The following is a 114,701-nucleotide window of genomic DNA, read 5'->3' on the forward strand; positions in this document are numbered from 1 at the left end:
GGCAACCCGGGCTCCCGGCGGTAAATCGCCGCTTCGCGGTGCCCTCAGCTTATTCCTTCAGGCTATCGGGTCGGGCATGAGCCTGCATCCCTGCAGGCCACGCCCTCTCGGCGCATCCCTGCGCCTCGCCCCGGCCTTACGGAAACGCTTCGGCGATTTACAGCCGGACCAGGGCGTCGCTGAAAGCCTACAGCCATCATGAAAGCAACTTTATTGCTTCTGCTTAAAATTACTGGGCATGCCTCAGCCCATAGAGGAAGGTTATCTCAATCCAGCGCCTTCACCATTTTTCCGCTCGCCACAAACGTCCCAGCCCCTAGATGATGCAGGGTATTCAACTTATCCCCGTCAAACTGCCAGCGCCCGGCGACAAACGCGCGCTCATCGGCTGCCGCTGAAACCACTTCTCCAAACAGCGTGTCGTATTTCTCTGCCGCGGAGGTGACGGGAAGTAATCGGCACTCCATCCACGCCAGACATTTTTCTTCAATCACCGGCAGCCCGAGCTCAGGGCCGTTCACGACCGGGATCCCGTAGCAGTTGAATTTGTCCTCGTCGCGCCCGCTGACGCTTCCGACAGCGAATGTCCAGTTAGCTGCCGCCACGCCGGGGATGACGATGCCAAACTTTCCGCTGCGCTCGATAAGCTCGCGTGACCAGGCGCTTTTATCCACCACAATCGCGATGCGCGGCGGTTCAAACTCAACGGGCATTGACCATGCGGCGGCCATAACGTTACGTCTGTCCAGGGTTTCATCCCGACTGGTAATAAGCACGGTAGGGCCGTGGTTCAACAGGCGGCTGGCATGACGTAATTCAACAGGGCGAAAGTGGCTCATAGGATCTCCTCATCTGTAACGATGAGTATGACGAAAAAGCACGTAAATCAAAGTGAGCGCGTAAAATTAGTTTATAAACAGAACATCACAATCAAAGGAAAATGATGTATGTCCCCTTTTCTGACTGAATATTTTGCCCGCATTGGGTGGGCGCAACCGACGCGGGTTAATATCGAAACCCTGCGCGCGCTGCATTTACACCACAACTGTGCGATCCCGTTCGAAAATATTGATGTCGTCCTGCCGCGCGAAATCCATCTTGACGATCAATGTCTGGTCGACAAGCTGGTGACGGCGCGACGCGGAGGATATTGCTTCGAGCAAAACGGTCTGTTCGAGCGCGTGTTGCGTGAAGTCGGGTTTAACGTGCGCAGCGTGCTGGGGCGGGTCGTACTGGCAAATCCGTCGCAGATGCCGCCGCGCACGCACCGCCTGCTGTTGGTTGAGCTGAACGGCGAGCGCTGGATTGCCGACGTGGGGTTTGGTGGACAGACGCTGACGGCGCCGATTCGCCTGCTCGCCAACGAGGAACAGGAAACCCCGCACGGCATTTACCGTCTTCTGAGCGAGGGTAACGACTGGGTATTACAGTTACGTCACCACGAGCACTGGCAGTCGATGTACCACTTTGACCTGACGACGCAGTATTTCAGCGATTACGTGATGGGGAACTTCTGGTCGGCGCACTGGCCGCAGTCCCATTTTCGTCATCATCTGCTGATGTGTCGCCACCTGCCGGACGGCGGCAAGCTGACGCTGACTAACTTCAACTTTACCCACTGGCAGAACGGTCACGTGGAGGAGCAGATCCATTTGCCGGATGCGGAGGCGCTGTATAAGCTGATGCAGGAGCGGTTTGGCCTGGGTGTTGACGACCCGAAGCACGGCTTTACACTGGCCGAGCTGACGGCAGTGATGGCGGGGTTTGAGACGCATCCGCAGGCAGGGAAATAGCCCGGTGGCGGCTACGCCTTACCGGGCCCGTAGGTCGGGCAAGGCGTAGCCGCCACCCGACAAAATCAACGGCGCGATCTCACCACCTGATACCGACGGGTAAAATACTCAAACGGCGCGCTCCACACGTGTACCAGACGGGTGAACGGGAAGATGAGGAAGATCGTCATCCCCAGCACCAGATGCACGCGGAAGATCGGCGCGACGCCGCTCAACATCTCCGACGAGCCCCCCTTAAACGTTACGATCCCCTGCGCCCAGCCGACCAGTTTCATCATCTCGCTTCCGTCAGGATATTGCGCGGAGAAAGGAATGGTCGACAGCCCCAGGATGCACTGAAGCAGCAGGATACTCATGATGATAATATCCGGCGTGGTGGACGTGGCGCGTACCCGCTGGTTGAACAGGCGGCGGATCAGCAGCATTGACCCGCCAATCAGCGTCAGAACGCCGCAAATCCCGCCCGCAATCATGGCCAGCTGCTGTTTAACCGCGACGGGTAAAAACCAGGCGTACATCCAGTGCGGGGTCAACATCCCGAACAGGTGCCCGAAGAAGATCCCCAGAATCCCGATATGAAACAGGTTAGAGGCCCAGTTCATCCCGCGCTTGCTGAGCATCTGGCTCGATGAGGCCCGCCAGGTGTATTGCCCGTAGTCGTAGCGCAGCCAGCTGCCGAGGAAAAAAACGGTAGCACAGATATACGGGTAAATATCATAGAAAAATACGTTCAGGTAATGCGTCATTTTGGGCCTCCGGCGCTGACGTCCACGTACTGCGGCGCGACGTCCTGGCTAAAGCGTCGTTGATATTGCTGCATCGGCGAGCTGTCGCACGATGTGGCGTTGTCTTCGATAAACTTCACCTGTTCCTCTTCCCACACGGCGTCCAGCGCCTGACGGGTATCATCCCGTTTTTCACCGGACACCTGCTTCGCCACGCTGTCGCTGGAAAGCCGCGTACCGGCCATCGTCAGCAGGGCGTCAAACAGCTGGTAATGCGCCACGCCGCGCTGCTTGAGGCGACCACCAATCAGCGCCAGGATCGGCGCGACATTTTGCAATCCTGCACGCGCCTCGTCGTCGGTGACGAGGCTAAGGTATTCCAGGTAGAGCGGCAGATAGTCGGGCAGCTCGCGGCAGTCCAGCTCCAGCCCGGCTTTCTCATACTGGCTCATCAGATCGACCATCGCCTGACCACGATCGCGGGACTCGGCGTGAACGTGCTCGAACAGCAGCAGGGACGTTGCGCGCCCGCGTTCAAACACTTCGCACCATTCGGCCTGCTTATCCAGCAGCGGGGCGCTCAGGTGCTGCTGCGCAAACGGCAGCAGCATGGGTGCGTCCTGCTCAACCAGGGAAAGCGCCTCATCGCGGTTTTCCCACAGCAGCTCATCGGGATACTCAATCAGCAGCGCGATGATTTTAAGGATCTGCATTATTCTCCCTCCCCGTGTTCGCGCACTTCGGTGATGTTAATCGCGTCGATGCGGCTGCTGTTGAAGAGGTTGAATTTGGTGTCGGAGCCGTGGCAGCCGTCGCCAAAGGTGAAGCCGCAGCCGTTTTTCTCCGGGAAGGCGTCGCGCGCCATTTCGCGGTGGCTGGTCGGGATCACGAAGCGGTCTTCGTAGTTAGCGATGGCGAGATAGCGGTACATCTCCTCAACCTGCGCTTCGGTCAGGCCCACTTCCTCAATGGCGCGGGTATCGGTCACGCCTTCCACGGTCTGGGAGCGTTTATAGTGACGCATCGCCATCATGCGCTTCAGGGCGCGCAGCACCGGGCCGGTATCGCCCGCGCTGAGCATGTTTGCCAGGTACTGCACCGGAATGCGCAGGCTTTCCACGGCAGGCAGGACGCCGTCACTCTGCGGCAGGCCGCCCGCATCCGCGTAGGACTGAATCGGCGACAGCGGCGGCACGTACCAGACCATCGGCAGGGTGCGGTATTCCGGATGCAGCGGCAGGGCCAGCTTCCAGTCCATCGCCATCTTGTAGACCGGCGAACGCTGGGCGGCATCAATCACGTTCTGTGGAATGCCCTGTTTCAGCGCTTCCTCAATCACCGCCGGATCGTTCGGGTTGAGGAACACGTCGCACTGGCGCTCGTACAGATCGGTTTCATGCTCGGTGCTGGCGGCCTCTTCAATACGATCCGCGTCGTACAGCAGCACGCCGAGATAACGGATGCGTCCTACGCAGGTTTCCGAGCAGACAGTCGGCTGGCCGGACTCAATGCGCGGGTAGCAGAAGATGCATTTTTCTGACTTGCCGCTTTTCCAGTTGAAGTAAATTTTCTTGTACGGGCATCCGCTGATGCACAGGCGCCAGCCGCGACATTTATCCTGGTCGATCAGCACAATGCCGTCCTCTTCGCGCTTGTAAATCGCGCCGCTCGGGCAGGTGGCCACGCAGCTCGGGTTCAGGCAGTGCTCGCACAGGCGCGGCAGATACATCATGAAGGTGTTTTCAAACTGGCCGTACATCTCCTTCTGGATCTTCTGGAAGTTGCGGTCGCGGGCGCGCTTTTCGAACTCGCCCCCCAGCAGTTCCTCCCAGTTTGGCCCCCAGACGATTTTGTCCATCCGCTTGCCGTCGATCAGCGAGCGGGGGCGGGCGGTAGGGAGGTGATCCCCCTCCGGTGCGCGGTGCAGATCCTGATAGTCAAAGGTGAAGGGTTCGTAATAATCGTCAATCTGCGGCAGGACGGGGTTGGCGAAAATCTTCGACAGCACGCCCATTTTGCCGCCGAGGCGCGGGGTCAGCTTGCCGTGTATGCCGCGGATCCAGCCGCCTTGCCACTCTTCCTGATCTTCCCAGTTTTTCGGGTAGCCAATCCCCGGTTTGGTCTCCACGTTGTTAAACCACGCATACTCCATCCCTTCGCGCCCGGTCCAGACGTTCTTGCAGGTGACCGAGCAGGTGTGGCAGCCGATGCATTTATCGAGATTCAGAACCATGCCAACCTGTGAGCGTATTTTCATTTTTTCGCCTCCTGTACCTGATCCCGACCTTCGCCGTCCAGCCAGTTAATATTTTTCATTTTGCGGATCATGATGAACTCGTCGCGGTTCGAGCCGACGGTGCCGTAATAGTTGAAGCTGTACGCCAGCTGGGCATAGCCGCCGATCATGTGCGTCGGTTTTGGGCAGACGCGGGTGACCGAGTTGTGGATCCCGCCGCGCCGTCCGGTCACTTCTGACCCCGGAATGTTCAGGATGCGCTCCTGGGCGTGGTACATCATGGTCATGCCCGGCGGCACGCGCTGGCTGACCACCGCGCGGGCGGTTAGGGCGCCGTTGGCGTTGAAGGCTTCGATCCAGTCGTTATCCTCTATGCCCAGCTCGCGCGCGTCGGTTTCGCTGATCCAGACGATGGGTCCCCCGCGCGACAGGGTCTGCATCAGCAGGTTTTCGCTGTAGGTGGAGTGGATGCCCCATTTCTGGTGCGGCGTCAGGAAGTTCAGCGCTTTTTCCGGGAAGCCGTTCGGCGGGATCTCGCGCATGTGGGTCACGCTGCGGGTATCAATCGGTGGGCGATAGGCCACCAGGCTCTCCCCGAAGGCGCGCATCCATGGATGATCCTGATACAGCTGCTGGCGGCCCGAAAGGGTGCGCCACGGGATCAGCTCGTGGACGTTGGTATAGCCCGCGTTATAGGAGACGTGCTCGCTCTCAAGGCCGGACCACGTCGGGCTGGAGATGATTTTGCGCGGCTGCGCCTGAATGTCGCGGAAGCGGATTTTCTCGTCTTCCTTGTTCAGCGCCAGATGGGTGTGGTCGCGCCCGGTCAGTTCCCCGAGCGCTTCCCAGGCCTTCACCGCCACCTGTCCATTAGTTTCCGGGGCGAGGGCGAGAATCACCTCCGAGGCGTCAATGGCGGTTTCAATGCGCGGGCGGCCTTTCGCCGGGCCGTCGAGCTTGACGTAGTTCAGCTTGCCGAGGAAATCGACCTCGTTCTGCGTATTCCACGAAATGCCTTTCCCGCCGTTGCCGAGCTTGTCCATCAGCGGGCCGAGCGCGGTGAAGCGTTCGTAAGTTTCCGGGTAGTTACGCTCCACCACGGCAATGTTCGGCGCCGTTTTACCGGGGATCAGGTCACATTCCCCTTTGCGCCAGTCCTGAATATCAAACGGCTGCGACAGCTCCGCCGGGGAGTCATGCTGCAGCGGCTGGAGCACCACGTCGGTTTCTGTGCCCAGATGGCCAACGCACACCTCGGAGAAGACTTTGGCGATGCCTTTGTAGATCTCCCAGTCGCTGCGCGATTCCCACGCCGGGTCAACGGCGGCGGAAAGCGGATGAATAAACGGGTGCATGTCCGAGGTATTCATGTCGTCCTTTTCATACCAGGTGGCGGTCGGCAGGACGATATCGGAGAACAGGCAGGTGCTGGACATGCGGAAATCGAGCGTCACCAGCAGGTCGAGTTTGCCCTCGATGGCGGCGGTTTGCCACTCCACCTCTTCAGGCTTCACGTCGTCCGTTGAGCCTAAATCTTCACCCTGAATGCCGCTCTCGGTACCGAGCAGGTATTTCAGCATGTACTCGTGGCCTTTCCCGGACGAGCCGAGCAGGTTAGAGCGCCAGACGAACAGGTTGCGCGGATGGTTCTTGCCGTTGTCCGGCTGTTCGCAGGCGAAGCGGATATCGCCCGATTTCAACGCCTGAACGGTGTACTCCTGCGGCGTCATGCCCGCCGCGTCCGCACGCGCCTTGACGTGCAGCGGGTTGAGGTTGAGCTGCGGGGCCGACGGCAGCCAGCCCATGCGCTCGGCGCGAACGTTAAAGTCGATCAGATGTCCGGTGAACTTCGACGCGTCCGCCAGCGGGGAGAGCAGCTCCTGCGCGGTGAGCTTCTCGTAGCGCCACTGGCTGGCGTGGTTGTAGAAGAACGAGGTGCTGTTCATCTGGCGCGGCGGGCGGTTCCAGTCCAGCGCGAAGGCCAGCGGCAGCCAGCCGGTTTGCGGGCGGAGCTTCTCCTGGCCGACATAGTGGGACCAGCCGCCGCCGCTCTGCCCGACGCAGCCGCAGAAGACCAGCATATTGATCATCCCGCGGTAGTTCATGTCCATGTGGTACCAGTGGTTCACCCCGGCACCCAGAATGATCATCGAGCGACCGTGCGTTTTGTGCGCCGTGTCGGCGAACTCGCGGGCAATTTTTTCGATCAGGTACGCGGGCACGCCGGTGATCTGCTCGCCCCAGGCGGGCGTGTAGGCTTTGATCTGGTCATAGCTGTCTGCAGCGTTACTGTCTTCCAGGCCGCGATCGAGACCGTAGTTAGCCAGCACTAGATCGTAAACGCTGACCACTCGCTTCTCGCTGCCGTCGGCGAGCGTCAGGGTTTTGCTCGGCACGCGGCGCGTCAGCACCGGCTCCTGCTTCACGCTGCGAAAATGCGGGTTTTCGTTGCCGCCAAAGTAGGGGAAGGCGACGTCCGCCACGCTGTCGTGGGTAATCAGCAGAGAGAGTGTGAGTTCTGTTTCATGGCCCGCAGCCTGAGGCTCCAGGTTCCATTTGCCTTTTTCCCCCCAGCGGAAGCCGATCGAGCCGTTTGGCACCACCAGGTTACCGGCAATATCGAAGGCGACGGTCTTCCACTCTGGGTTATTGGCTTCCCCCAGCCCGTCGACAAGGTCCGAGGCGCGCAGCATACGCCCAGGCACCACGCGACCGTCAACCTGCTCGTCCAGCAGTACGAGCATCGGCATGTCGGTGTAGCGGCGGCAGTAGTTAAGGAAGTAATCGCTCAGGTTATCGAGGTGGAACTCTTTGAGGATGACGTGGCCCATCGCCATGGCGAGGGCGCTGTCGGTGCCCTGTTTGGGGGCCAGCCACTGGTCGCTGAGCTTGGCGACCTCCGAGAAGTCCGGCGTAATCGCAACGGTCTTGGTGCCTTTGTAGCGCACCTCGGTAAAGAAGTGGGCGTCCGGAGTACGCGTCTGCGGCACGTTCGAGCCCCAGGCAATGATATAGCTGGAGTTGTACCAGTCGGCGGACTCCGGCACGTCGGTCTGCTCGCCCCAGGTCATCGGCGACGCAGGCGGCAGGTCGCAGTACCAGTCGTAGAAGCTCAGGCAGGTGCCGCCCAGCAGGGAGAGATAGCGCGTTCCGGCGGCGTAGGAGACCATCGACATCGCCGGAATAGGCGAAAAACCGGCCACGCGGTCCGGGCCGTAGTTTTTGATGGTCCAGACGTTAGCGGCGGCGATCAGCTGGTTCAGCTCTTTCCAGTTTGAGCGGATAAACCCGCCTTTGCCCCGCGCCTTCCTGTAGCTTTGCGCCTTTTGCGGATCGTTCTGGATGGCATCCCAGGCCAGCACCGGATCGGTATACTGCGCCAGCGCCTCGCGCCAGAGCTCAATCAGCCTGCGGCGCACCAGCGGGTACTTAAGGCGGTTGGCGCTGTAGAGGTACCAGGAGTAGCTTGCGCCTCGCGGGCAGCCGCGCGGCTCGTGATTGGGCAGGTCAGGGCGGGTGCGGGGGTAGTCGGTCTGCTGGGTTTCCCAGGTCACCAGGCCGTTTTTGACATAAATCTTCCAGCTACAGGAGCCGGTACAGTTTACCCCGTGGGTGGATCGCACAATTTTGTCGAACTGCCAGCGCTGGCGGTAGCTGTCCTCCCAGTCGCGGTTGGTGTGATACACCTGCCCGTGCCCATCGGCGAAACTGTCGCCTTTTGTTTTGAAATAACGGAAGCGGTCCAGCAGTTTGCTCATGACATTTCTCCAGCTTCGATAGCATGGCCGGAGTGCGATGCATCACGCTCCGGCGAAGATGTAGTTTTTATTTTTTTGAGGATTTACGGCCATACACCAGCCAGGTGACGAACACGCAGACGATGTAAAACACGAGGAAGACCTTCATGGCGCCGACCGGCGATCCGGTCATCGCCAGCGAGGTGCCAAAGGCTTTGGGAATGAAGAACCCGCCAACGGCACCGATGGCGGAGATAAAGCCCAGCGCGGCGGCGGTCTCCGTCACCGCTTCATGCTGCGCCTGCTCCTCCGTGCCGCCCTGCTTTTTGACGCGGTCGAGGGTGATTTGGCGAAAGATAATCGCGATCATCTGGAAGGTCGAACCGCTGCCCAGCCCGGCGGTGAGGAACAGGCCCATAAAGACCAGGTAGAAGGCGATAAAGCTGCCGGAGCCAGAGCCGGGGAGCGTCAGGAAGATCAGGGCGCTGAAGATAGCCATAAAGACGAAGTTAATCAGCGTGACGCGCACGCCGCCCAGCCTGTCAGAGATCATTCCGCCCGCCGAACGCGCCAGCGCGCCGATCAGGGGGCCAAAGAAAGCGAGGTGCAGGATGTTCACGTCCGGGAACTGGGTTTTCGACAGCATGGCAAAGCCCGCCGAGAAGCCGATAAACGAGCCGAAGGTAGCAAGATAAAGCAGGCTCAGCAGCCAGAGGTGAAAGCGCTTCAGTACCGGCAGCTGGCTGGCGATAGAGGCTTTAGAGCTGGCGATATCGTTCATGCCAAAAAACGCCGCAAGGGTTGCCAGCAGCAGCAGCGGCGCCCAGACCCAGGCCGCATTGGCCAGCCACATCGTTGAGCCGTCCTCCTGCGGTACGCCGTGCACACCGAGGAAGGTAAACATTGGCAGGAAAATTACCAGCGGAGCAAACAGCTGCATCACGCTGACGCCCAGATTTCCCAACCCGCCGTTGATGCCCAGCGCGCTGCCCTGTCTGGCCTTCGGGAAGAAGAAGCTGATGTTACCCATGCTGGAGGCAAAGTTGGCCCCGGCAAAACCGCAGAGCAGGGCAATCACGATAAAGACCCAGTAAGGTGTCGCGGTGTCCTGAATGGCTATTCCCAGCCAGACGCAGGGGATAATCAGGATAACGGTGCTCAATACCGTCCAGTAGCGTCCGCCAAATATTGGCACCATAAACGAGTAGGGGACGCGCAATATCGCGCCAGAGAGAGAAGGTAATGCCGTTAGCATAAAAAGCTGATCGGTGATGAAATTAAATCCGACTTTGTTCAGATTGACCGCAACGGCGCTAAATAACATCCACACGCAAAACGCTAATAGCAGGCAAGCTACAGAAATCCATAGGTTTCTTCGTGCGATATGTTTTCCTTTATTCTCCCAAAATTGCGCGTTTTCAGGTTTCCAGTTACTCAACAGATGGGGATTACTTTTATCACTTTGTTGCGACATATCGCCCTCTTGCTTACCATGTTTGAGAGAAAAATGAAGTAAAAACAAAAAGATGATTAAAGAAGTGTTATTGGTTTTTTGGGATGCTTTGGGATACATCTGAAAGGATAGATAAAAAAGCGAACCCCCGAGATTAGAATGAAAATAAGGGCTCGCTTAATGTGTTACTAATTGTAACACTTTGCTTAATTTATACTCCGGAAGTAGTATTAAAACAATTCCAGTGTGATAAGTTTGTCGAGATGTTTATTAAATGCCGCATCGTCCATTTCAGGCATATTTAATACGGTGATCCCATCCAGGCCACAAACCAGCCCTATTAAACGCCAGGCGATATTTTCCGCCCGATCGGTAAGCGTGAACGCGTTGGCATCAGCCCCGGCGCGGATAATCGCCACGGTTTCCTGATGCCACATCTCCATGGTCAGGACATAAGCTGCTTTGATCTCGGGATCACGGCTGGCGAGAATTTGGGCTTCCCGCCAAAGGCGAATGTAAGGTTCAAGCCCACCGTCGTCACTGCCGAGCATGCTGTGCAACCGTTCCCGCCAGCCGGCGTTTTCACCCACCACGTCGGCATCCAGCAGCTCGCGGATCACGCGCACAAACGCCAGCGATTTTAACTCGCCGCCGGAGGCAAAGTGGTGGTGGACCTGCCCGGTCGCGACGCCCGCTTCTGCGGCAATGCGCCGTACCGTCATGGCTGCCAGCCCCTCGGCCAGCGCCACGCGCATCGCGGCCTGTAAGATCGCTTCCCGCCGCTCTTCCTTGCTCAAATAGCGCATTTTTTCTCTACTCTCAATAAGACCGAAACGAGTGTAACAAAAAGCTGGACAGTCGTTCAACTTTACGTAGGATCGCATTCTGGACATGTGTCCATGTTTAAAATGAAAAGGAAATTTATGTTTCGTCAGTGGTTAGCGTTAGTGATTATCGTGCTGGTGTACATCCCGGTGGCGATTGACGCGACGGTGCTGCACGTGGCGGCGCCGACATTGAGCATGACGCTGGGTGCCAGCGGTAACGAATTGTTGTGGATCATTGATATTTACTCGCTGGTGATGGCGGGGATGGTGCTGCCGATGGGTGCCCTGGGTGACCGCATTGGCTTTAAACGCTTGCTGATGATCGGCAGCACGCTGTTTGGCCTGTCGTCCCTGGCGGCCGCGTTTGCACCGTCGGCAGGGTGGCTGATAGCGGCGCGCGCCTCGCTGGCGATCGGTGCGGCAATGATCATTCCGGCTACGCTTGCGGGGATCCGCACGCTGTTTACCGACGCGAAAGATCGCAACATCGCGCTCGGCGTCTGGGCGGCAGTGGGTTCCGGCGGGGCGGCGTTTGGTCCGCTGATTGGCGGTATGCTGCTCGAGCATTTTTACTGGGGATCGGTGTTTTTAATCAACGTGCCGATTGTGCTGGTAGTGGTGTCGCTGGCCGCGCGTTTTGTGCCCCGTCAGCAGGGCCGACCGGAGCAGCCGCTGAATATCAGTCATGCCATCATGCTGATTGTGGCGATTTTGCTGCTGGTCTACAGTGCCAAAACCGCGCTAAAAGGCGTCCTGTCGCCGTGGCTGGTTGCCTCCGCGCTGGTGACCGGCTCGGTGCTGCTGTTTATTTTCGTGCGTATTCAGCTTCGCGCCCGCATTCCGATGATCGATATGCGCCTGTTCTGCCATCGCATCATTCTGAGCGGCGTGGTCATGGCGATGACCGCCATGATTGCCCTGGTCGGGTTTGAGCTGCTGATGGCGCAGGAGCTACAGTTTGTCTACGGCTTTACGCCGTTCGAGGCGGGTATGTTTATGCTCCCGGTGATGGTGGCAAGCGGATTCAGCGGGCCGATTGCCGGTGTGCTGGTGGGCCGCCTGGGGCTGCGCATCGTCGCGGCGGGCGGCATGGGGCTCAGCGCGGTCAGCTTTATCGGCCTGTCGATGCTTGATTTCAGTACGCAGCAGTGGCAGGCGTGGGGGCTGATGGTGCTGCTCGGCTTCAGTGCCGCCAGCGCGCTGCTGGCCTCGACCTCCGCCATTATGGCTGCCGCGCCGAAGGAGAAAGCCGCTGCCGCAGGGGCGATTGAAACCATGTCCTATGAACTGGGCGCCGGGCTGGGGATCGCTATTTTTGGTCTGCTGTTGACTCGCAGCTTCTCGGCGTCCATTGACCTGCCGCAGGGGCTGAATTCCTCGCTCGTCGATAAAGCCTCGTCATCCATTGGTGAAGCGATGAAGGTGGCGCAGGAGCTGACGCCGTCCCTCGCGGAGCCGGTGATTGAGGCGGCGAAAAGTGCGTTTATTACCTCCCACAGCGTGGCGCTGGGGAGTGCGGGCGGAATGCTGCTTTTGCTGGCTGTGGGGATCTGGTTTAGCCTGGAGAAGGTGCCGAAGCCGTAAAACACGCCCGGTGGCGCTGCGCTTACCGGGCCTACGGGCGCGGTTGTCCGAGCCGCGCCACCCGGTTTATTTTTCCTGGGCCGCGGACAGGATGCTGTGCAACAGCACGTTCGCCCCTTTCTCCGACCACTCTGGCAGGATCCTTTCCGCTTCGTTATGGCTGATGCCCTTCACGCAGGGGATAAAAATCATGCTGGCAGGGGCAATTTTGCTGACATAGCAGGCGTCATGTCCCGCGCCGGAGACCATCGGTTTCGCCGAGTAGCCCAGTTCCGCCACGGCCTTCTCCGTGCGGGCCAGACATTCGGCATCAAACGCGATGGGGGCGTAGTCAAAAATGCGTTCAACGACAGCCGCCACCCCGCGCAGGCTCAGGCTTTCAGCCACCTTATGCAGCGCCGCCTCCATGGCTTCCAGTGCCGTCAGCGCCGGATGGCGAAACTCCACGCTGCAGACCACCCGAGACGGCACGACGTTGCGCGAGTTTGGCGTAACCTGCGCCATACCGATGGTCGCACGTCCGTCCGGCGCGTGCCGATAGCCAATCTCCTCCACCTTCAGCGCCAGCTCCGAGAACGCGGTCAGCGCATCGCGTCGGCTGTGCATCGGCGTGGTGCCCGCGTGGGCGGCAAACCCGTCCAGCGTCAGGGTAAACCAGCGCTGGCCCATTGCCGCGCGGACTAACCCGATATCCAGGGCTTCGTCTTCCAGAATCGGGCCCTGTTCGATGTGCAGCTCGTAGCAGGCGTGAACCGGAAACGCGCGGGCAGGGGCTTCACCCCGGTAGCCGATGCTTTCCAGCGCTTCACCCACGCTGATACCGTCGCTGTCCGCGCGGGCATGGGCGTACGCTTCGCTAAATTGCCCCGTCCAGACCCCTGAAGCGAGCATGGCTGGCGCAAAGCGCGCGCCTTCTTCGTTGGTCCAGTTGACCAGCACAACGTCACGCTCCGTCTCAAGGTGATGGTCATTGAGGGTGCGCAGCAGCTCCAGCCCGGCCAGCACGCCGTAAACCCCGTCGTAGTTCCCTCCCAGCGGCTGGGTATCCACGTGCGAACCGGTCAGGACCGGCGCAAGCTGCGGGTTTTTCCCCGCGCGGCGGATGAACATATTGCCCATGCTGTCGACGTCGCAGGTAAAACCGGCGTCCAGCGCCCAGTCGCGCAGCAGGTTACGCGCAATACGATCTTCCTCGCTCAGTGCCAGACGGGTGACGCCACCGGCGGGCGTGCCGCCGATCTGCGCCATCATCTCAAGCGTTGACCACAGCCGTTCGGCGTTGACGCGGATCATGACTTGTCCTTACCGCTGCGGTAGCGGAAATCACAGCACGCACCGCCCTGCATAATGGTCGTGGTGCGGGTTAGCTCTACGTCCGGCGCATAGCCAACGATGAATTTTTCATCGCGCGCGCAGGAGAGCAGATGACCGATCTCGCCCAGCCCCATCTCGTGGTACATCTCCGCGTAGCGACAGCGGGTCACGTTGTAGTTGTACTGCTGGTCGTCAGCGTCGATCACCTTGATGTCCAGGGCGTTATCTTTCTCCCACAGATACTGCAGGGCGATAAAGCTCTTGATGTTCGCGCCGTTGGGTTCTTTGCTGGCAAACCCTTTACCAGCATCAATCGCGGCCTGCTCAATGGCCTCGCCAATCACCGCCTGGGCGCGGGCTTTCCCTATCTCGCGCACCAGGATTTCATAAATTGGCTTAATAATTTCAGCTTCAATTTTGCGGCGGGCGAGAATGCCCAGCTCATTATTATCACTCATCACATTGCCTCGCTGCGTTACTTCGCTTTTGCGCCGCCCAGCACGGTCTGCGGCTGCCATTTGCCGTCGACAACCTTATAGACCGTGAACGACGGCGATTTCAGGTTGCCCTCTTTATCAAACGCGATCTGTCCGGTAACGCCGGAATAGCTGATGGCGCGCAGGGCGGGCAGATAGTCTGATGGCTCAACGGAGTCTGCTTTTTCCATCGCCGCAACCAGCACGCGGGTGGCGTCATAGGCGAACGGGGCGTGCAGCTCGATATGGGTGTGGTAGCGGGCCTGGTAGGCCTGTTCGAATGCCTTTCCACCCGGCATCTGGTCAACGGGCAGGCCCGGCTCCAGCGCCACAACGCCTTCGCCTTCTTTCTGCGCCAGCTTCAGGAACGTCTGGCTGACGAATCCGCCTGCGCCCATCAGCGTGGCATTCATGCCCAGCTGTTTAATGCGGCGAGCCAGCGGTGCGGCCTGGCTGTCGACGCCGCCGAAGAAGATCAGATCGGCGTTTTTACTGCGGATGGCGGTCAGCACGGCGCTGAAATCGACCGTTTTGTCATCCACGTACTGACGGTCGACAATTTTCACGCCCTGGGCTTCCAGCGATTTAATAAACTGGTCTGCAAGCCCCTGACCGAAGGCGGTACGGTCGTCGATTACCGCAATGCGTTTGGCTTTCAGGGTGTTAACCGCGTACTGACCGGCGAGCTGGCCGCCGTCATCGTCGTGTCCCATCACGCGGAAGCTGGTATCAAAACCTTGTTGCGTATAGGCGTGACCGGTCGCGACCGGTGCTACCTGGGCGATGCCCGCATCGTGATAAACGCGGGCCGCTGGAATGCTGGTGCCGGTGTTCCAGTGGCCGACCACGCCCGCCACATCGCTGTCCACCAGACGCTGCGCGACGGCTACGGCAGTGCGCGGGTCAGACTGATCGTCTTCGGACTGCAGTTTGAAGGTGACCGCTTTGCCGCCGATGGTCGGATGCTGCTTGTTAATGTCGTCAATGGCCAGCTGCGCGCCGTTCTCCAGATCTTTCCCGATACGTGCTGACGGGCCGGTGAGCGGGCCTGCCAGACCGATAACCACGGTTTCGCCGTCGGCGGCCCCCGAGGACGTTGAGGCAAGACCGCCGAGCAGAATAGCGGCGCTGAGCGCACTGATTTTTACTGTTTTCATTGCATTTCCCTGATGTTGGCTGGTGTGGTTAAACGGGCATTTCGCCCAAATAAATGTGTGCAATCTGGTCGTCGTTAAGCAGCGCTGTCGATTTGCCATGATGAACAATGCTGCCGCTGTCCATCACCCACGCGCTGTCGGTCACTTCCAGCGCGAGCCGGGCGTTTTGTTCGATCAGCAGCAGGGCGACGCCGCGCTCGCGCAGCCCGGCAATAACGGCAAATATGTTCTCGACCATCTTCGGGGCAAGGCCCATCGACGGCTCGTCGAGGATCAGCAGGCGCGGGCGGCTGAGGAGGGCGCGGTTAAGGGCCAGCAGCTGTTGCTCGCCGCCGGACAGCAGCCCGGCAAGCTGGTGCTGGCGCTCGCCCAGACGCGGGAAGCGTTCGAAAATCTCGTTCATCTCGCGCTTAATAGTGACGGTGTCACGTCTTAGCCAGGCGCCCATCTGCAGGTTTTCCAGTACCGTCATGCGGGAGAAGATCCCGCGGCCCTCCGGGACCATGACCAGCCCGTCGCGAAGCAGGGTCTCCGGGCTCTGTTTACGGACCGGCTTACCGCTGAATTCAATACTGCCGCTAAAGCTTTCCAGCCCGGTAATGGCGCGCACGGTGGAGCTTTTCCCCGCGCCGTTAGCGCCGATCAGCGTAGCCTGTTCGCCCTCGTGCAGGGTAAAGGAGACATCGCGTACGGCCTGAATGCCGCCGTAATGCACGTCCAGACGTTCTACCTTCAGCAATTCAGACATGGGCGTTACCTCCAAGCCAGGCGGCGATCACTGCCGGGTCGCGCCGCACGCTTTCCGGCGTACCGCTGGCGAGCGTTTTACCGTAATCAAGCACCGTCAGGCGATCGCAGATGCCCATCACCAGCTTGACGTCATGTTCAATCATCAGCAGAGTTTTGCCGTCATCGCGGATGCGGATGAGCAGCTCGCCGAGCGCCACTTTTTCCGCCGCGTTCATTCCGGCGGCGGGCTCGTCCAGCGCCAGCAGCAGCGGATCCGTCGCCAGCGCGCGGGCGATTTCAAGGCGACGCTGATGACCATAGGCCAGATCGCAGGCGCGATAGTGGGCGAACTGCGCAATGCCGGTATAGTCCAGCCAGTGCCAGGCCAGCTCGCGGGTCTGCTTCTCTTCGTCGCGGGCGCGTTTATGGCGGCTCAGCGCGGCCCACAGGCCGTTACGGGTGCGCACGTGGCGGCCCACCATCACGTTTTCCAGCACCGACATCTCGTTGAAGAGGCGCACGTTCTGGAAGGTGCGGGCAATCCCGGCGGCGGTGACTTTCTCTATGTGCTTTGGGAAGTAGGGCTTATCGGCAATCGAAAACTCACCGCTGTCCGCCGGATAAAGCCCGGTGATTAGGTTAAAGCAGGTGGTTTTTCCCGCGCCGTTGGGGCCAATCAGCCCGTAGATTTCCCCCTTGTTCACGGTAATCGAAACGTCATCTACGGCAGTCAGCCCGCCGAAGCGTTTTGACATGTTGCGTACGGTTAACAGGCTCATGCCTTCACCTCCTTGTGGCGTACCGGCCAGAGGCCTGACGGGCGCACCAGCATGACCAGCACCAGTGCCAGACCGTAAAACAGCTGGCGCAGCACTTCCGGGTCAATCAGTACCGTACCGAACAGCGCCTGCTGAACCGGCGCTGCCTGGCTGCGCAGCAGTTCCGGCAGGGCGGTAAGCAGTACCGCGCCCAGGATCACGCCCGGTATGTGCCCCATACCGCCCAGCACCACCATCGCCAGTACGGCAATCGATTCTTGTAAGGTGAAGGATTCCGGGGAGACAAAGCCCTGAAACGCGCCGAAAAGCGCACCTGCTATGCCGCCAAAGGAGGCGCCCATCGCAAAGGCGAGCAGCTTATAGTTACGCACGTTGATGCCCATCGCGCGGGCCACGTCTTCATCCTCGCGGATGGCGTTCCAGGCGCGGCCAATACGGGAATGCTGCAGGCGCAGGCAGACAAAAATAATCGCTACAATCACCAGCATCAGCAGGTAGTACCACAGCCACAGGGCGGGCACTTTGAAACCAAACCAGTGGTAGACGCCGCTAAACTTCAGGCCGAACAGGTTCAGCGTATCCACCCCGGTAATGCCCTTTGCGCCGTTGGTGATGTTTACCGGACGGTCGAGGTTGCGCATCAGGATGCGGATAATTTCGCCAAAGCCGAGGGTCACTATCGCCAGGTAGTCCCCGCGCAGCTTCAGCGTGGGCGCACCGAGTAAAATCCCGCAGACTGCCGCCACGAGAGCCGCCAGCGGAATAATGAGCAGATACGAGGTGTGCAGCCCATCCGGGAACCAGACGCCGAGGATCGGAAACACCTCCAGCAGGTGTGGAGAAGCCATCAGTGCCGCGAGGTAGGCGCCGACGGCGTAAAAGGCGATAAAGCCCATGTCCAGCAGGCCGGTGTAGCCGACCACAATATTGAGCCCGAGCGCCAGCATGATGTAGAGCAGGGCGAAGTCGATAACGCGCACCCAGTAGTTGCCGCCGAGCTGCGTGGCCACCACGGGCGCAATCAGCAGCGCGAGGCAGAACAGGCTCATGCCTGACCAGAATTTGCGCGTCGCCGCCGGGGCCTGAATTTGAAGTGTTGTCATGGTATTCCTTACGCCCTGTGCGCCACGCGCTCGCCCAGCAGGCCAGCCGGACGGAAGACCAGCACCAGGATCAGCACCATAAAGGCAAAGACATCCTGATAGTTGCTGCCAAATACACCGTGGGTCAGTTCACCCAGGTAGCCTGCGCCCAGCGCTTCGATAATGCCGAGAAGGATGCCGCCAATCATGGCACCCCGAATGTTACCAATGCCCCCCAGCACGGCGGCGGTAAAGGCCTTGATCCCGGGTAAAAAGCCCATCGAGAAGCTGGCGTTACCGTAGTTGCTGGCCATCATTACGCCTGCCAGCGCGGCAAACGCCCCGCCAATGGCAAACGTCAGGGTGATAATGGCGTTTGGGTTAACCCCCATCAGCGTGGCCACGCGCGGGTTTTCCGCCACGGCGCGCATGCCGCGCCCCAGACGAGTGTATTCCACCAGCAGCCACAGCCCGGTCATCACCGCCAGCGCCAGCGCCACGGTGACAATACCGGTAACGGTCACGATGGCGGGAGGGTGCATTTCACTTCCTGACGTCACGGTAATCGGATCCATGGGCAGGATCTGCGGAAACATCAGCGGGTTGCGCGTCCAGATAATCATCGCCACGGTTTGCAGCAGGACGGAGACGCCGATACCCGAGATCAGCGGCGCCAGGCGCGGAGCGTTGCGCAGTCGACGGTAGGCAAAGCGCTCCACGGCCATGGCCAGCAGGGCGCAAACGGCCATGGCAATCATCAGGGCAACGCCGAGCTGCAACAGCAGCGGCATATGCGGGAAGGTGCTATTCAGGGCGTTAATGGCGGAGAGCGTGGTGAGCGCGCCGACCATCAGAATATCCCCGTGGGCAAAGTTAATAATGCGCAAAATGCCATACACCATGGTATAGCCCAGCGCGATCAGCGCGTAGATGCTTCCCAGCATCACACCGTTGATCAGTTGTTGTATGAGTGTATCCAACGTTTGTACCCGCAAAGTGCTCGTTCTGCGGCTACCATCCAATAAATGAATTAAATTGTAAAATACGCATCTATTATTTCTTATGATAAATAAATATTGTTTTATCTTTATGATTTAAAAGAAAATAGTTAATGCCTGCTTTTGGGTGAAAAGCCTAAAGAAATCAACATATGAATAAAACAGAACAATTGGCGAGCCTGACGGCGTTTGCAGAGAGCCGCCTGGCAAACGATCCGCCGCTTCGGGCCGTACGTGCATTCGAGGCCATCGCCAGGCTGGGGAGCGTCACGCTGGCCGCTCAGGAGCTGGATATCTCTCCGTCGGCCGTCAGCCATCAGCTCAAGGTGCTCGAAGGATACCTGCAAATGCCGCTCACGGAACGTCAGGGACGAAGGCTGGTGCTGAGCCAGCACGGGCGGGAATATTACCGCTCGATCCGAGCGGCCTTTAACGTGTTGCGCCAGGCGACGGAGCACCTGGCGGAGCAGGCGCAAACGCGTCAGGTCACCATCAGCCTGATTCCACTTTTTGGTATGGGGTGGTTTATCCCGCGCTTGCCTGCGTTCATGCGCGCCAATCCCCAAACCGAGATCAACGTGGTGTATGCCAACCACCGTAACTATCTGAGCGACGCGTCGGATATGTCGATTCGTTTTGGTAACGGGCAGTGGGCGGGGTATCAGAGTGAAAAGCTGATTTCCGGCCAGATGGTGCCGGTATGCAGCCGCGCGTTTTTGCGCGTTCATGGCCATATCGACACGCCTGAACAGCTGCTGCAAATGCCGCTGCTGCACGATGAAGAGCGTACGAGCTGGACGCAGTGGTTTTTGTTGCAGGGGGTAAAACGACCACTCCGGCGCAGCGGCCCGCTGTTTGAAGACGGGCTGTTGACGCTGGCGGGCGTTCAGGCAGGGCTGGGATGTGCGCTCATGCGGGAGCCGCTGATTGCGCCATATCTTGAGAGCGGCGAGCTGGTCAAGATATTTGACTTACCAATTGATGACGGCCGCGATTATTACCTCTGCGTGCGCTCAGATTCAGAGATGACCGAAGACGGCAAGCTGCTGCAAACCTGGCTGCGTCGGGCGGCAGGCGGGGAGTTGTCTGTCGGGTAAAAGCGGAAGATAAAAAAAGCCAGCGTGTTACGCTGGCTTTTTGACAAACAAGATTTTAGAACTGGTAGGTCAGACCCAGCGCCACGATGTTGTCGGTACCGATACCTGCCTGGCGAGTGAACTGGTTGTCGTCCAGCAGGTTGATTTTGTAATCCACGTAGGTGGACATGTTTTTGTTAAAATAGTAGGTGGTGCCGACATCAATGTATTTAACCAGATCCTGGTCGCCGAAGTTCTCGATGTCTTTACCTTTAGACTGCAGGTAAGCGATGGATGGACGCAGGCCAAAGTCGAACTGATACTGAGCCACAACTTCGAAGTTTTGCGCTTTGTTTGCAAAGCCGTAGATGTCGCTGCGGTTACCGTTAGAGGTGCCGAAACGGGTTGCGTTATAGGTCTGAGAGTACTGCGCCGCGAGGTAAACGTTGTTCGCGTCGTACTTCACGCCGCCGCTGTACACTTCAGCGCGGTCGCCTTCACCGTATACGCCAGCCGCATTCTGGTCAGCGGTACGGCGAGAGGAAGACATTGCACCACCGACGCTGAATCCTTCACCCAGATCGTAAGTCAGAGACGCGCCGTAGCCGTCGCCGTTCTGGTTCAGCAGGCTGCGGCCGTTAGTGTTTTCACCGCTTACGCTGCCATTTTTACCCTGGTACTGCAGGGCAAAGTTCAGGCCGTCAACCAGACCGAAGAAGTCCTGGTTACGGTAAGTTGCCACGCCGTTTGCACGAGACTGCAGGAAGTTGTCGGCACCGTAGGTGTCACCGCCGAATTCTGGCAGAACGTCGGTCCAGGAGGTCACATCGTAAATCACGCCGTAGTTACGACCGTAATCGAATGAACCGGCTTCAGCGAACTTCAGACCTGCGAAGGCCACACGGGTCCAGGACTGATTGTCGCCTTCGTCCTTGTTACCCTGAATCTGGTATTCCCACTGGCCGTAACCGGACAGCTGGTCGTTAACCTGGGTTTCACCCTTGAAGCCGATACGCATGTAGGTTTTATCACCGTCTGCGCCTGCGTCATCAGAGAAATAGTGCAGACCTGTCACTTTACCGTACAGATCCAGCTTGTTACCGTCTTTGTTATAAATCTCAGCTGCGTTTACAACGCCTGCTGCCAACATGGAAGTGACTGCCACTGCAACTAATTTAAGTTTCATCTTAAATATTCCTTATAATTTTTTTTCAGTATTTCCTGAACCATCGCGAACGATTTCTAAACGAGGCTGTTCGTCAACGGCGTGCTATTTTTAAAAATCTTGTAGTTGTCTTTCAATAATAAGTTTCAAAATATGAGTAATAATTTCATTTAGTGTGATCGAGATCGGGTTAATGACGCCTGAATAAAATGTTGTGGCGATTATTTAATCAGTATGAGTTTATTTTTTTGGCAACCATGATGGCGAATATTATTGCATTTTGTGTTATTAAGAGCGGTAATATTCGCAGGGAAGTAGTTACGCAGCGGTGTCAGGTTATGTCAATTTGATGCCGGGGGAATTAACGAAGGAAGCTAATATAAACAGAACATCAACAAATGCACTAATGTTCTGATTAATATATTACGATGTGATCACATATTAAATTTATGTTAATTTTTATGCCGGATTTAATCGAACCCGGCATAAATCTGAACCCTATTTTCGTGTAGCGTACCAGCAGAGCAATGACCCGGCGCAGACCATCAGCGCGCCCTGCCAGAACGAAAAAGAGAGGGGTGAGCTTAGCAGCACGGCTGCAAGCGCGGCAGAGAGCACGGGAGTAAAATAGGATACGGCAGCCAGCACCGTGACGTTACCGTGCAGAATGCCAATATTCCATGCCGCATAGCCAAACCCAAGCGCAATGCCGCACATAACGAGCTTCACGATAACCGGAAAGCTGAACACCATTTCTGGCTGATCGCTAATAGTATATTTCACCCACAGGCTCAGCGCAGTGAGCAAAACAAAGAGGGTAATACCGTTTTGCCCTTTGGCAAATTTGGCGGTTACGGTGCAGTAGGCGGCCCAGATAAATGCTCCGGCAAAAGCAAGCGTATAGCTAAGGGGATTAGAGACGACATTGCGGATTATTTCATCAACGTGTAATCCTTGCTCACCTCCTAATACCCAACACACGCCGAGCAGAGCGATAGCTAAACCGGGGACGACCCACAGCGTTGATTTCTGTCCGTTGAATAAAATAGCAAAGACGATCGTCAGGCTCGGCCAGAGATAATTAACCATACCGACTTCTATGGCCTGCGCTCGCGTGGCGGCATAGCCTAACGACAGCGCCAGACACATTTCGTAACTGACAAACAGTACGCTGCCTGCAATAAGATACCCGGGTGAAAAACGTTTAATATCAGGAAATCCTACCGTTACCAGGCACAATAACCCACTGAGGGTGTAAATCATCGCCGCGCCGCCGACGGGCCCCAGCCCCTCGCTTACGCTGCGAATCAGGCCCACCATTGTGCTCCATAGCAGTATCGCCGCCAGCCCCGTGAGCGTTGCTCTCTTTCTGTCCATTACGTTTTCATCGCTAATAAAATCAAAGGGAAAATGTATAGCATTAATTCTGACCCTGTCGCGAATTATTCTCTTACGTGTTTAACCCTTAAGGGGTATTCAAACGCGGCAGCGGTGACTATTAAGGGGGCGACGTCAGGCGACCTTGATTTGACGCAAAAAAAACAGGGGCTTTAATGTTAGTTTGCGGCGCGAAGTCTTATCAGATAACGAGGACAACAATGGACGTCAGCCGCAGACAATTTTTCAAAATCTGCGCGGGCGGTATGGCCGGAACCACAGCCGCAATGCTGGGATTTGCTCCCAAAATGGCGCTGGCTCAGGCACGCAACTATAAGCTGCTGCGTGCAAAAGAGATCCGTAACACCTGCACATACTGCTCCGTGGGTTGTGGGCTATTGATGTATAGCCTGGGCGATGGCGCGAAGAACGCCAGAGAAGCGATTTACCATATTGAAGGGGATCCGGATCATCCGGTGAGCCGTGGGGCGCTGTGCCCGAAAGGGGCGGGACTGCTGGACTATGTCCACAGCGAAAACCGCCTCCGCTACCCGGAATACCGCGCGCCGGGCTCCGACAAATGGCAGCGTATCTCCTGGGATGAGGCGTTCTCCCGTATTGCAAAACTGATGAAAGCTGACCGTGACGCCAACTTTATTGAAAAGAACGAGCAGGGCGTGACGGTCAACCGCTGGCTCTCTACCGGGATGCTGTGTGCATCTGCGGCAAGCAATGAAACCGGCATGCTGACGCAAAAATTTGTGCGCTCTCTCGGCATGCTGGCGGTAGACAACCAGGCGCGCGTCTGACACGGACCAACGGTAGCAAGTCTTGCTCCAACATTTGGTCGCGGTGCGATGACCAACCACTGGGTTGATATTAAAAACGCAAACGTCGTGGTGGTGATGGGCGGTAACGCCGCTGAAGCCCATCCGGTGGGATTCCGCTGGGCGATGGAAGCGAAAAACAACAACGATGCGACGCTTATCGTCGTCGATCCGCGCTTTACGCGTACGGCATCGGTGGCCGATATCTATGCGCCGATCCGCTCCGGTACGGACATTACGTTCCTTTCCGGCGTGCTGCTGTACCTGATTGAAAACAACAAAATCAACGCGGAATACGTTAAGCACTACACCAACGCCAGCCTGTTGGTGCGGGATGATTTCGCCTTTGAAGATGGCCTGTTCAGCGGCTATGACGCGGAAAAACGTCAGTACGATAAATCGTCCTGGAACTACCAGTTCGACGAAAACGGCTACGCGAAACGCGACGACACCCTGACCGATCCGCGCTGCGTGTGGAATTTGCTGAAGCAGCACGTTTCCCGCTACACGCCGGACGTTGTTGAAAACATCTGCGGAACGCCAAAAGCCGATTTCCTGAAGGTGTGTGAAGTGCTGGCTTCCACCAGCGCCGCTGACAGAACCACCACGTTCCTGTATGCGCTGGGTTGGACACAGCACACCGTTGGGGCGCAGAACATCCGCACCATGGCAATGATCCAGCTGCTGCTCGGCAACATGGGGATGGCCGGTGGCGGCGTGAACGCCCTTCGCGGACACTCTAACATTCAGGGCTTAACCGATCTCGGCCTGCTCTCCACCAGCCTGCCGGGCTACCTGACGCTGCCGTCGGAAAAGCAGGCCAGTCTGCAAGCGTATCTTGAAGCTAATACGCCAAAAGCAACGCTGCCGGACCAGGTGAACTACTGGAGCAACTATCCGAAGTTCTACGTCAGCCTGATGAAATCCTTCTACGGCGACGCGGCGCAGAAGGAGAATGACTGGGGCTTTGAGTGGCTGCCGAAGTGGGATCAGGCTTATGACGTCATTAAGTATTTCAACATGATGGATAAGGGCGACGTCACCGGTTATATCTGCCAGGGCTTTAACCCGGTGGCGTCATTCCCGGATAAAAACAAAGTCGTGCGCAGCCTGAGCAAGCTGAAGTACATGGTGGTTATCGATCCGCTGGTGACCGAGACCTCCACCTTCTGGCAGAACCACGGGGAATCCAACGATGTCGATCCGGCGTCGATTCAGACCGAAGTGTTCCGCCTGCCGTCCACCTGCTTTGCGGAAGAGGACGGCTCTATTGCCAACTCCGGCCGCTGGCTGCAATGGCACTGGAAAGGGCAGGATGCACCGGGCGAAGCGCGTAACGACGGCGAAATTCTGGCCGGCATTTATCATCGTCTGCGCGAAATGTACCGCACCGAAGGCGGCAAAGGCGCGGAGCCGCTGCTGAAGATGAGCTGGCACTACAAGCAGCCGGATCGTCCTGAGTCTGAGGAAGTCGCGAAAGAGAACAACGGCGTGGCGCTGGCGGATCTGTATGACGCGAGCGGCAACCTGGTCGCGAAAAAAGGCCAGCTGCTGAACAGCTTTGCGCTGCTGCGTGACGACGGTACCACGGCATCGTCCTGCTGGATCTACACCGGCAGCTGGACGGAGCAGGGTAACCAGATGGCCAACCGCGACAATGCCGACCCGTCAGGCCTGGGCAACACGCTGGGCTGGGCATGGGCGTGGCCGCTGAACCGTCGCGTGCTGTACAACCGCGCGTCCGCCGACGTGAACGGCAAGCCGTGGGATCCGAAGCGCATGCTGATCCAGTGGAACGGGGCGAAGTGGACGGGGAACGACATTCCGGACTACAGCACCGCCGCGCCGGGCAGCAACACCGGGCCGTTTATCATGCAGCCGGAAGGGCTGGGGCGCCTGTTCGCCCTCAACAAGCTGGCAGAAGGGCCGTTCCCGGAACACTACGAGCCGATGGAAACGCCGCTGGGGACCAACCCGCTGCACCCGAACGTGGTCTCAAGCCCGGTGGTGCGCATCTACGAAGAGGACGTGCTGCGCTTAGGCAAAAAGGACAAATTCCCGTACGTGGGGACGACCTACCGCCTGACCGAGCATTTCCACACCTGGACCAAGCACGCGCGGCTTAACGCCATCGCGCAGCCGGAGCAGTTTGTGGAGATAAGCGAAACGCTGGCGAAGGCGAAAGGCATTGCCAACGGCGATCGCGTGAAGGTAAGCAGCAAGCGCGGCTTTATTCGCGCCGTGGCGGTGGTGACCCGTCGTTTGCAAAGTCTGAACGTGCACGGCCAGCAGGTGGAAACCGTCGGTATTCCGCTGCACTGGGGCTTTGAAGGGGTGGCGCAGAAAGGCTATATCGCCAACACCCTGACGCCAAACGTCGGCGATTCCAACTCGCAAACGCCGGAGTACAAAGCGTTTCTGGTCAACATCGAGAAAGCGTAAGGAGCGATTAAATGGCGATGGAAACACAAGACATTATTAAACGCTCCGCGACTAACCCGATCACCCCCGCGCCTCGCGCGCGGGACTACAAGGCAGAAGTCGCCAAGCTTATCGACGTCTCCTCCTGCGTGGGCTGTAAGGCCTGCCAGGTGGCCTGCTCAGAGTGGAACGACATCCGCGACGAGGTGGGGCACTGCGTCGGGGTCTACGATAATCCGGCGGATCTGAGCGCCAAATCCTGGACGGTGATGCGTTTTAGCGAAACCGACCAGAACGGCAGGCTGGAGTGGCTGATCCGCAAGGACGGCTGCATGCACTGCGAAGATCCGGGCTGCCTGAAAGCGTGTCCGTCTGCCGGTGCGATAATTCAGTACGCCAACGGGATCGTCGACTTCCAGCAGGATAACTGCATCGGCTGCGGCTACTGCATCGCGGGCTGTCCGTTTAATATCCCGCGCCTCAATAAAGAGGATAACCGGGTATACAAATGCACCCTGTGCGTGGACCGCGTCAGCGTCGGGCAGGAGCCTGCCTGCGTGAAGACGTGTCCGACCGGGGCGATCCACTTCGGCACCAAAAAAGAGATGCTCGACGTGGCGCAAGAGCGCGTGGACAAGCTGAAAGCGCGCGGCTACGACAAGGCGGGCATTTACAACCCGCAGGGCGTGGGCGGCACGCACGTGATGTACGTGCTGCATCACAACGACCAGCCGGAGCTGTATCACAACTTGCCGAAAGATCCGGCGATCGATACCTCCATCAACCTGTGGAAAGGGGCGCTTAAACCGCTCTCTGCGGCGGGCTTTATCGCCACCTTTGCGGGGCTGATCTATCACTACATCGGTATCGGCCCGAATAAAGAGGTGGATGACGACGAGGAGGAGCATCATGAGTAAGTCGAAAATGATAGTGCGCACGAAGTTTGTCGATCGCGCCTGTCACTGGACGGTGGTCATTTGCTTCTTCCTGGTGGCGGTATCCGGCATTTCGTTCTTCTTCCCGACGCTGCAGTGGCTGACCGAAACCTTCGGTACGCCGCAGATGGGACGCATTCTGCACCCGTTCTTCGGCGTGCTGATTTTCGTGGTGCTGATGTTTATGTTCGTGCGCTTTGTCCATCACAATATTCCTGACAAGCAGGACATCCCGTGGGTGAAAGGAATTGTCGAAGTCCTGAAGGGTAACGAGCATAAAGTCGCGAAGGTGGGGAAATACAATGCCGGACAGAAGATGATGTTCTGGACCATCATGAGCATGATTTTTGTGCTGCTGGTGACCGGGGTGATGATCTGGCGTCCGTATTTTGCACAGTACTTCCCGATACAGGTGGTGCGTTACGCGCTGCTTATCCACGCGACGTCGGCCATCATCCTGATTCATGCCATCCTGATCCATATGTATATGGCGTTCTGGGTAAAAGGGTCGATCAAAGGGATGATTGAAGGGAAGGTAAGCCGCCGCTGGGCGCAGAAACATCACCCGCGCTGGTATCGTGATGTGGAACGGCTGGAGGCGAAACAGGAAAGTACGGAAGGGATGAAGTAAGACCTGCGCCGTCGGCTCTGCCCGGCGGCGCTGCGCTTGCGCGGGCTTTCATGTGTTAGTCAATAAACGATCAATTGCCGCTATAACATCATGACGTGCGTTACGTAAATTACAAACATAGTCTTTAGGATTGATTTTGTTGTTGTTAAGGTTGGTTATCATCGGTGAATAAATCAGAAACGTTTCAAAGTCGATATTTACGCCCGGAGCCAGATGACTCTGCCATAACGGCAACTTATTATTTCTCGCGAGTGGCACAATTACGCGTGTGGCAAGATCATCATAACAATCATCCTGAATGAGCATATAATAGGGAAGTTTGTCCCGTGTAGCCGCAGATGTATTACGGTAAACATTAAATTGTCTCAGCATTAAAGCACCCTGAAAAACTCATCATCAGTGATGGTTCCGTGTTTCTCCACAAAATCATTCATTGCCCGTATAAATGCACGATCCTCTTCTGATGGCTGCCGCCGCCTGGTTGAGTTTTGTTCTGCATGACACAAGGGCTTACGCGATGTGATGTTCTGGCCCAGCTCTGCTTCTGTGGTATGTTTCATCGTTATCTCCTTTGTTGGTGCGGTCATTATCAACCGCCGCCAACAAAAAACAATACTGTATCCCCTGGTAATCTATATTCTGCGAGCCGCCTTCCAATTATATCAGAATCGCTCCTCTACATACCGGAACGGGTATTTTGTGGGTTTAACTTTGCCGATTTTGCGCTTCGGTAAATCCACCTTGTCGAGGTGAATTTCTTTATACGGGATCTGCGAAAGCAGATGCGAAATAATATTCAGACGCACGCGTTTTTTATCTTCAGAACGCGCGACAAACCACGGTGCCCAGGCTGTATCGGTGGCTTCAAACATGGCGTCGCGCGCACGGGTGTACTCGTCCCAGAGGTTAAAGGATTTAATATCCATCGGCGACAGTTTCCAGATCTTACGCCCATCGTTAATGCGGTCGCGCAGGCGCCGCTCCTGCTCTTTCGGCGTCACCTCCAGCCAGTACTTCAGCAGGATAATTCCGGCATCGACCATCGCTTTTTCCATAACCGGCGCGCCGTCCAAAAATTTCTCCGCCTGTTCCTCCGTGCAGAACCCCATCACCCGCTCCACGCCCGCGCGGTTATACCAGCTGCGATCGAAGATCACGATTTCGCCCGCCGAGGGCAGGTGAGGCACATAGCGCTGGAAGTAGAGCTGGCTTTTCTCTTTATCCGTTGGGGCAGGAAGCGCAACAACGCGAAACACGCGGGGGCTGACGCGCTCGGTGATCGCTTTAATGGTGCCGCCTTTGCCGGCGCCGTCGCGTCCTTCAAAAACAATACACACTTTTAACCCTTTGGCGACGACCCACTGCTGGAGCTTAACCAGTTCGACGTGCAGGCGGCGGAGCTCTTTTTCATACTCTTTGGTCTTAAGGGGGGCATTCGATGCTACATCAACAGCGACAGGGGTTTTCTTTTTGCTTCCCATGATTGTCATCCTCAGGTTGTCCGGCGTGGAAAAAGCGAGGCCGCACTATGAAGTGTAATCCACTTGTTATTATGCGTATTGTTTTTAGGTAATTAATTTCACAATACTTTCTTTAGCAGATACTGAAGTATTCACGAAGGTGCTTAGCACTCGTTCCCCTATAAGAATGCAGCGAATTCAAAAAAAATCAGCACGTTTAATCCCACACCTTGAATGTGGTTAATGCGATAATTTCATTCTTATTTACTTAAAGGAACTAAGAATGAGTTGGAATAAAGACGCTGCGGTTTCGTATCTCCGTTCACACGCTCTGGGGCGCTCTCATAGTGAATGTGCTAAGTTTACCCGCCTGGCCATTCTGGCTGGCGGTGTTAGGTTAGCGAACACAGATTATGCAAAAGATTATGGGGTTGAATTATTACGTGCTGGATTCAGTGAGCTGCCGCCCGGTTCAACGTTAATTGCTGGTGATGTGGCTGTGATACAGCCCTACCCTGGTGGCAATGGCATAGGTCACATGACTATGTATGACGGTACACAGTGGATATCTGATTTCGTTCAAAAAAGCATGTATCCTGGGCCTGGATACCGCAAAATGCAGCCATCCTTTAAAATTTACAGGATGCATTGATGAAAAGAATATTTTTATCATTCGTTATGTTGCTGGTGGGATGTAGTTCGACTGCCAATCAAGGACGTAGCGCGCAAGACGCTACCAAATCATTTTATAAATCCTATCTTTCCGTATTCGGCAGCGATGAAGCCACGCCTTATCCTGCCGACGAACTGCACAAATATGTTTCTGCTGATACGATTGATCGCATTAATGCCATTCAGGAAATCTTTGAACAAGAGTTAATAGAGTCTGACTATTTTACGTATACCCAAGATTACTCTCGTGAATGGATACCGGCGTTACGAGTGGAAAACGCCAGGCCATTTTTAAACGGTGAAGTTGTCCAGGTTATTGAAGGGGCGGGTAACGGGAGAAGCATCCACCTTGAGGTATTTCTTCGTCGTGAAGATGATGCATGGAAAATCTACCGCGTTCGTGACGTAACGAACAATTACGAGCACCCAATTTTCAATGCTGGCGCTATTACACGCGCTAAAGCAGCGGCAGAAAGCACACCGTAAAAGCCAGACCTTAAACCCTTTAAAGCCCTGACACCTGCCGGGGCTTTTTGTTTTCCATTCCCCCGTGTCGCGGTTGGAGAAAACTCCTGAATTAATGGATTAACGTGTCAGCCAGCTGATTTGAACTGGCTCACCATACAAGATTATTTAATAATGCCCTCGCGAATGATTAACCGGTGGTTGAGGCATGAAAAAGACAATATTTTCGTTGGCGCTTGGCACATTTGGCCTGGGTATGGCTGAATTTGGCATTATGGGGGTGTTAACCGAGCTGGCGCACGACACCGGTATTTCGATTCCCTCCGCCGGGAATATGATCTCGTTTTATGCGTTCGGCGTGGTGATTGGCGCGCCGATTGTGGCGCTGTTCTCCGGCAAGTTCTCGTTAAAAACGACGCTGCTGTTTCTGGTTGCCATGTGCGCAGTCGGAAATGCCCTGTTTACGTTTTCTACGTCGTATTTCTGGCTGGCGCTGGGGCGTTTGATCTCCGGTTTTCCGCACGGGGCCATTTTTGGCGTCGGGGCGATAATCCTCTCTAAAATTGCGCCACCCGGGAAGGTAACGGTCGCGGTGGCCGGGATGATCGCCGGGATGACCGTGGCCAACCTGGTGGGCGTCCCGCTCGGCACCTGGCTGGGGCACCAGTTCAGCTGGCGCTATACCTTTTTCCTGATTGCTGCGTTCGACGCGCTGGTTATCCTCTCGGTTCTGCTCTGGGTGCCGGATATCCATGACAAATCAGAAATCAAATTGTCCGAGCAGTTCCACTTCCTGAAGAAACCGGAACCCTGGCTGATTTTTGCAGCCACCATGTTTGGCAATGCTGGCGTGTTCGCGTGGTTCAGCTTCGTTAAGCCGTTTATGGTCAACGTTTCTGGCTTTTCCGAAGGGATGATGACGGCCATCATGATGCTGATGGGCCTTGGCATGGTCTTGGGCAATCTGCTGAGCGGCAAACTCTCGGGGCGCTTTAGCCCGCTGCGCATTGCGGCCATCACCGATATGGTGATTGTCGCCTCGCTGCTGCTGCTTTTCGCCCTGGGCGAACTGAAAACGGCCTCGCTGGTGATGGGCTTTATCTGCTGTGCCGGGCTGTTTGCGCTCTCTGCACCGCTGCAAATTTTGCTTCTGCAAAATGCGAAGGGCGGTGAGATGCTGGGGGCGGCCGGAGGGCAGATGGCGTTTAATCTCGGCAGCGCGATCGGGGCGTACTTTGGTGGGATGATGATTACCCTCGGCTTTAGCTGGCGCTACGTCACGCTGCCTGCGGCGTTCCTCTCGTTCTCGGCCATGAGCGCGCTGTTGATCTACGGTTACCTGCGGGCCAGACAGGCTCAGGCTAACGCTCGCGCGCTAGCCTGATTGCATTCAGGCAAGCCAGGGCTCACCCAGGGTCAGCATCAGGCGGTTGGCCCAGGCGAAGAACGCGGCGGACTGCACCAGGTCCAGCTGGGCTAAGGTGTCCAGCCCCTCTTTTTCCAGTGCGGCAAGGTGCAGCGGCGTGGCGGCAGGCGGGGTAACCGACAGCGCCGCCGCAAAATTAATTTCCGCCTGCCAGCGCGCAGATTGCCCCTCGCTCAGGGAGCGTCCCGGACGTACGGCCAGCAGGGCCTCTACCGCCGCGTCATCCTTTGACAGCTGGCTGGCTTTGCGCGCATGGACAGAGGCGCAGTAGATGCAGCCGTTAATTTTACTGGCTACCGTTGCGGCCAGCTCGCGCTCGGCGCGCGGCAATCCCCCCGGCGTATAAAAAATTCCTTTATCCGTTAGCGTACGCTGTTCAAGCACCGGCAGGTTGCGCCCCAGCAGGCGGAAGTAGTCGGAATCGGTATGGCCAAATTTCGCCAGAACGGCAACTTCGTCATCACGGAAGTCTGCCAGCGGTTTGGCGTCGATCCACGGCTCCCAGCCCAGCTCCTGCTGGGTGAACGCGACGGGAGCCGTCTTCCCGGAGACCGTGGTTGCGGTTGTATGCCAGATGCCTGCCGCCACCGGCGCATCGCTTTTGGCGACGGGTTTGTCGTTCAGCAGTCGCAGCCCGGTAATCAGTCGGCTCTGGAAGCTGACAAAGGCGATAAGCTGCGCCAGAGTCACGATGCCTTCCTTGCTCCAACCCGCCTGGATCAGCGCCTTTAACGATGTCGGCGTGGCTTCAACGGGTGAGAAGGTCAGCAGACGCGCGAAATTCAGCGCCGGGGTCAGACGGTCTGAGGTCGGGTCGGCCAGGCCAAACCCCGCATAGTGCGCGGCCAGCGCCTCCGCGTTGTGCCACCTGGCGACTTTTGCCGCGACGGCGAAGCGCTCGTCCAGCGCAAAATCGCTATCCTGCTGGGTAAATAAGATTTCGTAGCTGCCCTGTGCGTGGCGCGTGGCGGCGTCCCGCGTGGCGCGCGCCTCCGCCAGAGGGGAACCGGGTTTAATTTCCGCCAGCTCGGCGAGAATGTCGTGACTTAATGCCATAGGTATCTCCTCAACGTAAATAGGGGGCAATATGTTCGGCGATCAGTTCGATGGAGCGCAGCGTGTCGCGATGGGTGGGCTCAACCGAATGGACCTGGAATGAGATGTCCGTGGCGCGCCGGAGAACGGAGTCAGCCTGCAGCGAATGCAGCACCGTATCTGGCGAACCGATATGGGCGTCGAACTGGCGACGGAGATCTGTGACAGTGTCACCTCTGACCGCGTGTCCGGCAGCGCGATGCTGCTGGGCCTGCCTGGTGAGACCCGGCGTGGCGACCTTCAGCGCGTAGTCATCGCTGTCGGCGACGAATGCCGTACGGGAGGCCAGAATGCGCGGTGCGATACCGGCGGGCAGTGCCTCAAGGTAGGCATCCACAATCGGATTCTGGATCGCGTCGAGCGTTAAATCCAACTGGTCTGCCGGGCGCGGCTGCGTGCGGGAGAGCATCAAACCGTGTCCGGCCCGCGCGGCGCGAACGGCACCGTCGACGGAAAAGGTGGCAATCCAGATCTGTTCAGCCAGCTGTGGCGCTGGCGGGTAAAGGTGATTATCCGGATGGGTGAGAGAATCCCCGCGCCAGGCGCTCTGGATCACATGCAAATGGTCAGCAAAGGCCGCGCCGCGCTGTTCAAACGTCAGTCCGAACGGCAGGAAAGAGGTCGGCGTGCCGCCCGAACCAAAACCGACTTCGAGACGACCATCGGCGAGTAAATCCAGCACCGCCGCATCTTCCGCCACGCGCAGCGGGTTTTCCATCGGCAGGGTAATGATGGCCGTCCCCAGGCGGATGGTTTCGGTATGCGCCGCAACGTGGGCCAGAAACAGCAGCGGCGACGGCAGGCCGCCTTCACTTTCGTGGAAGTGGTGCTGCGCGATCCAGGCGCTGTCAAAACCGTGGCGTTCGGCGTGGCGGATCTGTTCGGTTGCCAGACGATAGCGCTCCTTCGGCGTGGCGTCGTCAAGCAGGCGGGTGAAAAATCCCAGGCGTTTTCGCGTCATGCGAACTCCTCCGTAGCGGGTGAAAAATGGGGAATGGCGGCAATCAGCTCGCGGGTATAGTCGTTCTGCGGCGACGTGAATAAGGTCTCGACGTCACCGTGTTCGACCACCTGACCGCTGCGCAGCACCGTGACGCTGTGGGCGATCCGGCGAACGGTAGAGAGATCGTGCGTGATGAACAGGTAGGTTAATCCCAGCTGCTGCTGCAGCTGCTGAAGTAGTGCCAGAATCTGCGCCTGTACGGTGACGTCCAGCGCGGAGGTGGCTTCGTCCAGCACCAGAATAGTCGGCTCCAGAATCAGCGCCCGGGCAATGGCTACGCGCTGGCGCTGCCCGCCTGAAAGCTCCCGGGCGGTACGGCTCAGGAGTTCGACGGGCAGGGCAACCCGCTGCGCCACGGTCTCCACCCGGACCTTTCGCTCCGCTTTGCTCAGGCGAGAAAAATTCTTCAGGGGCTCTTCGACGATCTCGAACAGCGTCTGACGCGGGTCGAGAGAGGCGAACGGGTTCTGGTAGACAAACTGGATCTTCTGGCGCAGCTGGCGTCGGGCCTCGCGGCTGAGGTCGGTGGCATCAATATCATCAATAATGACCTGTCCGCTGTCCGCCTGTTCAAATCCCAGCAAAATACGGGCGAGGGTGGTTTTCCCGGAGCCGGATTCACCGACCAGCGCATGCGTGCTGCCGCGCCTGACGTCAAACGTCACCCGATCCAGCGCCTGAAGGTGATGACCTTTGCCCAGCGAGAACCGTTTGCTGATGGCGCGGGCGCGAATGGCCGGTGACGCCAGCGGAAGGCCAGCTACCGGGGCAATGGTCAGGCGCTGGCCCAGGAGATCGCTCAACAGCTGGCGGGTGTAGGCGTGCTGCGGCGTGCGGACAATGTCGGCGGTGTCGCCGTGCTCCTGAACCTCGCCGTTGCGAAACACCAACAGCCTATCCGCACGCTGCGCGGCCAACGCCAGATCGTGAGTGACAAACAGAACCGCAGTACCCGATTCCCGACGCAGGATATCCAGCAGATCGAGAATGCGTTTTTGCACCGTCACGTCCAGCGCGCTGGTGGGCTCATCGGCGACGATCACGTCCGGGCGCAGCGCAATGGCGATGGCAATCAGCACGCGCTGTTTCATCCCGCCGGAGAGCTGATGCGGATACTGCTTCATGCGCTGTTCGGGATGGCTCAGGCCGACCTTTGTCAGCAGGGCGAGCACCTGCTCGTCGCGCTGGAGTGCCGTTACCTTTTGGTGCTGCTGAATAATTTCCCCGACCTGTACGCCGATCGTCTTGACCGGGTTGAGTGAATTACCCGGATCCTGCGGAACCAGGCTGATTCGCGCGCCGCGAAGGGTATCGAGACGCTTCGCTGACCACCGGCTAATCTCCTCGCCGTTGAGCACGATTTTCCCGGCATCGCGTCGGGCGTTATCCGCCAGCAGACCGATGATCGCCTGTGCCGTGGTTGTTTTGCCGGAGCCGGATTCACCGACAAAGGCCAACATTTCCCCCCGCCGGAGGGTGAAGCTGACGTTATGCACCACCTCGCGCCACTGGCGCGCGGTACGGTAGCTGATGGTCAGGTTTTCTACCGAGAGTACGGTCATTTCAGGCCTCCGCTGAACTGCTGGCTGATACGGTTGGTGGCAAGCACGACGGCGATGACGACCACGCCGGGGAAGGTAGTTAACCACCAGGCGGTAGAGAGATAGTTACGGCCTTCGGCAATCAATAAGCCCCATTCCGGAACGGGCGGCGGGGTGCCGTAGCCGAGAAAGCTCAGCGTGGAGAGGGCCAGAATGGCCTGACCAAACTGCAGCGTGGCAAAGGCGAGGACGGCGGTTAAGGCGTTGGGCAGGATGTGTCGCCACAGGACCGCCAGGAACGTCCCGCCGCTGCCAAACGCCGCCTCGACATAATCCGTATGGCGGATGCGCACCACTTCACCGCGCGCGAGGCGGGCGAAGCTGGCGATGGAGGCCACGCCGACGGCAATGGCGGCGTTAACGGTGCCAAACCCGAGCAGAATAATGACCGTCAGCGAGAGCAGCAGAGACGGAATGGACAACAGCACATCGACAAAACGCATCAGGAAAGATTCGACGCGTCCAGCGAACGCGCCGGCGATCACCCCCAGACCGGTGCCCACCACCAGCCCCATCGTGACGGCAGCGAGCGCTGCGCTCAGGGAGTAGGACGCACCATACACAATGCGCGCGTAAACATCGCGGCCAAGCTGATCGGTGCCGAGCCAGTGTCCCGCCTGCGGTGCCAGACGTTGCGCTCCGGCGATGCCCTCAATCGGGCTGTAGTGGGTTAACAGGCCGGGGGCTACGGCAGCAAAAATCGCGAGAATAATCACCGCCCACGCCAGCCACAGTCCCGGCTGCCACGCGACGCCCTGCCAGCCGGGAACGCGTTTTCGCGCGGCGGCAGCGTAATCGACCAGGCTCATGATGCACCTCCGGTAACGGTTTGCAGACGGGGATCCAGCAGCGGCATCAGCAGGTCCACCAGCAGATTGATCAGGACAAAGCCGAGAGCGGAAATCATGACCACCGCCTGAAGCACGGCGATGTCCTGGTTGTTCACCGCCTGCTGGGTCAGCTGCCCGAGCCCGCTGCGGCCAAATACGGTTTCGGTGATCAGCGCTCCGGCAATCAGTTCGCCCAGCAGCAGCCCGGCAATATTGAGTACCGGCAGCAGCGCGTTGCCGGTGACGTGACGCCACAGGACGGCGGTTTCACTCAGTCCTTTGGCGCGGGCAACGGCGACAAACGGCTGCGTCGCCACCTGGTCCAGGCTGCGCATCAGAATTTGCGCCAGCGGGGCGGAGATCGGGATCGCGACGGTCACGATCGGCAGGATCAGCCCCTGCAGCGGCGTCGGGTTAATCACCGGGATCAGCCGCAGCTGGAAAGAAAAGAGCTGGATAAGGGCAATCCCCAGCCAGAACGTGGGTAAGGAGATAAACAGGACCGGCAGGGACTGGAGGGTATTACTCAGCCAGCGCAAACCCGGCAGACGCGACGCAAAGGCCAGCGCAAACGCCAGCAGGACCGCGAGTACAAAGGCGGGCAGGGCGAGGCTCAGGGTATCCGGCAGATTGCTGGCAATCAGCTCACTGACCGGCACCCCGGCCTGTAACGAGTAGCCGAAATCTCCGCGCAGCATCGCCAGCAGCGTGTGGCCGTATTGCTGCCACAGTGGGCTGTCCGCGCCGTAGGCCACGCGCATCTCCTCGATTTGCGCCGGGCTTAGGCCCAGGTCCGGGTTCTGAAATTTAATCAGCACCGCGTCGCCAGGCAGCACCTGGAGCAACACGAACGAGAGGGTAAAGGCGGCCCACAGCACCAGCAGCCCGTGCCCAAGACGTTGAAGAAGTGCGTGGCGCATCGTCAGCTCCTCAGTGTTTCTCAATCCACGCGCCGTAGAACGACGGGCGGCCGACCGCTTCAAAATTGACGCCTTTTAGCCACGGCGCACCGGCAAAGACCTGCGGCTCCTCGAAAATCGGAATAACGTAGGCGTTATCCAGCAGGTAGCGCTGGGCATCGCCGGTCAGCTGCAGGCGTTTTTGCGGATCGACCTCTGAGGAGATATTTACCAGCAGCGCATTCAGCTTGTCGTCGCGGAAGCTTTTGACCTTGTCGCTGGAGCCGCCTTTTTGCAGCAGCGCGTCGCGGTTAGCCGGGTAGAACATGCTTTTCACCACGTCCGGATCGGCGCGGCCCACTTCGGAGACGGTTAACGGGGTTTTCTGTGGATCAAGGTTATCCAGCGTGCGGCTGCCTGCATCACCGGCTTTCACGCTCAGCGCCACGCCCACCTGACGCCACTGCTGGGCAACCAGCTGCAGCACCTCTTTGTTTTGCGGCTGCGGCAGGGATTCATATACCGTCAGCGCCAGCCGCTGGCCGTCTTTGGCGCGGATCCCGTCGCTGCCCGCTTTCCAGCCCGCCTCGTCCAGCAGCTGGTTGGCTTTTGCCGGGTCAAAGGTCAATTTGTCGCTGAGATCGACAAAGCCCGCGGCGGAATCGGCAATCACCGACTTCGCCTGCGGATAGTTGGCCGAGAAGAGGGTCTCGACCACCTGCTTTGCATTCGTGGCATGCAGCAGCGCCTGGCGCACGCGAATATCGGAGACCAGCGGATTATCCGGGCGGAAGCTGATACTGTCGTTCACCCCGCGCGTTGGGGCGGCGTAGATTTTATAACCATGGTCTGTCGCCTGCTTTTCGTCATACGCCTGCACCTGGCGAATAAAGTCGGCCTGACCGGCCAGCAGGGCACCGACGCGCACGCTGTCCTCCTGGGTGACGATAAACTTGATGCCGTCCAGATTGGCTGGACCCTGTTGCGCCAGATTTTTGGGTCCCCACTGGTAGTCCTTACGGGCCTTGAGCGTCACTTCGCGGCCGAGCTTCTCGTCCTTCACCGCAAACGGGCCGGAGCCGATGATATGCCGGGCGTCTCCCAGCTCTTCAAAGTTGCGCTTCAGCGTGCTGAGCGAGACCAGGCCCGAGCCAATCGTGGCGGTGCCCTGCAGGAACCCCGGCGACGGTTTTTTGAAGTAAAACTTCACGGTCAGCGGGTCGACCACTTCGCTGCGATCGTAGTTATTGATCACTTCTGACACCGGCAGGCGCTGCGTCTTATTGCCCAAACCGTAGGTATCAAAGTTTTTTGCTACGGCGTTGGCGTCCAGCGGCGTGCCGTCGGAGAAGGTAATACCGGGACGCAGTTTAAAGGTGTATTCAGTTTTATCGGCGTTGGTGGTCCAGCTTTCGGCCACCCACGGTTCGACCTGCAGCGTCTTTGGATTTTGCCACGTCAGTTTGTCGGTGATCTGGTTCAGAATGCCGCCGTTCGGGTAGAAGCCGCCGGCAGGCGGATAGAGGTTGGTGTGCGCCTGTTGTTCCAGATAAATCAGCGTGCCGCCTTTGACCGGCGCATCGGCGGACCAGGCTGCGGTTGTCGTCAGAATCAGCGCCGTCAGCAGCGGCAGACGAAATGGGGTTTGCATGGTGAATTCCTTTGTTATCTTCTTGTTAGCGTCGGATTCATCATCGGGCGCGGGGGAAAACAAGGGAACAAAGGAATTAAGATAAGGATTGCCGGAAACTGAAAATAAAAACGCCCCGTTAGCGGGGCGATGGCGGGGACCTAAACGAATTTCGCCAGCGGGTCGGCGGCGGCAAAGGCGACTGCTTTATCCGCTGCTGGAGGGTAGATCAGCTCGTTAGTGATGGCGATTTTGATCTTCTTCGCCTCGTCGCGAACGGATTTGACGGCCTGTTCCCAGCCCTCGGTATAAACCGCACCCCACGCGCCTAAATCCAGGCAGGTAACATAGTTCACCTGACGATAAGGGTAAGGAGCAACGTTCAGCAGGCTGGCGGCAGCGTTATGACCGGCAAATTTCCCTAGCTGGATCGCGTGCTGGCAGGTCATCAGCGCCGTGTTGCCCGCATCGTCTGTTTTGGCGTGAGCCATATCGCCGGTGGCATAGACGTCAGGATGTGCGGGGACCTGCAACGTCTCTGTCACAACCAGGCGGCCCTGGCTATCGCGTTCACCGTCTATCTGCAGGCTGAGGGGATTTGCCTCGACGCCTGCGGTCCAGACGACGGTCGCAGCAGCAATACGTTCACCGTTTTTCAGCGTTATGCCGTGAGCATCAATGGCTTCAACTTCACTCTTCAGCCGCCATTCAACGCCCAGCGCCTCACTCGCCTCTGCAATCGTTTTACGCAATGCGTCGCTATAGCGGCCGCCAATGACTGGCCCCCTTTCAACTACGACTATTTTAATCTCTGTATTGTCGCCAAAATGGGCACGCAGTCGGGCAGGTAGCTCCGTTGCCAGCTCGATGCCGGTAAAGCCGCCTCCGCAGACTACCACGGTGTTGCGCTCGGGCGTGGAGGGACGTAACGCCAGTGAATCAAGGTGACGCTCAAATACCTGTGCGGATTCCAGCTGGTCGATGTCAAAGGCGTAGTCAGCCAGGCCGGCAATCGGTGGGCGTTTGGTCTGGCTGCCCGTAGCGAGGATCAGCCTATCGTAGGAAGCCGTAGCATGCGCGCCATTGGACATCCGGTATAAAACGGTTTTCGCCGTGGTATCAATTTGTTCCGCGTGTCCGGCAATGAATGTGATATCAAGCTCGGCAAACAGGTCAGTCAACGGGGCGACCAGCGTTGACACCTTCTCCTCATAGAAGCGTGGCCGAACGCGGAGTTCGGGTAAGGGGGCCAGAACCGCAATCTCCAGACTGTTATTACCCTGCTTCTCAGAGAGACGTGCCGCGCTCACGGCTGCCCACATACCCGCAAAACCACTGCCTACGATTAAAATCTGCTTTTTCATATTCGATCCTTTCTCCCGCCAGGCTTCATGCCTGACATAACTGCCACTATACTTGTCGGAGTTAACTCCGACAACTTCTTTCTGAGTTAAAAATCGTTATAATGCTCCGAACACTAATTCGGAGTTAACCATGGCGTTTTACAGTTCCGGTGTGGAATACGGCATTCACAGCCTGATGTGTATGGTGGATGCGAAGGGCAACGAGCGTGAGATGAGCGTCCGGGAGATGGCTGCCTTGCAGGGCGTGCCGTATGACTACCTCGGCAAAATCTTCACACGCCTGTCACGTGCCGGGCTGGTCATCAGTACGGAAGGCAAGGGCGGGGGCTTTAAGCTGGCGCGTCCGGCGGAGCTGATCAGCGTGCTGGATGTGGCGCATGCCATTGACGGCGAGAAAAACATGTTCGAATGTCGTGAAGTGCGCCAGCGGCTGGCCGTGTTTGATGAAGCTCCGCCTGCCTGGGTCTGCGACGGCCCGTGCGGAGTACGTTCAGTCATGGATAGCGCGCAGCAGCGGATGGAAGAAGAGCTCGCGCGTCATACTATTCTCGACCTGGCGCGTAAAATGTACCGAAAAGCGCCGGACACCTTCCAGATTGAGGTTCAGGAGTGGATTTCAGTTCGTCGTTCGTCGTAGCAATGAGCCGGGTAAGGCGTAGCCACTACCCGGCAAAAGGTGTTTACGAGCGTAAGTCGATCACCATACGGCCACGGATCTGGCCCTGTTCCATCTCTTTAAAGATGGCGTTGATGTCCTCGATAGGACGCATCGTCACTTTCGGCACCACTTTGCCCTCGGCCGCAAACTGGAAGGCTTCCTGCAGATCCTGACGGGTGCCAACCAGCGAACCCACCACCTGTATACCGTCCAGCACCAGACGCGGAATGTCCAGGCTCATCGCTTCCGGCGGCAGGCCAACGGCGACCACGCGGCCACCGGCACGCACGGCATCTACCGCCGAGTTGAAGGCCGCTTTTGCGACGGCGGTGACGACTGCAGCATGCGCGCCGCCGGTTTTTTCCTGCACAATCTTAGCGGAATCTTCGCTGCGGGAGTTGATGGTTAAATCTGCACCCATGCTCGCGGCCAGCTTCAGCTGTTCATCGTTAACGTCCAGGGCGATGACTTTGGCGTTAAAGACGTTTTTGGCGTACTGCAGCGCAAGGTTGCCCAGCCCGCCCAGACCGTAAATCGCAATCCACTGGCCCGGCTTAATACCCGACACCTTCACCGCTTTGTAGGTGGTCACGCCAGCGCAGGTAATGCTGCTGGCCGCCGCCGAATCCAGACCGTCCGGCACTTTTACCGCGTAATCCGCGGTGACGATGCACTCTTCCGCCATGCCGCCGTCAACGGAGTAACCGGCGTTTTTCACGTCACGGCACAGGGTTTCGTTGCCGGAATTACAGTATTCGCAGTGTCCGCAGCCTTCAAAGAACCAGGCCACGCTTGCGCGGTCGCCAACTTTCAGCGACGTCACGCCAGGGCCGACTTCTTTCACGATACCAATTCCTTCATGGCCCAGGATTACCCCGGTTTTATCGCCAAAATCACCGTTCTTCACGTGGAGGTCGGTATGGCATACACCACAGCACTCCATTTTCAGCAGGGCTTCTCCGTGCTTAAGCGAGCGTAAGGTTTTTTCAGTGACATTGACCTGATGATCCTGAGTAACAACAGCAGCCTTCATGTGTATCTCCTTGTTCATGATAAGAATCTGCATAGCAGGTGTAGTACCCCTTAAGGATTAATACATTAGCCTGGTAATGCAAGGCTGCGGCAACATAATGTCATCATTTGATTCGATTTCAGATTAAGAATACGGCGATCCTCTAATAATTAAGGGGGAAAATGCTGGCCCGGCGAGGCGCTCGCCGGGCGCAGACTTACAGCTGGGCTTCTATCTCCTCTATCTCTTTACGCCATTGCGCCTGCAGCTGCGGCTTTTGATGCTTCGGCTTCCGCGCCAGATCGTCTTCAAGCAGCGTTTCCAGCGCGATCAGCCGCTCCAGCAGATCGTCGTACGGCGAGGGTTGAACCTCGCCAGCAGTGACGACGGGCGCGGCGGATGTCCCGAGCCCCACGCTTTCGCGCAGCCGCTCAAACACGGCTTCAGCATCGTGCCACTCGCTCAGCCAGCCGTCCTCAATCAGCCAGAAGCGGTTACAGCTTTGGCTAATTAACTGGCGATCGTGGCTGACCAGCAGCACGCCGCCTTCGAACTGTTGCAGCGTTTCCGCCAGTACCTCTTTGCCTTCCATGTCGAGATGGTTGGTGGGCTCATCCAGCATCAGCAGGCTATATCGGGCAAGCGTCAGCCCGACGAACAGCAGGCGAGAGCGCTCGCCGCCGCTGAGCGTGCTGACTTTTTGCCCGTGTCTCGCCCACGGGAACCCGGCGCTAATGAGCGCCATCTTCCTGTTTTGCGGGTCGGGAGCGAAAGGTTCCAGCGCGTCGAGCAGCGTGGCGTCATCCGGCAGCTGATGCAGCGTCTGGTCGTAGTAGCCCGGCGAGACGCGCGGATGAATTTTCAGTCCGCTGTCCGTCGGTTCATCCACAAAATTTCGCCAGATAAGCTTCATCAGCGACGATTTACCGCAGCCGTTACGACCGACAATTGCCACGCGATCGCCGCTTTTCAGCCGCGCCGTTTCGATGTTAAACAGCGGCGGTAGCCCGGGCGCAGGCGGGACGCTGAGGTTTTCCATCTCCAGCAGACGGTCCGCCCGCAGCGCGTCGCCGCGCAGGGTTAGCGTCCATGGACTGCCCGCCGTGAGCGCGGTCTGGCTCTCTTTGAGTCGTTCGACCTGTTTTTCCATCTGCTTGGCTTTGCGGGCCAGGTCTTCGTTGTCGTAAACCTTACCCCAGGTCGCCAGACGTTTGGCGCTGGCGGTCACGCGGTCGATCTCCTTTTGCTCCGCCTTGTGGCGCTGCGCATCGCTTTCGTCTTTTGCTGCAAGCGCTTTACGGGCGGCCGTACAGGGAAGGGCAAAGTAGTGCAGCGTCTTATCACGCAGGATCCAGCTGCCGTTTGTGACGGCATCCAGCAGTTGTCTGTCGTGCGAAACCAGCACGAAGCTGCCTGACCAGTTCTGTAAAAAGTGTTCCAGCCAGAGCATGGTCGGCAGATCCAGGTGGTTGCTGGGTTCATCCAGCAGGAGCAGATCCGGCTCGTGAATCAACGCCCGCGCCAGCAGCAGGCGGGTGTGCTGTCCGCCGCTCAGGGTGGCGGATTGCAGCATCATATCCTGCGGCGTGAAGCCCATGCTCGCCAGCAGCGTTTCAGCTTTCCAGCGCAGGCTGTCGTGCTCAGCTAAAGGCAGTTGCGCGAGTACGGCATCCAGCATGGTCAGCGGGAAAATGGCGTCCGGGAGATGTTGCTCCACGCGTGCCATCAGGCAGTGCCCGGCCAGCGCTACCGTTCCGGCGGCTGGGATATCTGTTCCGTCCAGCACCTTTAAAAGCGTACTTTTGCCGCAGCCGTTGTCGCCCAGCAGGCCGATGCGGTCGCCTTTTTTCAGCGTAAAGGAGAGTGAGTCGAAGAGCGTGCCAAACGCCGTATCAACGCGTAAAGATTGTGCAGTGAGTAAAGTGCTCATTGTTGCTTACCCAAGAGTTACAGGCATGTTTATGCCTCGTCAAACATCGCTGACGATAACTCAGTAAGCCCGAGAGAAGGGATTTCAGGGGTTGGTGTCTTCGCTCAAGCAGAAGTTATCGCAGCACGATACCGATAACGCTTGAGCTGGTGCGATCACCAAATGTATGTGAAACATTGAAAATTTCACGATACAGCATAATTAGCCTCCTTATATGTTATGAGTTTGTAGGTGACTATCACTATACAACGTTTTCCTGCATATACCAAACAGAGGGGCAGCAGTGCTGCCCAGAATTATTTTTTCCGTATAAGAACATACAGGGCTAGTGTGAGAACTGACGCACTGAATGCGGAAACACCTAAAAAAAGGTACAGAACGAAATCCATGATCAATTCGTCGCCATATATTTTAAAATGCTCCGCAATAGTGTACTGCGCTTCCGGTGGAATAACTTTATATAGTGTGAGTAACGATAGAAACACTGCCGTACACCATAGCAGTGCCAGTAGTATCACCTTCATTAATAAACCTGCACAACGCCATGAGCAATCATATAGTTTCCCAGTTGCTGCCCTCCCGTTCGTAGCAAGGCTGATGTCAGAACCTTAAAATCGCTCTGACTGTAAAGCGTGATACATCCCTTACTTAATCCAGATGGTCCGATAGGGTGCAATCTGAATTCTCCTCGCCTTATACCGTTCACAAAAGTCTCATCATTTATCAATCCGTCATCGCGATATAAAGCAAACCACTCGCTCCGATTGGACCCCGTGAAAAATGCATTTACACTGTCCTTTGTTTGAGTATACCAACCGCCTAATCCACGTAATAGTATGTAATATCGGCCCGGAGGGAGAGGACCTATGTCGGGTAGAGACGCGCTTTCGGGACGATTTGTTGCATTGCCATTCCCCGAAAATGCTGGGAAAAAACCCACTCCGGGCACAGACAGTGTTGCGTACTTACCGCCGTTGAGGTGGAAATAGCATTGCAGGAGATTCATGAACGGTCATTCCATGAGTCTGCAAAGATGATATTACCGTCGCAATGTTGCCACGTGATTTTCTCATAACGCAGGGAAACATTTTCTAGATGATTATGTTTTTCCATTGCCGAGTTTTTTACGTCATGCATCAAGGGGCATATTGAGACAACTTTAACGTTCTCCAGGTACATGTTGAAGTATTCGACTTCCTGACCCGCGTCGTCGATCTTGTACCACTTAAACTCGGCACTTTTCAGCGTTTGGCCTTTTGCCACGGCCTTGTATAAGTGAGGGCTAGAACTGTCAAACTCCTTTTCAAATACCAGCGCACTATGAACGCGCGTACCCGTTATTTTTCCTGTCATGTTATCTGTTGGCAGATACAGTCCATGACCGAACCCTAATATCTCGATACTTCCCTCGCGATCTTGTACATCAACAGCGCCTTTGATATCTGCGCCGCCGTCATCTTTAAGCCAAAGGTAAGCCGGAATTGCCATTTCAAAACTCCTTTTTCAATTAATGAATTTAGTGATGCGGAACGTTACTAAACCTTTAAAAGAAACTGTTTATTAGGCAAAAAATGTCATGCAAAATATTTATATTTCAATGAGATATGAATTGTTGTCGGAATATTGATTTTTTAAATAAAGGGAGGAGGGTGTTCACGTTCCCTCTCCCTTTTGAGGAGAGGGAAGGGTCGGAGCTAATTAAATCGAGGTACGGCGATAGCTGCGGTATTCAGGCATCCAGAAGTTATCATCAATAGCCTGCTGCAGTGCGTCGGCAGAGGTTTTCACCGCCACGCCCTGCTGCTGCGCCATTTTACCCACCGCAAACGCGATAGCGCGCGACACCTTGTGAATGTCCTTCAGTTCCGGCAGGACCAGCCCTTCGCCGTTGTTGACCAGCGGCGAATAGCCCGCAAGGGTTTCGCTCGCTGACATCAGCATCTCATCGGTAATGCGGGACGCGCCGGAGGCGATCACGCCCAGACCAATGCCCGGGAAAATATAGGAGTTGTTGCACTGGGCGATCGGATAGGTTTTATCCTTCCATACCACCGGATCGAACGGGCTGCCGGTGGCAACCAGCGCGTTACCTTCGGTCCAGGCGATGATGTCCTGCGGCGTCGCTTCCACGCGGGAAGTCGGGTTAGACAGCGGCATCACGATAGGGCGCTCGCAGTGCTTGTGCATCTCGCGAATAATCTCTTCGGTGAAGAGACCGGTTTGCCCGGAAACGCCGATCAGAATATCTGGCTTCACGTTGCGCACCACGTCCAGCAGGGAGAGCACTTCGTTGTCGGTGTCCCAGTTCTTCAGGTTCTCGCGCTTCTGCACCAGCTTGGTCTGGAACGGCAGCAGGTTCGGCATACCGTCGGTCAGCAGGCCGAAACGGTCCACCATAAAGACGCGGGAGCGGGCCAGCTCTTCGCTTAAGCCTTCGCGCTGCGTCTGGGCAATAATCTGCTCGGCGATGCCGCAGCCCGCAGAGCCTGCGCCCAGGAAGACGATTTTCTGGTAGCTCAGCTGGCTACCGGCCGCGCGGCTGGCGGCGATAAGCGTGCCCACGGTCACCGCTGCGGTGCCCTGGATGTCGTCGTTAAAGGAGCAGATCTCATCGCGATAGCGGTTCAGCAGCGGCATCGCGTTTTTCTGCGCAAAGTCTTCAAACTGCAGCAGAACGTCCGGCCAGCGGTGCTTCACGGCCTGAATGAAATCGTCGACAAACTGATAGTACTCGTCGTCGGTAATGCGCGGATGACGCCAGCCCATGTACAGCGGATCGTTCAACAGTTGCTGGTTGTTGGTGCCGACATCCAGTACCACCGGCAGGGTGTACGCCGGGCTGATGCCGCCGCAGGCGGTGTAGAGAGAGAGTTTACCGATTGGGATCCCCATCCCGCCAATGCCCTGGTCGCCGAGGCCGAGAATACGTTCCCCGTCCGTCACCACAATCACTTTAATATTGTGGTTCGGCACGTTCTGCAGAATGTCGTCCATGTTGTGACGATTCTGATAAGAGATAAAGACGCCGCGTGAGCGACGGTAGATCTCAGAGAAGCGTTCGCACGCCGCACCCACCGTTGGGGTGTAGATCACCGGCATCATCTCTTCGAGATGGTTTTGCACCAGGCGATAGAAGAGGGTTTCGTTGGTGTCCTGGATGTTGCGCAGGTAGATGTGTTTGTCGATCTCGGTTTTGAAGCCCTGATACTGGATCCACGCGCGCTCTGCCTGCTCTTCAATGGTTTCAACCACTTCCGGCAGCAGGCCAAGTAGGTTAAAGCTGCTGCGCTCTTCCATGCTGAAGGCGCTGCCTTTGTTGAGCAGGGGGAATTCGAGTAAAACCGGGCCGGCATAAGGGATATATAAGGAACGATGTTTTTTCAGTTTGTTGTCCATGTCACTCACTCTTTTTTTGAAGATCCGTCCCTGACACTGCTGTTTGTCATCTTTCTGGCCTGTGCGATGGGGTGCGGTCCGGCGGTATTATAAAGGAGCTAAATATGAATTACCGCAACACATAAACAAAAACACCATCGGTTTTGCCGATGGTGTTCTGGATCTCAGTCTGGAACTTACTTGCCCGCGTGGCGTTTTCTGCCGGTGGCGTGAGTGACTTGCGTTTCGTGGTCGCCTTCAATCACCACTTTGCGCTGATTTGAAAGCTTGTAGTTCAGTCCCAGAATGTGGCGTGCCTGACGGTTCGATTTCATGTTAACTCCTCAATCCTGTTGATAGTTTTAAGGACCAGTTTGCTTTCGCAAACGAAATGTAACCCCTTAGGTTGCAGATCCAGCTTAGCAGGTTTTTACAAAGGTGCGTTTTGCCCGCTGACGACGTAGTTAATGGTCTGCTGGTAGATGTCACTGAGGATGTCATTATCCGTGGATTCCACCCACTTGGTCAGTTCCATTAAAATGTCATCTTCAGTCACAGCACCGTGCTCGGCGTGAAGACCCTGCGCAATCGCGTTAACGAGTTCAGGTTGTGCTGCTGTGGTATTAGCCGGGTAATAAGTAAACATGCTGCCTCCGTGTCGTTGTCTGTTTAATGGTACGGCTCGCAAAAAATTTAATTCATAAACAGAATGGCAAATATTTCCCCGGTTGTGTCTCAGATTCATCTTAGAAATAAAAATGACATAAGTGCATGCTTTTATGCGCTTTTAAAACGGAGGGATATATTGGCGTGAGGCAGTGCGGATATTATGGCGGTGCTCCTGCTATCGCGGGAATATAGCAGGAGCCGTTTTTAAATTACCACTTCATTTCGCCAGTATTCACTTTGGCGCTTAATTCCAGAGAGCTCTCTTCTGCCAGACCCGGATACTGTTTTTTCAGTGCACCGATAACGTCCGCAGAGTTTTTATGTGCTGACAACGCCTGTTCAAAATGCTGCAGATAGCCACGGGTAAAATCAATAGCCCCGGTTCCGGACGGTGGCGTGCCCAGGTAGTGGCCCGGTATCACGCGTTCCGGCCTGTGCGCGGCCATGTTGTCGAGGGTCTGCTGCCACTGCTGACGGCGAGCCGGCGTCTGGGTATCAGCCGTCCAGACGTGAATCCCCCAGGAGACCCCGGTGCCGCCGAGGATGGTTTTCACGGACGGGATCCACACGTAGGCCGCATAGCTGTCCGGCTGCTCGATATCGACCTTTTCCCCGTCAATCATAAAGGTGGTGGAGGCGAGCACCTGCGGCACCACCAGTTCCGTTGGCGCGCCGTCTTTCATCTGCGGGCCCCAGAAGGCGAGCTTGGCGTCTTTGGTGGCCTTAATATGGTCAACCACCTGCTGCGTGGCCACCACTTTGGCATTCGGGAAGGCTTTCACCAGCGGCTGCAGGCCAAAATAGAAATCCGGATCGCCGGAGGTGATCACAATCTTATTCAGCGTTTTACCGCTGCGGCGAATTTTCTCTACCAGCGCTTCGCCATCCTTCACGCTGAACTGCGCGTCAAACAGCACCGCCTCTTTCGGACCGGAAACGAGCGTGGAGGAGACCGCGAAAATGCCTTTTTCCTGCGGGTTATAGGTATCAATCGTCAACGGCGCAGCAAAAACGGCCGGAGCGAAAAGGGTGGAAAGCAGGGCAATATGGGGGAGTTTCATGCTGTTGTCTCTGTTGTTCAGGAATGTCTCTATTGTACGGATATTCTCATTTGCCAGAATTCCTGAAACAAGACATGCTTAGTTTCATAAATCGAGCAGATGGAGCTTATATGGATCGCGTTATTGCCGCTCAGGTCTATAACCGGATATGCGAGCTGGGAAGCCTGAGCGCGGCGGCCCGCGCGCTGGGTATTTCCCGGCCGATGGTGAGCCGTTACCTTGAACAAATGGAGAAGTGGGCGGGGACGCGGCTGGTAAACCGCTCCACGCGCAAGCTGACGCTGACGGCGGCAGGGGAAAAGGTGCTGCAAAAAACGCGGACGCTCTCGCAGATCTCGCAGGAAATCGAAGGTCAGTCGGAAAAAGATCTGCCGTCCGGCACGCTGCGGGTAGCCTGCGCGCACTTTACCGCCATGCACCTGATTGCGCCGGTCCTGCCCGGCCTGCTCTCGCGCTACCCGCAGCTGCGCATTGAGCTGGACGTGAACAACCATCCGGTCAGCCTGGTGGGAGAGCGCATTGACGTCGCCGTGCGCATTACCGATAACCCGGAGCCCGGCATGATCGCCCGCCGGCTGGGGGAATGTCGATCGGTGCTCTGCGCCTCGCCGGCGTATCTGGCACAGCACGGCACGCCCGTCAGCCCCGAAGAACTGGCGCAGCATAACTGCCTGCACTACAGCTTTTTCGCGGGGCAGTCCTGGCACTTCCTGACCCCGGAAGGCGAAAGCCTGAGCGTGGCCGTCAGCGGCAACCTGAGCGCCAGTATCTCTTCACTGCTCATGAACGCGGCGATCGAGCACTGCGGCATCGCCATGCTGCCGGAGCGCGAAGCGCGCGCCGCGCTGGAGCAGGGATTACTGGTGCCGGTACTGGCGTCGCTGGAGCCGAAATCGCTTGCCATCCACGGCATTTATCAGTCACGGGAATACCAGCCTGCCGCGCTGCGCGTGTTTCTTGACGAACTGTCCCGCCACCTTGCCTGAGGGGCGATTATTTTGCCTTTAGCCAGGGAGAGGCCGTGCTCCAGAAAATAATATCGGCCCCGAGATAATTTTCGCCGAAGCGGACAAACTCGGCTTTGGTGAACGGTTTTCCGGTCTGAGGATCCTTATAGGTCAGAGTCGGCTCCTGAACCGCCATGGCGATGAGCGGCAGCGCCTGTTTATTTTTATGGAAGAAGGGATAGGCATTCTTCATGTGCGCCTTGCGGTTGGGCACAATGTCCGGCCCGCCCAGGCCGACATTGTTGGCGCTGGCATAGGCAAAAAGACGTCCCATATAGTTGTGGTCATTATCCCACTCGCACGGCCAGAAGTTAACGTACTGCACCACATGTGATTTCTGAAAAACCTTGCGCGCAAAGGCCAGATTTTCCATCTCACCCGCGAAATAGCTGTCGCAGGTGAAGCCCGCTGGCGGATTTTTCTCGTCAATATCAATCGCGGTTTCAGGCAGGTTTACGCCATATACCTTGCCATCAAAGCGTTTTGCGAGCGCTGCCAGCAGTGCCTGGTAGCGCTGGCGCACCGTAGGGTCCCACTGACGCGCTACCCATCCCGCGCCGACAGGCTTGCCCTCGCCGGGGTTATCAAACTGCGGCGCAATCCCGCCGCTGTATTGCTTATCGTGCATCAGATAGTCCGGGACGTAGCGGGCGTCCGTCTCAAAGAAACGATCCTGGATCTGAATAAAGAGTTTTTTTCGGGCGGCCTTAAGACGCGCCAGATCCTGCTCAATCCGCGAGAAGTCATAGCGGTCCTTCTCGGGTTCAAGCTGGCGCCAGTTGTACACGATCTGCACGCCGCCGATGTCGCCACGCGCAACCAGCGGGAGCGCCGCGTCGAGGTCGCCTGAGCTGGTATAGATAAAGTTTTCCGGCGTTTTGGCCAGTGAAGAAAGAGAGAGAGCCAGCGTGACTACCGCGACGGCCATCCTGATTTTTAGCGTCATATCATTATCCTTGTTGTCGGTACAGCAGGTGAAAGACACGGAATCGTCTGTGTTCCAGGGCGTGTCAGATGCGTAGTCTATACTTAACCCTTTGTAAGCCAAAAGGAGAGCAAGAATGACGATTCATAAGCACGGTTCGGCACACTGGTCTGGCGACATTAAGCGCGGGAAAGGAACGGTTTCCACCGAGAGCGGCGTTCTCAACCAACAGCCTTACGGCTTTAACACCCGCTTTGAGGGTGAAAAGGGGACCAACCCGGAAGAGCTGATCGGCGCGGCACATGCGGCTTGTTTTTCCATGGCCCTGTCGCTGATGCTGGGTGAAGCGGGCTATACCGCTGATTCGATTGATACGACCGCGGACGTCTCTCTGGATAAAACCGACGGCGGCTTTGCCATCACTAAGGTTGCGCTGCAAAGTAAGGTCACCGTACCGGGCATTGCGCCACAGCAGTTTGACGGCATTATTCAGAAAGCCAAAGCGGGCTGTCCGGTGTCGCAGTTGCTCAAGGCCGAAATTACCCTGGACTATAAGCTTAACTAAATCACAGCCGGGTTTGTGCCCGGCTATCCCTTCAGCGCGGCGGGGAACACCTCCGCCAGCCAGGCGATAAACACCTTCAGTCTGTGCGTTAAATGCCGGTTCTGCGGGTAGACCACGTGAAACGGGTACGCGGCAGGCTGCCAGTCACCCAGAATCGCCACCAGCGCTCCCGTCTGCAAATAGGTCTTTGCTGAATACTCAAAGGTTTGAACGATCCCCAGACCCGCCGCGGCAGCCGCCAGATGAGCGTTACTTTCATTGACGCCGAGATAGTGCGGAATAGTGATTTCCAGCGCCTCGCCGTTCTGCCGGAAGCGAAACGGAAACGGCCGCCCGGTGACAGGAGAGAGATAGCTAACAAGCTTGTGGCCGTTGCGCAGCTCCTGCGGATAGGCCGGAACGCCGTGGTTTTTAAGGTAACCCGGCGTCGCGCAGGTGACCATCTGAGCGTCACCGAGATGACGTGCGATAAGCGTTGAATCGTTCAGCGGGCCGCCGCGGATCACGCAGTCTACGTTACCGCTGATAAGATCGACCGGACGATCGGCCACGCCAAGATCGATACGGATATCCGGGTAGCGCTGCATAAAATCCGGCAGCAGGAGGATGAGCACGTCCCGTGCGGTGGAACCGCCCACGTCAACCCGCAAATGTCCCTTGGGCGTCGCGCCGGAAACGCGAAACGAGGTGTCGATATCTTCGATATCAATCAGCACCCGGCGCGCTTTTTCATAGTATTCCAGCCCTTCAGGCGTCGTGACCACCCGACGAGTCGTCCGGTGAAGGAGACGTATCGCCAGGTGCGCCTCAAGGGATTTAACCAGTTTGCTCAGCGTGGCGATCGGCATATTCAGCGAGTCCGCCGCGCGGGTAAAACTGCCGGATTCCACCACCCGCGTGAAGGCGCGCATCGCCATTAGCTGATCCATGATGACCTCTGATTATTTCCATAGGTGAATAGTCATTTTCATTTTTGCCCATTTTTCATAAATGTCGCAAGGGATAAAGTCTGTCCAACGCAAACACAAAAAGGTAAATGACATGAATACGACTCTCTCAGGAAAAATTGCACTGGTCACCGGCGGCAGCACCGGGATCGGTCTTGCCACGGCGCAGGAGCTGGCGGCACAGGGCGCGAAGGTGTACATCACCGGGCGTCGTCAGGCCGAACTTGACGCCGCGGTAGAAGAGATTGCTTCTGACGCAGTGGGCATTCGCGCGGACGTCTCTAAGCTTGCCGATCTGGATGCGGTTTATGCCCGGATAGCAAAAGAAGAAGGCCGTCTCGATATTCTGTTCGCCAATGCGGGTGGCGGCGATATGCTGCCTCTGGGCGCGATCACCGAAGAACAGTTTGACCGGATTTTTGGCACCAACGTTCGCGGGGTGCTGTTCACGGTGCAGAAGGCGCTGCCTCTGTTATCAACCGGCTCGTCGATCATTCTGACCGGCTCGACGGTGTCGATTAAGGGTACGGCTAACTTCAGCGTCTACAGCGCCAGTAAGGCCGCGGTGCGTAACTTTGCCCGCTCCTGGGCGCTGGATTTGCAGGGCCGTGGGATCCGCGTCAATGTCGTAAGCCCGGGCCCGATCAAAACGCCTGGTTTAGGGGACCTGGTGCCGGAAGAACACCGCCAGGGGCTGTACGACGCGCTGGCCGCGCAGGTGCCGCTCGGACGTTTAGGTGCGCCGGGCGAGGTGGGTAAAGCGGTGGCGTTTCTGGCCTCCGACGCGGCCAGCTTTATTAACGCCACCGAGCTGTTTGTGGACGGCGGGATGGCGCAAATTTAACCCAGGCTGCGCCAGCAGCGAACGTGACGGCCCTCGCGAGAGGGCTGTAGCGGCTGAGGACGTTCGCACCCCTGCGCGGCCATCGGGCAGCGGTCGCGGAAAAAACAACCTTCGGGCAGGTGACGGTTGCCGGGAAGCTCCGTTTTGCGTAACGCCAGCGTTTCATCCAGCGGCTCTCCGGTGCGGGGAACCGAATCGAGCAGCAGGCGGGTATAGGGGTGGCGCGGCTCGCCAAGTACCTGCGCGGCGCTGCCCAGCTCGACAATCTGTCCGAGATACATCACCGCCACGCGGTCGCTCATGTGTCTGACCACCGAGACGTTATGCGAGATCAGTACGTATGTCAGATTACGCTGCTGCTGTAGCGTCACCAGCAGGTTGAGGATTTGCGCCTGCACGGAGATATCCAGCGCGCTGGTGGGTTCATCGAGCACGATGATATCCGGGTCGGACGAAAGTGCCCGGGCGATGGCAATGCGCTGGCGCTGCCCGCCGGAGAAGGCGTGTGGAAGGCGGTCGAGATATTCCGGGCGAATGCCTACCTGCAGCGCCAGATCCGCCGCCAGCTGGCGGCGTTCGCGCTCGCTGCTGCGTTTTTGCACCCACACCGGCTCGGTAATGATGCGCCAGACCGGCAATCGCGGGTCGAGCGAGGAGAGCGGATCCTGAAACACCATCTGCATGCCGCCGGCGTGGTGGGCATGCTGGCATGCGCCGGTGCTGGGTTTAAGCATCCCCATCAACAGCTGCGCCAGCGTGCTTTTCCCACAGCCGGATTCCCCGACAACGCCCAGCGTTTCGCCCCGACGGATCTGGAGATCCAGCCCGTTGAGCGCATGGACCCGTTCCGTCACGCGGCCCAGCCAGTTTTTGCGCGCCGCAAAGTTCACGTGCACGCTATCCAGTTCCAGCAGTACATCAGACATGGTGTTTCTCCCGTTGTGGATACCAGCAGGCAGCCTGTTGGCCCTCTGCGCCATGGGGCTGCAGGCGCGGCGTTTCGCTGCATTTTGCCCCCGCGGCAAAGCAGCGCTCGCGGAAAGCGCACCCCTGCGGAAGCTGGCTCAGGTTGGGCACCGTTCCGGGAATGGCGGGCAGCAGGTCGCGCGGCTGGCCGTTTTCCGGCGCGCACCGCAGCAGGCCGATAGAATAGGGATGCACAGGGCGGTGGATCAGCGTTTGCGTGGCGCCGCTCTCTATCACGCTGCCCGCATACATTACGTACATTCTGTCGCAGAGCTGGGATACCACGGCCATATCATGGCTGATAAACAGCACCGAGGTGCCGCTGGCCTTCGCCTTATGCTTCAGTAAACGCAGCACCTGGAGCTGGACGGTAACGTCCAGCGCGGTGGTTGGCTCGTCGGCGATGATCAACTCCGGCTCGCAGGAGAAGGCAAGGGCGATCATCACCCGCTGGCGCATGCCGCCGGAGAGTTCAAACGGATAACGCGCCATGACCTCCTTCGCGTCCGGAATTTGCATCTCTTCCAGCAGGGCGATCGCCTTCTGCTGTGCCTCGCGCCGGGAAAGCGGCTGATGCTGGCGGATCACCTCCACCATCTGTTTACCAATCCGCCGCGTCGGGTTGAGGGCGGTCATGGGCTCCTGAAAAATCATCGCCACTTTAGCGCCGCGCCACTGGCGAAGCTGTTTCTCGGACGCCGTCAGGACGTTTTCACCGAGTAATCTCACCTGACCGTGATGAATACGGTAGCTGCCCTCCGGCAGCAGGCGCATGGCGAGCATGGCGGTAACGGATTTGCCCGACCCTGATTCGCCCACCACGCCGACAATTTCGCCCCTGCCGATCTCCAGCGAAACGTGGTTCAGGGCGTGGACCTCCCCGCGAAAAACCGGGAAGCTCAGATGCAGGTCTTCAATATTGAGTACCGGTTCGGTCATTACTGTTTGCCTCCTGACTTCGGATCCAGCAGATCGCGGATACCGTCGCCAAACAGATTAAAGCCCACGGCGGTAATCAAAATCGCCGCACCGGGAAAGGCGCAGTACCACCACTGGTCCAGGACGTAGTTACGGCCCACGGCCACCATCGCGCCCCATTCGGCGGTAGGCTGCTGCGCGCCCAGACCAATAAACCCCAGCGTGGCGGCCATCAGAATGGCGCTGCCGATATCCAGCGACGCCTGCACGATCAGCGGCGGCAGGGCGTTGCGCAGGATATGCCAGCGGATCAAATGCCAGCGGGACGCGCCAAAAGTGCGGGCGGCCTGCACGTAGGTGAACTGACGCACCACCAGGGTTTGCCCGCGCGCCAGCCGCACGTAGAACGGTATGCGGACAATCGCAATCGCCAGCATGGCGTTAAACAGGCTCGGACCGAGCGCGGCGGCCAGCGCCATGGTCAGCACCAGAGAAGGAATGGAGAGCATAATGTCCATCACCCGCATGATGACGGCGTCGCCGCGCCCGCCCAGTACGCCGGACAAACAGCCCAGTAGCGAGCCAATGCCGCCCGCAATCACCACCACCGCCAGCCCGGCGGTAATCGACTGCTGGCTGCCCGTCAGCACGCGGCTGAACAGGTCGCGTCCCACCTCATCGGTACCAAACCAGTGTTGCGCAGAAGGTGCCTGCAGGCGGGCGGTGAGATCCAGCGCGTTCGGGTCATGCGGCACTATCCACGGCGAGGTCACCATCAGCAAAAGCATCGCGACCATAATGACGCCGCCGACAATCGTGAGCGGGCTTTGGCGCAGCATCCAGAACAGCTTTGCCCAGTTGATGCGTTGTCTGGCGGTTTTCACCGGGACGGGTGTTTCCTGCGTTAACATCATTCGGCACCTCCGCGCCCGATTCGCGGGTCAATCCACAGGTAAAGCAGATCGACCACCAGATTAACCAGCACGTAGGCCAGCGAAACGACGACGGCAAAGCCCATCACCGCCGGGAAGTCCAGCGCCTGAATGGACGTCACCACCCAGGCGCCCATACCCGGCCAGGCAAAGACGGTTTCGGTCAGGACGGCGCCGTAAAGCAGGTCGCCCAGCGCCAGTCCGAGCACGGTAATGGACGGGATCATCGCATTCGGCAGGGCGTAGCGCAGGACGATGTACCAGCCGGGCAGCCCGCTGGCGCGTGCGGTGCGGATGTAGTCCTCGCTAAGCTGCTCCAGCATCGCCGAGCGCACCTGGCGCGCCACGATGCCCAGGTGAACAAACGCCAGCGTCAGCGAGGGTAAAATCAGGTGCTGCAGCGCGTTGAAAAAGACTTCACCGTTGCCTTCCAGCAGGGCGTCCAGCAGATAAAACCCGGTGACGTGCGTCGGCGGATCGAGCCAGTCGTCCAGCCTGCCGCCGCCCGGCAGAATCTGCAGATGCCCGTAAAACAGGACAATCACGCCCAGCCCAAGCCAGAATGCAGGCGTGGAAATCCCGGTCATCGCCATTAAACGCACCAGGTGATCCAGCCAGCGGTTGCGGTACACTGCCGACAAAATCCCCAGCGGCACGCCGATAACCAGCGCCAGCAGCAAAGAACAAAAGGCCAGTTCCAGCGTGGCGGGGAAAAAGGCCTTCAGGTCTTGCGCAACCGGGCGTCCGGTACGGATGGAGGTGCCTAAATCACCGTGGGCCAGGGCGTCCACGTAGCGGCCAAACTGCACATACAGCGGCCGATCCAGCCCCAGCTGCTGGCGAATGTTCTGCACGATTTCGTCGCTGGCGCGATCGCCCGCCAGCAAACGCGCCGGGTCGCCGGGGATCATGTGTGAAATAATAAAGGTAATAATACAGACACCGGCCACCACCAGGAGTAACCCCCAGCAGCGCTGGCGCACGATGCTCCAGAACGTCATACGCTTTCCCCCGACGAGAACCGTTATTTACTCATGGTGGCGATGTTGAACACCTGCTCGAGCATCGGATTAAAGGTGAAGCCTTTAACCTCTTTGTTCATCGCCAGCTGGTAGTTCTTCTGGAACAGATAGACGTAGGCCGCTTCGTCAATCACCACCTTTTGCGCCTGCTGGTAATCTTTGGTGCGTTCCGCCTGGTCGGTGGTTTTCAGCGCGGCCTGCAGCAGCGAATCCACCTCTTTGTTCTCATAGAACGAGCGGTTGCCCGGCAGCCCTTTTTTGTCCGATTCGAACCAGTAGTTCATGAACATGTATGGGTCGGCAAAGTCCGGGCTCCAGTTGCCGATGGCAATGTCGTAATCGCCTTTTCCGACGCGGTCGCGCATGGTGGCATTGGCCAGTTTCTCCAGCTTGACGTTAATGCCGATCTTGCCGAGGCTCGCCTGAGTGGAGAGGGCGATAGGCTCCCAGTTCGGATCGTTGTCCGAGTAAAGGAAGGTCAGGCTGGCGGGTTTGTCTTTGACCTTATCCAGCGCCGCTTTGGCTTTGGCTTCGTCGAAGCTGTACTGCATTGCCGCGGCATCAAAGCCCCACATGCCTTCCGGGATCGGGCCGCGCATCTGCTTGCCGTTGCCGCTCAGAATGCCTTTTACCATTCCCTGATAGTCCGTCGCCCAGGAGATGGCCCGGCGTAAATCCACCTGATTGAGCGGCGCTTTGCTGTTGTTGAGATAGAGATAGGTCACGCGCAGGGAGGGGTATTCCGCGACGGCGACTTTGCCTTCCTGCTTCAGGGCCGCAAGCTGATCGACCGGCAGGGAGTCGGCAATGTCCAGATCGCCGCGGGAAAGCTGCAGTCGGCGCGAGGCGCTTTCACCGATAATTTTCACCGAGACGCGCTTAAAGTGCGGCTTGTCGCCCGGCCAGTGAGGGTTCGGCACCAGGATCAGCTGCTGGCCTTTCTGCCAGCTCTTCAGCATAAACGGCCCGGAACCGGCGGTGTTTTGCGCCAGAAAACCGCGCGCGTCGTCCGCGGCATTGGCCTTCAGCACCGCCGGGTTAATGATGGACGCCCCGTCGTTTGCCAGCGTGTAGAGGAAAGGCGCGAACGGCTGGCTGAGGGTGAATTTCACCGTGTGGTCATCGACGGCATCAATTTTCAGATCTTTCGGGAAGGCTTCAGACGGCCCCTGGCCGAGCTTCAGCAGGCGCTCAAAGGAGAGTTTGACCGCTTCGGCGGTGACCGGCGTGCCGTCGGAGAATTTGGCGTTATCCGTCAGGGTAAAGGTCCACTCTTTCTGGTCGTCGGACGCCTTCCAGCCCGTCGACAGATCGCCCTCCACCTCGGTAGAGCCGGGCTTGTACTTGACCAGACGCTGGTAGGACGGATAGGTGACGGTCCAGTCGTTGTTATCGATGGTGATGGCAGGGTCGAGCGTTTGCGGGTCGGCGGCTTTACCGATCGCCAGCATGTCTTTCGGGATGGCGGCCAGCGCCAGCGGGGCGCTCAACGCCAGCGTGGCGGCAATCAGGGTCGTGAGAAGCGATGTTTTCATGGCTGTGCTCCAGGTTAAAGAGAGGTGTGCGTCAGGGGAAAACAGGCAAAACGGTCATCAAGCAGCGGGTAGCTGGCGGCGTTCGGCAGTTCGAAGTGCCACCACTCGCTGCTAATCCCCACAAAACCGCCGCCGAACATGATGGCGTTCAGCAGCAGACGGTTGCGCTGCGCGTGCGGGGGTACGGAGGGGTGATAGGGATGCGAACGGTCATGCATGTCGTCAAAACCGGCGCCCATATCCAGCACGCTGTTATGCTCGTCCATCAGGGTGACGTCGATGGCCGTACCGCGGCTGTGATTGGAGCCAATTGCCACATCGACCACATACTCCGGGTTCGGGCAGGCGTCCCACAGCTGGGCCTGCGCCTGCTGCGGCCGGTAGGCGTCGTACACCACCAGCTTCAGCCCGGCCAGGGCGGCAATGCTGATGGCTTTTGCCAGCGCGGTGGCGGCGTCGATATGCAGCAGGCACAGCGCCTCCTGATAGATCGGCCTGCCGGTGATGTTGTCGGCGGTGGCGTACTTCAGATCGATATGCAGCGTGGGAAACGTCTTCGCCACGTCAATCAGTTCACTCTCTTCGGGCATAGCTCCGCTCCTTTAGCGTTCGAATTGACCAAACTCTTGTTGTAATTGTCGGTTTACCGCCAGACGCGTCGGGAGCGCATCACCCAGCGCTTCCACTACGCCCGACAGCAGCAGGTTGAACAGACAGCTCACGGGGGCAAGCGAGTCCCAGAAATGACCGGTATCGGTTTTCACCTGCAGTAAATCCATCGGGTAATCCCGCGCCCACGGGCACCAGATGTCGGTGATTAAGGCCAGCGGGATCCCTTTTTCGCTCGCCACGCGGCAGTACTGGCGGGCCATCGTGGAGTAGGTGCGCGTATCGGTCAGCACAACGTAAGGGTGCGAAAACCCGGAGTTGAGGGATTCCACCCAGCTGCCGGACGCGCCTTCGGAATAGCTCACGCGCGGGCGAAGGTACTCGAGATGGCTGAAGAAGGCGTTGGCGATCCCGCGCGTGGACTGGATCCCCAGCACAAACACCGCGTCGGCGTGGGCCAGGTTGTGCACCACCTGACGGAAGGCGTCCGTTTGCGCCAGCTGATACACCTGCGTAATGGCGTCCACCTCCAGCGACAGGGCATGTTGAAGGCGGTTGGGGAGGGGACGCTGCTGCTGCCAGGAGTCCAGCCGCTCGTTCATGCCCCAGGGCTGATACGGATCGCGCAGGCTCTTTTTGACATCTTCCAGGTTGCGATACCCCAGCTTGCGCAGGAAGCGTCCGACGGTGATCCCGCTGGTCCCGCTCGCCAGACCGACGCTCTCCGCGGTTTCAAACGGGATTTGCGCGGCGTGCGCCAGCAGCCAGCTCCCGACCCGCTTTTCGCTGGGAGTGAGCTGGCTGAACGTCGCTTCGATACGGCTCAACATCTCGGGTTTCGTCGTCATACCGCCTCGCTGTTAACTGGCTGTCAAAAGCTGGATTTGTGTTACCGGGTTAACAATGCACGACGCGTGCCATGTTCACGGTGAGGTAAAAACCCGCCGTGCTGTTAATTTCACGCAATATTTAGTTAACCAATGATCAACATTTGTGCAGCGTAGTTCACTTTTGGTGCAGCGGCTGACGTGGCAGGTATGAATTTGATGAATACGTCAGTCCGTTCACATTTTTGATAAGATAAAAGGACAGTGAACATAAAAGGGATCCCGGCATGGCGAATTTGCCCTGGCGAATCAGCGTGCGCCTGACGGCGCTTGCAAAGAAAACAGGGATGGTCGTGGGGATCGTCCTGGTCGTCCTGTTGGCAGTGCGGGTCTATCTCTCGCAGCAGGGGCCGGACCTGCACCTCTGGCACACCTGGCGGGCGGACGAGATGTCCGTGCGTGAACTCGATAACGCCAACTTTGCCGGGTATGTTGCCCGGGAAAACGCCATTTTCGCCGAGCTTGATAGGGCGGTGACGGCGAAAACAGCGGGCGAGGAACAAACGCCGCTAAACCGCTATTATCGCCAGAGCCTGGTTTGGCCGGGACAGTTCACGCCCGATGCCAACCGTTCGTTTGTGCTGATGCCAGCAGGAAAACCTCGTGGCGCGGTGGTATTGCTGCACGGACTGACGGACTCGCCTTACAGCGTCAGGCACCTTGCCGAAAATTATCAGCAGCACGGCTTTGTGGCCGTGGTTCCGCGCCTGCCCGGACACGGCACCGCGCCCGGCGCGCTGACCGACGTTGACTGGGAGATGTGGCTCGCGGCGACGCGTCTTGCCGTGCGGGAAGCCACGCGCCTGACGGGGGATAACGTGCCGCTGCATCTGGTGGGGTACTCCAACGGCGGGGCGCTGGCGATGAAATATGCTCTCGATGCGCTGGATTCCTCTGCGCTTCGTCGACCGCAGCAGGTAATCCTGCTCTCACCAATGATCGGCGTGACGGCCTTTGCGCGCTTTGCCGGTTTTGCAGGGCTACCCGCGCTGCTGCCGGCGTTTGCCAAAGCGGCGTGGTTGAATATCTCTCCGGAATATAACCCGTATAAATACAACTCGTTCCCGGTGAACGCCGCCCGCCAGTCGTGGCTGCTGACGAAGGCCCTGCAGGAGCAGATTGGCCGCGAGGCGCGGGAGAACAGGCTGGCGAATTTGCCGCCGATCCTGGCGTTCCAGTCGGTGATGGATTCTACGGTCAGCACCCGCGCGGTGGTGACCGGCCTGTTTGACCAGCTTCCGGCAAACGGCAGCGAGCTGGTGGTGTTTGACATCAACCAGGCGGCGAGCTTCCGCCCGCTGTTCAAGCCGTCGTCGTGGACGGCAACCTCGGCGCTGCTGCCGGTTGCGCAAAGACGTTACGGTGTCACGATTATTACCAATGCGGACGCACACAGTTTCTCGACGGTGGCGAAAACAACGCCAGCAGGCAGCACGCGGGAGACGGTTGTGCCGCTTGTGCAGACCTGGCCGCAGGATGTCTATTCGCTGTCGCACGTTGCCGTGCCGTTCCCGCCGGAAGACGATCTCTATGGCCGCGAACCTGGGGTGAAAAACCGCTACGGGATAAGCCTGGGGACAATTGCGCTGTGGGGAGAAACGTCCGTGTTGAGCGTCGGAAAAGAGGCGCTGATGCGGGTCACCTCGAACCCGTTTTACGACTATATGCAGGAGAGGATCGACAGCAGGATTGGCGATGGGGAAAAGTAATGTTCCCTTGTGGCGTGAATATGTTAGGTCGCATTGATTAAGTATGTTACATAGTAGCTTCAAGGCACCTCTCATCATCATTGGAACCCCTTTTTGTGCTGACGACGCTGATCTACCGAAGCCAGTTGAATTTATCCCGCCCGTCCACCGAACTGCGGGAGCTGGTGGAGCGCGCCAGGGGCCGCAACACAAAACTGGATATTACCGGCGTCCTCCTGGCAAAAGGGAATGACGTTCTGCAGATCCTCGAAGGGTCGGAAGAGAGTGTGGTCAAACTGTTCCACACCATCCGTGAGGACAAGCGTCACAGTGGGGTGGTTGAACTGCTGCGGGACTATGGTCCGCGCAGACGCTTCGAAAACGTCGGTATGCTGCTGTTCGACCTGCAAACGCAGTCGCCGAAAGAGGTGCTGCAGTCGGTGCTGCGCTACAGCAAGCTGGACAGCTATCTGACATCTGATGACCGGGTGTTCAAATTTATTCAGACCTTTATAACCGGTAAACGTCCGGCCCCGTCGGGGACGCGTTACACCTCGGACAAATGGACGCTCTCGACCGAAGCGCTACCCTTTGGCGAACATCTGGGCCTGATTGCCGGGCAAACCTGCCAGTTTGCGCTGCAGCCAATTGTCGAGCCCTCGGAAGGGAAAATCAGCTCCCTTGAGGCGCTTATCCGTAGCAATGACGGCGGCAGCCCGGAACATTTCTTCAGCTCCCTGGACCCGGCGAAAATCTATGAAGTCGATCTCCAGACGAAAGCGTATGCCTTCGCGCTGGCGGAAAAGCTGGGCATTGGGAGCCATAAAATCGCGGTAAACCTGCTGCCCATGTCGCTGGTGAATGTCCCTGGCGCGGTGGAATTTCTGGTCGATGAGATTAAAAAACATGGCCTTCAGCCGGAGCAGGTGGTCATTGAAGTTACTGAAAACGAGATGATCTCCGGGTTCAACCAGTTTAACAGCGCCATCAAGCGGCTTCGCGGTGAGGGGGTAGGCCTGGCGATCGATGATTTTGGCTCGGGCTATGCCGGGCTTTCGTTGTTGACCCGCTTCCAGCCGGATAAAATCAAAATCGACCGCGAAATCATCAGCGATATCCATCTCAGCGGCCCGAAGCAGGCGATTGTGCGCTCCATCATCAGCTGCTGCTCCGATCTTGAAATTACCCTGGTGGCCGAAGGGATCGAGAAAATCGAGGAGTGGTGCTGGCTAGAATCTGCCGGGATCCGCCGCTTCCAGGGCTTCCTGTTTGCCCGTCCGCAGCTTAACGGCGTTGGCGATATTCGCTGGCCGCATCTGAAGCGTTAGGCAATTTTCCTCCCGCGTTATTTCCCCTTTTCCCTGCCTGTGCTTAAATAGCTAAAACGGTTTAACATAGTTTAGCTAAGAGGATCACATGGAAAAAATCTGGGTACTTGGCGATGCGGTGGTGGATTTATTGCCCGATGGCGAAGGGAAATTACTGCAGTGCCCCGGCGGTGCACCGGCAAACGTCGCGGTGGGCATTGCCCGGCTGGGGGGCAAAAGCGCGTTTATCGGCAGGGTTGGCGACGATCCTTTCGGGCGCTTTATGGCGAAAACGCTCGCTGACGAGCGGGTCGACGTGAAGCATATGCGCCTTGACCCGGCGCACCGCACCTCTACGGTGGTGGTGGATCTGGACGACCACGGCGAACGCTCGTTTACCTTCATGGTGCGCCCGAGCGCCGATCTGTTTCTTGAACCCGCTGACCTGCCGACGTTCAGCGCGGGCGAGTGGCTGCACGTCTGTTCCATCGCGCTAAGCGCAGAGCCGAGCCGCTCGGCGACCTTTCAGGCGATGGACGCCATCCGGAAGGCGGGCGGTAACGTGAGCTTCGACCCCAATATTCGCCCGGATCTCTGGCCGGATGAGAACGCGCTGCGTCGCTGCCTGGAACAGGCCGTGCAAAGCGCCGACGTGGTCAAGCTCTCCGTTGAAGAACTGGCATTTTTAACCGGCGATGCGGATGTACAAGAAGGTCTGAACACGCTGATGCAGCGCTGCCCGGCGCGCCTGGTGCTGGTCACCCAGGGAAAAGAGGGCGTTATCGCCTGGGATCAGGGCGCGGTGAAACACTATCCGGCTACTCCTGTGCAATGTGTCGATACCACTGGCGCGGGCGATGCCTTCGTCGCCGGGCTGCTCTACGGGCTGGCCGCCGGTCAGGAGCTGGTTCCGGCAATCGCCTTAGCCCAGCGCTGTGGCGCGTTAGCCACCACGGCAAAGGGGGCGATGACCGCCTTGCCCTGGCAGCACGACCTGTAATCCTTCCTTCACTGGCCGCCGTCCGGCGGCCTGAATTGTCGCCTCGATCACACTTACTAAATCGGTTTAGCAAAAAAGATTGCCGATCCAAAATTCCCGGGTTTAGTATCAGCAGCCTAAACCGGTTTAGCAATTTAGCACGTTCGATTAATACTTTTAGGGATGCGACAAAATGTATAAAAAACGCAGACTTGCCGTGATGATAGGCATGCTGGCCGGCAGTACCTCTGTTTTTGCCCAGACGGATATGACAAGTATCGAAGCGCGCCTTGCCGCGATGGAGCAGCGCCTTCAGGCTGCTGAAGCGCGTGCGCAGGTCGCTGAAAAACGCGCCACCGAAGCCGAACAAAAAACGCAGCAGCTGGTCGCCGCCCAGCAGCAGACGCAAACCACAACCCAGGCGGTGGCGCAGCGTACCGCCGCGCTGGAGAAAAAAGCGGATCAGAGCAGCGGGTTTGAGTTCCACGGCTACGCCCGTTCCGGCCTGCTGATGAATGACGCGGCCTCCAGCAGCAAAAGCGGCCCGTACCTGACGCCAGCCGGGGAAACCGGCGGTGCGGTAGGGCGTCTGGGTAACGAAGCCGACACCTACGTCGAGCTGAACCTGGAGCACAAGCAAACCCTGGATAACGGGGCGACCACGCGCTTCAAGGCGATGCTGGCCGACGGTCAGCGAACCTATAACGACTGGTCAGCCGATACCAGCGATCTCAATATTCGCCAGGCCTTTGCGGAGCTGGGTAACCTGCCTGATTTTACCGGCGCGCTGAAGGGCAGCACCTTCTGGGCGGGTAAACGCTTCGACCGCGACAACTTTGACATTCACTGGCTGGATTCCGACGTGGTATTCCTGGCCGGTACCGGCGGCGGCGTCTACGACGTGAAGTGGAACGACTCGCTGCGCAGCAACTTCTCGATCTACGGCCGCAACTTCGGCAGCGTGGAGCAGACCGACAACAACGTTCAGAACTACATCCTCAGCATGAACCACTTTGCCGGGCCGCTGCAGGTAATGGTGAGCGGCCTGCGGGCGAAGGATAACGACGACCGTAAAGACGCTAACGGCGATCTCATCAAAACCGACGCGGCCAATAACGGCGTTCATGCCCTGGTGGGGCTGCACAACGAGAGCTTCTACGGCCTGCGGGAAGGGAATGCCAAAACGGCGCTGCTGTACGGTCACGGCCTGGGTGCAGAAGTTAAGAGCATCGGTTCCGACGGGGCGCTGCTGTCTGATGCCGATACCTGGCGCTTCGCAAGTTACGGTGTCACGCCTGTTGGCGGTGGCTGGAGTATCGCGCCTGCCGTGCTGGCGCAGAGCAGCAAAGATCGCTACGTCAAGGGCGACAGCTATGAGTGGGTGACGCTCAACGCCCGCCTGATTAAAGAGGTGACCCAGAACTTCGCGCTGGCGTTTGAGGGAAGCTATCAGTACATGGATTTACATCCGGAAGGCTATAAGGACCGTAACGCCGTGAACGGCAGTTTCTACAAGCTGACCTTTGCGCCAACGTTAAAAGCGAGCAAAATCGGCGATTTCTTCAGCCGCCCGGAGCTGCGCCTGTTTGCCACCTGGATGGACTGGAGCAGCAAACTGGATAATTACGCCAGCGATGATGCCTTTGGCAGCAGCGGCTTCAACGCTGGCGGGGAATGGAACTTTGGGGTCCAGATGGAAACCTGGTTTTAACCCATCACGCTCCCGCCCGGCGGGAGCGTTTCGCACATCATAAAAAGAAGTCAGGCAGAGGTATCTATGGATGTTAATCAAATCGCCCGCGAGCTTATTCCGCTGCTGGGCGGCAAGGAAAATATCGCCAGCGCTGCGCACTGCGCTACGCGTCTTCGTCTGGTGCTGGTCGACGACGCGCTTGCCGATCGGCAGGCGATTGGCAAGGTCGAGGGCGTGAAGGGCTGTTTTCATAACGCCGGGCAGATGCAGGTCATTTTCGGCACGGGCGTGGTGAATAAGGTCTACGCCGCGTTTATTCAGGCGGCGGGGATTAGTGAGTCCAGCAAGTCTGAAGCGGCGGATATCGCGGCGCGCAAGCTGAACCCGTTCCAGCGCATTGCGCGTCTGCTCTCCAATATCTTTGTCCCGATCATTCCCGCCATTGTGGCGTCCGGCCTGCTGATGGGCCTGCTCGGCATGGTGAAAACCTACGGCTGGGTCAATGCGGATAACGCCCTCTACATCATGCTGGACATGTGCAGCTCGGCGGCGTTTATCATTCTGCCAATCCTGATCGGCTTTACCGCGGCGCGGGAATTTGGCGGGAACCCGTATCTGGGCGCGACGCTGGGCGGCATTCTGACCCACCCGGCACTGACCAACGCCTGGGGCGTGGCCTCCGGCTTCCACACCATGAACTTCTTCGGCCTTGAGATCGCGATGATTGGCTACCAGGGCACGGTATTCCCGGTGCTGCTGGCCGTCTGGTTTATGAGCATCGTCGAGAAAAACCTGCGCCGCGCGATCCCGGACGCGCTGGATCTGATTTTGACGCCGTTCCTTACCGTCGTTATCTCTGGCTTCATCGCCTTGCTGATTATCGGCCCGGCAGGGCGCGCGCTGGGCGACGGCATCTCCTTTATTCTGAGCACGCTGATTGAACACGCGGGCTGGCTGGCCGGGCTGCTGTTCGGTGGGCTGTACTCGGTGATTGTGATCACCGGTATTCACCACAGCTTCCACGCGATTGAAGCCGGGCTGCTGGGTAACCCGTCCATTGGCGTTAACTTCCTGCTGCCGATCTGGGCCATGGCGAACGTGGCGCAGGGCGGCGCCTGTCTGGCGGTGTGGTTCAAAACCAAAGACGTGAAAATCAAAGCTATTACCTTACCGTCGGCGTTTTCTGCGATGCTGGGCATTACCGAAGCGGCCATTTTTGGTATCAACCTGCGCTTCGTGAAGCCGTTTATCGCGGCGCTGATCGGCGGCGCGGCGGGCGGGGCCTGGGTGGTCTCCGTGCATGTCTACATGACCGCCGTCGGGCTGACCGCTATTCCGGGCATGGCTATCGTGCAGGCCAGCTCGCTCCTTAACTATATTATCGGCATGGTGATTGCCTTCGGCGTGGCGTTTACCGTCTCGCTGCTGCTGAAATATAAAACGGACTCTGAATAATGACGCAACTTTCCCGCTGGCCTGCGATCCTGCAGGCCGTTATGAAAGGGCAGCCGCGGGCGCTGGCGGATAGCCATTACCCGCAGTGGCACCCCGCGCCGGTGACGGGGCTGATGAACGACCCGAACGGGTTTATCTGGTTTGCCGGACGCTACCACCTGTTTTATCAGTGGAACCCGCTGGCCTGCGAGCATCGCTTTAAATGCTGGGGGCACTGGAGCTCTGCGGACCTGGTGCACTGGCAGCATGAGCCGCTGGCGCTGATGCCCGACGAAGAGTATGACCGCAACGGCTGCTACTCCGGTAGCGCCGTGGACAACCACGGCGTTCTCACGCTGTGCTACACCGGCAACGTAAAGTTTGATGACGGCAGCCGCACCGCCTGGCAGTGCCTCGCCGTGGAGCAGCCGGACGGAACCTTTACGAAGCTGGGGCCGGTACTGGCGTTGCCGGAAGGCTACACCGGCCACGTGCGCGACCCGAAGGTGTGGCAACACGACGGGGAGTGGTACATGGTGCTGGGTGCGCAGGATGTGCAAAAGCGCGGCAAGGTGCTGCTGTTTAAATCAGCCGATTTGCATGCCTGGACGTCCTGCGGGGAGATCGCTGGTCACGGCGTCAACGGCCTGACGGAAGCGGGGTATATGTGGGAGTGCCCGGACCTGTTCGCCCTCGACGGAACGCACGTCCTGATCTGCTGCCCGCAGGGGCTGCCACGCGAGCCGCATCGCTACCTCAATACCTATCCGGCCACCTGGATGAGCGGGGCGTTTGATTATGCCAGCGCCGCATTCGATCACGGCGAGCTGCACGAGCTGGACGCGGGCTTTGAATTCTACGCCCCGCAAACCACGTTAGCAGAAGACGGACGCCGCATTCTGATCGGCTGGATGGGCGTACCGGACGGGGAGGAGATGCTTCAGCCAACCCGGGCGTACGGCTGGATGCACCAGATGACCTGCCCGCGTGAATTACGCTATCGTGACGGCAGGCTCTGGCAGACCCCGGCGCGCGAGCTGGCGGCGCTGCGTGAAGATGAGCAGCGCTGGCAGGGGCGCGCCAGCGAGGCGCCGGAACTGGACGCGATGCGCCTGGAGTTTGAGCTGGGCGTATCGCAGGTGAATGTCGATTTCGCAGGCGCGCTGCGCCTCACGGTCGATGAGCAGGGTTTACGCCTTGAACGCGCGAGCCTGAAAACCGGGGAAACATTGACCCGCTACTGGCAGGGTGAGGTTCGTCATTTACGCGTTCTGTGCGACTGCTCAAGCGTTGAAATTTTTATTAATCACGGTGAAGGGGTGATGAGCAGCCGCTATTTTCCTGACCATCCGGCCCGGGTGCGATTCGAAGGTGCGTCCGACATCACATTACGCTACTGGTCGCTGCGCGCCTGCATGATAGAATGAGGGTTTTGGCAGCCGGATCTAAGTCGTTGTGAGAAAAACAAAACGCGTCACCATAAAAGACATCGCGGAGCTGGCGGGTGTGTCAAAAGCCACCGCCAGCCTGGTCCTGAACGGGCGCAGCAAAGAGCTTCGCGTGGCGGAAGAGACGCGCGAGCGCGTGCTGGCGATTGCAAAAGAGCACCACTATCAGCCCAGCATTCACGCCCGCTCGCTGCGCGATAACCGCAGCCACACCATTGGTCTTGTCGTTCCCGAGATCACTAACTACGGTTTCGCCGTCTTTTCTCACGAGCTGGAGACGCTGTGCCGCGAGGCGGGCGTTCAGCTGCTTATCTCCTGCAGCGATGAAAATCCGGGGCAGGAGACGGTGGTGGTGAACAATATGGTGGCGCGTCAGGTGGACGGGCTGATTGTGGCCTCCAGCATGCTGAACGATGCGGACTACCTGAAGCTCAGCGAGCAGCTGCCCGTGGTGCTTTTTGACCGGCACATGAACGACAGCGCGCTGCCGCTGGTGATCACCGACTCCATTACCCCGACAGCGGCGCTGGTAGCGGACATTGCGCGCCAGCATCCGGATGAATTCTACTTCCTCGGCGGCCAGCCGCGCCTGTCTCCGACGCGCGACCGTCTGGACGGTTTTAAGCAAGGTCTGCGAGAGGCCGGTGTGAAGCTTCGCCCCGAGTGGATCATTCACGGTAACTATCACCCGAGCTCCGGGTACGAGATGTTTGCCGAACTCTGCGCCCGCCTGGGGCGTCCGCCAAAAGCGCTTTTCACCGCCGCCTGCGGGCTGCTGGAAGGGGTGCTGCGCTATATGGGCCAGCATAACCTGTTGCAAAGCGATATCAGATTAGCCAGCTTTGACGATCACTATCTCTACGATTCACTGACGATCCCGGTGGATACCATTCGTCAGGACAACCGCCAGCTGGCGTGGCACTGCTTTGATCTGATTGGCAAATTGATCGAAGGGGAGACGCCGCAGCCATTGCAGCGCAAGCTGGATGCCACCCTGCAGCGGCGCTATAAGTCAGGGGTATAGCGTCGTTCGATACATCAATAACTTTAATTAATTTAAGTTTTGGATGCGCCGATAACCATAAGGAATAATTCTCCTTGAGGTATTGGTTTATGTCGTTGAAAAAGTCGTCCCTGATTGTCCTGTTCTCGCTGCTTTTGTTCTTTATCGTCAGCACCGTGACGAGCGTTGGCCTCATCATTAAAAGTAATAACTCGCTGGATAACGTCAACAAAGAGATCCAGGTGGTGCTGTCGATTATTGACCCCATCAACCACAGCCGTACGCTGCGCGTGCGGGTGATGGAGTACGTGAAGATGGTGGAAGCGGGCAACGCGGCGGACGAGTCTGCAAAGCTTGCCGCAGTGAAAGAGGCGCTGACCAAAGCGGACAATGCCTTTGCTGCGTTTATGGCGTCGACGCGTCTGACGGATGAAGCGCCGCTGGTGAGTGCCTATCAGGACGCCTGGCAAAACTACCGCAACCAGGGGCTGGCGCCGCTGATCGATGCCGCTGCGGCGCACGATGTCGCCAAATTTGACGCGCTGATCCCGGAAGTTTCCCGTCTCGATCGTCAGTACGAAATCATTCTCGACCAGGTGCTTTCGGTCCACCAGAAATACGCTAAAAGCCTGAACGAGGATGCGAGCAGCAATTTCGTCTCCGGCCTGGTGATGATTGCCGTTATTGCCTGCCTGTTTGTGGTGGTGATCGTTGCAGTCAGCATCTTCATGAAGCGCTTTGTCTTTGCCCCGGTCAACCTGGCGCGCGAGCACTGCAGCCAGATTGCGGCGGGCAAGCTGGATGTTCCGGTGCCGGTGAAGGGGAGTTCAAACAACGAAATCGACCACCTGATGGGCTCGATGGAGCAGATGCGTCAGGCACTGCTGGCGACCATCGCCCAGGTGCGCGATGCGAGCCATACCGTGACGCACGCGGCGCAGGAGATTGCCGCCGGGAATATCGATCTGGCTTCGCGTACCGAGCAGCAGGCTTCCGCGTTGACCCAGACGGCGGCGAGCATGGAGGAACTGAGCGCGACGGTGGCGAACAATACCGATAATGTCTATCAGGCCGGAAAACTGGTGCAGGACGCGGTGAAAAATGCCCACACCGGGGAAGCGGTGACCCGTGAAGTCATCGACACGATGAATACCATTGCGGCGAACTCGAAGCGCATCGAAGACATTACCAGCGTGATCAACAGCATCGCCTTCCAGACCAACATTCTGGCACTTAACGCGGCGGTTGAAGCGGCGCGCGCCGGAACGCAGGGCCGCGGCTTTGCAGTGGTGGCCAGCGAAGTGCGCACTCTCGCGCAGAAAAGCGCGGTGGCGGCTAAAGACATCGAGAGCCTGATTGCGCAGTCGGTCTCCAGCGTGAAAAACGGTGCGGAGCTGGTGAGCCGCTCGGGCGAGGTGATTGATTCGATTATTTCGTCGGTGAATAAGGTGAATACGCTGATGGAGCAGATCTCCGTCGCCTCCGAAGAGCAGAGCCGCGGGATCGGCCAGGTCGGGCAGGCGGTAACCGAGATGGATGGCGTGACCCAGCAGAACGCCGCGCTGGTGCAGCAGTCCGCGGCAGCAGCGGCCTCGCTGGAAGAGCAGGCGCAGCAGCTTTCGCGGAGTATTGCGAGTTTTAGGTTGCCAGTGCAGGCGTAAGTCTTTGACACGTGCCGGGTGGCGCTGACGCTTACCCGGCCTACGAAACCTGTAGGCCCGTGCAAGCGTCAGCGCGCCGCCGGGCAATAACCGCGAATGTGCGGCCAGAGTAATTATTTCATTCACCCCAGCAATATTTCCCCCCCTCATCCGTCTACCTCATCACAAGCCATAATCAGTTACTGCAAACGAGGTAAACACCATGAGAGATTTTGAACTGCACGGCAGAGGTCACGGGCGCGGATTCGGTCGCCACCGCATGGGCAAGGGCTTGGTCATCGGCGCGGTGATTTTCATCGTGCTCGGCCTGCTGGTGATGTCCCTGTGGAACGCCTTGCTTCCGGCGATCCTTGGCGTGAAGGCTATTGGATTCTGGCAGGCGCTGGGGATTCTGGTGCTGAGCCGCATTCTGTTCGGCGGGTTAGGTTTCCGCCCGGGGATGTTTGGCGCGCACCGGCGGATGCACGAGCGCTGGATGAACATGACGCCCGAGCAGCGCGAGGCGTTTATTCAGCAGCGCCGCGAAGGGTTTGGTCGCCACGGGCGCGGGCACTGCGGCTGGCACGGCCATCGTGACGATAAGCGCGATGACGCTACGCCAAAAGCGCCGGACGCAGAGTGAGCGAGATGAAAGCCGGGGAGGCGGGCGGATCCATGCTGATGTCGGCGCTCAACGCCTGTCGCGCCCGGCTGAAAGCCTTTATTCGCGGACGGATGTCCGTGCGCGATGATGCCGACGACATTTTGCAGGAAGTGACCTATCAGCTGATGAAAGTGGAGCAGCCGATCGAAAACGTCGCCGCCTGGCTGTTCCGCACGGCGCGTAACGAGATGACAGACCGGGCGCGTAAAAAGCGCGAGGTGCCGCTCTCCGGCTATTTTACGGGCGAAGACGAAGAGGGTTTTCCCGAGGACGAGCTGGCCGAAACCCTGTTCGGCGTACCGCAAACGCCGGAGGAGGAGTATCTCAAAACGCTGCTGTGGGAAGAGCTGGGGCAGGCGCTGTCAGAACTCCCGCCACCGCAGCGCGAAGTGTTTGAAAAGACCGAGCTGCACGGATACAGCATTAAAATGCTGGCAGAGGAGACGGGGGCCAGCGAGCAGGCGCTTCTATCCCGCAAGCACAAGGCGGTGCTGTTTCTGCGCACGCGGCTGCGGGATATCTACGACGCGCTGACGGGGGAATAGCGGCGACAGACAAAACCTTACACTTCCGGCACTTGTAGATTCATCACTATCGTTTATGATCGGGGCGTCTTGTTACTCTGGAATATTATGCGCAACCGTCAGCTCCTCGGAAAATGGCTTTTGATCATTACCTGTCTCGCGATGGCGATTTGCCTCGTGCAGCGTGCGGTGATGCTCAACCATTTTTTACAGGGACTGGATCCGCAGATTTCACTGAGTGCAGATGCCCCACCCCAAAGTAGCACCGAGCAGTCCGGGCCATCGCCCTGCCAGCTGGGCGCCCAGTCGCTTCTTTGTGCCCAGCCGCTGTTCTTCGACGGCGCGCTGCCGGCTATCATTATCTTCTTCGCGCTGTTACAGCTGCTGACGCAAGGGCGGGCATTCGCTCCCGCGGAACAGCCGGTTCAGGCACCGCCTCTCCGAATACACCTTAAAAACTGCGTTTTCCGTGAATGAAAATCATCGTCACCACACGATAATTTTTCACTGTTCACGGAGTAATACATGGTTAATCTCTTCAGGGGATTCGTCTTCCTGTGGCTGTCCTGCATCGGCGTTGCCCATGCGGCAGACACCGGCTGGCAGGTCTCCCCACAAAACGATCACGCCCGCATCCGCTTTCAGGCGGAAAGGGAACAAACGCACATTAAGGGCCTGCTTACCGTTGAGCTAAAGCCCGGCTGGAAAACCTACTGGCGATCGCCGGGCGAGGGCGGCGTCGCGCCAAAAATCAGCTGGCCGGAAGGCGTAACGGATAGCTGGTCCTGGCCGGTTCCTTCGCGCTTCGATATCTCCGGCATGACCACGCAGGGGTATCACGATAAGGTCACGATTCCGATCGTTCTCGACGGGGTGAAGAGTGACGCGCTCAATGGAACGCTCACGCTCTCCACCTGCAGCAACGTCTGCCTGCTGACGGACTACCCGCTGCATCTCGATTTTACCCAGCCGGTGGATGAGGGCTTCCGTAGCGAGTTCGAACAAGCGATGCGCGCCGTGCCCGGTACGTCAGGCGTATCCGCAGATCTTTCCGCATGGCTCTCTGGTGACAAGCTGGTGATTACCGGCACGACGGACGGGAAGTGGGACAATCCGGGGATCTACTTTGACCCGCTGGAGGGTGACATTCTCCCCGGCGAGCCGGCCATTAAGCACGACGGCAACAGGCTTCGGGTGACGGTACCCGTGACCGACGAATGGGGCGATAAACCCGCCTCGCTGGAAGGCAAGAGGCTGTCGTTTGTGCTGACCAATGGCGGCAACGCGCAGCAAACCACTATGACCGTTGGGGCAACCCCCACAGAGCCTTCCGCGCCGGGCGGAACGGGTAAAATGGTACTTTTTGCCCTGCTTGGCGGATTGATCCTGAACCTGATGCCCTGCGTGCTGCCGGTAATGGGCATGAAGCTTAACAGCATCCTGCAGGCGGGATCGGACAGGCGCGCCATCAGGCTGCGCTTCCTGGCCACCAGCGCCGGGATCCTCACCTCCTTTATGCTGCTGGCCGGGATGGTCACCGCGCTGAAGCTGGCCGGCGCGTCGCTGGGGTGGGGCATTCAGTTCCAGAACCCGTGGTTTATCGGCCTGATGGTCGCCGTCACCTTCCTGTTTGCGCTGAACCTGTTTGGATCGTTTGAAATGCTGCTCCCTTCTTCTGCCGCAGGACGGCTGGCGACGGCAGGGGGCTCGGGGATCGGCGGCAGCTTCTGCGAAGGGATGTTCGCCACGCTGCTGGCGACGCCGTGCTCCGCACCGTTCCTCGGGACGGCGGTCGCCTTTGCCCTTGGCGCGCCGCTCCACGCCCTGTGGCTTATCTTCCTGATGCTCGGCGTGGGCATGAGCCTGCCGTGGCTTTTCGTTGCCATGGTGCCGAAAACGGCCCTGCTGCTGCCCAAACCCGGCCGCTGGATGAACACGCTCAAGGTCGTCCTCGGCATGATGATGCTGGCCTCCAGCCTCTGGCTGGCGACGCTGTTGAGCGTGCATCTGGGCGAGGCGGTCAGCCAGATCGTGATGCTGGGGCTGATTGCCGTCGCGCTGGTACTGTTCGCGCTGAAGGGGCAAAAATCTTCGCCGCTGTTCTGGCTGGTGGTCATCGCGCTGTCGGCGTTCGGCGGGTATCAGGTGCGCGGTCTGCTTAACGCGCCGACTGACGCTCCGTCACAAAACGTTGCGCAAACCATCCCGTGGCAGCCGCTCAGCGAAGAGGCTATCGAGTTGGCGCTGGCGCAGGGGAAGCGGGTGTTTGTGGATATTTCGGCGGACTGGTGCGTAACGTGCAAAGTTAACGAGCACCGCGTGCTGCGTCAGTCGGACGTTATTGCCGCGTTGAATCAGCCGGACGTGGTGGCCCTGCGCGGAGACTGGAGCCAGCCCTCCGCGCTGATCGCTGAATTTCTCGCGAAGCGAAACCGCTACGCCATTCCCTTTAATGAGGTCTATGGCCCCGGCACGCCTGACGGAGAGATCCTCTCGCCGCTGCTGGACAAGCGCACCCTGGTCACCACCCTGAACGACGCAAAAGGCTAATGCATTATGAAAAAATTCTTTATTACGCTTATCCTCCTGCTGGCCTCGGCTCAGGTGATGGCAGCCCAGCCGCTGACGCCGGACCAGGAGCAGCGTGCGCAGAAGATGATCGCTGATTTTCTGTTCAACGATCCGGATTCGCCGCGTATTGGCGCGAAAAATCCAAAGCTTACCCTGGTGGTGTTTACCGACTACAACTGCCCGTACTGTAAGAAATTCGATCCTTACCTGGAGAAGATCGTCGAAAAACACCCTGATGTGGCGGTGGTCTTTAAGTTTTTACCTTTCCGCTCGGAAAGTTCGCTGACCGCCGCGCGCGACGCGTTAACCGTCTGGCGCGCGCATCCCGAGCAGTTTATGAAATTTAACCATACCCTGATGGCCAAAAAGGGGTACCACGATGACGCCAGCATTCAGGAGGCACAAAAGCGCGCGGGGGTGAGCGTCACCGCGCCGGATGATGAGAGCATGGTGTCGATAAAACGCAGCCTGATCGTCGCGGAAAAAATGGGAATTCAGGGCACGCCCGCCACGCTTATCGGCGAAGGGCTGCTGCCCGGCTGGGTTCCTTTTGAACAGTTCGACGAAATGGTCAGTGACGCACTGAAAAACCGCTAACCTGAAGGGGGCGGAATGCCCCCGACAAACCGGAGAGGGAAATGAAAAAATTACTGTTACTTTCGGCGCTGGCGACCTCAGGGCTGGCCCAGGCCGCTGATGCCATACCGGATGTGGTGAAGCAGTTCAGCGAGCAGCAGCAGATCAAAATCATTAAGAAACTGGATGTCCCCGGTGGCGCACCGGCCTGGCTGGGGCAATATCAGGACATGGGCGTGACGCTGTTTTTAACGCCGGACGGCAAGCACGTCATCTCGGGCTATCTGTACGATGACAAAGGAAAAAACCTCAGCGAAGGCTATTTCCAGAAAGAGATCTACGCCCCGATGGGGCGCGAGATGTGGAAGAACCTCAACGCGGCGCATCCCCTGAAGGAAGGGGCAGATAACGCCCCGCGTAAGGTCTTCGTCTTCGCCGATCCGTTCTGCCCGTACTGCAAGCAGTTCTGGGCTGAAGCGCAGCCGTGGGTGAAGGCGGGAAAGGTTCAGCTCAACACGCTGCTGGTGGCGTTTCTTAACCCCAACAGCGGGCGCAACGCCTCTGCGATCCTGAATGCGAAAGATCCGGTTTCGGCCTGGCGCGAATACGAGCTTTCCGGCGGTAAAAAATTACCCAAGCCTGAAGGCGAGGCTTCCCGCGAAACGGTAGCGATCCTGCAGAAACACCAGGCGCTGATGGACAGCCTGGGTGCAAACGCCACGCCGGCCATTTATTATCTGAATGCGGAAAACGAACTGCAGCAGGTGGTCGGTATGCCGGACGCGCAGCAGCTTGAGGCAATGTTCGGGCCGAAGCCTTAAGAAATCAGGCAGAAACGGGGTGTTTCTGCCTGATAGTCACTTAGCTACCCCAGCGTCCTTTGAGGTAGTTCACCGCCTGCTGGGTCTGCGGCTGGTTCAGGTAATCTTCCCGGAACAGGATGGTGCCGTTCACGTTGGGCAGCGAATCGTTAAGGTCGAGCTGTTTTTTTAGCTCCGGAACGCCGCCCTGTACCGTCCAGTCCGGCTCATTTTTCGACGGTTCGCCCACCTTGTAAAACGCGATACCGATATACAGGCGGGTGTGGGTCGGCTTGACGACGTCGGCCCACCATTTGGTCAGCACGTCGTAGCGCGCGGCGTCCCGGGAGAAGGGCCAGTATATCTGCGGGGCAATGTAGTCCAGCAGGCCCTGCTGCACCCACTGACGCGTATCGGCGTAGGATTCATCGTAGGCCGCGGCGCCGCGCGTGTCCGAACCCGCCGGGTCAAAGGAGCGGTTCCGCCACACGCCCGCCGGGCTGACGCCAAACTCCACGTTGGGCCTGGTCTGCTTGATCGCGCGGGAGACCTGCACGATCAGCTGCTGCGTATTGTGTCTGCGCCAGTCGGCTTTTGAGGCAAATCCCTGGCCGTACTGCCGCCAGGTTTGCGCGTCGTTGAGCGCGGATCCCGGCGATTCAGCGTAAAAGTAATCATCAAACTGCACGCCGTCTACCGGGTAGTTTGCCACCACTTCGGTCACCACTTTGGTTATCCAGTCGCGCACTTCGGGAATGCCCGGGTCGAGAACAAAACGATCTCCGGAGACGCGTACCCATTCCGGGTGCTGAACATAAACGCTGGACGGGGTCAGATATGAAGTCCGGTTCAGGGCGGCGATGGTTGAGGGCTTCGTGTTGGTCGACACGCGGTATGGGTTAAACCAGGCATGGACCTTCATGCCGCGCTTGTGCGCTTCATCCAGCATAAATTGCAGCGGGTCGTAACCCGGATATTCGCCGATGTTGCCCGTCAGCATATCTGACCACGGTAGAATTTTTGATGACCAGAGCGCGGTGCTGTCCGGCTTCACCTGGAAAAATACGGTGTTTATCCCGAGGCGCTTAAGGTTGTCGAGCTTGCCGATCAGCGCCTGCTTTTGCATGGTGATGCGCTGGTCGGCGCTGCGGCCATTCACCGAGGCCACCGGCGGCCAGTCGAGGCGCGAGACGGTCGCCAGCCAGATGCCGCGCATCGGCTCGTTTACCTGCGGCGTCGGTTTGCTGACGGTGGGAAGAGGAGTCACCAGCGATTTCGGTGGTTTTGAGGAGCAGCTCACAAGTAAAAGCGCGCAGGCAGCCAGCGCACCAATCCGTTTTACGTGTCGCGTCATTTGCGTATTAGCTCTTGATAATCCTGCTGTTGGCCCAGGGATTAAAGGCGGGTGCCTCCTGTTCTGCGTTCACCTCATCGATGAGAGAATCCAGATACAGGGCTTCAACTTCCGCGCGCGCCCACGGGGTGCGGCGCAGGAATTTCAGGCTCGATTTAATGCTGGGATCTTTTCTGAAACAGTTAATTTTGATGCGGTCGCCCAACTCGCTCCAGCCATATTTCGCCACCAGGGCGTTGACCATCATCTCCAGCGTTACGCCATGCAAAGGATCTTTGGAAATATGTGCAGTCATAGGCGTCCGGATGTCTCGATTTTTAGGGGATTGGGGTAAACGCTGAAAGGGTACAAGAAAGCAGGGGAAGCGGCAATTTTCCTTTTCCCCCTCGCTCACTTTATGACGGACTCCGTGCGCTGATTTTCACCGACAATTTTTCCCGCGCTGTTTTCAATCGTAAACCGAATCGACACGTCCTCCTGGCCCACGGGCGTAGCCGTCAGCGTTTTGACCATCGTTCCCGAGTCTGCTGCGATCGACATCATCGTCGTGCCTTTAGCCAGCACCTTGTCGCGCTGGGTGATGCGCCAGCTCAGACGGCATTCGCTGCACGGTTTCCAGGTGTCGTTGATGGCCCAGAGGCGCACGGTCGCCGCCGCGCCGGATTGCCACTGCGCGGTGACCGGTTCGATAGACGGCAAAACAGGCTGGTACGCGCGCTGGAGCGCGTAAAACCCGGCTTTAGGTTTGCGAAGGTAGTCCGCTACGCCCCAGTTGATGGAGGGCCAGGTTTCCACAAACATAAAGTGGAACAGGGCCGTCACCGGCTGGTAGCGCTGTCGGCGATAGCTTTCGGCCGCCGTTGCCACCAGCTGAGACTGGTACGCCTGGGTATTGTGGATCATCGCCTGAATATTCTTCCCGCGCGAAATACCGGCGAACTTAAAGGTCTGGAAGGGCTGAAAATTATGGTATTTCCAGACGGTCCAGCCGGGATCGTCGGCGGCGGTCGTTTTTGGCCAGAGCGACGCCGCCGGGATGATGGTTTTTAGCGTCGATAAGCGGGGAAGCGCCTGCGCGCCGAACTCGGTAATGATCCCCGTTTTGGCTGGGGCCAGCAGGTCGCGCACGGTGCCGAAGTACCAGCCCGCCCAGTAATGCTCCTCAACGGCGGAGAAGCGGTGCACGATGCGGGAGGTATCTTCGGCAAGCGTATCCGCTACACGCTTCGTGAGCTCGCGATTCAGATCTTTATTCCAGTCCGGGAAGCGTTTTTCCATCCACGGCGAGTTCCACGGCGGTTCGTTATGCCCGCCCCAGACGATGATGGCGGGGGAATTGCCAAACTGTTCGATCATCTCCCGCGTCTGTCGAACCGCATTTTCCGTGAAAGCCGCACTGTTGTTGTAGCCCCACTGCAGCGGAACATCCTGCCAGATCATCATGCCCATCTCATCGGCCACGTCATACAGCGCGCGCCCCGCAACGTGTCCGTGCACGCGTATGGCGTTGGCGTTCATGGCTTCCACCAGACGAAGGTCGCGTCGGTATTTTTTCCGCGTCATGGTGCCGAGCCAGGGGGAACCGATGTAATTGCTGCCCTTAATAAAAAGGCGCCTGTCGTTTATGAGCCAGCCCTTATTGTCGGACTGCTCGACGATTTTGCGCAGCCCGGTGCGGGTTACCGCCGTGTCCATTAAGCCGTTTGCATCCCGCAACGCCACGCGAACGGTATACAGGTGGGGTTTCCCCGTGCCGATCGGCCACCACAGTTTTGCCTTCGGCATGGGCAGCGTCACCTGCACGGAATGGGCACCGCTTTCGAGGGTAACCGGAAAGTCAGCCTGATAGGGCCTGCCGCTGAAGTTGGCGGGCGTGGCGGTGAGCTGCACGGTCGCCGGGCCCTGACCGAGCGCGCGGTAGCGAATCTCCGCTTTTAGCGTCGGGCGAGTCAGCCCCTGCGACCAGTCGGGCCGCAGGATGGTCTCATCAAGGGTAGCGCCCCGGCTAAGGTGCAGCCGGACCGGTGCCCAGATGCCGCCCGAGTTAGCGTCCTGTCCTTCCGGCGACCAGGCGCCACCGGGACGCGTGTCATGCTGATTCAGAACCCCTTTCATGACCGTTTTATGCAAAGGCCAGATCTTGTGCGGATCTTCGTAGGGGCTGTCTACCCTGACGACGAGCCGGTTGTGACGTTGTAACGCCGGGCTGGTGTCCAGCGAAAAGCGCTGAAAGTAGCCCTCATGCTTGCCCAGCGGCTGGCCGTTCAGGGTCACCTCTGCCAGGTAATCGACGCCGTCAAACACCAGGGTACTCATCACGTCGGGGGGCTGCACGGGCAGGGAAAACGCGTGCTTGTACCACAGCGCGCCCTGATGATCGTACCCGGCGCTGTACCAGTTGGCAGGAACCTGAAGCGGGTGCCAGCCTGATGCGGCAGGATGTGCGCTGTCATTGGCATCCTGAACCTGCCATTCTCCGGCCAGAGACCAGCTGACCGGCGCAGAGTTCGCCACCGCGTGGGTGGTCAACAGGGCAACGAGCAGCGTGCAGTTGCGAGCGTTCATTTGTTTACCCCGCGCGCGTTGAGCCACGCCATCAGGCGCAGCGATTCCTGGCGAAGATTTTCTTTCAGGGCCGCAAGCTGGAGCCCATCCAGCGTATGCGCGTCGCTTTCCAGCACCTGCAGCTGCTGTGCGAGCGTGCTGAAGTCCAGGGTGACGGCTTCTCCGCGCAGCTTGTGGGCCGCGCGTCGCAGCGCCTCGCGGTCGTTGCTGTCGATCGCCTGGGTAATGGTTTTGATTGCTTCATTTAGCCCTTCGCCAAACAGGGCCAGCAGCTCCTTTACCAGGGTGGGATCGTCAGCGCACTGCTTCAGCAGGCGTGCTTCATCCGGAAAACCGGAGGCGTCTTCGTGGTGCTGGCGCACGCGGGCAATCTCTTCAGCGAGACGCTCCTGGCTGATGGGTTTGGCAATATAGCCGTCGAACCCCATGTTCAGGCAGCGCTCTTTATCCCCCTGCATGGCGTGTGCGGTCATGGCGACGGTGGGTTGAGGCGGTCCGGGCCGGGACTGCTCTTCTTCACGAAGCAGGCGAATAGCGGTCTCACCGTCCATCTCAGGCATCTGAAGGTCGATCAGTAAAACGTCCCACGTATCCGCGCGCCAGCGTTCCAGCAGCGCGATGCCATTGTCGACGATCTGACAGCTATGGCCGAGCCGCTCGAGCAGGCGCGCGGCGACCTTCTGGTTGACCAGATTATCTTCAGCCAGCAGGATCCGCAGTCCCGTGGCTGCAGGCGAGGCGACAGGCGCGGGCGTGCTTTCACCCACGGGTGCTGGCGAACGTTCAAACGCGGCGGCAATCGCCTGATGTAATTCATCCTGGGCGATAGGCTTATGCAGATAGTTCTTGATTCCGATCCGCTTCAGCATATTGATATCAAAATGTCGGCTCATGGAGCTCAGCATGATGATATGGCTTTCAGCAACCTGCGGCAGAACCGAAAGCTCAAGGGCCAGAGACACGCCGTCCATATCCGGCATCTGCGCGTCCAGCAGGATCAGGGGCCACGCCGTTCCCGTTCTAACCCGGTCAATGGCCTCGCTGGCGTTGTTAACGCAGGTGGGTTTCAGTCCCATCTGGCTGAGCATCGCGGCCAGCAGCCGCAGGTTGGTCGCGTTATCATCAACCATCAGTACGGGTTCACCGTTAAAGCGCTGGCTATGTGGGCGCTCTCCGGGCGCAAGGGTCTGCGCCGCCAGGGGCAGCGAGAACGAAAATTCGCTGCCTTTTCCCGGCTCGCTGGAGACCGTTAATTCGCCCCCCATGGCCGCAACCAGTCTTGCCGAGATGGTTAGCCCGAGCCCCGTACCGCCATAGCGGCGGGTGGTTGAGTTATCCGCCTGGCTGAAGGCTTCAAAAATAGCCTTCTGCTTATCTGCCGGTATGCCAATGCCGCTGTCGCGCACGCGAAAACGCCATCGATTCGCGCTATCGTCGGGCTCAACAACCAGGATAACTTCTCCCTGATGGGTAAATTTCAGCGCGTTGCCCAGCAGATTGGTCAGGATTTGGCGCAGCCGCGCGCCGTCAACCAGCAGCACGTCGGGAACGTCGGGCGCAATATCAACCAGCAGCTCGATGCCTTTTTCGCTCGCCCCCGGCATGTGCGGGCGAATGAGCGACTGAATAAAGGGGCGGACAGGAACGGGTTCCGACTCCAGCTCCACTTTGCCGGCTTCAATTCGGGAAAAATCGAGAATGTCGTTGATGATATGCAGCAGAGACTGGGCAGAGCTCATCACCAGGGTCAGATAGTCGCGCTGATCGGCGCTCAGAGACGTATCCAGGCACAGCTGGGTCATGCCAATAATGCCGTTCATCGGGGTACGAATTTCATGGCTCATATTCGCCAGGAACGCGCTTTTTGCCTCATTGGCTTTTTGTGCCTCAATGGCCGAGGCGAACGCCTGAATTTCAGCCTCTTTGCGCCGCGTAATATCCTGCAGCGTGCCAATAACGCGCTCTGCGTTTCCCTCAATGGAGAGCGTAACCACCTGGCCGGACAGCAGCATCCAGCGCAGTCCTTCGGTAGGGTGATGCACGCGAATTTCACATTCAAAGACCGGACGGTGATCCTGCTTCGAAGCGTGCAGCGCCTTGCGTAGCGCTGCGCGATCGTCCTCGTGGACCTGATTGAGAAGAAAACGCACCGGATATCGCCACTGTGTGCGCGACTGGCCCAGCATGGCAAGCAGGGTATCGTTGACCTGGAGCGTGTCGCCGGAAACCTGCCAGTCCCAGATCCCGATATGAATGGATTCCGCCGTCAGCAGAAAGTCGTCATGCAGCTGGTGGCGCGCGCGCTGCGCTTCATCCAGCTCCGTAACATCGCTGTGCAGGCTGACAATACCGCCGTCCGCAAGCCGCTGATGCTGGACGAAGATCCGCCGCTGGCCCGCCTGGCGCACCTCGCAGTGTTTATCCTGCCGACAGTTGCGCACGATCGACTCGCGCAGCGTCTGGCGCAGGCCGGGATCGACGTTGTAAACGGCGTCGATAAAGCGTTCCGCCAGCGCTTCAAGAGTCGTTCCCACCGTCAGCCACGGGGTTATGACCGGATAAAAGAGGGCAACGTTGTGATTCCAGGCCTGCAGGCGTTCCTCGCGGTCATAAATCATGACGGCGGCCGGCAGCGCGTTAAGATCGTACGTGAATGAACTCATCGTGATTCCCCCTACGCGCGGTAGTGCAGTTCTGCCTGTCGGCGCAGGTATTCCAGCCCGGGCGCGATCGCCATGGCCCAGGCCGTCAGGATCTCATCGTCGCACTGCGGATCGCGCAGGCTCACCGCATTCAACATCGCTTCGCGCCAAAGGGCAAAAAAACGCGGGGGAAGGTGGAGGCCGTCGTCGCTTTGCTCCCGCGCCAGGCGCTCGAGAAAATCAGGGACGATCAGAGCGCCGTCGACCGCAAGCATGGCGAAGAAGCTTTTAAACAGGGTCTGCTGGCCCTCCCGATCCGGCAGACGAGAAAAATGCGCCTCGGTTTCGGGTGACATATGGACGAAGGCGTCATAGAACGTCTGAAAAAACGCGGTTTTTTCATTATTCGGAAAGACGCGGTTCAGACTGGATTCAAACAGATCGCGATAGAACTTCACGGCGTCCTCCTTATGGTGCTTTCGCCCGGCAGACAGTGCCCGATGGGCGTGTATTGCTCTGCCAGTCGGCGTGAGAAGTAGCTCTCTTTCTTCGACCGACGCACGTCAAACAGAGGCCCGGCGTTGTGTTTAAAGAAGAGGGCTTCCAGCACCGTGGCGTTGGTCGAGAGGGTTAAGGCAGCGTTGGTATCGCCCGTGGCTTCCTGACGGCCTTCATACCAGCCTTTCTGCGGATCGTTAAGGTGTTTGGTGACCGTCATCAGCACGTCGGTGTACGGGGTGTCCCACAGGGTCCACAGGGCAAAAACCGCTTTGGTCGATACCTGCGCGAAACGGGTGTAGTCCCGGCCATCGTCTCCGACAGAGTTCCAGGCATAGCCATTTCCCCAGACGGTATCCTGGATATGCCAGGGCGCCTGAGAGAGCGTGAAATCTGCCCTGGCCGTCAGGATTTTGTCGGTCTCCCAGCGGGTCTTCTGGCTCAGCCAGACGTTTTCGGCCTGCTTGCGCAGACGCTGTTGCAGATCGGCCGCCACGCCTTCTGGCTCCCAGCCAAACTCCAGGCCCGGCAGCATATAGGGAAGGGTGGTAATCAGAGAGGGCTGCCACGTGGTGCGCGGATCGCGGGCATCGACGGCCAGACGCCGCTGGGCGATGATGACGTAGTGCGCCGGAGGCGTAAACGCTTTATCCGGGGAAAATCCCCACAGCTGAAACGCCGTCGCGGCATATTCACTTTCGCCCAGCCGCAGTTCCTCCCGCACGACCGGCTGACCGTTTTGCAGGGAAGAGGACCATAGCTCGCCTTCGCTGTCGATGACGGGGCAGAAATTCCAGCGCAGGATAATTTTATCCAGGTATTCGCTGTACTGCGGCTCCCGCTCTGCGGTAAGGCGCAGGGCGAGCATCAGACGCGCCATATCGCGCGCGGACCAGCCGTTTTTGCTGGGCTTGCCGCTAAAGTCGACTGGCGTCGCCGTCTGGCTGGAATAGAGTCGGCCCGGCGTCCGGACATCGGTCAGCATCAGGCGGTTAAGGGTGCCCATGAGACGGGTTAAGCGAGCGTCATACTCGGCGTCCTCAATCAGCCCCAGCTCTTTTGCCGCCAGCAGGGCGATAAGCGTATCGCCCATTTGCCAGAGCGTGACGCGGGGCTGTTTGTCGCTCCCGTTGACCAGGCCCGTTTGCGGCTGGGTATTATTGACGAAATAGCGCCAGGCGATCGTCGCCCAGGTCTGCTCTTCCGGCGTCAGGGCGGCGATCCGCGCGCTGGAGTGCCAGCCGCCGTGGATTAGCCAGCGCCAGCCTGCTCCCTGATGGCCAAACAGGGCAAAGATGACCCCGCCTGCAAGGAGTAATCCCGCGAGCCCTCTGGCTAAGGTTTTAAGCATTGCGCAGTCACCGGAGGCAGTTTAACGGGCTCGTCCACGCTGCATGACGCGCACTGACAGGCCTGACAGGCGGGTTTGGTACGCTGCGTGACGCCGGTCCGGTCGCACCAGCTTTTTATGGCCGGTGTGCTGCTAAGGAACGGACGGCTGCGCAGCGCGTTGTTCTCTTCAAACTGATCGAGCAGCTTGCGATCCCACAGCGACGGGGCAAAATCCTTGCTCTTTGGGTTGTCGGTGTTGAAGGCCAGCAGTTTTCCCTCTTTCTTGAACAGCAGGGCTTCCAGCATGATGCCGTTATTATTCGCGGTGAACTCTTTGATCGGGCCGTCACCGTTTTCATACAGCCCTTCGTAGTAGCCTTTTCCCTCTTCGTTGGCATTCTCAATCGTATTCAGCAGGCGGTCGGTATAGGGGGAGTTCCACAGCACCCACATGCCCAGCGCCGCCTTCAGCGATATCGCGGCAGCGTTGGGGACGAACTGGCCTTTATCGGTAATGGTATTCCAGTTGTATCCGTCGCTGAAGACGGTGTCATAGACGAAGTAAGGGGCCTTATCGAGCTGGTGCTCGGAGCGCGCGGTGAGGACGCCGGTAATCGTATAGCGGTTCTCCTGAGCCTGATAAACGCGGTCAGCAAAGTTTTTCATCCACGTCAGGGAGTAGTCGCGCGGGGCGTTATCCCGGTCGGTCGGTTTATCAAAGCCGAACTCCAGCCCGTAGAGCAGGTAGGATTCCGTCACCACGTAGTTATGCTGCGACGTGTTGCGCGGGTCGCGCGTATCGTACGGGACAAGCACGCAGTAGATTTCGGCCAGCTCATAAGGCTGCGGACGGCTGGCTTTACAGGTATTAAACCCCCAAAGCTGGAACCCGGCCGCACCGTACTCTTCATAGCCCAGCCGACCTTCCTGAACGTACTTCGGCTGGCCGTTCTCGAGATAGGCCCCGTACAGCGTGCCGCAGGGGTCGATCGCGTGGCTGAAATTCCAGCCGAGCACCACGTTATCAATGCTGTTGCCGTATTCCGGATAGCGCTCTTTGACGATTTTCAGCCAGACCAGCATTCGCCCGATATCCAGCGCCGAGAAGCCAATTTCGCCGGGCTTGTTGGTGTAGTCCACCTTCTGGGCGCTGATGGTGTTATAGGCCTTGTTGGGCAGCTCGTTGCGGAACAGTACCAGGGTGTTTAACGTGGCGAGAAATTTCAGCATCCGGCGGTCAAATTCCGCTTTATCAATGATCCCGAGCTCGCGCGCCGCCGTCAGGGCGGCCAGATAGGAGGCGCTGTCCCACATGGTGGTGGAGGGAAATTTGTTGACCGCATTCACCAGGCCCGTCGTGGGCTGATAGTTGGTGACGAAATACTGCCAGGCGTTTTTCGCGATGGTCATCTCTCGGACCGTCAGCTCGCCGCTGCGCGGGGAGTAACCTGATGCAGGAAGCTCGGTGTCCGCACGCACGGTCGATAACGCCAGCCAGCAGATCGTTATTCCCGTGAGCAGGTGGAAAAGGATCGGGGATCGTGGCTTCATGGCGTTGCTCCTGCTGAGGGGGAAGTGTAGAGGCAGGCCAGACAGAGCATCTGACCATGCGCGATGTAAGACAGACTTTCCAGCACAATGGCATTGGTATCGGCGTCCACGACGGCATTGACGCTGTTGTTAAGATTTAATCCGCGCTGCCAGCCTTTACCCGGTACCTGAAGCGGCAGAACCTGCTGGCGCAGGGCTTCGCTCCAGCTGTTGCGGAACAGGGCATACCAGGCAAACGCGGTGCGGGTGGAGGTAATTGCCACTTTCTCCGGCACCTCGTCGCGCAGGTTGCGCGCCTGTACCGGCTGCCTGTTCGGCAGATCGTTGACGTAATCCGGCGCCGGTTCGGCGTAATCCGTGCTGACAGGGTGTTTTGGGCTGCGCAGGCTATGACGCCGCTGCTGGATCTGCATAATCCGCCACGCAATCTCAGCGCTCTGCGCGTCAAAGCCCAGTTCAAGGCCGGTTAACAGGTAGGGGAGACTGATCAGGGAGGTTTGCTTGCCCCAGGGCGTGCGTAGCCCTTCATCCGGCACCATCACGCCGTCCAGATCGATCATCTTTTGCCCTTCAGGCGGGTTGGTTACCGCGAGGCCTGCCGCGCTGTCAATCAGGCGCAGCGTATGGCTGGCATAGAGACGGTAGCCAAAACTGTCCCGCTGTTCATCATCGGTCAGCGTCCAGTGATGGAGCGGCACGGCCGCCTGGCTTTGAACGTTATGTTCAATCAGAGCGCCGGTGTTCCAGAGGCTGAAGAGATCGTGGATAGCCGCCGCGTGCTCAGGATAGCGCCACAGGAGGGTCTGAAGCGCCGTCAGCAGGCGGCTCAGCCCAATTGCCGAGGCGTCGGGTTTGCCGAGGATTTTCAGGGTATCCGCATGGTAATACGCGGCCGGGAGGCCTCGCTCGTTGAGCGGCAACTGCCCCAGCGCGAACAGGGCCGTACCGATCCTCTCGTCGAACTCATCGGCGGAAATAATGTTGAGCTGCTCTGCGGCAGCGGTCGCAAACAGGTAGCTTCCCACGCTCCAGAGGCTCAGCCAGGGTTCTCCGTCGCTGGCATTCGGCAGGCCGTTTGGCTGGGTATTATTCACGTAGTATTGCCAGGCGACCCGCGCCCAGATGGCTTCGTCATAGGTCAGGGCGCGTTTCGCAGGCAGCGGCGGGAAGTCTTTGCTGAGCGCGATGCCGCCGCTGCTTTCCACGCGCGTGGGCATCTGTTTCTCCACCCAGACCACAATGGCAAAGCCGAGCAGGAACCCGAGCAAAATGGTGAGGTAGCTGCGCGCGGGCAGCAGGGCATCACGTATCCTCATTGGGTGACCTCATCCTCTTCGGCGGGCGTCCACATGGCCGCGAAAATCAGCGGCAGCATGGCGGCGATATTCACCCCTCCCCAGAAAATATTGATGACGTAGCCGGAGGGGTCGTCCACCTGTCCACGCGCCACCTGAATACCGCCCCAGATAAGCCCTGCGAGGGTCAGCACCACAATGGCAATCTGCGGCTTCACCAGGTAGAGAAAACGGCCCGTCTGCCGCTCTTTTGGCGTGACGTGAAATTTGATCTGCTCGCCCCGCAGCACGGTATTGAGCGCGCGCAGGTTCATGGAAAAGAAGGAGAGGTAAGAGGCCCTGCCGTCCCAGGCCGAGATCCCCCATGTCCCGAACATAAACGCCAGTTCAGAGAAGATAAAAAAGGGGAGAAAGTGGAGATAGAACGGCGTCGACCAGGCGGATACCGGCGGAATGCCGGTGAACAGATAGATAATGGGCGAAATCAAAAATACCGTGTTCCACACGCAGGCCATGTAAGACCAGAAGGTGGTGGCATACATCAGCGTCTGGGGGAGGGAAAGCCGGAAGCGGCGACGGCTGAAGATATTGTCATGGAACAAAATATCCAGCGAGCCGGCGGCGTATTTAAAGCGCTGGATCATCCAGGTCAGCATATCCTGCGGAGAGAGCATCTTCGACTCCACCCGCGGATGCATGACCGAGCGCCAGCGTCGCGCGGCGTCACCGTGCAGCAGCACCGAGGTGTAAATATCTTCCGAGACGTGAAATTTGTAGGGGGTGAGCTCGGTGTCAAACGCCACGTGCGGGCGCATCGCCTCCTGCAGCGCTTCGCGGGTTTCTTCATCGCGGATGTCGCGGGTGTGGCGATGGATCTCCTCTTCGACGGACCAGACGTAGCTTCTCAGCGCGGCCTGCATGACCGCCTCGCGCCGGTGGATGGAGGCCGCGCCGCAGCAGAAAGCCGCGTTCGCCCAGTTGCGCCGCCGCAGGATCACGTCATAGAACATGCGCGGATCGTTAAAAAACGGGTCGCGGCCTACGGTGACCGGGCCAACACACTTTTGAATCAGCCAGCCCAGACCGTAGCCCACTTTTCCGGCTTTTCGCTGGCCCCAGCGTGACAGATTTTCTCCTTCCGGAAGGTCGAAGAACCACTGCGGCGTCTGCACCCAGGCTACGTCCGGATCGCGAAAATAGCCCAGCGTATGGCTGAGCAGGGTGGGAAATACGCGGGTATCGGCGTCGCAGATAACAATGAAATCACCGTCGGTTTGCTCAAGACCGTTGCGCAGGTTGCCGGCCTTAAAGCCGATGTTGGTCTGGCGGCTAATATAGTTAACGCCTTCCTCGTCGCAGACGGCTTTCATCTCCGGGCGGCGGCCGTCATCAAGCACGTGGATCCGGTAGTCAATCGGGTACGGGTAGGCCATCTTCAGGGCGTCGCGAATGGACAGCCTGACCAGCTCGGTGTCTTCCGAGTAGGTGGCAATGAACAAATCCACTTTAACAGGACGAGGTTCTACGGCCTCTTCCGGAAACAGGCATTCGTTGATTTCGCCGGGGGGCGGACACTGGGGGGGATCCTGTTCTTTCCATAAGTTGATGGTAAACAGCACGGTCCCTATCCACGCCAGCGTTTCGGCGAGGACCAGCGGTATGGCATACCATAGTGCGTCAGTATTCAGGGAGGCGGTCCAGCGCCAGTAAATATAATTTGCACCCAGAATAAGTGCCGCGACCGCTAATACCTGCCAGGTCATCATGACCCAACGCGGTGTTGTTAACGGTTCCGGAGGACGACGATGTTCAAAACGGGAAAAATAAAAATCCATAGTTCCGGCGTTCCTGATTCCGTGAAAATGCAGACCCATTCTGCTGCGCAGACAGTTGCCCAAAAGCGAAAGAAAATAGCGAGTAAACAAGATTTAAGATAAGTGTAGAACGCCGAATAAAAGTGTCCAGCGTCGTTTTTATTAATATGAAGTGGTGGTTAATTTGGATTTAATTCTGCTTAATATGTTTCATCTGCCGGTGATAAATTGCAGTTACTATTCCTTTAGACTATCTACTTTATTTAGACCTTAATTTTCGTTTTCAGGCAAAGGACACCCTATGAGCCATGTTGCGCCGTCGGTCGCGCAAGAAGATGAAGCCAAATCAATAACATGGAGGTATTCCGTTGCAGGTGCCCGTGACCTGAGAATTGACTTTATGCGCGGCATTGCCCTCGTCATGATGGTCGTGGCGCATACGGAGGTGATGTCGATATTTAATATATTCTCCTGGGAGCGTTTTGGGTTAACAACAGGTGCAGAAGGCTTTGTCATTCTCTCCGGGTTTATGCTGGGAATGCTGAATCGCGCGCGTCTGCAAAAAGTGGTTTTGCTGACGGTTTCCTGGGGACTTTATCTCAGGGCATGGAAAATATATCGCGTAAATATCATTATCATAGTGTCGTTTATTCTGCTGGCCTATATCCCACATATTAACGTTTTCGAGGTCACCCATTTTACCGACCGCTTTTCGGGTCAAAGCTGGTCGCTTTATCCTGTGACGCCGCAAATTAAAGAGACCTGGTTCAACATTATTCTTTATTTGCAGATCGGCCCCCACCAGACGCAAATTCTCGGACTCTATATTTTTTTGCTGCTACTCAGCCCGCTATTTTTAGGGATGCTGCAGAAAGGAAAAGTCTGGTGGCTGTTAGGGCTGTCGCTGCTGGTGTACAGCCTGTGGCAGCGGTGGCCGCTCCGGCTGACGCCGTCGGAATTCGAATTTGCCTTCCCGCTGCTCGCCTGGCAGTTCATCTTTGTGCTGGGCATGGCCAGCGGCTGGTATAAAGCCGAACTGCTCTCGTTCGCCCGGACGCCCCCGGGGAAAGGGGTGGTGGTGGCGCTGGTCATGGTGTCGCTGGTGCTGGGATTTGTCGCCCAGAACCATACCAACCCGTTTATGCCGCCCGCGCTGCTGATGCACGTCATCCCGCCTGACAGCTTCAATTCGTTTTATCACACCTGGGCGGCGAAGAATGGGCTGGGCCCGGTGCGGGTATTGAACGATATCGCCCTGATGGTCACCGTCTACCTGGTGCTGACGTATTGCTGGACGCCGCTCAACCGCCTGCTGGGATGGTTCCTCATCCCGCTAGGGCAGCACTCGCTCTATACCTTTATTTTGCATGTTTACGTGGTGCTGCTGGTGAGTCAGCTCATCACCTTCGATTTATGGCGTCATGCCTGGATAGAGAACACGTTAGTGCATGCGGCGGCACTGGGTATTTTGTGGCTGATGGCAAAATACGACGTCGGCGCACGCTGGATACCTAACTAAGGATGGCGGTTATGCGCGAAAAATGGCTTCTGGCGGGCGTGCTGCTCGCCGCGATACCCGCCGCGGAGGCGGCGCAAAGCAGTGATAAAGAAACCCTGCGCGATAAGAACGGTGAACCCGTTCAGGCAGGCGTTTTTACCAGCCGTTGGGGGCGCCTGTTCTCGGGTAACGACAAGAAATTCTCAGGTGCGCTGAGCTTTAGCTCGGGACTGAAAGAGCAGTGGATGAGCATTCCTAACAGTTCAGACACCGCCACGGAAAAGAAAAAGATTAACCAGACGCTGAATCTCAGCCTTCAGTATTCCCCCTACAGCTTCTGGTTTGCCAACATTACGTCCCGACTGCCGGTCAGAGACACCAGCCGCTACACCGCCGATTTTCGCTACAGCTTCGGCTACGATGACTGGCACGCCAACACCGTGAGTCTGGTTTACAGCAACTACGGCGATAACCATTTCTGGACATCGGACAGCCGACGACACACCTATTTCGAACAGGGCGCCTTCACGCTGGCCTATAAGTTTTCGCTACCGAAACCGGTTGAAAACACGCTCCTGATTAATAAAGGGGATTCCATCATTTGCCAGGTCGGGTACAGCTGGGTACCCCGCTACTACGACCTCAGCAGCGATGACATCCGCAAAAATAAAAACGTCATGCTCGGCGGCTGCGGCTACACCTTCAAACAACATTTCTTCGTTCGCGCGACGGCATTCTGGTTCCCGGACAGCAGCCAGCAGCAGCCCTGGAACGGCGATTACAGCTACAGCTTCGGTTATGCCGGCTATACGCCGGGTTCGTTCTCCATCCAGTACGCGAACTATGCGGGTACGCGCTATCCGGGGCACGGCAACGGGAATGCAAAATTCAGGGAAGGGACCGTAAGCCTCATCTGGTTCTTACCGCTTTAGGAGGGATGTATGTCGGCGCTGCACGTGTTAATCGTTGAAGATTCGCTGATTTATCGTCGGTTACTCTCCCGAATGCTCACCCAGTGGGGATATATCGTGAGCGAGGCGGAAAATGGTGTCGACGCGCTGGAAATCTTGTCCAGCCAGCCGGTCAGCATGGTGATAAGCGACTGGGAAATGCCGGAAATGGACGGACTGACGCTGTGTCAGACCATCCGCAACCGTCAGTTTGGCCGCTACGTGTATATCATCCTGTTGACGGCCCGCGAGAATGCCGGGGACGTGACGCAGGGGTTTGATGCCGGAGCGGATGATTTTTTGAGTAAGCCCGTTGAGCAGGCTGAACTGCGGGCGCGGCTCCATGCCGGGGTCCGTATTCTGACGCTGGAGGCGACCCTCGCGGCGCACAACAAGCGCCTGAGTGAAGCGTTGCATCAGATTGAAAAAGATCTGGAACTGGCTGCGCGCGTTCAGCACTCGGTGCTGCCTTCACGCCGCTTACGCTATGGCGACTACTTCTCCGACTGGCTTTTCCTGCCTTCAGCCTGGGTTTCGGGCGATGTGTTCAATATTTTCCCTCTGGATTCACATCTGGGATTCTATTGCGTTGATGTCTCGGGTCACGGCGTGGGGGCCGCGATGATGTCCCTCGCGGTGGCTCGCCAGTTTTTACATGGCCGGGTGGTGGATCGCTTTCTGTTTACCGAAGAGGGGGGGATTCAGTCACCTGCGGAGGTTGTCAGGATGTTGAACAGCCGCTTTTGCAGTGAAGAGAGCGACATCACCAGTTATTTCACGCTCATTTACGGCGTGATCGATCCCGAGACTGGCGAAGGGTGGCTGTGCCAGGCCGGGCATCCTACTCCCTTCATTGTGAACGCGGACAGCGCCGTCACGTCCGTGGGCGATGGCGGACCGCCGGTCGGGCTAATCCCGGATCTGAGCTGGGAAGACGTCACGTTTACCCTCCATCCGGGGGATCGCTTATGCTTATTCAGTGACGGTATTACCGAGTGTGAGAACGTCAGCGGCGAGCAGTTTGGCCCGCAACGTCTCGAACGCTGGCTTCATGAGCATGCCCGGCTCCCCGTTGACCAGCTCCTGCCGCGGTTCGGTGACCACCTGACCGGCTGGCGCAATGCAAACCGTGATGAACCGATCGCCTTAACCGATGACGTGTCACTGCTCGTGATTGAGCGTCAGGGAGAACAGAATGATAATTAACACCGAACGATTACCGCATGCCAACATTCTCACGCCCGCGGTCCGACGGCTGGACGCTTCCGTTGCTGCGACGTTTAAAGCGTCCGTGACGGAGGAAATCGGCAGCGATCGTAAAGCCTTAATCGTCGACTTTAGCAAAGTGGATTTCATCGACAGCAGCGGGCTGGGGATGCTGGTGTCGTTGTTTAAGCTGATGAACGGGAAAGGCGACATGGCGCTGTGCTCTTTGAACCCCGGGATCATGAACATGTTCACCCTGACCCGAATGGATCGCATCTTCCGTATCTATCCGGATAAACATAGCGCGCTTGCGCAGCTGGGGCAGTAGATGCAGAGGCCAGAGCATGCTGAATTTCCGGCGGCAATCGCGTCCCTGACGCCGCTGTCCGACTGGCTGAGAGACATGCTCAGCGCGCTTCCCGTCGATGACGAGTGGCGTTTCGCCTTCGATCTCGCCGTTTGTGAAGTCGCAACGAATATCATCCGCTACGCGCTTCATGAGGATAATTCGTGCGTCTTTAGCGTACAGTTCGCCATCCGCGGCAATGACGTCTGCCTTGTTTTTACTGACGCGGGTGACGCGTTCCCGCAGGAGCGTCTTGAGATCGCCCGGCGAGACCGTTTCTGCGAAATGTCGCCGCTGCTGGAGAGCGGCAGGGGGCTGATGCTTATATTGCTGAGCGTCGATCGTTTCACTGTTGAACGCGTGGCGGGTAAAAATATCGCCACGCTTGAAAAGAAAATACGCGTATGACCTGCGGGCCATACGCGCGTGATTTTATTTCTTATCGGCAAACAGCTCCGGCGCCCACGGACGCGGATCCACCTCCATAAACGGCGCGCGCTCGAAGCGGTCCTTCAGCGCCCACGGCACCGTGCAGTCGAAGATCGTCTTGCAGGAAATGCCGTTGCCGCGAATCGAGGTGCTGTAATCCGGCGACTGGGACGGATCCAGCTGGTGGCCGCGGATCCCCGGAATATTGGTGATGCTCACATCGCCCTGCATGCGCGTCGTCATCGCCCACAGGATGTCGTCGCTGTCGAAAATATCCACATCTTCGTCGACAAGAATAATGTTTTTCAGCTCCGAATAGGTGGCTAAGGCGATGAGCGCCGCCTGGCCCTGGCGTCCTTCGTCTGACGGCTGGCGTTTTTTCACCTGCAATATGCCGAGGAACTTACCGCCGCCCGCGGTATGGGCATAGACGTTTTGCAGGAAGCCCGGAATTGCCTCTTCAACGGCATTACGGATGCTGGCCTCGGTCGGCAGTCCGGCCAGCGTGGTATGTTCTTCCCCCGGTCCCACCAGCGTCTGCAGGATCGCGTGGTTGCGCATGGTCACGGCTTTAACTTTGATCACCGGCAGGGAGGGATTCGCCTCACCGCAGTAGCCCGGGAACTCCGGCATCGCGTGGCCAGTGTTGGTATGCTGATCCTCTCTTACGCGCACGCCCGGAAGCAGTTCGCCTTCGATGATGATTTCCGCCCGTGCGATGGCTTTCTCTTTGACCGCCACGCCCTGCACCAGCTCGACCGGCTGCTGGCGCAGCGCCCCGGCGACGCCCAGCTCGTTGTAGCCAAACGGCGTGGTAGGGGCCTCAAAGCATGCGCCGATATAGATGGCGGGGTCGAGACCCATGTTGATCGTCACCGGCAGCGGTTTTCCGGCATCCTCCGCTTTTTTACGGAAGACTTCGATATGTCGCCCGGCGGCAAGGAACATGGAAAGCTCGTCGCGCTCCTGCACGCAGAGGCGATGAATGGTGACATCCGTCAGCGAGCTGTCTTCCGGATCGCTTGCCAGCACCAGCCCCAGGCAGAAAAACGGACCGGCATCAATTGGCGTATTGGTCGGTGCCGGAAGCAATTTGCGAAGATCGAAGTCAGGATCGTCAGCGTAGAAGATCTGTTCCTGGCAAGGGGCCTGCGAGGCCGGAACGACAACCGGTGCGACCGGCTTTTTCACCGCCTGGCCGACGTGTTTTGCCAGTTCAGACGGTTCGCAGCCTAACAGCAGCGCCGCGCGCTCGCGGCTGGCGTGCATGCCCACCAGAATGCGGGAGCCCGGATAGCCCTTAACGCTGTTGAACATCATGGCCGGACCCGTGCGGGTCGGACGTTTGACCGTGCCGCCTGCGCCGATATGGCGATAGACACCCGCCAGTTCCGCGTTGGGATCGACCGGATGAGCGGTTTCAATATACTGCCCTTCGTGGCGCTGCAGTAAGGCGATGGCGCTGCGGAGATCGTTGACTTGGTTTTCCATATTTTCCTCCCTCGGTTGAATACCTCCATTTTTATGGCAATGACTAATAGCATCAATTTCATCATTTCTGTTAAATTGATAAGTAAATTTATATCAATACAGGGAGACGTCTCGTGCAGTTTCGTCAGATGCGCCACTTCATTGTCGTTGCCGAAGAGCTCCACATGCACCGGGCCGCCGAGCGTCTGAACATCGCCCAACCGGCGCTGAGCCAGCAGATAAAGGCGCTGGAAGAACGTTTAGGCGTCACGCTTTTCAGCCGGGCGAACCGCCGCTTAACCCTGACGCCCGCGGGCGAAGCGTTTCTGGTCAAAGCCCGGCTTGCCATCTCGTTGACCGAGCAGGCGGTGCTGGATGCCAGACAAACGGCACGGGGCGAGCAGGGGGAGTTAAACCTGGGGTGCGTGTCGAGTGCGATGTTTGACGGCAGGCTACCCGCCGCGCTGCGCCAGATGCACAGCCGCTGGCCGGCCATTACCATGTCCCTGATGACGGGAAATGTGCAGACGCTCTACGCCGCCGTGCAGAGCAACCAGCTGGACGTGGCCATCATCCGCGCGCCGCTGCCGTCGCTGCCTGACGATCTGCAAAGCCGGCCGTTCACCTCGGAGAAAACGGTGCTGGCGCTCTCTCGTCAGCATCCGCTCGCCGGATCGTCCGCGCTGACGCTTTCGTCGGTGAAGGACGAAAAATGGATCTCGCTGCGCGATCCGGAGGGAATGGGGCTGGAGCAGTACTTCTATGACGCCTGCAGCGGGGCGGGCTTTCAGCCGGACGTGGTGCAAAATGCGACCGACGTGCCCACGGTGATAAGCCTTGTTGCGGCCGGATTTGGGCTGGCGCTGCTGCCCGCGTCGGCAAAGGCGGTGAGCGTCGAGAATGTCGTTTACGTGGACATCCTCGACCGGCTGCGGGAGAGCGAACTCACCCTGGTTTGCCACCGGATTATTCGTTCAGAAGTGCTTAAAAAGTTTCTGGTCACGCTGGATCACACCTGACGTCCGGCGGCCCGCAGCAGCTGCCCGCGCAGCCAGGCGTTCGCTGGATCCTGGCTGTTTTTCGGGTGCCAGTACATGTTGATGGTAATCGGCTGGAGCGGCAGCGGCGGTGGGAAAATATCCAGTATGCTGGCAAACTGCTTCAGCATCCGTTCCGGCAGGGTACATACCAGGTCGGTACCGGCAACCAGCGCAGGCGCCATAGCGTAGCTCTGGGTGGACATGGCAACGTGTCGCTGATAGCCCAGCCCGGCGAGGGTTTGGTCAACAAAGCCGGTAAACGGATCCCCCGCCGACGACACCACCAGATGCGAAAGCGCGCAGTAGCTATCCAGATCTAACGGACCCGTTCCTCGCGGATGGCCTTTGCGCTGGGCGGTGGCAAACGCGTCGTCGAGAAGTTTGCGCCTCACCCATCCGTCATGGGCTCCCGCGCTCACGCCGATGTAGATATCCACATTACCGTTTTCCAGCTGCTGCGGCAGGTCTACCATCTCCGGCAGGGCGAAGCGCAGGCGGATGCCGGGGGCATCGGTACTCACCTGGTTAAGCAGCGCGGTGCCGAGCATCAGCGCCGGGTTTTCATGCAGCGCGATAACAAATGTCCGGCTGCTGGTTTGCGCCTCAAACGTGGTGGGGGCGAACATCGCGCGGATGCCGCGTAGCACGCTTTCAACCTGTGGCCTCAACGCCTCCGCTCTCGGTGTGGGTAATACCCCACGTCCGTGTGGGGAGGGAATAAACAGCGGCTCGCCAAACAGCGTGCGCAGACGCGCCAGACGGGCAGAGAGCGCGGGCTGGCTGATGCCCAGCCGCGCGGCCGCATGAGTGATGTTCCTGTCCTGAAGCAGGGCGTCCAGCGCCAGGAGCAGGTCGATGTCCATGTCAGATATACGCGACATCACTCTATTTCGCGCCGCTGGCGTCCCGGTTGGTATAGGTGACAGGGACCCAGGCATAGCCGCCTTTCTCACCTTTCGTCACATAGCCGATGCCCGGGAAAGGCAGATGGGGCGCGGCAATAAGGTCTTTATTTTTCACAAAGTCAGCGAACGCATGCTCGCGTACGCTTGCCGCTTTGTTCTCATCTTCATCGTAGGTGATGGTCACCGCTGGCTGCGGGAACTGGACCGCCGCTGCGTGAATGATGTCGCCGACAAAGGTGATTTTCTCGCCTTTACTTGTCAGCGTGTAGAAGGCCGATCCCGGCGTATGTCCGGGGTGAACCGTGCCGGTCAGCCCCGGAAGAATCTCCGATGTGCCGCTAAACGGCACCACTTTACCCGCGTCAAGATAGGGTTTTAAGGTCTTCTGTGCGACGTCGAAGTAGTTCTTGCCGTAGCCGGTTTTCTTCTGATTGTCGTCGTTAAAGAAAAAGTCGACGTCCGGTTTGCCAACGAAAACGCGCGCGTTGCTGAACACCAGCTTGCCGTCTTTCACCAGGCCGCCCGCGTGGTCGGAATGGGCGTGGGTCAGCAAGACTTCAGTAATGTCCTCGGGTTTGATTCCCTGGGTGGCGAGGCTCTCAATCAGACGTCCGCCGTTGCCAGAGCCAAAGAGCTGGCCGGAACCGGTATCCACCAGGATTTTGTGTCCGGGCATCGCAATCAGGAAGGCGTTGATGGACACTTCCGCCGGGTTGGTCTGAAAGTTTTTCGCGAGCAGTGCATCAATGTTTTGCGGCGTTGTCCGGCGCAGTAGCTTGTGCAGATCCTGCGCAACGGTCCCGTCCGTAAACGACGTTACCAGAACGTCGCCGACCCGCACGCTGTAACCGCCCGCCGGTTGTTTAACGACGTGCTGCGGCGTTTCTGCCGAGGCCTGCAGCGCAGGGTAGAACAGCAATGAACTGGAAATCAGCGTGGAAAGAGCAAGTTTTTTCACGGTAAGCATACGAGTCTCCTTTGAAAGTGCTCATCTTACTGCTCCGTAAAATTATAAGAAGCTGCTCAGAAATGATAGGACCTATAAACGAGATAAATAGCACAGCGCAACAGCCGGGTGGTGGTGAAGCCTTTCCCGGCCCGTAAAGCGTTATTTTTTCAGCGGTGCGTTCCAGCTATCCAGCGTGGCCCTGGACCAGGCACCATAAGCGGCATTTGGGAGCACAATCCAGTCGTTGCCGAAGTGTTCGGCGCTGGCTTCAACCAGCTCACGCTGCTGCTCGCTCGGTTTTTTGTTTTTGAACTGTACGGCGAAGTCCGGCAGGCTGTCGCCGAACAGCATCACGATCTGCTGCTTTTTGAGGATGCTCTGACGGCGCTCTTCCTTGCTGACCGTATCCAGCAGCACGCTTTCGTCAGACACCTGCGGCAGGCCGAGAGCGTTTAACGTCTTCAGCGTGTCGGCTTTGTTTTCCTGCATACGGTCCGAAACATAATAGATGCGGACCTTGCTTTGATTCACATGGTCAAGAAACGCCTTCGCTCCCGGAATTAAGCCGGGTTTTCCCTGTTTTTCCCAGTCGCTCCAGGTATCCCATTTCGTATAGTCGTGACACTGCGCCATGTCGCGCACCAGCAGAGGGGTGTTATCCAGCACCGTTTCATCCAGGTCCATCACCACGGCGTAATTTTCAGGTGTTTTCAGATCTTTTATTTTTTCGTTGAAACGCTCGGTGGCAAACCGATACGTCTGCAGCTGAAGGGCCAGAATCTCTGCCGATTTCTGCTGATAGCGCAGCGCCATTTCGTACGCTTTGGGTTCACATAGCTCGCGCTCAGCGGCCGTCGCCGCTGCACTCAAAACGGGTAATGCCAGCAGTAATGCCTTAGCCATTGAATTCACACTTCTTTCCTCAACACCGTAGTTAAAATCCCGAAAGCGTAATGAAGTTCAATGACAGAAATATGAAGGCAGCGTCGCTACACCAGCATGTAATACCAGAACAGGGCGACCTCGTCTTTTTCCGGTAAGGCGTTGTAGAGATACCGATCGTACCCGCCCAGGGTGAACCCGTAGTTACGGTAAAACAGACAGGCGGAGACGTTCACATTTTGTGTTTCAAGCCGTAATCCCGGCGCGTTTACGCTGCGGGCCCACACGTGCGCGGCAGCCATTAATTTTTGCGCGGCGCCGGTTCTGCGTCTGGTGCGATCAACGGCAATATAATCCACTGAAATAAATTTATTCCAGCCGATTGACGCGGTAATAAATCCGGCTAATTCACCGTCATCGGTTTCCGCAACAAGAAATATGGCGTCCGGATTAACGCAATGGTTTTCAAGCGTTTGGATGTCGAGTTCGTAGGTTTTTATCCAGGGCTCGGCGACGGCTTCGATATGCAAATCACAATGGATAAACGGCTCTCGCGCAATGTGGCTAATGGTGAAAGAAAAGTCACAACATTCAAGACGGACGAGGTCCGTATTTAATCCTTTTCGAATCTGCATAGTATTCCCGATAGTGAGTTATTTCATAAAGAATAGACGACGCGGTTAAATCCGCTGAGCTCACGCACTTGAGATCCTGAACTAAGCTTGTACTTCGTTCCGCGTAAAATGTGGGTCATTCGAGGACAATGAATGGAATTCAGGACATTTCAAAAGCAGTGGGGTGCTGAGTTTATTTCCGATGACGTGGTACGTTTTCGCGTCTGGGCAGAAGGACAGAAAGAACTTACGCTACGTCTGGCCGCCACCGACGTGCCGATGACAGCAACCGGCAACGGCTGGTTTCAGGCGGACGTCCCCGGCGTTACGCACGGTGCAGAGTATCAGTTTGTCCTGCAGGACGGCATGACGGTACCCGACCCGGCATCGCGCGCGCAAAAGGGCGACGTTAACGGGCCATCGGTTGTTATCAATCCCCGACGCTATCAGCCGGTTAACCGGGACTGGGCAGGGCGGCCGTGGGAAGAGACGGTCATTTACGAGCTGCACGTCGGCACCTTTACCCCGGAGGGCACCTTCCGGGCGGCCATCGACAAGCTGCCCTATCTGGCGGAGCTCGGTATCACCCAGCTTGAAGTGATGCCCGTTTCCCAGTTTGGCGGAACCCGCGGCTGGGGCTACGACGGCGTGCTGCTGTATGCCCCGCACGCTGCCTACGGCACGCCGGAGGATTTTCACGCGTTTATCGACGCCGCGCACGGGCTGGGGCTTTCCGTGGTGCTGGATATCGTGCTCAACCACTTCGGCCCGGAGGGGAACTATCTCCCTCTGCTATCGCCCGCGTTTTTTGATGCGGATCGAACGACGCCGTGGGGCAACGGCATCGCTTACGAGCGCGAGCCGGTGAGGCAGTACATCACCGATGCACCGCTCTACTGGCTGACGGAATACCGTCTGGACGGCCTGCGCTTTGATGCCATCGACCAGATTAAAGACAGCTCCGGGACGCACATTCTGGAGGAGATTGCCGCGAAGATCCGCGAGGCGATCCCGCACCGTCACGTTCACCTGACCACGGAAGACAGCCGCAACGTGATTTTCCTGCATCCGCGCGATGAACAGGGCAACACGCCGCTGTTCACCGCCGAGTGGAATGATGACTTCCACAACGCTGCCCACGTGTTTGCCACCGGCGAAACGCACGCCTACTACCAGGATTTTGCGTGTGAGCCGGAGAAAAAGTTCGCCCGTGCGCTGGCGGAAGGGTTTGTCTACCAGGGCGAGATTTCGCTGCAAACCGGGGAATCTCGCGGGGTGGAGTGCCGTACCCAGCCGCCGCAGTTCTTCGTCGATTTCATTCAAAATCACGATCAGACCGGGAATCGCGCCCAGGGGGAGCGTCTTATCACCCTCGCGGGGGCCGACAGGACGCGGGTGCTGCTTGCCGCGCTGCTGCTTTCTCCCCATATCCCGCTGCTGTTTATGGGCGAGGAGTTCGGTGAAACGCATCCGTTCCTGTTCTTCACCGATTTTCACGGCGACCTGGCAAAAGCGGTGCGGGAAGGGCGCGCGAAAGAGTTTACCGGCCACGCCGGGCACGATGAAGCCGTCCCGGACCCGAACGACGTTAACACCTTCGTTCGCTCAAAGCTCGACTGGCATAAGATTGCTACCGACGAAGGGAAAACGTGGCTGCGCTTCACCCGCCACCTGCTGACGTTGCGCCATCGCTATATCGTTCCGCTTCTGCATCAGGGCGGCATCGTTGAAGGCAAGGCGGTCGAGACCGCGCCCGGCATGGTGGCGGTGAGCTGGCGCTTCCCGTCCGGGACGCTCTCTCTGGCGCTCAATATCGGCCCTAAGCCTGTCGACGTGCCCGCGCTCGCAGGGGAGACGCGCTTCGCCTGGCCGGAGGTAAACGACGTTTTGCCGCCGAACAGTATTGTCGTTCGCTTTGCTGATGGAGACGCATCGTTATGATCCCTTCCGCCACGTACCGTATTCAGTTCCGCAACGGCATGACGTTTGACCGCGCTGTCGAGCTGGTGCCGTATCTGAAAGACCTCGGCATCAGCCACCTCTACGCCTCACCCGTGTTTACCGCCACAACGGGTTCCACCCACGGCTACGACGTGACTAACCCGAATGAAATTGACCCCGCGATTGGCGGTCGGGAAGGGTTTGACCGCATGGCCGCGGCGCTCAGGCAGGCCGGCATGGGGCTGATTCTGGATATTGTCCCGAACCATATGTCCACCTCGCTGGAAAACGCCTGGTGGCGGGACGTGATTGAATACGGCCAGCAGAGCCGCTATTTCCGCTATTTCGATATCGACGCGTCGCGCCCGCTTACGCTGCCATTTCTCGGCGACACCTTTGAGGCGGAGCTGGAGAAGGGTGCCATCACGTTAAAACGTGACCCTGTCACGAATAAAGCCTCTCTGGTCTATTACGACACGGCGTACCCGCTTAATCCGGGCACGTACAGCGAGGATAAAAGCATCGCCGAACTTCATGAGGCGCAGAGCTGGCGGCTGATGTCCTGGCGGGAAGCGCCGAAGCAGCTCTCATGGCGGCGCTTCTTCGAGATCACCGGTCTTGTAGGCGTACGGGTTGAAGACGAGGCGGTCTTCGACGATACGCACCGTCTCATTCTTGAGCTGGTTCACGCGGGCGTGGTTGACGGCCTGCGCATTGACCATATTGACGGCCTGGCCGATCCGCTGGGTTATTTGCAGAAGCTGCGGCAGACAGCTGGACCTGACTGTTACATCACGGTCGAAAAAATTCTCGCGAAGGGAGAACAGCTCCCCACCGACTGGCCGGTTTCCGGCACCACCGGCTACGAGTTTATCGCCTCGCTGGCGGAGGTGCTGGTCGATGACGATAACCTCTCGCGCCTGGAGACAATCCACGACGAGACGCTGGGCGTCACGGTCGATCGCCACGCCGAACTGCGCGATGCCAAGGGTCTGATGACCGATCGTAATTTTGAGGGCGAGTTCACCACGCTGCTAAACCTTGCGTACGATCTGGCCCGCCGCAATGACGTTGCGCTGCCCCGCGAGGAGATCCGCCACGCGCTGCGCGAGTTGCTTATCGCTTTTCCGGTGTACCGCACCTACGGCACTCGCGAGGGATTAACCCCGCCTGACGTGGCGCTACTTAACCGCGTAGTCGCCAGCGTGGAGACGTCCGAAGCAGCCCTGAGCCTGATTGTGCGTATTCTTACCGGCGATCTGCCGGAAGATTGCCGCGACTGCGCCGCGCTTTTCAGAACCCGCTTCCAGCAGCTGACCGGGCCGCTGATGGCGAAGTCGGTGGAAGATACGCTGTTTTTCCGTCTGAACCTTGAGCTTGCGCTCAATGAAGTGGGCGCTGACCCGACACCGCGCGCGTTCTCGTTATCCCGCTTTCACCAGGAGATGCGCATTCGTCTCGCCCGTCAGCCCGACGCGCTGCTGGGCACCTCCACGCACGATACCAAGCGCGGAGAAGACGCCCGGGCGCGGCTCTACACCCTGACGGAGGCGCCGGAACGCTGGGGCGAAAATCTCGCCCGCTGGCGGCAGATGAACCAGACCCAGGTGCGTTTTCTCAACGACGGCACCGCGCCGAACGCCGCCGATACCTGGATGATCTATCAGGCGCTGGCGGGCGTCTGGCCCGCCACGCTGTCGCCTGACGATGCCGAAGGGCTTGCATCGCTGGAGACGCGTTTCCTCGGCTTCCTTGAGAAAGCGCTTCGCGAGGCGAAGCAGCGCACCGACTGGATCGACAGCAACGAGAGCTATGAGAGCGTGGTGCTGAGCTATGCGCGGCATCTGCTTTCCCCGGATAACGCCCCGTTCCTACACGATTTCAGCGAGGCGATGCAGCCCTTTATCCGCGCCGGGCTGATGAACAGCCTCAGCCAGACGGTCATCAAGCTGACGGCGCCCGGCGTGCCGGATATCTATCAGGGCAGCGAGGCGCTCAACTTTAGCCTCGTCGACCCGGATAACCGGCGGGAGCCGGACTTCAACGCGCTGGTGCAAAACCTCAGCGCGGCGGATGCTTCAGTGTTTGAACACCCGGCGTGCTGGCGGGACGGCAGGGTAAAGCAGTTTGTCACCGCCACGCTGCTGCGGCTTCGACCGCATTACGACGCGCTTTTCCGCTACGGCGACTGGCTGCCGCTCAAGGTTTCCGGCGAGCGCGAGGAGAACCTGATTGTCTATGCGCGCGTTAAAGACGAGGAGGCGCTGATCGTTGCCGTGCCGCGTCTGGTTTTTGGCATCACCGATAATCATCAGCTGTGGGTCAATACCACGGTAGCGATACCCGACGAACTGGCCGGGAAGCGCTATCGGGATCTGTTCAGCGGTGAAAGCCGCATTCTGCAAGAGACGCTGGATTTAACGTCAGAAAAGGGATGTGTACTGGTTCTGCTTACCTGCGAATAATCGTGGAGAACGAAAATGGCAAAGGAAACTACGTTTGAAATTCGGGCCGGTCATGGCCAGCAGTTGGGGGCGAATTATGACGGGAAGGGCGTTAACTTCGCGCTGTTCTCCGCGCACGCGGAGCGGGTGGAGCTCTGTCTGTTTGACCCGTCCGGGAAAACAGAAATCGCCCGGCTGGAACTGCCGGAGTATACCCATGAGGTCTGGCACGGCTATGTGCCTGACCTGAAACCCGGTGCGCTGTACGGCTATCGCGTCTACGGCCCCTACGATCCGGAAAACGGTCACCGCTTTAACCCGCATAAGCTGCTTATTGACCCGTATGCCCGTGAACTGGTGGGCGATATCGACTGGAACGACGCCCATTTCGGCTATGAGCTGGGGCATGACGAACTGGATCTTAGCTTCGATACGCGGGACAGCGCGCCGTTTACGCCGAAATGCAAGGTTATCGACCCGAACGCTTTTGACTGGCAGGACAATAACCGGCCAAACGTGCCCTGGCCACATACCGTCGTCTATGAGAGCCACGTGAAGGGCTTTACCCAGATGAACCCGGCCATCCCGCCCGAGCTGCGCGGGACCTTCGAGGGGATGGGACACAAAGCCTCGGTCGACTACATCAAGAGTCTGGGCATTACCTCGGTGGAGCTGCTGCCCGTTCACTGGTTCCCGGACGACCAGCATCTGCTCGACCGTGGCCTGAAGAACTTCTGGGGCTATAACACGCTCGGCTTTTTTGCTCCGGCGTCGCGCTACTACGGCCCGGCGGGGATCCAGGGCTTTCGCGACATGGTGCGCGCCTATCATGACGCGGGCATCGAGGTGATTCTGGACGTGGTCTACAACCACACGGCGGAAGGTAACGAGCTGGGGCCATCGCTTTCATTCAAGGGCATTGATAACTACAGCTACTACCGCACGCTGCCGGACCAGCACCGGTATTACATTAACGATACCGGGACGGGGAACACGGTGAATACCTCGCACCCGCGCGTGCTGCAGATGGTGATGGATTCCTTGCGCTACTGGGCCGAATCCATGCACATTGACGGTTTTCGTTTCGACCTGGGGACGATTCTGGGCCGCGAGCCTGAGGGGTTCGATCCGCGCGGGGGCTTTTTCGACGCCGTTACCCAGGATCCGGTGCTCTCTAAGCTCAAGCTGATTGGCGAGCCCTGGGATATTGGCCCCGGCGGTTATCAGGTCGGTGGCTTCCCGCCAGGCTGGGGAGAGTGGAACGACAAATACCGCGATACCGTGCGCGAGTACTGGAAGGGGGACAACGTCTCGACGGACTTTGCCGCGCGTCTGCTCGGTTCCGGCGATCTGTACGATCTGCGCGGCCGTCGCCCGTGGGCCAGCGTCAACTTTATCACCGCCCACGACGGCTTTACGCTGAATGACCTGGTGTCTTACAACGAGAAGCACAACGCCGACAACGGTGAGGACAATAACGACGGGCATAACGATAACCGTTCGTACAACTATGGCGAAGAAGGGCCGACGGAGAACCCGGACATTATCGCCACCCGCGAACGGCAGAAGCGTAATTTCCTGACCACGCTGCTTTTCTCCCACGGTACGCCGATGCTGCTGGCGGGGGACGAGTTTGGCCGCACGCAGAAGGGTAACAACAACGGCTACTGCCAGGACAGCGAGATCTCATGGATCGACTGGAAGGGGCTGTCCGAAAACGACGCGGCGCTGCGCGAGTTCACCCGCCGGCTCATTGCCCTGCGCGCGCAGCAGCCGCTGCTGCGTCGTGAGAGCTGGCGCGACGGGCTGGAGATCCGCTGGTTCAATGCCGGAGGCGGTCCGCAGCAGGCCGAGCAGTGGGATGAAGGCTCAACGCTCGGGGTCTCCATCAGCAGGCCGGATCTTCAGCAGGAGGACGGCATCTGGCACGACGTGCTGATGCTGTTCAATCCGTTTGAAGGCACCGTGCCGTTCCAGATCCCGCAGTTTGGCGAAGGGGGATGGGTGCTGGAGCTTTCTACGGCGGATGACGCTGCCGCCGGGACAGCGTTCACCGAAACCGTAGAGTACGAACTGGCCGGACGCAGCATTACCCTGTTCAGACGTCCGTAATTCAGAGTGATGCCGCCGCGCGGGCGGCGGTGTCATACAGGGAGGAGATCGCGCGTAGCAGTTGCGCGGTTTCGCCGATGGATTTCCCGGAAATGCCGCTCTCCGCATGAATGGCGATCAGACACGCTTCGCGCACGTCCCGGTACTTCATGCACAACGCTTTCCCTTCCTCCGTGGTGGAGAAAAAAAGCTCTTTACCCGCTTTCTCGCTCGTCACATAGCCCGCTTTGACCAGCTTTTTCAGGGCATAGGTCACTACATGCGTATCTTCCACGTTGAGAACAAAGCAGATATCGGCCAGCTTTTTCTTGCGGTCGCGATGGTTCACGTGATGCAGCAGCGAGACGTCAAAAGCGCCCATATCCGGTTCGCCAGCTGCGGCCATGCAGCGCACCATCCACTTGTTAAACGCGTTGCCGGTCATGATCAGCGCGTACTCCAGCTCTGACAGTTCCGCGCAGCGCTCCGACACCAGATGGCGGGAGGAGACGATCCGGCCATCGTTGATATCGTTGCAATCGGGTGAAGCACTCTTTTTCGAGGTCATAACGTTCCTTAGCCAGAAATGTAAACTCGTCGATAAAATAAGAACATTTTATTGATAATTTGTTTACATGTTTTTGAGGTTCAGATATAGCTTTTTAGCGCAGGTTTTGTGAAGCCTGACGAAAAACACAACATCGCTCGCCGCAAATTAAAAAAATAGCCGTCGGCGCGCAACGCTCACTTTCGATAGGGTAAACGTTATGGACGGTACTACGCTGTTGCCGCTGATCGGGATACCGATCGTGGTCATTGGTTTTGCACTGCGCTTCAACCCGCTGCTGGTCGTCGTGGTGGCGGGTCTGGCGACGGGCCTGCTGGTCGGGATGGATTTCGGGATGCTGCTGGAGACCTTTGGCGAGAAGTTCGTCAATAGCCGATCGCTGGCGACCTTCATCCTGATCCTGCCGGTAATTGGTCTGCTGGAATATTACGGGCTTAAAGAGCGCGCCCAGGCCTGGGTGGCGAAGATCGCCAGCGCCACCTCGGCGCGTATTCTGATGCTCTACTTCGTGGCGCGTGAAGGCACCGCCGCGCTGGGGCTGATGTCGCTGGGCGGCCATGCCCAGACGGTACGCCCGCTGCTGGCCCCGATGGCCGAAGGGGCAGCGCTGAACGAATACGGCGAACTGCCGCAGCACATTCGCGACAAAATCAAAGCCCATGCCGCGGCGTGCGACAACATCGCGGTCTTCTTTGGGGAAGATATCTTTATCGCCTTCGGTGCGGTGCTGCTGATTGACGCGTTTCTGAAGGAAAACGGTATCGAAGGGATCGAGCCGCTACATATCGGCCTGTGGGCCATTCCCACCGCCATTGCGGCATTGATTATTCATATGACGCGCCTGCTGCGCCTGGATGCCAGCATCCGCCGCGACGTCATGGCCTGGCGTGCAGAGCAGGGTACGCAGGGGGCCGCGCAATGATGACGCTTATCACCATTAATCGCGTGTATTACCTGATCGGCTTTGTTGTAATGCTGCTGGTTGTCATGACTCTGCGCGACCGCGCTAATCCGATGCGTTTTACCACCGCGCTGTTCTGGTTTTTATTCGGCGGTATCTTCCTGTTCGGTGACCTGATGGTTCAGGAGCTGGGCAAATCGCTGGCGTACCGGATCGTTGGCGGTTGCGTTATCGCTATCGCGCTGCTGGCGGGTTTTGGCCTGGTCGGGAAAGGCCACTATAAAATGGCCTCCGACGAGGAGCGCATTGCCTCGTCAAACCGCCTTAAAAACTGGCTGTTCCTGCCCGCGCTGATGATCCCGGTGGTGACGGTAATCGGGACGCTGTTCCTGAAGGGGGTGTCGATTGGCGGTGTTTACCTTCTCGACCAGAAACAGCTCACTCTGGCGGCGCTGTGCGTGGCCTGCGTTGCGGCGATCCTCACCGGCTGGTGGCTGACCAAAGGCACGCCGCTGCACGCCATTCGCCAGTCACGTCGTCTTGTCGATACCATCGGCTGGGCGGTGATCCTGCCGCAGATGCTGGCCATGCTCGGCGGCGTGTTCGTGGCGGCCAATACCGGTGATTCGGTGCAGAAGGTGGTGAGCCTGTTCGTGAACCCGGACAGCCGCTTCATGCTGGTGGTCATTTACTGCGTGGGGATGGCGCTGTTTACCATGATCATGGGTAACGCCTTTGCGGCCTTCCCGGTGCTGAGCGCGGGGATCGCCTTGCCGTTCCTGATCAACGTGCATCACGGCAACCCGGCGCCGCTGCTGGCGATCGGCATGTACGCGGGCTACTGCGGCACGCTGATGACGCCAATGGCCGCGAACTTCAATATCGTTCCCGCCGCGCTGCTGGAGCTGAAAGACAAATATCAGGTGATCAAGATCCAGATCCCGACCGCGTTAACCCTGCTGGTGGTGAACGTGTTCCTCATGTATTTCCTCGTGTTTCGCTAAGGAGCTGTTATGGAATTGACGCAACATCAGGCTGACGCGTTTGCCCGCATGCCTTTAACCTATTTGCGCCAGGAATACCCGAACCACATCATGCATCTGCTGAATGATGACGGTGACGTTCTGCCGCCTCGCGAGCTGCACCCGATTTTCTATGGCTGTTTCGACTGGCACTCGGCGGTGCACGGCTACTGGCTGCTGCTGCGCTGCGTGCGCCTCTATCCTGAGCTACCGTGTCGGAATGACATCGTCGCGCTTTTCGACGAGCACCTGACCTACGAGAACGTGGCGAAGGAGCTGGCCTATTTCACCGCGCCGTTCCGCGCCTCGTTTGAGCGGCCGTATGGCTACGGATGGCTGCTGGCGCTGGCCCAGGAGCTGAAACAATCGTCGCTGCCGCAGGCCGCAGGCTGGTACCAGACGCTGGAGCCGCTAACCCAGGATATTCGCAACCGGCTGGTGGATTACCTCAGCAAGCTAACCTATCCGATCCGCGTCGGAACGCACTACAACACGGCGTTTGCCCTCGCGCTGGGGCTGGACTACGCCCGAGCCGTGGAAGATAGCGCACTTGAGCAGGCGATTGTGACGGCGGCGGAGCGGTTTTATCTCGCCGACACGCGCTACCCGGCCCACTACGAGCCGGGTGGCGATGAGTACATCTCTGGTGCGCTGACGGAAGCGCTGCTGATGAGCAAGGTCGCAGAGAATTTCCCGGCCTGGTTTGACGCGTTTCTGCCGGATATCGGCTCCATTGCGGCGCTGATGAACCCGGCGGAAGTGAGCGACCGTACCGACCCGAAAATTGCCCATCTGGATGGGTTAAACCTCAGCCGCGCCTGGTGTATGAAGCATATCGCCAGGGCGCTTCCGGTAAACCACCCGGCCCAGCAGGCCTTGCGTGATGCCGTGGCAAAACACCTGGCGGCAAGCGTCGGGCACGTGGTGGGCAGCCACTACAGCGGCGGGCACTGGCTGGCGAGCTTTGCGCTACTGGCGCTGGAATAAACGAACGAGTCGTCTTTTTTGCCGGGTGGCAGCTTTGCCTTACCCGGCCGTTGTCCCGTACAAACGTAGCGCCGCCGGGCGATTCAGGCTGAAGCCCGAACCGCAGGGCGCAGCCTGCTCAGGCTAAACAAAACCGATCCCGTCGAGGCGATGACCGCGATCCACAGTGCCAGATGCACGGCCCGATCGTGGTCTGATCCGGTCGTCGCAAGCAGCACCCCCACCGCGGCGGCCCCCAGACATTGCCCGAACGTCCTGACGATAGACAACACCCCTGAGGCATAGCTGGCATATTCCCGCGCCACGTTAGCGAGCATCTCCCGGTTATTGGGGCTCTGGAAGCAGCCAAACCCAATCCCGCAAACCAGACTGCGCAGGCAGATATTCCATACGGACGGATTTTCCGGCAATGTCGCCAGCAGGACCAGCCCAACGATAAAAATCATCAGGCCGATAGTCGAGATCAGCGGCGCGGAAAGGGTATCTGCCCAGCGCCCCGCGTGCGGCGCGATCAGCACAATGCCAATTGGCCACGGGGTGAACAGCAGCGCCGAAACCACCGGGCTGTAGCCATACACGCTCTGAAACAGGAACGGCAGCGCGACAAAGGTGATGCCCTGGCTGACAAACGAGGCCAGCGAGGTCAGGGCGGCGAGGGTGAAGCGTCCGTTTCTGAACATAACGGGCGGCAGTATGGGACTGCGCGCGCACCGAATACGCCAGACGAAGGCGATAGCGCTGACCAGCGTGAGAAGGCCCCAGCCAGCGGCTGCCGGGTTAATGCCTTGCGTTATGTGCTGAAGGCTGTCGGCCAGCATGATTGCAGAACCTAACAGCACGGCGGAGAGCGCGGCGCCCGGCGCATCAAAGGGGGAGTGGTCAACGTCCGACTGGCGCGGCAATGCCCGCCATGCCAGCAACAGGGCAATACTGCCCGGAACAAGGTTAATGGCGAACAGCCACTGCCAGCTCAGCGCGTCCAGTATCGTCCCGCCCAGCACGGGGGCAATTGCCGTGCTGGCGGCGATAAGCAGGGCGTGCAGCCCCAGAATGCGCCCAAGCAGTCGCCCCGGAAAAACGGAACGCAGGATCGCCGGGGCGATACTCAGGGTAGCCGCGCCGCCGATTCCCTGCAGAATACGCATCCCGATCAGCATGTCGGGCGTGTTCGCCAGCGCGCAGCCGAGCGAGGTGAGCGTAAAGGTGGCAAGCCCGGCAAGAAAAACCGGTCGAAAGCCCACGCGCGCCGCCAGCGCCGCGAAGATGGCCAGCGTCATTGCGGCCGATAGTAGATAACCGTTGGCAAACCACACCGCAACGTTCGCGGGGACCTGCATCGCCCTTGCCATGGAGGGCAGCGCGATGTTGATCATGGTGCCGTCAAAGACGCCCATCAGCGTGGTGGTCATGACGGCGGCCATCACCCGGGCGCGTTCATGACCGGGTAAGCCTTCATCGCCGGGCTGGTTTGAAAAGAGCGTCATCGTCGTTACTCCGCATAAAAATAGTGATGACGAAACTATAATCATGGGGTATACAGGGCGGAAGACGCAGCGCTTGCACTTTATCGTTGCATATAACGCCTTATCAGAGGAGCCTTCGTGTCCGATCCTGACTTTAACCTTCTGGTTGCGCTCGACGTTCTGCTGGCCGAAGCCAGCGTGGCTGGCGCGGCGCGGCGCTTAAACCTGAGCACCTCCGCCATGAGCCGCACCCTGAGCAGGCTGCGGGAGGTGACAGGCGATCCTATCCTGGTGCGGGCTGGTCGGCAGATGGTGCTGACGCCCTGGGCCGAAGCCACCCGGGATCGGGCCAGAAGTGCCGTGCATGAGGCAAGGGCGGTACTGCAACCCTCCACGGAAACGCTGAATGTTGAGCGTATGGAGCGCCTGTTCACCATCCGAGCCAACGACGGCTTTGTGGTGGCGTTTGGGCCACTGCTCATTGCCGCAGTGGCGGCGGTGGCTCCCGACGTCTGCATTCGCTTTTCGCCGAAACCTGAGAAAACGTCGCGCTATCTGCGTGAGGGACTGGTTGACCTGGAGATCGGCGTGCAGAGCAATATGGGGCCTGAAATTCGTCTGCAACGGCTCTTTCAGGACCGGTTTGTGGGCGCGGTACGCCAGGGGCATCCGCTGGCCTCACTGTCGTCAGTCAGCCTTGAGGATTATGTCGCCTGGGGGCACGTGGTGGCCTCGCCCGACGGCTCGTTACACGGATTTGTCGATGAGGCGCTGGCGGAACGCGGGATGAAGCGCAAAATTGCCAGCGTGGTGCCAGGGTTCCCGACGGCGTTATCGGTGGCGATGGTCTCCGATCTCGTTGCCATGGTGCCGGCGCTCTATCTGCTCAATCAGCCGATGACCGAGCGCGTGCACGTCTTTGAACTGCCGTTTAAAACCCGGAGCATCACGGTGTCACAAATGTGGCATCCGCGCATGGAAAAGGACCCGGCGCATCGCTGGCTCAGAGAAAAGGTGCTGGAGGTGTGCCGCGCTGTACGCTGACGGCTCAGGCCACTTTTTTTCGGCATGGAGAGAATGAAGCGCGTCGATACCGCATCCGATTCCACGCGAACGTTCGTTCTAATTTTGTGATGTGCGTCAGGTTTTAGTGTTCAGTAATATTACCTTTTACTCGATGAGCGATTGCTTAATACCTCTCCGACAACAGGAGCAGCGGTAAATGCGTTTGGCCAGCCAGCGTAAAACGCGGCTTGGGTAACGATCTCCCCAGCTTCCTCAGCAGAAAGTCCATTATCCATCGCCCTGTTAAGGTGATAGCCAATCTGCGCACTCTGTCCGGATGCGATTAACGCGCTGACCGTAATCAGGCTTCTGTCGCGGGGTTTCAGCGCGGGTCTTTGCCAGAGATCCAGGAACAGGGGGTCAGCAGTAAATTTAACCAGGCCTGGAGATATTGGGCCTACATTTTTTTCCACTGTCTCTGAACGCTGCTTTTCTGCTTCCTGATTGAGAGGAAGCAGGTCCGGAGAAGCTTCAGGAAGTGCATCTGCCGTGACGCCACGAGTTTCAAATACTGCTTTGGTCACGCTGACGGCTGACATTGCATTTGGCCAACCTGAGTAGAACGCCAGATGGGTAATGATTTCTGACAATTCTGCTGGCGTAACGCCGCTAGCAACGATATTGACGTTATGGCAGACGGGATCCGTAACGGCCTGGGAATTGGACGTTTGTTTGAACCCATCTGGCAGTTACAGCCGGACAGGGAGCGCTTTATACCCGTGATGGAGAGCTACTGGAAAACCTACCCGCCAGTGTATCTCTATTACCCCAAAAACGCGGGCAAAACGAAAAGAGTGAAGGCCCTGATTGATTTTCTGATATCCGCTACGGGGCGATAAAGACGATAACGCATCGTCACGTATGGAAGCGCTATTTCACAACCCCAGCGGCCTGGCCTCCTGTATGAACTCAATCAGAAGGCGAAGCCCGGTCGGCAGTTGCCGGCGGCTTGAATAATAGATATAAAAACCTTCCTCCAGCGGGAACCATTCCGTAAGCACCAGGCGGAGCCGTCCATCCTTCACATAGGGTGCAACAAGAGGCTCCGGAAAATACATCAGGCCGGCCCCGCCTAATACGGCCACAAGACCCGTTTCAGCATGGTTGACCGTCACTGAGCCAGGCACAGTGATTTGGTACGTTTCGCCATCTCGCTCAAGTTCCCAGCGATAAATCCGATCGTCGCCGAGACGATTGCTTATACAGCGATGGTGTAACAAATCATCCGGATGTTCAGGCGTTCCGTAGCGTTCAAGGTAGTAAGGGGATGCTGCGATAACCCAGCGAATATCGGCAGATAAACGCCGGGCAACCATGTCTTCCGGGACGGTGCCACCATAGCGGATACCGGCATCGAAGCCCGCATCAGTGACGTCAACCATACGGTTGCTGGCCACAATATCGATTTCAATATCGGGATAGCGATCCATAAACGCAGGCATAACCGGCGCAAGCAAAAGATTGGCCGCTTCAACGGCTGCATTGATGCGGATACGCCCGGTAGGCGTATTACGATACCGGTTAAGCGATTCAAGCGCGCCTTCTATCTTGTCGAAAGGCTGAAGGACAGACTGAACCAGTTCTTCACCTGCAGCCGTAGGGGTAACGCTCTTGGTCGTGCGATTAAGCAGGCGAACCCCGAGCCGGGTTTCCAGTCCCTTCAGGGCATGACTAAGCGCTGATGCACTGACACCTAATTCAATCGCCGCACGGCTGAAACTGCGATGACGTGCAATAGCCATGAAATAAATGAGATCGGCGACATCAGCTCTGTTTATTTGCATACAGAATCGTTTTCCTTGTGCGTTAAGGACCGAATGCGTTGATACGGAAATGATATACACCATAGACCGACCAGGGCTAATCCGTTGCTGAATTTTTTTCACAAGTCCATCCACCCATCGCCTCTCACTGAACACATTGTGCTTCGTTATTCTTGAAAATTATGCGCTCTGGCCGTCAGTCAGGGCGGAACATTCACCTAACGGAGCCGTGTATGAACTATACGCATCTTGGCCGCACCGGCCTGAAAGTCAGCCGCCTTTGTCTCGGAACCATGAATTTTGGTGATGTCACCGACGAGAAAACCAGCGCCCGCATTCTGGATGAAGCGCTTGAGGCGGGTATCAATTTCATTGATACAGCAGACGTGTATGGCACCGAGCAATCACCCGATATCCAGCAAGGTTCGGGGCTGTCTGAAGAGATTATTGGTCGCTGGCTCCAGCAGGGTGGCCGCCGTGACCGTATCGTTCTGGCGACGAAAGCCTATCAGCCTATGGGACCGGGTCCGAACGATCGCCGTCTTTCTGCTTACCATATTCGCAAGGCCTGCGAGGACAGTTTGCGACGGCTTAAGACCGACCATATTGACGTCTATCAGATGCATCACATCGATCGTTATACACCATGGGAAGAGATCTGGCAGGCCATGGAACTCCTTGTTCAGCAGGGAAAAGTGCTTTATATCGGTAGTAGCAATTTCGCAGGCTGGGACATTGCGACTGCGCAGTCAGTTGCCACGGCCCGTCATTCCCTGGGCCTGGTTGCTGAGCAAAGTCTCTACAATTTGACTGCCCGAACCGTTGAGCTGGAGGTCATTCCCGCATGCCGTCATTTTGGCCTGGGACTGATTCCCTGGAGCCCACTTGCCGGAGGGTTGCTTGGCGGCGTACTGAAAAAGATGGCAAGCGGGCGCCGTGCAAGGCCCGCGTTTGCCCGTCTAATCGAACAGTATCGTCCGCAGCTGGAAGCCTACGAAGGATTATGTGAGGACCTCGGCGAAACCCCTTCCGATGTGGCGCTTGCCTGGCTCCTGCAGAATCCTGTGGTTACTGCTCCACTTATCGGGCCTCGTACGGTCGAACAACTCCAGCAGGCGCTTCACGCAACGACAATCACGCTATCAGACGACACCATGAGC

The 114,701-nt window shown here is 58.2% G+C and carries 102 protein-coding genes and 2 pseudogenes (1 of these 104 only partly in view); 43 read left to right on the plus strand and 61 right to left on the minus strand.

Annotated elements, in window-relative coordinates; genetic code table 11:
* A partial coding sequence (locus tag ACMWL8_RS02250) for a hypothetical protein (RefSeq protein WP_414751542.1) occupies positions 1–202 on the plus strand: 202 nt, incomplete at its 5' end.
* A gap of 64 nt (positions 203–266) precedes the next feature.
* Here the strand turns inward: ACMWL8_RS02250 and ACMWL8_RS02255 are convergent.
* Positions 267–839, minus strand: coding sequence for a flavin reductase family protein (locus tag ACMWL8_RS02255; RefSeq protein ID WP_045260607.1), 573 nt, complete (start codon positions 837–839; stop codon positions 267–269).
* Between the two features lie 108 nt (positions 840–947).
* Here ACMWL8_RS02255 and nhoA point away from each other — a divergent pair, with 108 nt between their 5' ends.
* Entirely contained in the window at positions 948–1,793 is an 846-nt protein-coding gene (nhoA, locus tag ACMWL8_RS02260) for an N-hydroxyarylamine O-acetyltransferase (protein ID WP_045260606.1), read from the plus strand.
* A 65-nt stretch (positions 1,794–1,858) separates the two neighbouring features.
* On the opposite strand, the gene narI is transcribed toward nhoA, so the two are convergent.
* From narI to ACMWL8_RS02290, 6 genes are all read right to left on the minus strand, one after another.
* Positions 1,859–2,539 (minus strand): respiratory nitrate reductase subunit gamma, encoded by a 681-nt coding sequence (gene narI / locus ACMWL8_RS02265; RefSeq protein WP_022648214.1) that lies wholly within the window; start codon positions 2,537–2,539, stop codon positions 1,859–1,861.
* Positions 2,536–3,231, minus strand: coding sequence for a nitrate reductase molybdenum cofactor assembly chaperone (gene narW, locus ACMWL8_RS02270; protein ID WP_045260605.1), 696 nt, complete (start codon positions 3,229–3,231; stop codon positions 2,536–2,538). Before narW ends, narI begins: the two co-directional genes overlap by 4 nt.
* On the minus strand, positions 3,231–4,775 hold the full coding sequence (gene narH, locus ACMWL8_RS02275; RefSeq protein ID WP_008501747.1) for a nitrate reductase subunit beta: 1,545 nt from the start codon (positions 4,773–4,775) through the stop codon (positions 3,231–3,233). The genes narW and narH overlap by 1 nt, the downstream gene beginning before the upstream one ends.
* On the minus strand, positions 4,772–8,512 hold the full coding sequence (locus ACMWL8_RS02280; protein ID WP_045260604.1) for a nitrate reductase subunit alpha: 3,741 nt from the start codon (positions 8,510–8,512) through the stop codon (positions 4,772–4,774). The genes narH and ACMWL8_RS02280 overlap by 4 nt, the downstream gene beginning before the upstream one ends.
* A 67-nt stretch (positions 8,513–8,579) precedes the next feature.
* The gene (locus tag ACMWL8_RS02285; RefSeq protein WP_045260603.1) at positions 8,580–9,965 is read right to left on the minus strand and encodes a NarK family nitrate/nitrite MFS transporter; all 1,386 of its coding nucleotides are present in this window, start codon (positions 9,963–9,965) and stop codon (positions 8,580–8,582) included.
* A 209-nt stretch (positions 9,966–10,174) separates the two neighbouring features.
* Complete coding sequence (locus ACMWL8_RS02290; protein ID WP_028013266.1) at positions 10,175–10,750, minus strand: TetR family transcriptional regulator; 576 nt, start codon at positions 10,748–10,750, stop codon at positions 10,175–10,177.
* A 117-nt stretch (positions 10,751–10,867) separates the two neighbouring features.
* Here ACMWL8_RS02290 and ACMWL8_RS02295 point away from each other — a divergent pair, with 117 nt between their 5' ends.
* Entirely contained in the window at positions 10,868–12,355 is a 1,488-nt protein-coding gene (locus ACMWL8_RS02295; RefSeq protein WP_045260602.1) for an MFS transporter, read from the plus strand.
* A 66-nt stretch (positions 12,356–12,421) separates the two neighbouring features.
* Here the strand turns inward: ACMWL8_RS02295 and ACMWL8_RS02300 are convergent, their stop codons facing one another.
* From ACMWL8_RS02300 to ACMWL8_RS02330, 7 genes are read right to left on the minus strand one after another with little or no spacing between them, the layout of a single operon-like run.
* Positions 12,422–13,648: a Zn-dependent hydrolase gene (locus ACMWL8_RS02300; protein ID WP_045260601.1), complete on the minus strand. Its 1,227-nt coding sequence runs from the start codon at positions 13,646–13,648 to the stop codon at positions 12,422–12,424.
* Entirely contained in the window at positions 13,645–14,127 is a 483-nt protein-coding gene (locus ACMWL8_RS02305; protein WP_045260600.1) for an L-2-amino-thiazoline-4-carboxylic acid hydrolase, read from the minus strand. Before ACMWL8_RS02305 ends, ACMWL8_RS02300 begins: the two co-directional genes overlap by 4 nt.
* 17 nt (positions 14,128–14,144) lie before the next feature.
* The gene (locus tag ACMWL8_RS02310) at positions 14,145–15,302 is read right to left on the minus strand and encodes a branched-chain amino acid ABC transporter substrate-binding protein (RefSeq protein ID WP_045260599.1); all 1,158 of its coding nucleotides are present in this window, start codon (positions 15,300–15,302) and stop codon (positions 14,145–14,147) included.
* A 28-nt stretch (positions 15,303–15,330) separates the two neighbouring features.
* Positions 15,331–16,050, minus strand: a complete 720-nt coding sequence (locus ACMWL8_RS02315; RefSeq protein ID WP_045260598.1) for an ABC transporter ATP-binding protein — start codon at positions 16,048–16,050, stop codon at positions 15,331–15,333.
* Positions 16,043–16,810 (minus strand): ABC transporter ATP-binding protein, encoded by a 768-nt coding sequence (locus ACMWL8_RS02320; RefSeq protein WP_045260597.1) that lies wholly within the window; start codon positions 16,808–16,810, stop codon positions 16,043–16,045. The genes ACMWL8_RS02315 and ACMWL8_RS02320 overlap by 8 nt, the downstream gene beginning before the upstream one ends.
* Positions 16,807–17,913, minus strand: coding sequence for a branched-chain amino acid ABC transporter permease (locus ACMWL8_RS02325; RefSeq protein WP_045260596.1), 1,107 nt, complete (start codon positions 17,911–17,913; stop codon positions 16,807–16,809). Before ACMWL8_RS02325 ends, ACMWL8_RS02320 begins: the two co-directional genes overlap by 4 nt.
* An 8-nt stretch (positions 17,914–17,921) precedes the next feature.
* The gene (locus ACMWL8_RS02330; protein ID WP_045260595.1) at positions 17,922–18,872 is read right to left on the minus strand and encodes a branched-chain amino acid ABC transporter permease; all 951 of its coding nucleotides are present in this window, start codon (positions 18,870–18,872) and stop codon (positions 17,922–17,924) included.
* A gap of 170 nt (positions 18,873–19,042) precedes the next feature.
* Between ACMWL8_RS02330 and ACMWL8_RS02335 the strand changes: the two genes are divergently transcribed.
* A complete protein-coding gene (locus ACMWL8_RS02335) occupies positions 19,043–19,987 on the plus strand; it encodes a LysR substrate-binding domain-containing protein (protein WP_028013257.1) in 945 nt (314 codons plus the stop codon).
* 55 nt (positions 19,988–20,042) lie between these two features.
* Here the strand turns inward: ACMWL8_RS02335 and ACMWL8_RS02340 are convergent, their stop codons facing one another.
* Positions 20,043–21,152 carry a porin OmpC gene (locus tag ACMWL8_RS02340; protein WP_028013256.1) on the minus strand — a complete coding sequence of 370 codons (1,110 nt, stop codon included), beginning with the start codon at positions 21,150–21,152 and terminating at the stop codon, positions 20,043–20,045.
* 477 nt (positions 21,153–21,629) lie between these two features.
* A complete protein-coding gene (gene yddG / locus ACMWL8_RS02345) occupies positions 21,630–22,508 on the minus strand; it encodes an aromatic amino acid DMT transporter YddG (RefSeq protein WP_045260594.1) in 879 nt (292 codons plus the stop codon).
* A gap of 221 nt (positions 22,509–22,729) precedes the next feature.
* On the opposite strand from yddG, the gene fdnG reads away from it, so the two are divergent.
* The 3 genes from fdnG to fdnI are packed head-to-tail and all read left to right on the plus strand — an operon-like array spanning position 22,730 to position 27,322.
* Positions 22,730–25,777 carry a formate dehydrogenase-N subunit alpha gene (fdnG, locus tag ACMWL8_RS02350; RefSeq protein WP_120266870.1) on the plus strand — a complete coding sequence of 1,016 codons (3,048 nt, stop codon included), beginning with the start codon at positions 22,730–22,732 and terminating at the stop codon, positions 25,775–25,777.
* Positions 25,778–25,788: 11 nt separating this feature from the next.
* Positions 25,789–26,673 (plus strand): formate dehydrogenase subunit beta, encoded by an 885-nt coding sequence (fdxH, locus tag ACMWL8_RS02355; protein WP_045260592.1) that lies wholly within the window; start codon positions 25,789–25,791, stop codon positions 26,671–26,673.
* Positions 26,666–27,322, plus strand: coding sequence for a formate dehydrogenase-N subunit gamma (gene fdnI / locus ACMWL8_RS02360; protein ID WP_028013252.1), 657 nt, complete (start codon positions 26,666–26,668; stop codon positions 27,320–27,322). The genes fdxH and fdnI overlap by 8 nt, the downstream gene beginning before the upstream one ends.
* Positions 27,323–27,370: 48 nt before the next feature.
* Here the strand turns inward: fdnI and ACMWL8_RS02365 are convergent, their stop codons facing one another.
* The 3 genes from ACMWL8_RS02365 to ppk2 form a co-directional block, all read right to left on the minus strand.
* On the minus strand, positions 27,371–27,694 hold the full coding sequence (locus ACMWL8_RS02365; RefSeq protein ID WP_045260591.1) for a CcdB family protein: 324 nt from the start codon (positions 27,692–27,694) through the stop codon (positions 27,371–27,373).
* Positions 27,694–27,882 (minus strand): type II toxin-antitoxin system CcdA family antitoxin, encoded by a 189-nt coding sequence (locus ACMWL8_RS02370; RefSeq protein WP_045260590.1) that lies wholly within the window; start codon positions 27,880–27,882, stop codon positions 27,694–27,696. Before ACMWL8_RS02370 ends, ACMWL8_RS02365 begins: the two co-directional genes overlap by 1 nt.
* A 102-nt stretch (positions 27,883–27,984) precedes the next feature.
* Positions 27,985–28,803 (minus strand): polyphosphate kinase 2, encoded by an 819-nt coding sequence (gene ppk2, locus ACMWL8_RS02375; protein ID WP_045260589.1) that lies wholly within the window; start codon positions 28,801–28,803, stop codon positions 27,985–27,987.
* Positions 28,804–29,065: 262 nt separating this feature from the next.
* Here ppk2 and ACMWL8_RS02380 point away from each other — a divergent pair, with 262 nt between their 5' ends.
* The 3 genes from ACMWL8_RS02380 (at position 29,066) to araJ (ending at position 31,303) form a co-directional block, all read left to right on the plus strand.
* Positions 29,066–29,434, plus strand: coding sequence for a hypothetical protein (locus tag ACMWL8_RS02380; RefSeq protein ID WP_045260588.1), 369 nt, complete (start codon positions 29,066–29,068; stop codon positions 29,432–29,434).
* Positions 29,434–29,940, plus strand: coding sequence for a YbjP/YqhG family protein (locus ACMWL8_RS02385; RefSeq protein ID WP_045260587.1), 507 nt, complete (start codon positions 29,434–29,436; stop codon positions 29,938–29,940). Before ACMWL8_RS02380 ends, ACMWL8_RS02385 begins: the two co-directional genes overlap by 1 nt.
* A 187-nt stretch (positions 29,941–30,127) precedes the next feature.
* Positions 30,128–31,303 (plus strand): MFS transporter AraJ, encoded by a 1,176-nt coding sequence (gene araJ, locus ACMWL8_RS02390; RefSeq protein WP_041909850.1) that lies wholly within the window; start codon positions 30,128–30,130, stop codon positions 31,301–31,303.
* Between the two features lie 6 nt (positions 31,304–31,309).
* Here araJ and ACMWL8_RS02395 read toward each other — a convergent pair whose 3' ends face one another.
* From ACMWL8_RS02395 to ACMWL8_RS02425, 7 genes are all read right to left on the minus strand, one after another.
* On the minus strand, positions 31,310–32,401 hold the full coding sequence (locus ACMWL8_RS02395) for an alkylhydroperoxidase domain protein (RefSeq protein ID WP_045260586.1): 1,092 nt from the start codon (positions 32,399–32,401) through the stop codon (positions 31,310–31,312).
* A 10-nt stretch (positions 32,402–32,411) separates the two neighbouring features.
* Positions 32,412–33,401 (minus strand): putative FMN-dependent luciferase-like monooxygenase, encoded by a 990-nt coding sequence (locus ACMWL8_RS02400; RefSeq protein WP_045260585.1) that lies wholly within the window; start codon positions 33,399–33,401, stop codon positions 32,412–32,414.
* Complete coding sequence (locus ACMWL8_RS02405) at positions 33,398–35,005, minus strand: dipeptide ABC transporter ATP-binding protein (protein WP_045260584.1); 1,608 nt, start codon at positions 35,003–35,005, stop codon at positions 33,398–33,400. The genes ACMWL8_RS02400 and ACMWL8_RS02405 overlap by 4 nt, the downstream gene beginning before the upstream one ends.
* Entirely contained in the window at positions 35,002–35,853 is an 852-nt protein-coding gene (locus ACMWL8_RS02410) for an ABC transporter permease (protein ID WP_414751543.1), read from the minus strand. Before ACMWL8_RS02410 ends, ACMWL8_RS02405 begins: the two co-directional genes overlap by 4 nt.
* Complete coding sequence (locus ACMWL8_RS02415; RefSeq protein WP_045260582.1) at positions 35,850–36,794, minus strand: ABC transporter permease; 945 nt, start codon at positions 36,792–36,794, stop codon at positions 35,850–35,852. Before ACMWL8_RS02415 ends, ACMWL8_RS02410 begins: the two co-directional genes overlap by 4 nt.
* 10 nt (positions 36,795–36,804) lie before the next feature.
* The gene (locus ACMWL8_RS02420) at positions 36,805–38,424 is read right to left on the minus strand and encodes a TIGR04028 family ABC transporter substrate-binding protein (RefSeq protein ID WP_045260581.1); all 1,620 of its coding nucleotides are present in this window, start codon (positions 38,422–38,424) and stop codon (positions 36,805–36,807) included.
* Positions 38,425–38,564: 140 nt separating this feature from the next.
* Positions 38,565–39,767, minus strand: a complete 1,203-nt coding sequence (locus ACMWL8_RS02425) for an NAD(P)/FAD-dependent oxidoreductase (protein WP_045260580.1) — start codon at positions 39,765–39,767, stop codon at positions 38,565–38,567.
* Positions 39,768–39,897: 130 nt separating this feature from the next.
* Between ACMWL8_RS02425 and ACMWL8_RS02430 the strand changes: the two genes are divergently transcribed.
* Positions 39,898–40,404: an RrF2 family transcriptional regulator gene (locus ACMWL8_RS02430; RefSeq protein WP_028013240.1), complete on the plus strand. Its 507-nt coding sequence runs from the start codon at positions 39,898–39,900 to the stop codon at positions 40,402–40,404.
* Between the two features lie 43 nt (positions 40,405–40,447).
* On the opposite strand, the gene adhP is transcribed toward ACMWL8_RS02430, so the two are convergent.
* From adhP to ACMWL8_RS02470, 8 genes are all read right to left on the minus strand, one after another.
* Positions 40,448–41,458, minus strand: a complete 1,011-nt coding sequence (gene adhP / locus ACMWL8_RS02435) for an alcohol dehydrogenase AdhP (RefSeq protein WP_045260579.1) — start codon at positions 41,456–41,458, stop codon at positions 40,448–40,450.
* Between the two features lie 196 nt (positions 41,459–41,654).
* Complete coding sequence (locus ACMWL8_RS02440; RefSeq protein WP_045260578.1) at positions 41,655–43,367, minus strand: ABC-F family ATP-binding cassette domain-containing protein; 1,713 nt, start codon at positions 43,365–43,367, stop codon at positions 41,655–41,657.
* A gap of 523 nt (positions 43,368–43,890) precedes the next feature.
* Positions 43,891–44,373 carry a DUF2778 domain-containing protein gene (locus ACMWL8_RS02445; protein WP_072049686.1) on the minus strand — a complete coding sequence of 161 codons (483 nt, stop codon included), beginning with the start codon at positions 44,371–44,373 and terminating at the stop codon, positions 43,891–43,893.
* Complete coding sequence (locus ACMWL8_RS02450) at positions 44,370–44,855, minus strand: Hcp family type VI secretion system effector (RefSeq protein ID WP_045260576.1); 486 nt, start codon at positions 44,853–44,855, stop codon at positions 44,370–44,372. The genes ACMWL8_RS02445 and ACMWL8_RS02450 overlap by 4 nt, the downstream gene beginning before the upstream one ends.
* Positions 44,856–45,065: 210 nt before the next feature.
* Entirely contained in the window at positions 45,066–46,763 is a 1,698-nt protein-coding gene (locus ACMWL8_RS02455; RefSeq protein ID WP_028013235.1) for an NAD-dependent malic enzyme, read from the minus strand.
* A 176-nt stretch (positions 46,764–46,939) separates the two neighbouring features.
* Entirely contained in the window at positions 46,940–47,077 is a 138-nt protein-coding gene (sra, locus tag ACMWL8_RS02460; protein WP_008501714.1) for a stationary-phase-induced ribosome-associated protein, read from the minus strand.
* 95 nt (positions 47,078–47,172) lie between these two features.
* Positions 47,173–47,388, minus strand: coding sequence for a biofilm-dependent modulation protein (gene bdm / locus ACMWL8_RS02465; protein WP_023335793.1), 216 nt, complete (start codon positions 47,386–47,388; stop codon positions 47,173–47,175).
* Positions 47,389–47,620: 232 nt separating this feature from the next.
* Positions 47,621–48,472, minus strand: coding sequence for a Vmh family MBL fold metallo-hydrolase (locus tag ACMWL8_RS02470; RefSeq protein WP_045260575.1), 852 nt, complete (start codon positions 48,470–48,472; stop codon positions 47,621–47,623).
* A 110-nt stretch (positions 48,473–48,582) separates the two neighbouring features.
* On the opposite strand from ACMWL8_RS02470, the gene ACMWL8_RS02475 reads away from it, so the two are divergent.
* Complete coding sequence (locus ACMWL8_RS02475) at positions 48,583–49,458, plus strand: LysR family transcriptional regulator (RefSeq protein ID WP_045260574.1); 876 nt, start codon at positions 48,583–48,585, stop codon at positions 49,456–49,458.
* 7 nt (positions 49,459–49,465) lie between these two features.
* Here the strand turns inward: ACMWL8_RS02475 and ACMWL8_RS02480 are convergent, their stop codons facing one another.
* Complete coding sequence (locus tag ACMWL8_RS02480) at positions 49,466–50,425, minus strand: hypothetical protein (protein WP_045260573.1); 960 nt, start codon at positions 50,423–50,425, stop codon at positions 49,466–49,468.
* Between the two features lie 115 nt (positions 50,426–50,540).
* Here ACMWL8_RS02480 and ACMWL8_RS02485 point away from each other — a divergent pair, with 115 nt between their 5' ends.
* Positions 50,541–50,969 (plus strand): OsmC family protein, encoded by a 429-nt coding sequence (locus tag ACMWL8_RS02485; protein ID WP_028013230.1) that lies wholly within the window; start codon positions 50,541–50,543, stop codon positions 50,967–50,969.
* Between the two features lie 23 nt (positions 50,970–50,992).
* Here the strand turns inward: ACMWL8_RS02485 and ACMWL8_RS02490 are convergent, their stop codons facing one another.
* Positions 50,993–51,898: a LysR family transcriptional regulator gene (locus ACMWL8_RS02490; RefSeq protein WP_045260572.1), complete on the minus strand. Its 906-nt coding sequence runs from the start codon at positions 51,896–51,898 to the stop codon at positions 50,993–50,995.
* Positions 51,899–52,010: 112 nt separating this feature from the next.
* On the opposite strand from ACMWL8_RS02490, the gene ACMWL8_RS02495 reads away from it, so the two are divergent.
* The gene (locus tag ACMWL8_RS02495) at positions 52,011–52,760 is read left to right on the plus strand and encodes an SDR family NAD(P)-dependent oxidoreductase (RefSeq protein WP_028013228.1); all 750 of its coding nucleotides are present in this window, start codon (positions 52,011–52,013) and stop codon (positions 52,758–52,760) included.
* On the opposite strand, the gene ACMWL8_RS02500 is transcribed toward ACMWL8_RS02495, so the two are convergent.
* From ACMWL8_RS02500 to ACMWL8_RS02530, 7 genes are read right to left on the minus strand one after another with little or no spacing between them, the layout of a single operon-like run.
* The gene (locus tag ACMWL8_RS02500; protein WP_045260571.1) at positions 52,757–53,686 is read right to left on the minus strand and encodes an ABC transporter ATP-binding protein; all 930 of its coding nucleotides are present in this window, start codon (positions 53,684–53,686) and stop codon (positions 52,757–52,759) included. The two genes, ACMWL8_RS02495 and ACMWL8_RS02500, sit on opposite strands and share 4 nt — an antisense overlap.
* Positions 53,679–54,665, minus strand: a complete 987-nt coding sequence (locus tag ACMWL8_RS02505) for an ABC transporter ATP-binding protein (protein WP_045260570.1) — start codon at positions 54,663–54,665, stop codon at positions 53,679–53,681. Before ACMWL8_RS02505 ends, ACMWL8_RS02500 begins: the two co-directional genes overlap by 8 nt.
* Positions 54,665–55,558: a D,D-dipeptide ABC transporter permease gene (gene ddpC, locus ACMWL8_RS02510; RefSeq protein WP_045260569.1), complete on the minus strand. Its 894-nt coding sequence runs from the start codon at positions 55,556–55,558 to the stop codon at positions 54,665–54,667. Before ddpC ends, ACMWL8_RS02505 begins: the two co-directional genes overlap by 1 nt.
* Positions 55,555–56,577, minus strand: a complete 1,023-nt coding sequence (locus ACMWL8_RS02515; RefSeq protein WP_045260568.1) for an ABC transporter permease — start codon at positions 56,575–56,577, stop codon at positions 55,555–55,557. Before ACMWL8_RS02515 ends, ddpC begins: the two co-directional genes overlap by 4 nt.
* A 23-nt stretch (positions 56,578–56,600) precedes the next feature.
* Positions 56,601–58,133, minus strand: coding sequence for an ABC transporter substrate-binding protein (locus ACMWL8_RS02520; protein WP_045260567.1), 1,533 nt, complete (start codon positions 58,131–58,133; stop codon positions 56,601–56,603).
* 14 nt (positions 58,134–58,147) lie between these two features.
* Positions 58,148–58,723 carry a D-alanyl-D-alanine dipeptidase gene (ddpX, locus tag ACMWL8_RS02525; protein ID WP_045260566.1) on the minus strand — a complete coding sequence of 192 codons (576 nt, stop codon included), beginning with the start codon at positions 58,721–58,723 and terminating at the stop codon, positions 58,148–58,150.
* A gap of 12 nt (positions 58,724–58,735) precedes the next feature.
* Positions 58,736–59,590: a MurR/RpiR family transcriptional regulator gene (locus ACMWL8_RS02530; RefSeq protein ID WP_045260565.1), complete on the minus strand. Its 855-nt coding sequence runs from the start codon at positions 59,588–59,590 to the stop codon at positions 58,736–58,738.
* Between the two features lie 266 nt (positions 59,591–59,856).
* Between ACMWL8_RS02530 and ACMWL8_RS02535 the strand changes: the two genes are divergently transcribed.
* The 14 genes from ACMWL8_RS02535 (at position 59,857) to dsbG (ending at position 75,977) form a co-directional block, all read left to right on the plus strand.
* Positions 59,857–61,338 carry an alpha/beta hydrolase gene (locus ACMWL8_RS02535; protein ID WP_045260564.1) on the plus strand — a complete coding sequence of 494 codons (1,482 nt, stop codon included), beginning with the start codon at positions 59,857–59,859 and terminating at the stop codon, positions 61,336–61,338.
* Between the two features lie 95 nt (positions 61,339–61,433).
* On the plus strand, positions 61,434–62,645 hold the full coding sequence (locus tag ACMWL8_RS02540; protein WP_028013219.1) for a diguanylate phosphodiesterase: 1,212 nt from the start codon (positions 61,434–61,436) through the stop codon (positions 62,643–62,645).
* An 88-nt stretch (positions 62,646–62,733) separates the two neighbouring features.
* Entirely contained in the window at positions 62,734–63,624 is an 891-nt protein-coding gene (locus ACMWL8_RS02545; protein ID WP_045260563.1) for an aminoimidazole riboside kinase, read from the plus strand.
* A 172-nt stretch (positions 63,625–63,796) separates the two neighbouring features.
* The gene (locus ACMWL8_RS02550) at positions 63,797–65,314 is read left to right on the plus strand and encodes a carbohydrate porin (RefSeq protein WP_045260562.1); all 1,518 of its coding nucleotides are present in this window, start codon (positions 63,797–63,799) and stop codon (positions 65,312–65,314) included.
* Positions 65,315–65,380: 66 nt separating this feature from the next.
* On the plus strand, positions 65,381–66,751 hold the full coding sequence (locus ACMWL8_RS02555; RefSeq protein WP_045260561.1) for a sucrose-specific PTS transporter subunit IIBC: 1,371 nt from the start codon (positions 65,381–65,383) through the stop codon (positions 66,749–66,751).
* Positions 66,751–68,157 (plus strand): sucrose-6-phosphate hydrolase, encoded by a 1,407-nt coding sequence (locus ACMWL8_RS02560; RefSeq protein ID WP_045260560.1) that lies wholly within the window; start codon positions 66,751–66,753, stop codon positions 68,155–68,157. Before ACMWL8_RS02555 ends, ACMWL8_RS02560 begins: the two co-directional genes overlap by 1 nt.
* Positions 68,158–68,185: 28 nt before the next feature.
* Positions 68,186–69,202 (plus strand): LacI family DNA-binding transcriptional regulator, encoded by a 1,017-nt coding sequence (locus ACMWL8_RS02565; RefSeq protein WP_045260559.1) that lies wholly within the window; start codon positions 68,186–68,188, stop codon positions 69,200–69,202.
* Positions 69,203–69,291: 89 nt separating this feature from the next.
* The gene (locus ACMWL8_RS02570) at positions 69,292–70,842 is read left to right on the plus strand and encodes a methyl-accepting chemotaxis protein (protein WP_045260558.1); all 1,551 of its coding nucleotides are present in this window, start codon (positions 69,292–69,294) and stop codon (positions 70,840–70,842) included.
* A 202-nt stretch (positions 70,843–71,044) separates the two neighbouring features.
* Positions 71,045–71,464 (plus strand): hypothetical protein, encoded by a 420-nt coding sequence (locus ACMWL8_RS02575; RefSeq protein ID WP_023292366.1) that lies wholly within the window; start codon positions 71,045–71,047, stop codon positions 71,462–71,464.
* Positions 71,465–71,469: 5 nt separating this feature from the next.
* The gene (locus tag ACMWL8_RS02580) at positions 71,470–72,030 is read left to right on the plus strand and encodes an RNA polymerase sigma factor (protein ID WP_052682998.1); all 561 of its coding nucleotides are present in this window, start codon (positions 71,470–71,472) and stop codon (positions 72,028–72,030) included.
* Between the two features lie 87 nt (positions 72,031–72,117).
* Positions 72,118–72,486 (plus strand): hypothetical protein, encoded by a 369-nt coding sequence (locus tag ACMWL8_RS02585; protein WP_045260556.1) that lies wholly within the window; start codon positions 72,118–72,120, stop codon positions 72,484–72,486.
* Between the two features lie 48 nt (positions 72,487–72,534).
* Positions 72,535–74,559 carry a protein-disulfide reductase DsbD family protein gene (locus tag ACMWL8_RS02590; protein ID WP_045260555.1) on the plus strand — a complete coding sequence of 675 codons (2,025 nt, stop codon included), beginning with the start codon at positions 72,535–72,537 and terminating at the stop codon, positions 74,557–74,559.
* 6 nt (positions 74,560–74,565) lie between these two features.
* On the plus strand, positions 74,566–75,177 hold the full coding sequence (locus tag ACMWL8_RS02595; RefSeq protein ID WP_045260554.1) for a DsbA family protein: 612 nt from the start codon (positions 74,566–74,568) through the stop codon (positions 75,175–75,177).
* Between the two features lie 41 nt (positions 75,178–75,218).
* The gene (gene dsbG, locus ACMWL8_RS02600) at positions 75,219–75,977 is read left to right on the plus strand and encodes a thiol:disulfide interchange protein DsbG (RefSeq protein ID WP_045260553.1); all 759 of its coding nucleotides are present in this window, start codon (positions 75,219–75,221) and stop codon (positions 75,975–75,977) included.
* Between the two features lie 40 nt (positions 75,978–76,017).
* On the opposite strand, the gene ACMWL8_RS02605 is transcribed toward dsbG, so the two are convergent.
* The 9 genes from ACMWL8_RS02605 to ACMWL8_RS02645 form a co-directional block, all read right to left on the minus strand.
* A complete protein-coding gene (locus ACMWL8_RS02605) occupies positions 76,018–77,310 on the minus strand; it encodes a glycoside hydrolase family 10 protein (protein ID WP_045260552.1) in 1,293 nt (430 codons plus the stop codon).
* 7 nt (positions 77,311–77,317) lie between these two features.
* Positions 77,318–77,605 carry a VF530 family DNA-binding protein gene (locus tag ACMWL8_RS02610; RefSeq protein WP_045260551.1) on the minus strand — a complete coding sequence of 96 codons (288 nt, stop codon included), beginning with the start codon at positions 77,603–77,605 and terminating at the stop codon, positions 77,318–77,320.
* A gap of 95 nt (positions 77,606–77,700) precedes the next feature.
* Complete coding sequence (locus ACMWL8_RS02615; protein WP_045260550.1) at positions 77,701–79,875, minus strand: glycoside hydrolase family 2 protein; 2,175 nt, start codon at positions 79,873–79,875, stop codon at positions 77,701–77,703.
* On the minus strand, positions 79,872–82,538 hold the full coding sequence (locus ACMWL8_RS02620) for a PAS domain-containing hybrid sensor histidine kinase/response regulator (RefSeq protein WP_045260549.1): 2,667 nt from the start codon (positions 82,536–82,538) through the stop codon (positions 79,872–79,874). Before ACMWL8_RS02620 ends, ACMWL8_RS02615 begins: the two co-directional genes overlap by 4 nt.
* Positions 82,539–82,549: 11 nt before the next feature.
* Positions 82,550–82,975 (minus strand): hypothetical protein, encoded by a 426-nt coding sequence (locus ACMWL8_RS02625; protein WP_028013202.1) that lies wholly within the window; start codon positions 82,973–82,975, stop codon positions 82,550–82,552.
* Complete coding sequence (locus tag ACMWL8_RS02630; RefSeq protein WP_045260548.1) at positions 82,972–84,366, minus strand: DUF3131 domain-containing protein; 1,395 nt, start codon at positions 84,364–84,366, stop codon at positions 82,972–82,974. The genes ACMWL8_RS02625 and ACMWL8_RS02630 overlap by 4 nt, the downstream gene beginning before the upstream one ends.
* On the minus strand, positions 84,351–85,898 hold the full coding sequence (locus ACMWL8_RS02635) for a DUF3131 domain-containing protein (RefSeq protein ID WP_045260547.1): 1,548 nt from the start codon (positions 85,896–85,898) through the stop codon (positions 84,351–84,353). Before ACMWL8_RS02635 ends, ACMWL8_RS02630 begins: the two co-directional genes overlap by 16 nt.
* A complete protein-coding gene (locus tag ACMWL8_RS02640; RefSeq protein WP_045260546.1) occupies positions 85,895–87,214 on the minus strand; it encodes a DUF3131 domain-containing protein in 1,320 nt (439 codons plus the stop codon). Before ACMWL8_RS02640 ends, ACMWL8_RS02635 begins: the two co-directional genes overlap by 4 nt.
* Positions 87,211–89,028, minus strand: a complete 1,818-nt coding sequence (locus tag ACMWL8_RS02645) for a glycosyltransferase (protein WP_028013198.1) — start codon at positions 89,026–89,028, stop codon at positions 87,211–87,213. Before ACMWL8_RS02645 ends, ACMWL8_RS02640 begins: the two co-directional genes overlap by 4 nt.
* 280 nt (positions 89,029–89,308) lie before the next feature.
* On the opposite strand from ACMWL8_RS02645, the gene opgC reads away from it, so the two are divergent.
* The 5 genes from opgC to ACMWL8_RS02670 are packed head-to-tail and all read left to right on the plus strand — an operon-like array spanning position 89,309 to position 93,415.
* Positions 89,309–90,526: an OpgC domain-containing protein gene (opgC, locus tag ACMWL8_RS02650; RefSeq protein WP_045260545.1), complete on the plus strand. Its 1,218-nt coding sequence runs from the start codon at positions 89,309–89,311 to the stop codon at positions 90,524–90,526.
* Positions 90,527–90,537: 11 nt separating this feature from the next.
* Entirely contained in the window at positions 90,538–91,437 is a 900-nt protein-coding gene (locus ACMWL8_RS02655) for a hypothetical protein (protein WP_082071007.1), read from the plus strand.
* A 9-nt stretch (positions 91,438–91,446) separates the two neighbouring features.
* Complete coding sequence (locus ACMWL8_RS02660; RefSeq protein WP_045260543.1) at positions 91,447–92,661, plus strand: PP2C family protein-serine/threonine phosphatase; 1,215 nt, start codon at positions 91,447–91,449, stop codon at positions 92,659–92,661.
* On the plus strand, positions 92,651–92,989 hold the full coding sequence (locus ACMWL8_RS02665; protein WP_028013194.1) for an STAS domain-containing protein: 339 nt from the start codon (positions 92,651–92,653) through the stop codon (positions 92,987–92,989). The genes ACMWL8_RS02660 and ACMWL8_RS02665 overlap by 11 nt, the downstream gene beginning before the upstream one ends.
* Positions 92,990–93,415 (plus strand): ATP-binding protein, encoded by a 426-nt coding sequence (locus tag ACMWL8_RS02670; RefSeq protein WP_045260542.1) that lies wholly within the window; start codon positions 92,990–92,992, stop codon positions 93,413–93,415.
* 24 nt (positions 93,416–93,439) lie between these two features.
* On the opposite strand, the gene ACMWL8_RS02675 is transcribed toward ACMWL8_RS02670, so the two are convergent.
* A complete protein-coding gene (locus ACMWL8_RS02675; RefSeq protein WP_045260541.1) occupies positions 93,440–94,927 on the minus strand; it encodes a UbiD family decarboxylase in 1,488 nt (495 codons plus the stop codon).
* Between the two features lie 113 nt (positions 94,928–95,040).
* Between ACMWL8_RS02675 and ACMWL8_RS02680 the strand changes: the two genes are divergently transcribed.
* Positions 95,041–95,925, plus strand: a complete 885-nt coding sequence (locus ACMWL8_RS02680; protein WP_041909939.1) for a LysR substrate-binding domain-containing protein — start codon at positions 95,041–95,043, stop codon at positions 95,923–95,925.
* Here ACMWL8_RS02680 and ACMWL8_RS02685 read toward each other — a convergent pair.
* The 4 genes from ACMWL8_RS02685 to ACMWL8_RS02700 form a co-directional block, all read right to left on the minus strand.
* Positions 95,916–96,827 carry a LysR family transcriptional regulator gene (locus tag ACMWL8_RS02685; protein ID WP_241276732.1) on the minus strand — a complete coding sequence of 304 codons (912 nt, stop codon included), beginning with the start codon at positions 96,825–96,827 and terminating at the stop codon, positions 95,916–95,918. The two genes, ACMWL8_RS02680 and ACMWL8_RS02685, sit on opposite strands and share 10 nt — an antisense overlap.
* A 4-nt stretch (positions 96,828–96,831) precedes the next feature.
* Positions 96,832–97,818 (minus strand): MBL fold metallo-hydrolase, encoded by a 987-nt coding sequence (locus ACMWL8_RS02690; protein ID WP_045260539.1) that lies wholly within the window; start codon positions 97,816–97,818, stop codon positions 96,832–96,834.
* Positions 97,819–97,959: 141 nt separating this feature from the next.
* Entirely contained in the window at positions 97,960–98,703 is a 744-nt protein-coding gene (locus tag ACMWL8_RS02695; RefSeq protein ID WP_277611963.1) for a 5'-nucleotidase, lipoprotein e(P4) family, read from the minus strand.
* Between the two features lie 86 nt (positions 98,704–98,789).
* Complete coding sequence (locus ACMWL8_RS02700; protein WP_041909946.1) at positions 98,790–99,317, minus strand: GNAT family N-acetyltransferase; 528 nt, start codon at positions 99,315–99,317, stop codon at positions 98,790–98,792.
* A 132-nt stretch (positions 99,318–99,449) separates the two neighbouring features.
* Here ACMWL8_RS02700 and treZ point away from each other — a divergent pair, with 132 nt between their 5' ends.
* Genes treZ through glgX form a run of 3 tightly spaced genes read left to right on the plus strand, consistent with a single transcriptional unit; the run spans position 99,450 to position 105,793 of the window.
* Positions 99,450–101,237 (plus strand): malto-oligosyltrehalose trehalohydrolase, encoded by a 1,788-nt coding sequence (treZ, locus tag ACMWL8_RS02705; RefSeq protein WP_045260537.1) that lies wholly within the window; start codon positions 99,450–99,452, stop codon positions 101,235–101,237.
* Complete coding sequence (gene treY / locus ACMWL8_RS02710) at positions 101,234–103,702, plus strand: malto-oligosyltrehalose synthase (protein ID WP_045260536.1); 2,469 nt, start codon at positions 101,234–101,236, stop codon at positions 103,700–103,702. The genes treZ and treY overlap by 4 nt, the downstream gene beginning before the upstream one ends.
* A gap of 15 nt (positions 103,703–103,717) precedes the next feature.
* The gene (glgX, locus tag ACMWL8_RS02715) at positions 103,718–105,793 is read left to right on the plus strand and encodes a glycogen debranching protein GlgX (RefSeq protein ID WP_045260535.1); all 2,076 of its coding nucleotides are present in this window, start codon (positions 103,718–103,720) and stop codon (positions 105,791–105,793) included.
* A gap of 1 nt (position 105,794) precedes the next feature.
* Here the strand turns inward: glgX and ACMWL8_RS02720 are convergent, their stop codons facing one another.
* Positions 105,795–106,340 carry a winged helix DNA-binding protein gene (locus ACMWL8_RS02720; protein ID WP_041909953.1) on the minus strand — a complete coding sequence of 182 codons (546 nt, stop codon included), beginning with the start codon at positions 106,338–106,340 and terminating at the stop codon, positions 105,795–105,797.
* A gap of 199 nt (positions 106,341–106,539) precedes the next feature.
* Here ACMWL8_RS02720 and ACMWL8_RS02725 point away from each other — a divergent pair, with 199 nt between their 5' ends.
* The 3 genes from ACMWL8_RS02725 to ACMWL8_RS02735 are packed head-to-tail and all read left to right on the plus strand — an operon-like array spanning position 106,540 to position 109,250.
* Positions 106,540–107,262: a DUF969 domain-containing protein gene (locus ACMWL8_RS02725; protein ID WP_028013182.1), complete on the plus strand. Its 723-nt coding sequence runs from the start codon at positions 106,540–106,542 to the stop codon at positions 107,260–107,262.
* The gene (locus ACMWL8_RS02730; RefSeq protein WP_045260534.1) at positions 107,259–108,245 is read left to right on the plus strand and encodes a DUF979 domain-containing protein; all 987 of its coding nucleotides are present in this window, start codon (positions 107,259–107,261) and stop codon (positions 108,243–108,245) included. Before ACMWL8_RS02725 ends, ACMWL8_RS02730 begins: the two co-directional genes overlap by 4 nt.
* 9 nt (positions 108,246–108,254) lie before the next feature.
* Positions 108,255–109,250, plus strand: coding sequence for a DUF2891 domain-containing protein (locus tag ACMWL8_RS02735; protein ID WP_045260533.1), 996 nt, complete (start codon positions 108,255–108,257; stop codon positions 109,248–109,250).
* Between the two features lie 83 nt (positions 109,251–109,333).
* Here ACMWL8_RS02735 and ACMWL8_RS02740 read toward each other — a convergent pair whose 3' ends face one another.
* Entirely contained in the window at positions 109,334–110,734 is a 1,401-nt protein-coding gene (locus ACMWL8_RS02740) for an MFS transporter (protein WP_045260532.1), read from the minus strand.
* A 117-nt stretch (positions 110,735–110,851) separates the two neighbouring features.
* On the opposite strand from ACMWL8_RS02740, the gene ACMWL8_RS02745 reads away from it, so the two are divergent.
* Complete coding sequence (locus tag ACMWL8_RS02745) at positions 110,852–111,757, plus strand: LysR family transcriptional regulator (protein WP_045260531.1); 906 nt, start codon at positions 110,852–110,854, stop codon at positions 111,755–111,757.
* 119 nt (positions 111,758–111,876) lie between these two features.
* Here ACMWL8_RS02745 and ACMWL8_RS02750 read toward each other — a convergent pair.
* Positions 111,877–112,389, minus strand: a pseudogene (locus tag ACMWL8_RS02750) (carboxymuconolactone decarboxylase family protein); the annotation flags it as partial.
* On the opposite strand from ACMWL8_RS02750, the pseudogene ACMWL8_RS02755 reads away from it, so the two are divergent.
* Positions 112,390–112,617: pseudogene (locus tag ACMWL8_RS02755) on the plus strand (LysR family transcriptional regulator); the annotation flags it as partial. It abuts the pseudogene before it with no gap.
* Positions 112,618–112,653: 36 nt separating this feature from the next.
* Here the strand turns inward: ACMWL8_RS02755 and ACMWL8_RS02760 are convergent.
* Positions 112,654–113,562: a LysR family transcriptional regulator gene (locus ACMWL8_RS02760; RefSeq protein WP_045260529.1), complete on the minus strand. Its 909-nt coding sequence runs from the start codon at positions 113,560–113,562 to the stop codon at positions 112,654–112,656.
* Positions 113,563–113,774: 212 nt separating this feature from the next.
* On the opposite strand from ACMWL8_RS02760, the gene ACMWL8_RS02765 reads away from it, so the two are divergent.
* Positions 113,775–114,701, plus strand: partial view of an aldo/keto reductase gene (locus ACMWL8_RS02765; RefSeq protein WP_045260528.1) — the 5' portion only. 60 nt of this gene lie beyond the right edge of the window; only the first 927 of its 987 coding nucleotides appear in the window; its start codon is at positions 113,775–113,777; its stop codon lies off the right edge, out of view.

The organism is Enterobacter sp. 04-C-12-SI-ECC, assembly GCF_047530715.1.
GTDB lineage: Bacteria > Pseudomonadota > Gammaproteobacteria > Enterobacterales > Enterobacteriaceae > Enterobacter > Enterobacter bugandensis.

Coding starts and splice junctions, on each gene's coding strand:
- ACMWL8_RS02255 (WP_045260607.1), bottom strand. CDS start 839: ATGAGCCACTTTCGCCCTGTTGAATTACGTCATGCCAGCCGCCTGTTG.
- nhoA (WP_045260606.1), top strand. CDS start 948: ATGTCCCCTTTTCTGACTGAATATTTTGCCCGCATTGGGTGGGCGCAA.
- narI (WP_022648214.1), bottom strand. CDS start 2,539: ATGACGCATTACCTGAACGTATTTTTCTATGATATTTACCCGTATATC.
- narW (WP_045260605.1), bottom strand. CDS start 3,231: ATGCAGATCCTTAAAATCATCGCGCTGCTGATTGAGTATCCCGATGAG.
- narH (WP_008501747.1), bottom strand. CDS start 4,775: ATGAAAATACGCTCACAGGTTGGCATGGTTCTGAATCTCGATAAATGC.
- ACMWL8_RS02280 (WP_045260604.1), bottom strand. CDS start 8,512: ATGAGCAAACTGCTGGACCGCTTCCGTTATTTCAAAACAAAAGGCGAC.
- ACMWL8_RS02285 (WP_045260603.1), bottom strand. CDS start 9,965: ATGTCGCAACAAAGTGATAAAAGTAATCCCCATCTGTTGAGTAACTGG.
- ACMWL8_RS02290 (WP_028013266.1), bottom strand. CDS start 10,750: ATGCGCTATTTGAGCAAGGAAGAGCGGCGGGAAGCGATCTTACAGGCC.
- ACMWL8_RS02295 (WP_045260602.1), top strand. CDS start 10,868: ATGTTTCGTCAGTGGTTAGCGTTAGTGATTATCGTGCTGGTGTACATC.
- ACMWL8_RS02300 (WP_045260601.1), bottom strand. CDS start 13,648: ATGATCCGCGTCAACGCCGAACGGCTGTGGTCAACGCTTGAGATGATG.
- ACMWL8_RS02305 (WP_045260600.1), bottom strand. CDS start 14,127: ATGAGTGATAATAATGAGCTGGGCATTCTCGCCCGCCGCAAAATTGAA.
- ACMWL8_RS02310 (WP_045260599.1), bottom strand. CDS start 15,302: ATGAAAACAGTAAAAATCAGTGCGCTCAGCGCCGCTATTCTGCTCGGC.
- ACMWL8_RS02315 (WP_045260598.1), bottom strand. CDS start 16,050: ATGTCTGAATTGCTGAAGGTAGAACGTCTGGACGTGCATTACGGCGGC.
- ACMWL8_RS02320 (WP_045260597.1), bottom strand. CDS start 16,810: ATGAGCCTGTTAACCGTACGCAACATGTCAAAACGCTTCGGCGGGCTG.
- ACMWL8_RS02325 (WP_045260596.1), bottom strand. CDS start 17,913: ATGACAACACTTCAAATTCAGGCCCCGGCGGCGACGCGCAAATTCTGG.
- ACMWL8_RS02335 (WP_028013257.1), top strand. CDS start 19,043: ATGAATAAAACAGAACAATTGGCGAGCCTGACGGCGTTTGCAGAGAGC.
- ACMWL8_RS02340 (WP_028013256.1), bottom strand. CDS start 21,152: ATGAAACTTAAATTAGTTGCAGTGGCAGTCACTTCCATGTTGGCAGCA.
- yddG (WP_045260594.1), bottom strand. CDS start 22,508: ATGGACAGAAAGAGAGCAACGCTCACGGGGCTGGCGGCGATACTGCTA.
- fdxH (WP_045260592.1), top strand. CDS start 25,789: ATGGCGATGGAAACACAAGACATTATTAAACGCTCCGCGACTAACCCG.
- fdnI (WP_028013252.1), top strand. CDS start 26,666: ATGAGTAAGTCGAAAATGATAGTGCGCACGAAGTTTGTCGATCGCGCC.
- ACMWL8_RS02365 (WP_045260591.1), bottom strand. CDS start 27,694: ATGCTGAGACAATTTAATGTTTACCGTAATACATCTGCGGCTACACGG.
- ACMWL8_RS02370 (WP_045260590.1), bottom strand. CDS start 27,882: ATGAAACATACCACAGAAGCAGAGCTGGGCCAGAACATCACATCGCGT.
- ppk2 (WP_045260589.1), bottom strand. CDS start 28,803: ATGGGAAGCAAAAAGAAAACCCCTGTCGCTGTTGATGTAGCATCGAAT.
- ACMWL8_RS02380 (WP_045260588.1), top strand. CDS start 29,066: ATGAGTTGGAATAAAGACGCTGCGGTTTCGTATCTCCGTTCACACGCT.
- ACMWL8_RS02385 (WP_045260587.1), top strand. CDS start 29,434: ATGAAAAGAATATTTTTATCATTCGTTATGTTGCTGGTGGGATGTAGT.
- araJ (WP_041909850.1), top strand. CDS start 30,128: ATGAAAAAGACAATATTTTCGTTGGCGCTTGGCACATTTGGCCTGGGT.
- ACMWL8_RS02395 (WP_045260586.1), bottom strand. CDS start 32,401: ATGGCATTAAGTCACGACATTCTCGCCGAGCTGGCGGAAATTAAACCC.
- ACMWL8_RS02400 (WP_045260585.1), bottom strand. CDS start 33,401: ATGACGCGAAAACGCCTGGGATTTTTCACCCGCCTGCTTGACGACGCC.
- ACMWL8_RS02405 (WP_045260584.1), bottom strand. CDS start 35,005: ATGACCGTACTCTCGGTAGAAAACCTGACCATCAGCTACCGTACCGCG.
- ACMWL8_RS02410 (WP_414751543.1), bottom strand. CDS start 35,853: ATGAGCCTGGTCGATTACGCTGCCGCCGCGCGAAAACGCGTTCCCGGC.
- ACMWL8_RS02415 (WP_045260582.1), bottom strand. CDS start 36,794: ATGCGCCACGCACTTCTTCAACGTCTTGGGCACGGGCTGCTGGTGCTG.
- ACMWL8_RS02420 (WP_045260581.1), bottom strand. CDS start 38,424: ATGCAAACCCCATTTCGTCTGCCGCTGCTGACGGCGCTGATTCTGACG.
- ACMWL8_RS02425 (WP_045260580.1), bottom strand. CDS start 39,767: ATGAAAAAGCAGATTTTAATCGTAGGCAGTGGTTTTGCGGGTATGTGG.
- ACMWL8_RS02430 (WP_028013240.1), top strand. CDS start 39,898: ATGGCGTTTTACAGTTCCGGTGTGGAATACGGCATTCACAGCCTGATG.
- adhP (WP_045260579.1), bottom strand. CDS start 41,458: ATGAAGGCTGCTGTTGTTACTCAGGATCATCAGGTCAATGTCACTGAA.
- ACMWL8_RS02440 (WP_045260578.1), bottom strand. CDS start 43,367: ATGAGCACTTTACTCACTGCACAATCTTTACGCGTTGATACGGCGTTT.
- ACMWL8_RS02445 (WP_072049686.1), bottom strand. CDS start 44,373: ATGAATCTCCTGCAATGCTATTTCCACCTCAACGGCGGTAAGTACGCA.
- ACMWL8_RS02450 (WP_045260576.1), bottom strand. CDS start 44,855: ATGGCAATTCCGGCTTACCTTTGGCTTAAAGATGACGGCGGCGCAGAT.
- ACMWL8_RS02455 (WP_028013235.1), bottom strand. CDS start 46,763: ATGGACAACAAACTGAAAAAACATCGTTCCTTATATATCCCTTATGCC.
- sra (WP_008501714.1), bottom strand. CDS start 47,077: ATGAAATCGAACCGTCAGGCACGCCACATTCTGGGACTGAACTACAAG.
- bdm (WP_023335793.1), bottom strand. CDS start 47,388: ATGTTTACTTATTACCCGGCTAATACCACAGCAGCACAACCTGAACTC.
- ACMWL8_RS02470 (WP_045260575.1), bottom strand. CDS start 48,472: ATGAAACTCCCCCATATTGCCCTGCTTTCCACCCTTTTCGCTCCGGCC.
- ACMWL8_RS02475 (WP_045260574.1), top strand. CDS start 48,583: ATGGATCGCGTTATTGCCGCTCAGGTCTATAACCGGATATGCGAGCTG.
- ACMWL8_RS02480 (WP_045260573.1), bottom strand. CDS start 50,425: ATGACGCTAAAAATCAGGATGGCCGTCGCGGTAGTCACGCTGGCTCTC.
- ACMWL8_RS02485 (WP_028013230.1), top strand. CDS start 50,541: ATGACGATTCATAAGCACGGTTCGGCACACTGGTCTGGCGACATTAAG.
- ACMWL8_RS02490 (WP_045260572.1), bottom strand. CDS start 51,898: ATGGATCAGCTAATGGCGATGCGCGCCTTCACGCGGGTGGTGGAATCC.
- ACMWL8_RS02495 (WP_028013228.1), top strand. CDS start 52,011: ATGAATACGACTCTCTCAGGAAAAATTGCACTGGTCACCGGCGGCAGC.
- ACMWL8_RS02500 (WP_045260571.1), bottom strand. CDS start 53,686: ATGTCTGATGTACTGCTGGAACTGGATAGCGTGCACGTGAACTTTGCG.
- ACMWL8_RS02505 (WP_045260570.1), bottom strand. CDS start 54,665: ATGACCGAACCGGTACTCAATATTGAAGACCTGCATCTGAGCTTCCCG.
- ddpC (WP_045260569.1), bottom strand. CDS start 55,558: ATGATGTTAACGCAGGAAACACCCGTCCCGGTGAAAACCGCCAGACAA.
- ACMWL8_RS02515 (WP_045260568.1), bottom strand. CDS start 56,577: ATGACGTTCTGGAGCATCGTGCGCCAGCGCTGCTGGGGGTTACTCCTG.
- ACMWL8_RS02520 (WP_045260567.1), bottom strand. CDS start 58,133: ATGAAAACATCGCTTCTCACGACCCTGATTGCCGCCACGCTGGCGTTG.
- ddpX (WP_045260566.1), bottom strand. CDS start 58,723: ATGCCCGAAGAGAGTGAACTGATTGACGTGGCGAAGACGTTTCCCACG.
- ACMWL8_RS02530 (WP_045260565.1), bottom strand. CDS start 59,590: ATGACGACGAAACCCGAGATGTTGAGCCGTATCGAAGCGACGTTCAGC.
- ACMWL8_RS02535 (WP_045260564.1), top strand. CDS start 59,857: ATGGCGAATTTGCCCTGGCGAATCAGCGTGCGCCTGACGGCGCTTGCA.
- ACMWL8_RS02545 (WP_045260563.1), top strand. CDS start 62,734: ATGGAAAAAATCTGGGTACTTGGCGATGCGGTGGTGGATTTATTGCCC.
- ACMWL8_RS02550 (WP_045260562.1), top strand. CDS start 63,797: ATGTATAAAAAACGCAGACTTGCCGTGATGATAGGCATGCTGGCCGGC.
- ACMWL8_RS02555 (WP_045260561.1), top strand. CDS start 65,381: ATGGATGTTAATCAAATCGCCCGCGAGCTTATTCCGCTGCTGGGCGGC.
- ACMWL8_RS02560 (WP_045260560.1), top strand. CDS start 66,751: ATGACGCAACTTTCCCGCTGGCCTGCGATCCTGCAGGCCGTTATGAAA.
- ACMWL8_RS02570 (WP_045260558.1), top strand. CDS start 69,292: ATGTCGTTGAAAAAGTCGTCCCTGATTGTCCTGTTCTCGCTGCTTTTG.
- ACMWL8_RS02575 (WP_023292366.1), top strand. CDS start 71,045: ATGAGAGATTTTGAACTGCACGGCAGAGGTCACGGGCGCGGATTCGGT.
- ACMWL8_RS02580 (WP_052682998.1), top strand. CDS start 71,470: ATGAAAGCCGGGGAGGCGGGCGGATCCATGCTGATGTCGGCGCTCAAC.
- ACMWL8_RS02585 (WP_045260556.1), top strand. CDS start 72,118: ATGCGCAACCGTCAGCTCCTCGGAAAATGGCTTTTGATCATTACCTGT.
- ACMWL8_RS02590 (WP_045260555.1), top strand. CDS start 72,535: ATGGTTAATCTCTTCAGGGGATTCGTCTTCCTGTGGCTGTCCTGCATC.
- ACMWL8_RS02595 (WP_045260554.1), top strand. CDS start 74,566: ATGAAAAAATTCTTTATTACGCTTATCCTCCTGCTGGCCTCGGCTCAG.
- dsbG (WP_045260553.1), top strand. CDS start 75,219: ATGAAAAAATTACTGTTACTTTCGGCGCTGGCGACCTCAGGGCTGGCC.
- ACMWL8_RS02605 (WP_045260552.1), bottom strand. CDS start 77,310: ATGACGCGACACGTAAAACGGATTGGTGCGCTGGCTGCCTGCGCGCTT.
- ACMWL8_RS02610 (WP_045260551.1), bottom strand. CDS start 77,605: ATGACTGCACATATTTCCAAAGATCCTTTGCATGGCGTAACGCTGGAG.
- ACMWL8_RS02615 (WP_045260550.1), bottom strand. CDS start 79,875: ATGAACGCTCGCAACTGCACGCTGCTCGTTGCCCTGTTGACCACCCAC.
- ACMWL8_RS02620 (WP_045260549.1), bottom strand. CDS start 82,538: ATGAGTTCATTCACGTACGATCTTAACGCGCTGCCGGCCGCCGTCATG.
- ACMWL8_RS02630 (WP_045260548.1), bottom strand. CDS start 84,366: ATGCTTAAAACCTTAGCCAGAGGGCTCGCGGGATTACTCCTTGCAGGC.
- ACMWL8_RS02635 (WP_045260547.1), bottom strand. CDS start 85,898: ATGAAGCCACGATCCCCGATCCTTTTCCACCTGCTCACGGGAATAACG.
- ACMWL8_RS02640 (WP_045260546.1), bottom strand. CDS start 87,214: ATGAGGATACGTGATGCCCTGCTGCCCGCGCGCAGCTACCTCACCATT.
- ACMWL8_RS02645 (WP_028013198.1), bottom strand. CDS start 89,028: ATGGATTTTTATTTTTCCCGTTTTGAACATCGTCGTCCTCCGGAACCG.
- opgC (WP_045260545.1), top strand. CDS start 89,309: ATGAGCCATGTTGCGCCGTCGGTCGCGCAAGAAGATGAAGCCAAATCA.
- ACMWL8_RS02655 (WP_082071007.1), top strand. CDS start 90,538: ATGCGCGAAAAATGGCTTCTGGCGGGCGTGCTGCTCGCCGCGATACCC.
- ACMWL8_RS02660 (WP_045260543.1), top strand. CDS start 91,447: ATGTCGGCGCTGCACGTGTTAATCGTTGAAGATTCGCTGATTTATCGT.
- ACMWL8_RS02665 (WP_028013194.1), top strand. CDS start 92,651: ATGATAATTAACACCGAACGATTACCGCATGCCAACATTCTCACGCCC.
- ACMWL8_RS02670 (WP_045260542.1), top strand. CDS start 92,990: ATGCAGAGGCCAGAGCATGCTGAATTTCCGGCGGCAATCGCGTCCCTG.
- ACMWL8_RS02675 (WP_045260541.1), bottom strand. CDS start 94,927: ATGGAAAACCAAGTCAACGATCTCCGCAGCGCCATCGCCTTACTGCAG.
- ACMWL8_RS02685 (WP_241276732.1), bottom strand. CDS start 96,827: ATGTCGCGTATATCTGACATGGACATCGACCTGCTCCTGGCGCTGGAC.
- ACMWL8_RS02690 (WP_045260539.1), bottom strand. CDS start 97,818: ATGCTTACCGTGAAAAAACTTGCTCTTTCCACGCTGATTTCCAGTTCA.
- ACMWL8_RS02695 (WP_277611963.1), bottom strand. CDS start 98,703: ATGGCTAAGGCATTACTGCTGGCATTACCCGTTTTGAGTGCAGCGGCG.
- ACMWL8_RS02700 (WP_041909946.1), bottom strand. CDS start 99,317: ATGCAGATTCGAAAAGGATTAAATACGGACCTCGTCCGTCTTGAATGT.
- treZ (WP_045260537.1), top strand. CDS start 99,450: ATGGAATTCAGGACATTTCAAAAGCAGTGGGGTGCTGAGTTTATTTCC.
- treY (WP_045260536.1), top strand. CDS start 101,234: ATGATCCCTTCCGCCACGTACCGTATTCAGTTCCGCAACGGCATGACG.
- glgX (WP_045260535.1), top strand. CDS start 103,718: ATGGCAAAGGAAACTACGTTTGAAATTCGGGCCGGTCATGGCCAGCAG.
- ACMWL8_RS02720 (WP_041909953.1), bottom strand. CDS start 106,340: ATGACCTCGAAAAAGAGTGCTTCACCCGATTGCAACGATATCAACGAT.
- ACMWL8_RS02725 (WP_028013182.1), top strand. CDS start 106,540: ATGGACGGTACTACGCTGTTGCCGCTGATCGGGATACCGATCGTGGTC.
- ACMWL8_RS02730 (WP_045260534.1), top strand. CDS start 107,259: ATGATGACGCTTATCACCATTAATCGCGTGTATTACCTGATCGGCTTT.
- ACMWL8_RS02735 (WP_045260533.1), top strand. CDS start 108,255: ATGGAATTGACGCAACATCAGGCTGACGCGTTTGCCCGCATGCCTTTA.
- ACMWL8_RS02740 (WP_045260532.1), bottom strand. CDS start 110,734: ATGACGCTCTTTTCAAACCAGCCCGGCGATGAAGGCTTACCCGGTCAT.
- ACMWL8_RS02760 (WP_045260529.1), bottom strand. CDS start 113,562: ATGCAAATAAACAGAGCTGATGTCGCCGATCTCATTTATTTCATGGCT.